An 85,399-nucleotide genomic window follows, 5' to 3' on the forward strand; every position below is an offset into this window, starting at 1 on the left:
CGCGTCCTCGTCACTGACCGAGTGAAACAGGTTCCCCAGGGCGGCGGCACCCAGTGACAGTGCGTCGACGGCGGTGGCGGTGTGCACGGGTGCTGTGGGGTGCATGCGGTGAGAAGTGCCTCTCGCTGAAGGGGCGTGAACGGACGTGAAAGGACGTGAAGGGGCGCGAGTGTCCGAAGTCCACGACATGTGACGAGGGGCGGGGCTTGCGTCGGTTTCCGCCCCGCCCTGTCACATGCCCAGCCGTACCGCCCGGTCTCACCCCTTCGTCGCTCCTCCTGTGAGGCCCTTGACGAACTGCTTCTGGAAGGCCAGGTAGAAGACGAGGATGGGCAGTGTCGCCAGGAACATGAAGGCGAAGACCGAGCCGAAGTCCGACTGGTGTTCGCCGATGGCACGGTAGATGCCGACAGTCACCGTGGTGCCTGCCGCAGGGCCAAGGACGATCAGCGGGTTGAGGAAGTCGTTCCAGATCCAGACGCCGAGGAAGATCACCACGCTGGCCGAGGCCGGGCGCATCAGCGGGAAGACCACCTGCCAGAAGGCGCGGAACGCTCCGGCTCCGTCGATCGCCGCGGCTTCTTCGAGCTCTCGGGGGATCGTCTTGGCGAAGCCCGCGAAGACGAACACCCCGAACGGCATGTAGTAGCCGACGTACGCCAGGACCAGTCCGGGCACGCTGCTCATCAGCCCCAGTGTGCGCAGGACTTCGGTGATCGGGGTGAGGATCACCGCGGGCGGCACCATGAGGCCGCAGAGCAGGACGACCATGATGACCTTGGACAGGGCGCCGGTCGACCGGGCCAGGTAGTGGCCGAGCATGGCGGAGATCGCGGTGATGACGAGGATGGAGATCACGGTGACCTCCGTGCTGTTGACCAGCCCGTACCAGAAGAGGTGGTCCGGGCGCGTCAGCACGCTCTGGATGTTGTCCAGGGTCGGTGGGACCGGGAGGCCGACCGGGTTCGACACGATCGCCGAACCGTCCTTGAACACGTTGACCAGCACGAGGTAGATCGGCAGGAAGAACAGCAGTCCGGCGAGGAGCGCGACGACCGGACGTATCCACGCCCTTGATCCACCCCTGTTCATGTTCGCGTTCAGGTCCGGGTTCATCTTCGTTTTCGTGCTCATGCGGACACCTCGCGTTTCTGCAGCCACCCGAGCGCGATCACGGAGACGATCGCGACCAGGATCAGCATCGCCACGGCCATCGCGGAGGCGTAGCCGACGTGGTTGCCGTTGAACGCGGTCTGGATCACCTGGAAGGCGAGGGTGGATGTGGTGCCGGGGCCGGGGCCGCCGTTGGTGAGCACCTGGATCTGGTCGTAGGCCTTGAATCCGCCGATCAGTGACATGACCGTGTTGATGGTGACGGCAGGTGCCAGCATCGGCCAGGTGACGTGGCGGAACCGCATCAGTGGTCCGCAGCCGTCGATGGCCGCAGCTTCGTGCAACTCCTGCGGGATTCCCTGCAGTCCGGCCAGGTAGATCACCACGCAGAAGCCGAGCCCCTGCCAGGCGATGACCCATGAGACCGTGTAGAGGGCGAGGCTCGGGTCGGAGAGCCAGCCCGGCGGATGGCTCACCCCCAGCTGCCGCAGCATGGAGTTGAGCAGGCCGTCGTCGACGAGGATCGCCTGCCAGATGACGCTGACCACCACGGCGCTCAGCACGACAGGCACGAAGAACACGCTGCGCAGAGCGTTGTACAGCCAGCCGCGCCGGTCGAGCAGCAGGGCGATCGCCAGGCCGCCGGCGTTGGTCACCAGCGTCACGATCACGGTGATGACGACGGTGTTCTGCAGTGCTTTGAGGAAATCGTCGTCGGAGAACAGGCTCGTGAGGTTGGACAGGCCCACCCACCCGGTCGGCGGGTTGAAGGGGTTCTTGTTGGTGAGGCTGTAGCCGGCGGTCATGCCGATCGGCACCAGGACGAGGGCCAGGTAGGCGAGCAGTCCGGGAGCCGCGAAGAGAGCGAAGCGGCCCGGTCCGCCGTTCGGCCGGAAGCGCCGGGACGGTCGCGACGGCCGCCGCGCGGGGATGTCCTGTGGTCGGACCGCTGCCGTGTCCTTCACCTCGGGCGCGGCGGCGGAACCCTCCGGTCGGGTCAGGGTACGTATGCGCATTATCGGGTGGCCTTGTCCCACTGCTCGTCCATGTAGGCACCGAACTGACGGGCTGTCATGCGGCCACCGAGGAGATTCTGCACGCCGGCCGCGGCCTTGTCGGCCAGGCCGGGCGGCAGGGAGCCGTCACCGGTCTCCTGGGAGAACGAGTTGACGATCCCGTCGTCCTTCTGGGCCTGCCGATACGCCGCCACGGTCTTCTTGTAGACGGGGCCCATGGTGCTGGGCGGGCTGTAGCCCTTGATGTCGATGATGAGCCCGTCGGCCTTGACGGCGGCGTCCAGGTTCTTCTGGTCCTCCATGAAGGCCTTGGCCCACTTCTTGGCCAGGGGAACATCGGACGCCTTGGAGCTCACCGTCATCCCGCCGCCGAGGACGCCCGGGAGTGCCGGGGCCCCCTGGTCCGTGGGCCACGCGAAGACGCCCGTGTCGAAGTCCGGCTTCTTCGTGTCGGCCGAGGCGGAGAACCAGCTGCCCATCGGATACATCGCGCCCTTTCCGTCACGGAAGGCCTGTTCGGTGTCCGCGTAGGAGCGGGAAAGGCCGGCGCGGTCGATGTATCCCTTGTCCGCGAGGCCGGCGACCTTCTGGGCGGCGGCGACGAACGCCGGGTCGGTGAACGTGACCTTGCCCTTGGCGCGTTGGGACAGCCAGTCCGGTGTCTTCTTGTAGACGTCGGTGGCCACCGTGCAGATCAGCGGGAACATGTCGGCCCAGGAATCCTTGCCGCCACCGCCGACCACGAAGGGGTTGATGCCCTTCTTCTTCAACTTGGCGCTGTCGTCCAGCAGTTCAAGGTAGGTGTGGGGCGGTGTGTCGATGCCGGCCGCCGCGAAGTCCTTCGTGTTGTAGTAAACGAGCGTTGTCTGGGCGGCGTAGGGCAGTTGGTAGACCTTGCCGTCGTAGGTGTTGGCGCGGGGGTTCTCGTACGTCTCGAGTTCCTTGTCCGTCCACGGTGACAGCTTGCCCGCCTCGGCGAATCCGGCGGGGTTCAGGCCGATCATGACGTCCGGGAACTGGCCCGTGCTGTCGAGCTGCTTCGCGTACCCGGTGCGGTCGGCGCTGGGCGACACGAGCTTCTTGATCGTCACCCCGGGCACCTTCGCCGAGGCGCGGGCGATCGCGGCGTCCCAGTACTTCGCGTCCAGGTTGGGCGTTTCGAAGGTGAGGAATGTCAGGGTGACCTTGCCGCCGTCGCCCTTGGACGCACTCGTGCCGGAACTGCCGGCCGTGCACCCGGCCAGGAGGAGAGTAGCTGCGAGGGCGGCGGTTCTCGTGAGTATCGGATTGCGCATCATGTCCAACTTCCCCTACCCGTCGTTGTCCGGGGGCGGTACCGAGTCGCTGTCTTGTTCGTACCGAGACGAGAGAGGGAATCCCGCTGCCGACCGTCCACCGAATCCTTCACATGGTTCAGACTCTTCCCAGAGTCCTGCTGCTCCCGGGGGCGATCGCTTGTCCTCAGCGCTCGCCCCTCAGGGCACCTTGGGGTATGGAAGTCCGCGCACGACAGCATGTCAAGAGATGAGACGGAGTTATTGCCTGAGTCAGGGCGGTAATAGATCTGATACATGCCGGTAGTGTTTCGCCGGACCCTACGGATGCGCTTCGCAGGGACGAGGCGCGTCGGTGGCGCGGTTCACGACCCCGGCAACGAATCGACCGCCCCGTCGCCCGGTCGTTTGCGGTGTGGGCGGCGGGGCGGGGAGGCGGGGCGCTACTGATCGAGGCTGTCGTCCGCGGTCACGCCCCGTCCCGGCCGGCGGGAGCGGCGGGAGCGGCGGGAGCGGCGAAAATGCGATTGCGGATCTCTCGCTGGACCTGGAGTTCCGTCGTGTCGATATGGCGGGCCATGAGGGCGGCGGCCTGTTCCTGCTCACCGGCCCCGATCGCTTCCAGGATCGCCAGGTGCTGCTCCGCGGCCCCGGCGAGTGATCCCGGTGCGGAGTCGGCCAGGGCCACGATGGTGACCTGTCGCTGCAGCTGCTGGATCGCGTCGACCAGGCTGGAGAGGAATGCGTTCCCCGCTGCTGCGCCGATCGCCTGATGGAACTCCGCATCGGCTCGGCCGAACGACTCGTGGTCGTCGCGCTCGGCGGCCTCCGCCGAGCGCTGCGCCGCTTCGCGGATCGCCCTGAGCTGAACCGGAGTGGCCCGCGCGGCCGCGAGCCCACTGGTCTCGGCCTCGGTGAAGCGCCGGAACTCGAACAGTTCGCCGACGCGGCTCGGGTCGGTCGGCAGGAACCGGGAGAACGTGTCGGACCACAGGTCGTTCCTGGGATGCGCCACGAAAATGCCGCGCCCCTTCTCCACCGAGAGCCTCCCGAGGGCCGAGAGGATCTTGACGCCCTCTCGCACCACCGTCCTGCTCATGTCCACTTCGGCCGCCAGATCCTTCTCCGTCGGCAGTCGGTCGCCGGGCCCCATCCCCTGCCGGGCGACGTACTCCAGGATGCGCTCCGCCGCGACCTCGTAGCCGGGGCGGTAGGGAGCCGCCTCCGTCTCCGTCTCCGATGCCGCGGACGCGGGCCGGGAAGATCCAGTCATGTTGCTCCATGTATCCGATGCATGCCGTCACGAAATGCCAAGTGCTGGGCCCCCAAGATACCTCCCGGGCCGCCCGTTCAGGGGTGCTCGGACCGCCGCACGGAGCACCCGCACCATCGGGAATAGATCCGAACTAAGGCTTGACGGTCCCTTCCGTGCCGTGCACGCTAGACCGCACTTGTGCTGCGGTAGTTACACAGGAGAAGCAAGCGTACTTCCCTGAACGGGCAGGCCTATGGGCTCTCCGGCTCACGACCGTCCGCCGATCCCGCTCCCGGAACAGCGCGACCCATCCCCGCTGAAGAATACGAACTATCCAGGTGGCCTCGTTCGTCGCTCGACGCTTGCCGGTCTTGCGCCCCTCTGTGCTGTTCACGGGCGGTTGATCAGCGATCCCGCGCGTCATCGAGAGTCACTTCACCTAGGAGGACATGTGGACAGGCGTCGCTTTCTGGTTGCCGGCGGCTTGAGTTCGGCCACGGCCGTGGTCATGGCCGCCGGCCCCGCGCATGCCGCGCGAACGGCCAGGACCAGGACGTCCCCGACGCTACGGATCGAGGCGGGCTTCCTGTCGGTGGGCATCAGCGGCTCCGGGTACGTGGACAGCCTGGTGGACCTGCGCGACGGCACCGACCACCTGGCCGAGGACACCCCCGTGCCGCTGGTCAGCGTGGTGGCCGACGGCAAACACGTGGTTCCCGCGAAGGTGCGGGTCGTCTCGCGTGACCGGGCGCACCACCGGCAGGTCCTGGAGTTCGTCGGCGAGAGTGTGACGATCCAGGTGGAGGCCGTCGGGTTTGCCACGCATTCCACACTTGAAGTTGTCGGCCTGACGGCCGCCTCGGGTGTGGATGTGCAGACGCTGCTGTGGGGTCCGCTGCCGACGACGCTCGACGACACCATCGGCGAGACGGCCGGTGTGGTCGCCGACTCCGATTTCGTCATGGGGGTCCGGCCGCTGAACGACAAGACGGTGGGCGGGTGGCCGAACGAGCATCTGGCGTACGGGTTCGGTCCCGATCTCGTCTGGAATCCGTACGGGCTCCAGACCGGCGCGAAGGACGAGTGGCTGGCGAGCAACGTCGCCGCGAAGACCACGTGGGGCAGCGTCCTGCGCGCCACCACCTACGACTACAGCAAGGTACGGGTCCGGCAGCGCACCAACGGTTACGAGATCCCGCTCGGCCCGCTGCCCGCGCCCGAGGGCCGGATCGTCGGGTCGAAGATCGCCCTGTTCGGCAGTGCGCCGGATCTCGCTCTGACCGTGCTCAGCCAGATCGCCAAGGAGCACGACCAGGCGTACCCCACCCTGGACGGCCAGTGGCAGAAGGTGGCCCAGCGCACCTCGCAGACCCACTTCTGGGTCCACGACCTCAACACCGGCAACGTCACCGCGGCCGCCGGGCTCGCCGCGCAGGCCGGGGTGCGGAACATCTACGCGATCAGCGGCAACGGGCCTTGGGTGTCGCACGGGCACTACCAGTTCAACGGTTCCTTCGGCGGATCGGACGCGGCGGCCGCCCAGTTGGTGGCCGCAGCGGCGAAGGAGGGCATCGAGGTCGGGGTGCACACCCTGTCCACCTTCATCGATGCCAACGACCCGTACGTGAAGGCGCCGGCCGATCCACGGCTCGCGGTGGGCGGCTCCGCCCGGCTCACCCGCCCGCTGGCCGGGTCGGACACCACACTGTACGTGGATGCCAGCGGCCTGCTGGCCTTCGGCGTCGACGGTCAACGGCTGCGCATCGGCGAAGAGTTCATCACCTACGGTTCCGTCACCAAGGTCAGCAACACCGAGTGGCAGGTCGGCGGCCTGAGCCGGGCACAGTGGTCCTCGGCCGCCAACGACCACCCGGCCGGTACCACCGTCGCCCGGCTCATCCAGAACGGCTACGGCGGCGCGCTGGCCGGTCTGCCGATCACCGACGAGATCGCGACCCGGCTGGCCACCGCCTACAACACCAGCGGCGTCCACGCCACGTCCTACGACGGGCTTGAAGGCACCGGCTACAACGGCTGGGGCGGCTACGGCTTCGCACGGCTCGTCAACGGCGTCCACCGGCAGGTCACCACCAAGAACTTCATCACCGAGTGCAGCAACCTCGCGTCGAACACCTGGGACGCGCAGTCCAGGGCGAGCTGGGGTGAGATCGGCCCCACGAGCTACGCCCAGATCATCCGCAGCAACACCTTCTACCGGGCGAACTACCTGCCCGGGATGATGGGCCAGCAGGGGCTCTCGGGCGGCGACGCCCTGCAGAAGATCGAGGACACCCTGGCGCACGCGGCATCCCTCGACGCCGGCATCAACTTCGAGACCAGCGTGAGCAGTCTCCAGTCCGGGCAGAACACCGCAGTGCTGCTTGCCGCCGTCCGGATGTGGGAGTCCGCCCGAGCATCCGGCGCGTTCACTGCCGAGCAGAAGAAGCAGCTGGGCGTTGCGAGCAGGCACTGGCACCTGAGCGAGGTCACGCCGGACGCCGAGTGGACGCTGCAGGAGATGGACACGTCCGGTCAGCCGATCGGTGACCCGCAGTCGGTCAAGGCCCCGACGCCGGGTTTCGCCACGTCGGAGCCTACGGACGCCCGGGTCGGAAAGCTGTACGCCTTCAAGGTGACCTCGACGACTCCGCGGACCATCCGCTACGAGGTCACCGACGGCCGCCTCCCGCGCGGCCTGACCCTCAACCAGGACACCGGTGGCATCACCGGAATCCCGACTGCCACCGGCACCAGCAAGTTCACCGTCACAGCAAAGAACGGCGGGATCGTCGCCGACGCGAGGACCACCTACAAGGTGACGACCCGGCCCTGACCGCTGCCGTGCCCCGGCCTCGGTCGGGGCACGGCACGGCCGGCACCTGCTCCCCGTCGCGTCACCCGCACGAACCTCCAGGAACGAATCCATCGAGAACGCTTGGAGTTTCATATGAGAGTGCGTCCAAGACAGCTGTTGTGCCTTCTCGCGCTGATGGTCTCCTTGCTCGCCCTCGCCGCCCCCGCCACACCGGCGAGCGCCGCCCCCGACCAGGTCAACGCGAAACCCGCAGTGGTGCCCGCCCTCCAGAAGTGGCAGGGCCGCACCGGATTCTTCGAGCTGAGCCGGTACAGCCGCATCGTGTTCGCCGGAGCGCACCGCGACCGTCTCCGCGATCAACTCGCCACCCTCCCCGACGAGATCGAGCAGGTCACGGGGCTCAAGCCGACCCTGTCGCCGCGTCACCCGCACAGCGGCGACATCGTGCTTTCGATCGATCCCACCCTGCCCGAAGCGGTGGACAGCGCCCGTTTCGAGGAAGAGGGCTACACCTTCACGGCCACCGGCAAGAACGTGCGGATCACCGCGCCGACCGCGAAGGGCGTCTACTTCGGTACCCGTACGCTCCTGCAGATCCTGCTGCTCGACGACGGCCGTGACTCCGTCCCCGTGGGTACCGCCGTGGACTGGCCGAACTACAAGGTGCGGGGCTTCACGCTGGATGTCGGGCGGCGCTTCTTCACTGCGGACTTCATTCGTGACTACATCCGCCTCATGGGCTGGTTCAAGCTCAACGAGTTCCAGATCCACCTCAACGACAACGGGTTCAAGGGTGACCGGCCCTGGAGCGAGGCCCAGGCCGGCTTCCGGCTCAAGACCGACAACCCCGCGCTGTCCGGCCTGGCCTCGAAGGACGGGGCGTACGACCGGCACGACTGGGACTCCTTCGAGGACACCGCCGCCGCCAACGGCGTCACGCTCGTCCCCGAGTTCGACGCCCCCGCCCATTCGCTCGCGTTCATCCGGTTCAAGCCGTCCCTGGGCCTCAACAACGGCGACTCCGACCACCTGGATCTGTCCAAGCCGGAGACCACCGCGTTCATGAAGTCGGTGTTCGACGAGTTCACGCCGTGGTTCCGCGGCCCGGACGTGCACTTCGGCGCCGACGAGTACCGGTCGGACAAGCCCCGCTACAAGACCTACTTCAACGAGATCGCCGCCCACATCCGCACGCTCGGCAAGCATCCGCGCGCCTGGGGCAGCCTGTCCCTGATGACGTCCGACACCGAGGGCTTCGACCGCGACGTCACCCTCAACAGCTGGAACAACTCGTGGTACGGCCCGCAGGCCGCCAAGAAGGACGGCTACTCGTTCATCAACACCAACGACGCCCTGCTCTACATCGTCCCGTTCGCGAGCTACTACCACGGACACGGCCTGGACGGTAAGTACCTCTACGACAACTGGGAACCCAACGTCTTCCCCGACGGTCAGAGCGTCGCGCCGAAGGACCCCCAGCTCCTCGGAGCCATGTCCTCGGTGTGGAACGACCTGACCACGTCCAGCTACACCGAACTCGACGTGCACGAACTGGTCGAGCCCACCTTCGGCGTCCTCGCGCAGAAGATGTGGAGCGGCCCCGACTCGGGTGTTTCGTTCAGCGATTTCATGTCGACCGTGCGCAAGCTCGGCGTGGGTACGGGGCTGACCGAGGTCGCCACGACACTCGCCACCCCGGCCAACAGTGAGCTGAGCGCGGGCAAGCCGGCGTCCGCGTCCGCGGGCACGGCCGACGCGGCGTTCGACGGGGTGAGCACCACCAAGTGGCAGAGCGGCCCGGGAGATCACGCCTGGCTCCGCGTGGACCTCGGCCGCCCCGAGATCGTCACCAGGGCCGACCTGGACTGGGCGCCCGCACACGGCCGTGACTACGCGATCCAGGTGTCCGGCGACGGTACGACCTGGAGCACGGTCGCCCGCCGCACGGACCGCGCGTCCGCGGGATCCGACACGCTCGCCTTCGTACCGGTCACCGCCCGGTACGTGCGTCTCGTCGGCACCGAAGCGGCCCGCAAGCAGGACGGCTTCGCGCTGTGGAGCATGCGCGTCTTCGACGCAGCGGATCTGGCGCTGCACCGGCCGACCACCGCGTCGTCGTCCGAAGTGCCCAGCCTGGGACCGGAGAATGCCACCGACGGTGACCCGGTGAGCCGCTGGGCCAGTGCCTACCGTGACGGCGAGTGGATCCAGGTGGACCTGGGCCAGATACAGACGGTCCGCCGCGTCCTGCTCGACTGGGAGACGGCGTCCGGAAAGGACTACGACATCCAGGTCTCCGACGACGGGACGAACTGGAAGACAGCCGCCGCCGTCCGGGACAAGCCCGCGGGCGCCCGCGTGGACGACCTCACCTTCGCTCCCGTGCCGGGCCGGTACATCCGCATGCAGGGCATCAAGCGCACGTCGTCCTTCGGCTACTCGCTCCGGCGCCTCGAGGTCCGGGCCGCGAGCCCGGCGACGAACCTCCCGCGCCGCTGAGACGTGGTGCCGGCCGATGACGGAGCCGGCCGGCACCACTGCACAACCGGTTGCACCGTCCACGTAGAACACGAGACATATCGACGCATGCCGATTTGGAGGAATCGTGGACAGAAGAAACTTCCTGATCGTCGGTGGTGTCAGTTCGCTGGCGCTGATCGCGACGCCGGCCCTCGCCCAGCCGGCAGCAGCAGGGCCGGCGTTCACGGAGCAGGCCGGCCGCCCGTTGCGGATCAGGGCGGGATTCCTGTCGCTGGGTCTCGACCCGACAGGCCGGGTCGTCGAACTGAAGGACATACGCACGGGAACCGACCATTTGTCGGCGGGCAAGTCGCTCCCCCTGGTGTCCGTCGTCCTGGGCGACGGAAAGCAGGACGCCCCCACCCAGGTGAAGGTCTCCCGGCGGGACCGGCACGTGCTGGTGTTCAGCGGCGACCGGGCGACGGTCGAGGTCGAGGTCGTCAACCACGCGACGCACGCGACGCTTGAAATCGTCGGTCTGGACGCCGCACCGGGCGTGGACGTGCGCACCCTGCTGTGGGGGCCGCTGACCACCAGCGTCACCGACACCGTCGGCGAGGCCGTCGGTGTGGTCCGCGACAGCGGCTTCGCCCTCGGCATCACCCCGCTCAACGACAAGACCGTCGGCGGCTGGCCCAAGGAGTTCGACGCGTACGGGTTCGGCTCGGAGGTGAAGTCGAAGCCGTACGGGGAGGCCGGGACGCAGAACGAGTGGGGCGCCGCGGCGAAGACGTCGTGGGGCAGCATTCTGCGCGCCTACTCCTACGACTACAGCACCGTAAGGACCCGCGAGGACGGCATCCGGATCGGTCCGCTGCCGGGCTTCGAAGGCCGGATCCTCGGATCGAAGCTGGCCGTGTACGGCAGCACCCCTGACCTCGTGCTCACCGTGCTCAGCCAGATCGCGCAGGGCGAGCACCTGCCGTACCCGACCATCGACGGGCAGTGGCAGAAGGCGGCCCGGGCGACCCGGCAGCCGTTCCTGGCCTTGTCGTCCCTCGGCACCTCGAACCTGTCCGACGCCATGAAGTTCGCGAAGCAGGCGGGCATCAAGAACGTCTACTCCGTGCAGGGCGCGGCCGGTCCCTGGAAGTCGACGGGGCACTACCAGTTCAACAGCGGCTTCGGCGGCTCGGACGCCGCCGCGGCGCAACTGGTGGCGACCGCCGCCGCGGGCGGCATGCGCGTCGGCGTGCACACCCTGTCCAACTTCATCCAGGCCAGTGACCCGTACATCTCTCCCGCACCGGCCGACAAGCGTCTCACGGTCGGCGCGACCGTGCAGCTGACCCGCGCTCTGTCCGCGTCGGACACGACCCTGTACGCCGACGGAGACTCCGGGGGCGGCGGTCATGTCATCGGCCGCAGGCTGCGCATCGGCGACGAGTTCCTCACGTACTCCGGTGTGACGCAGGCCGGCGCCGGCGAGTGGCAGTTCACCGGCGTCGGCCGGGCGCAGTGGGGATCGGCCGCGGCGGCCCACCCCGCCGGCGCCGATGCCACCCGGGTCAGCGAGAACCAGTACGGCGGAGCGCGAGGCGACCTGCCGGTCATCGACGAGATCGCCACCCGCCTCGCCACCATGGCCAACACCACCGGTGTACGGAGCATCTCCTACGACGGACTGGAGGAGGTGTCCTGGAGCGGCTGGCGCGGCCAGGGCTTCGCCCACCTGGTCAACGGGATCTACCGTCGGCTCGACTCCCGGGACGGCTTCATCTGCGAGGCCTCCAACCCGTCGTCCAACTCGTGGTACGCCCAGTCGCGGATCAGCTGGGGCGGCATCGGCTGGTCCGACTCCAACTATGCCCAGGTGACGAGGAACAACGACTTCTACCGGGCCAACTTCCTTCCTGCCATGGGTGGTTCACTGCCGATCGAAGGAGGTACGAGCACGCTCGGTGTCGAGCACAACCTGGCCCTCGGCGCATCGGTCGGGGCGAACTTCGGCTGGTTCGAGACGAGCACGGACAGTCTCGCCAAGGGATCCAACACCGCGGCGGTCCTCACCGCGGTACGGATCTGGAACTCCGCCATCGAGGCCGGTGCCTTCACGCCCGCCCAGCAGCAGCTCATGACCGACGAGAAGAAGAACTGGCACCTGAGCGAGATGACCGAGGGGAAGGAGTGGTCGCTGCAGGAACTGGACTCGTCCGGCAGTCCGGTCGGCCAGGCTCAGTCGGTGCAGGCGCCGAAGCCCGGTTTCACGACACCGGAGCCGACCGACGGCCGCGTGGGTGAGCTGTACGCGTTCAAGGTCACCTCCAGCTCGCCCCGGACGGTCCGGTACGAGGTCACATCCGGCGCGCTGCCCGCCGGACTGAGTCTGAACAAGGACACCGGCGGCATCACCGGAGTCCCCACCGCCCCGGGCACCAAGCGGTTCACGATCACCGCGCGCAACAACGGCATCATGCCCGACGCGGAGGTCACGTACAGCCTGCAGATCACTCGCGGCTGACAACGGCCTCGGTCGGTCCCTGACCGCTGAAAACAGTCAGGGCCACGATGGAGGTGTGACGAAACGCCTCAGCGCTGCTCTTCGAAGGCGTCCGGAGAGATGTCGTGGCCCCGGCTCGCCTGGTTCTTGTGCGCCGACACCGTGATCGCGACCCACCACCCCGTCCGCCCGCTCCGGGCTCCCACACGTCTCCACTACGGAGGAGTTCATGACCACGAGTGCTGTGACCACTGCCGAGCCGCCGTGCGGCGCCGGAGACCCCGTTGGGCGGGCAGGATCAGTACCGGGTCTCCGGCGGCTGCCTCCCTGTCAACATCCCGGTCGGCATCCGACCCCTTGACCGCCGGGTTCAGGCCGCACAGGATCACGCCATGACAGGTGTACGGAGCAGCACAGTCGACGGCGTCGTGGCCCGCAGCGCCCGCCGCACCCCCGAGCGCACCGCCCTGCGGTACACGGAGAGGTCCTGGACGTACGCGGAGCTGGACACGGCCGTCAGCACCGCGGCGGCGGTCCTCACCGGCGAGCACGGGCTGCGCCCCGGCGACCGGGTCGCCTCCTACGCGCACAACTCCGACGCGTATCTGATCGGATACCTCGCCTGTGCCCGTGCGGGACTGGTCCATGTGCCGGTGAACCAGAACCTGACCGGCGACGACCTCAGATACATTCTCGAACAGTCCGGCAGCGCCCTCGTCCTCACCGACCCCGATCTCGTCGGCCGGATTCCGGGCGCGTTCCCCGTACGCGCGCTGCGCGACGCACCGGACTGCCTCCTCGAGGCCGTCGCCGCCCCGCGCCCCTTCTCCCCGGAACGCGCCCCGGCGGCGGACGACCTCGTCCAACTGCTCTACACCTCGGGCACCACCGCGCTCCCCAAGGGCGCGATGATGACCCACGGCGCACTCGTCCACGAGTACGTCAGTGCCATCACCGCGCTCGATCTGCGCGCCACCGACCGACCGGTGCACTCGCTGCCGCTCTACCACTCCGCGCAGATGCATGTCTTCCTGCTGCCCTACCTGGCGGTCGGGGCGACGAACATCATCCTCGACGCCCCCGATGTGGACCGGATCTTCGACCTCGTCGAGACGGGGCAGGCCGACAGCGTCTTCGCCCCGCCGACCGTCTGGATCGGCATCTCCCAGCACCCCGGCTTCACCACGCGGGAACTCGACGGCCTGCGCAAGGCCTACTACGGCGCGTCGATCATGCCGGTGCCCGTACTGGAACGGCTCCGCGAACGGCTGCCCGCGCTCGGCTTCTACAACTGCTTCGGGCAGAGCGAGATCGGTCCGCTCGCCACCGTCCTCGGACCGGACGAGCACGAGGGCCGGATGGACTCCTGCGGCCGGCCCGTCCTCTTCGTCGAGGCCAGGGTCGTGGACGAGGACGGCAAGGAGGTACCCGACGGCACGGCCGGTGAAGTGGTCTATCGCTCGCCCCAGTTGTGCGCCGGCTACTGGGACAGGCCCGAGGAGAGCGCGGAAGCCTTCCGTGACGGCTGGTTCCACTCCGGCGACCTCGCCGTGCGCGACACGGAGGGTTTCTTCACCGTGGTCGACCGGGTTAAGGACGTCATCAACTCCGGCGGTGTCCTGGTCGCGTCCCGGCAGGTCGAGGACGCCCTCTACACCCACCCCGCCGTCGCCGAGGCCGCCGTCGTCGGGTTGCCCGACGAGCGCTGGATCGAGGCCGTCACCGCCGTGGTCGTCCTGCGCGGGGAGGCGACGGAGGCCGAACTCATCGGCCACGCGCGCGAGCGGCTCGCCCATTTCAAGGCCCCGAAAAGGGTCTTCTTCGTGGACGAACTGCCGCGCAACGCGAGCGGCAAGATCCTCAAGCGGGAACTGCGCGACCGCTTCGCATGAAAGACCCGACGGCCGTGCTGCGGTGTGTGCGGGGCTCGGTCCCCGCGCCCCGCACACACCGGCACCGGTGGGCCACCGCCCGTGGCACTCGGCGAGCACACGGTCGGAGCGAGCGCCCCCGGACGAGAGCTCCTAACTCCGACCGCGCTCGTCCACGATCCGCTTGAACTTGCCCACCGACCTCTCCAGCGTCCCGGGATCGACGATCTCGACGCCGACGGACACCCCGATCCCGTCCTTGACGGCCGCCGCGATCGACTCCGCGGCGGCCGTCCGCTGTTCCGGGGTGGCCCCCGTGCGGGCCTCGGCCCGTACCGTCAGCGCGTCGAGGCGGCCCTCGCGGGTCAGCCGCAGCTGGAAGTGCGGTGCCACACCCGGTGTGCGCAGCACGATCTCCTCGATCTGGGTCGGGAAGAGGTTCACCCCGCGCAGGATCACCAGGTCGTCGCTGCGCCCGGTGACCTTCTCCATCCGCCGGAACACCCGTGCCGTGCCGGGCAGCAGCCGGGTCAGGTCCCTCGTCCGGTAGCGGATCACCGGCATGGCCTCCTTGGTGAGCGAGGTGAAGACCAGCTCGCCCTCCTCACCCTCGGGCAGCACCTCGCCGGTGAACGGGTCGACGACCTCCGGATAGAAATGGTCCTCCCAGATGTGCAGCCCGTCCTTGGTCTCCACGCACTCCTGCGCCACCCCGGGCCCCATCACCTCCGACAGACCGTAGATGTCGACCGCGTCGATCGCGAACCGCTCCTCGATCTCGCGCCGCATCTCCTCCGTCCACGGCTCGGCACCGAAGATCCCGACTTTCAGGGAGGTCGTCCGAGGATCGACGCCCTGCCGCTCGAACTCGTCGAGGAGCGTGAGCATGTAGGACGGCGTCACCATGATGATCTCGGGCCGGAAGTCCTGGATCAGCTGGATCTGGCGGGCCGTCATGCCACCGGAGGCGGGGATGACCGTGCAGCCGAGCCGTTCCGCTCCGTAGTGGGCGCCGAGGCCGCCGGTGAACAGGCCGTACCCGTACGCCACATGGACCTTCTGCCCGGGACGGCCGCCGGCGGCCCGGATCGAGCGGGCGACCACGTCCGCCCAGGTGTCGAGATCACGCTGGGTGTACCCGACGACGGTAGGACGGCCCGTCGTCCCGCTGGAGGCGTGGATCCGCCGGATGCGTTCCTCGGGGACGGCGAACATGCCGAAGGGGTAGTTGTCCCGCAGATCCGCCTTGGTCGTGAAGGGGAAACGGGCCAGGTCGGTGAGCGTACGGCAGTCGTCCGGACCCACCCCGGCCCGGTCGAACGCGGCCCGGTAGTGGCCGACGTTCTGGTACGCATGGCGCAGGGTCGCCCGCAACCGCTCCAGCTGGAGTGCCTCCAGCTCGTCCCGGCCCATTCGTTCGGCCTCGTCCAGCAGAGCCGTCATCCGGATCTCCCTCTTCCGAGCAGGCGACCGATCATTCGGTCGATCGTTCGGAAGCAGTAATTCAGGATGCTCCGCCCGATGGCAAGAGGGATGACGCACTCCATTCGATCAAGCGGTGTGCGGCGGCCCTGATCGGCCGTGCCGAACACGAGCGCCCGCTCGTTCTCGCAGGGCAGGCGCCGAGGAGCCACCCCGCGCCGACGGATCTGCCCCTCCGGAGGCTCGGGACCGGTCGGCTCGCGTGGCCGGGCGGACACACCGTTCGACCGTCGTCGTCGGCGCCGGTCACCTCGTCCGCACCGTCCGGCCGATCGGATCCCGCGGAGAATCAGGCGTGCCCGGCCGGTCCCGGTTGCTTCGTGGTCGCCCGCCCCAGTGATCAGGAGCGGTGCAGCAGCGAGGTCAGGACCTCCTGGAGCGTGGCCTCGGCATCGGCCGCCGCACCCGTCGAGCGCCAGGCCACGAAGCCGTCGGGACGCACCAGCACGGCACCCTCGGAGGTCGTGCCGTGGAGCTCCGTCCAGTCGGCCCCGTTCTCCGGCTCCAGATCGGCGCCCGAGCCGATGCCGTACGTCCGGAGCCGCAGCGACAGTCGGTCGGCGACCCGAGCCGCAGCCTGTCGCCACACCACGTCCTTGCCGTCGGTGAGCAGCACGAGGGTCTGTTCGTACAGATCGAGAGTGGACTTGCGCACACCTTCCTGACGGACCCACAGATGCGGTGCGCGGCTGCCCGGTTCGCCGTTCAGCTGCATCCCTCGCGGCACCACCGGCTGTTCCGGGTCGGCTCCGAGTACGGCGCCCCGGACATAGCGGTAACCCAGGGCCACGGTGAGCATGCCGCCCTGCTTTCCGCCACCCACACCCGGCGCCGCGGCGTATCCCGGGTGGCTGTGCTCGCTGGAGCGCGCCGAGGCCCGTGCGCTCGTCGCCCGTGCCACCGGCAGTCGCTCCGCCTGATAGGTGTCCAGCAGATCCGGGCCCGCCTCGCCCTTCAGGACGGCGGCGAGCTTCCAGGCCAGGTTGTGGGCGTCCTGGATGCCGGTGTTGGAGCCGAACGCCCCGGTCGGGGACATCTCGTGGGCCGAGTCCCCGGCGAGGAAGACCCTGCCGGACGCGTACCGTTCCGCGACGCGCTCCGCGGCGTGCCACGGGGCCTTGCCGGTGATCTCGACATCGATGCCGGGTGCGCCGACCGCCGTACGGATGTGCTCGGCGCATCGTTCGTCGGTGAAGTCCTCCAGTGTCTCGCCCAGTTGAGGCTGCCACGGGGCGTGGAACACCCAGTCCTTCTTGTTGTCCACCGGCAACAGGGCGCCGTCCGCAGCGGGGTTGGTCAGATAGCAGACGATGAAGCGCCGGTCACCCACCACATCGGCGAGCTGCCGGGAGCGGAAGGTGATGCTCACGTTGTGGAACAGATCGCCGGGCCCCGTACGGTCGATGCGCAGCTGCTCACGAATGGGACTGCGCGGCCCGTCGGCCGCGACGAGGTAGTCCGCCCGCACGCTGATGTGCTCTCCGGTCTCCCGGTTCTTCAGCGCCGCGTCCACCCCCGTACCGTCCTGGTCGAAACTCTGCATCTCGGTGGAGAAGCGCAGGTCACCGCCCTGCTCGCGGGCAAGCCTCACCAGCACCGGTTCCAGGTCGTTCTGGCTGCACAGGCACCATCCGGCCGGGCTGAAACGGGCCAGCCCGCCCCCCGGGTCGATCTCCTTGAACAACCACTCCTGATCGTCCCCGGTGAGCGAACCGGCTTGCAGAATGCCGTGGTTGTCGGCAAGGACGGAGGCCGCCTCCCGGATGCCGGGCTCGGCGCCCGCCGTACGGAACAACTCCATCGTGCGCACGTTGTTGCCGCGCCCGCGAGGATGCGTCGAGGTGGACCGGTGCTTCTCGACCAGCAGGTGCTCGATCCCGAGCCGGCCGAGAAAGAGTGAGGCGGACAGGCCCACCAGGGAGCCGCCCACGATGAGGACCGGCACTCGGATGTCGACGTTCTCGTTCATCAGTTGCTCCAGATCGGACGCCGTTCGGATGCTTTGTTCCATGCCCTTGTTCGGAGTGGTTCGGACGGTCGCTCACCTGAACGGTTCATAAATCTCGCGCCACCCGGACCAGCGTTTCACGATCGGTCACGGAGACGATGCGCGCGGTGAGCGGGGGCGGGCCGCTCGCATCCGTCGGGAGAGTCCCCGCTCCGCATCCACTCGCCAACCGACGGTTGACGGCACGCCATCCGGCCTGTCCACGACACCGTCTCGAAGGAGACCGAAAGATGACCACCACCCTCTCGGAACGGATCTCCCAGTCCGCCTTCGACGGTTCCAGGCTGCGGGTCGTGCTGCTGCTGGACCTGTACGACGGAGCCCAGAAGCAGTTCCTGGAGGCGTATGAACACCTGCGTAATCAGGTGGCATCCGTCCCCGGGCACATCAGCGACCAGCTGTGCCAGTCCATCGAGAACCCCTCCCAATGGCTGATCACCAGCGAATGGGAGAGCGCACCCCCGTTCCTCGCCTGGGTGAACAGCGAGGAGCACGTCGCGACCGTTCAGCCGTTGCACAGCTGCGTGCGTGATACCCGTTCGCTGCGCTTCAGCGTTCTGCGGGAGACCGGGAAGGCGTTCGAGCTGGCACCGGAGGCGGCCAAGGGCAGGCTCCAGGCGTCACCCCGACTGGGCGACGGGGTGGTGCGCCACGCGCTCACTTTCACCGTCAAGCCCGGCACCGAGGACATCGTGGCGAAGATCCTGGCCGACTACGAGTCCCCGAGCGCACGTGTCGGTGAAGACACCCGTTTGCGCCGTACTTCGCTCTTCATGCACGGAAACCGCGTCGTGCGGGCGGTCGAGGTGGAGGGCGACCTCCTCGCGGCCCTCCGCCACGTCGCCCGGCAGCCCGAGGTCAGGGCTGTCGAAGAGGCCATCAACCCGTATCTGGAGCAGGACCGGGACCTCAGCGACCCGGACTCCGCCCGGATGTTCTTCACCCGAGCGGCCCTCCCGACGGTCCACCATGTGACCGCGGGCCGCCACAAGGCCGAGGACGTCCGCCGGCACGCGCTCTTCTACCAGGCCAAGGAGGGCTGCGGCATGGCACTCGCCCGGCTCCTCGCCGGCCACGACGAGGAGGCGGCCGACGACCCGGCGAGCATCATCGACAGCAGCACCATCTTCCAGCGCGACGACGTCGTCGTCCGCCTCCTCGAAGCGGCCGAACCGATCGACGCGCAGCCCGCTCAGGCGGCCGGCATCGACGGCCCGGGCAAGGTGGCCAGACTCGGACGTCTCCTCGACGGCGATGCGAATGCCGTGCCCGCGAACGACCAGGGGATCTCGCACTTCCTCGCACAGTCCGAGATGACCCTGGTCACCGATCGGCAGGCCATGGAGTCCTGAACCGCGCATCCGCCCTGGGGGGTTCTCGCTCAACCCGTCAATACAACGCGCAATGTGCCAGGAGGAATTCAGTCATGACCACGCACCGGCCACGCATCGTGGACCTCAGTGAGACGCAGCCCAACCGCAGGCGCGGGGGCGACCTTCGCGCCATGCTCACGCCGACAGCGGTGGGAGCCACCAGTGGCTTCATGGGGCTGGCCATCGTCCAGCCCGGTGACCGAATCGGCGAGCACTACCACCCGTACTCCGAGGAATTCGTGTACGTCGTGAACGGTCTCCTGGAGGTGGATCTCGACGGTGAACCGCACCGGATGCGGCCCGACCAGGGCCTGCTGATCCCTCCCCATGTACGCCACCGATTCCGGAACGTCGGCGACGTGGAGGCACGCATGGTCTTCCACCTCGGCCCGCTCGCCCCACGCCCCGAACTCGGACACGTCGACACGGAGCACACGGAGTCCGCCGAGCGCGTCGCGCCGCCGGAACGAACGGAGGCCGCCTCATGACCCGCCGCGTGGGGGTCACCGGCGTGGGCGTCGTGGCCCCCGGCGGCATCGGCGTACCGGCCTTCTGGGACCTCCTCGCGAACGGACGCACCGCGACCAGGGGCATCACGCTCTTCGACCCGGCCGGTTTCCGCTCCCGCATCGCCGCCGAGTGCGACTTCGACCCGGCGGCGCACGGACTGGACGCGGACCGGATCGCCAGGTCGGACCGGTACGTCCAGTTCGCGATGGTGGCCGCCAGGGAGGCCCTCGGCGACGCGGGTCTCGACCCGGAGAAGGTGGACCCCTGGCGGATGGGGGTGTCGCTGGGCACCGCGGTCGGCGGCACCACCCGGCTGGAGCACGACTATGTCGCCGTCAGCGGCAGCGGTGCCCGATGGGACGTCGACCACCGGCCGGCCGGCCCGCATCTGGAGCGGGCCTTCTCACCCAGCTCCCTCGCCTCGGCGGTGGCCGAACAGGTCGGCGCGCACGGCCCGGTGCAGACCGTCTCCACGGGCTGCACCTCCGGTCTCGACGCGATCGGCTACGCCTTCCACTCCATCGAGGAAGGACGCGTCGACGTCTGCGTCGCCGGGGCGTCCGATTCACCCATCACCCCGATCACGGTGGCCTGCTTCGACGCGATCAAGGCCACTTCGCCGAACAACGACGACCCGGAACACGCCTCCCGGCCGTTCGACGCCCGCCGCGACGGCTTCGTCATGGGGGAGGGCGGAGCGGTGCTCGTCCTGGAGGAACTGGAGCACGCGCGCGCCCGCGGTGCGACCGTGTACTGCGAGATCTCGGGCTACGCCACCTTCGGCAACGCCTACCACATGACCGGGCTGACCCCCGAGGGACTGGAGATGGCCGAGGCGATCAACCGGGCCCTCGACCACGCCCGGATGGACGGCTCGCAGATCGACTACGTCAACGCGCACGGCTCGGGCACCAAGCAGAACGACCGGCACGAGACGGCCGCCGTGAAGAGGGCGCTGGGTGCGCACGCCCATGACGTGCCGATGAGTTCGATCAAGTCCATGGTCGGCCACTCGCTGGGGGCGATCGGGGCCATAGAGATCGCCGCCTGTGTCCTGGCGCTGGTCCACCAGACCGTGCCACCGACGGCGAACTACGAGAACCCGGACCCGGAGTGCGACCTCGACTACGTGCCGCGCACCGCACGCCCCCTGAAGCTGCGCAGCGTCCTGTCGGTCGGCAGCGGCTTCGGTGGCTTCCAGTCCGCGGTGGCCCTGACACGAACAGGTGGGAGGACACCATGAGAACCCGTAAAGCCCGGCGTACCGTCGTCACCGGCATCGGTGTCGTCGCTCCCAACGGCATCAACACCGAGGCCTTCTGGAAGAGGACGCACGAAGGGTTCAGCGCTCTTGACCGGGTCACCCGCGAGGGGTGCGAGCATCTGCCGCTGCGGGTCGCGGGCGAGGTGCGCGGTTTCGAGGCGGTCGAGCAGATCGAGGAGCGGTTCGTCGTCCAGACCGACCGGTTCACGCACTTCGCGATGGCCGCCGCGGACATCGCCCTGGACGACGCCCGGCTGGGCCGTGCCGACTACGAGAAGGCGCCGTACGACGTCGGCGTGGTGACCGCGGCAGGTTCCGGCGGCGGTGAGTTCGGGCAGCGTGAACTCCAGCGGCTGTGGGGGCAGGGGCCCAGCTACGTGGGCCCTTACCAGTCCATCGCCTGGTTCTACGCCGCCAGCACCGGCCAGATCTCGATCCGCGGCGGCTTCAAGGGGCCGTGCGCGGTCGTGGCCAGCGACGAGGCCGGTGGCCTGGACGCGCTGGCGCATGCAGCCCGGTCGATCCGGCGGGGTACCGAGGCGGTGGTGGTCGGCGCGGCCGAGGCACCGCTGGCGCCCTACTCGGTCGTCTGCCAGCTCGGGTACGAGGACCTGAGCCGGTGCGACGACCCCGCCCGCGCGTACCGGCCGTTCACCTCGGACGCCTGTGGCTTCGTCCCGGCCGAGGGCGGCGCCATGCTGGTCGTCGAGGAGGAGCAGTCGGCGCGCCGGCGCGGTGCCCGGGTCCGGGCCGAACTCGCCGGGCATGCCGCCACGTTCACCGGGGCGTCCCGATGGGAGGAGTCCCGGGAGGGGCTCGCCCAGGCGATCATCGGCGCCCTGCGGGAGGCGGACTGCGCGCCGGACGAGATCGATGTCGTCTTCGCGGACGCCCTCGGCGTACCGGCGGCCGACCGTGCCGAGGCACTCGCGATCGCCGACGCACTGGGCGCGCACGGCCGACGGGTACCGGTGACGGCGCCCAAGACCGGCATCGGGCGTGCGTACTGCGGGGCCCCGGTGCTGGACACGGCCGCTGCCGTGCTCTCCATGGAGAACGCGCTGATACCGCCCACGCCGAACGTGTTCGAGGTATGCCACGACCTCGACGTCGTCACCGGCAGTGCGCGGCCCGCCGAACTCCGAACGGCGCTGGTGCTCAGCCGCGGGCTCATGGGCTCGAACGCGGCGATGGTGCTGCGGCGCTCCACCGACACCCAATCGTGAGAAGGAGAAGTCCTCATGACCGAACGACTGACCTATGCGGAACTTGCCGTCCTGATGAAGAAGGGCGCCGGACTCACCGTGGACCCGCGTGACATGGAGAAGCGCCCCGGGTCCGCCTTCGACGAGTTCGGCCTCGACTCGCTGGGGCTCCTCGGCATCGTGGGCGTGCTGGAGAACCGGCACGGCCGGGCGCTGCCGACCGACGCCGACCGCTGCAAGACCCCGCAGGAATTCCTCGACCTCGTCAACAACACCCTCATGCAAGGAGCCTGACGTGTCCGGACACACCGAGAACGAGATCACCATCGCCGCCCCCCTGGACCTTGTCTGGGACGTGACGAACGATCTCGAGAACTGGCCGCGGCTGTTCAGCGAGTACGCCTCGGTCGAGGTGATCGAACGGGACGGCGACAGGACGAAGTTCCGCCTGACGATGCACCCCGACGAGAACGACAAGGTCTGGAGCTGGGTCTCCGAGCGGACCGTCGACCGGGCCGGGCGCATGGTCCTCGCCCGCCGTGTCGAGCCGGGCCCGTTCCAGCACATGGACATCCGGTGGGAGTACTCGGAGGTCCCCGGCGGTACGAAGATGCGCTGGGAGCAGGACTTCGCGATGCGTCCCGACGCACCCGTCGACGACGCGTGGATGACCGACAACATCAACCGCAACTCCAAGGTCCAGATGGAACTCATCCGGGACAAGATCGAACAGCGCGCCCGGGAGCGCCGTACCGCCTCGGTCTCGGCCAGCTGACCCGCCGTCCGCCCCACGGCCCGGCACCCGGCAGTCCGGCCGGGTGCCGGGCCGGAACCAGAAAGGCATCCCACGATGCACCACGCTCTGATCGTCGCCCGCATGGCGCCGGGTTCCGCGCCGGACATCGCCGATCTGTTCGCCGAGTCCGACAGCAGCGAGCTGCCGCACCTCGTCGGCGTCACCAGGCGCAAGCTCTTCCAGTTCGGTGACGTCTATCTGCACCTGATCGAATCGGAGCGCCCTCCGGGCCCCGAGATCGCCAAGGTGACCGAGCATCCGGCGTTCAAGGACATCAGCGAGAAACTCACCGCCTATGTGAGCGCGTACGACCCGCAGACCTGGCGCGGGCCCAAGGACGCCATGGCCCGGGAGTTCTACCACTGGGAACGCGGTACCACCGCCTGAGGAGACGGAGAATCGGCCCCGGGGCGGGCCGGGGGGCCGGGCCCCGGGGGGGGGGCCGGTCGCCCCGGGGGCGCCCGGGGGCCCCCCCACGGAGGGCGAGGGGGGGGGGGGTTGCGGGCCCCGCCCGCCCGCGGGCGCCGGTGCACCCCCCCCGCGCCCCCCCCCCCCCCCCCCCGGCCGCCTCCCCCCCCCCCCGCGCCCCCCCCCGCCCCCCCCCCCCGGGGGCCGATTCTCCGTCTCTCCCGGGATCAGCCGGGGACCACGCATTCGAAGGCATCGAGGTAGGGGTTGACCGGAACGACCCTGCCGATCAACAGGCCGGCATCCGAGATCCGGCCGACCAGGCTCTCCCTGGTGTGCTTCGCTCCGCCGACATTGAGGAGCAGGAGCAGGTCCATCGCGGTGGTGAACCGCATCGAGGGGGTGTCGTCGACGAGGTTCTCGATGACGACCACCCTGGCCCCCGGGCGGGCCGCGGCGACGACGTTGCGCAGTGTCCTGCGGGTGCTGTCGTCGTCCCACTCCAGGATGTTCTTGATGATGTAGAGATCGGCCGCGACCGGGATGGCCTCGCGGCAGTCCCCGGCCACGATGCGAGTCCGGTCGACGAGCGGCCCCTCGTCCCGCAGCCGGGCGTCGGCACGCGCCACCACACCCGGCAGGTCCATCAGGGTGCCGTGCAGCGACGGGTGCTTCTCCAGCAGGCTCGCCAGCACGTGCCCCTGGCCGCCGCCGATGTCGGCGACCGTGGACACCCCGGTGAGGTCCAGGAGTTCGGCCACGTCCAGCGCGGACTGCATGCTGGAGGTGGTCATGGCCCGGTTGAAGACCTGGGCCGACTCGTGGGCGTCCTGATGGAGGTAGTCGAAGAAACCCTTGCCGTGCACGTCCGAGAAGACGCTCCTGCCGGTGCGCACCGCGTCGTCGAGGTGCGGCCAGACCTCCCAGGTCCAGGGCTCGGTGCACCAGAGCGAGATGTAGCGCAGGCTGTTGGGGTCGTCCTCGCGCAGCAGACGGGACATCTCGGTGTGGGCGAAGTCGCCGTCCGGGGTCTCGGCGAAGATCCCGTAGCAGGACAGGGCGCGGAGCAGTCTGCGCAGCGGCACCGGCTCGGTCTTCACCAGCGCCGCGAGTTCCTGCGCGGACGCGGGCGTCTCGCCCAGAGCGTCGGCGACGCCAAGCCGGGCCGCGGCGCGCACGGCGGCGGCGCGCGCCGCTCCGAACACGATCTCGCGCAGTTGCATGGCCGGCTGAGGCGCTGCGACGGGGTGCGGGACGGCGGCGTGGACGGCTGTCGAGGTGGGAGTGGGTGCGGGGGTGGGGCTCACAGTGGTCATGCTGGTTCGCTTCTCCTCGTACGGGGGTGCGCCGGTCAGCACATCCCGGCCGGTGTGGACTTCGTGCAGACGTTGGCGGCGAAGGTGTTGCCCTTGCCGGCGGTGTCCCCGTTGGCCAGGTCGGCCGGCTTGTTGCCGAGCGCGACGTTGCCGCTGACGGTGTTGCCGGTGTTCTTCGTGCCCACGAAGCTCTTGAACAGCACGATGCCGCCGGAGAGCGGCGTGGCGCCCACGTTGTTGGTGATGGTGTTCGAACGGACCTGGGTGTCCGCGGCCCCGGTGAGCACGACGCCGGAACCCTGCAGGGCGGGCAGCCGTTTGGTGGCGACGCAGAACTTGTTGTTGCCGGTGATCTGGTTCGCCCGGATCGTCATGGCTCCGGCCTGCGGTCTGCCCTCGTCGCCCACGACGAACACACCGCTGCAGTTGCCGGTGAAGGTGTTGTCGTGGACCGACAGGTTCCTGACGCGCCTGGCGGTGAAGCCGATGCGGTTGTCCGTGAGCGTGTTGTCCTGGAGTTCGGTGCCGTGCGTGTCGGTGGCACCGCCCTCCTCGTCGACGGTGTTCGCGACGAAGATGCCCGCGTCGCCGTTGGAGCGGGCGGTGTTGCCCGTGAACTTGCCGCGGGTGGAGCGTTCCTGGGCGATGCCCCAGACACCATTGTGTTCGGAGGTCACCCGCCGGACGGACAGCCGGTCCGTCCAGGAGGCCCATACACCGTTCTTCTTGAATCCGGAGAGGGCGAGTGAATCGATGGTCACGCCGTCGACGGTGCGGCCCGATCGGCCCAGGACGCAGATGCCGCTGCCGGTCTTCACACACGCCTCCGCGGACGGCGCGTTCTTCGCGCCAGGCCGGATGACGGTGCGGTCACCGGAGCCGCGCAGGGTGAGGTCCGGCTTGGTGATCAGGACGCTCTCCCGGTATGTGCCGGGCAGGACGACGATGGTGTCACCCGGCTGCGCGGCGTCCACCGCCTTCTGGATCGACTGGCCGGGCCGCACCACGTGGGCGCCGGCGGCTGAGGCGGACGGAATTGCCGCGCCGAGTCCCGCGGTCGAGGCGATCACGACCGGGACGAGGCTCTTGAAGTGTCGTTTCCTCATGAACCGAAGCTATGGGCGTTTTCCCCCTGTTGCCACACAGGGTGAGCGGTTGGAGACCGTACGCGCCCGAACGGCTTACGCCGGGACCGTTGCCCGGCGTCCGTTGTTCCGCGGCCGGTTCGGACGTACGACGGCGCAGTCGGGTGATTCCGGGCGGAGCGGAGCGGTCGGCCGCCGGGCGCGGGCCGACCGCCGTTCGGGTGTCTCGCCGGCCCCGACCCGACCCGGTTTCGCCCCGGACCCGCTCGTGGCCCCGCGCCCGGTTCTCAGCCCTCGTCCCCTCGCCGGGGCGCCACGACCGAGCGGGCCCACCGGTAGTCGGCCTTGCCGCTCGGAGATCGTTGGATCTGCCGGGCGATCACCAGCCTGCGAGGGATCTTGTAGCCGGCCAGACGGGTCCTGCAGTGCGCCTGGACATCGTCGAGCGAAGGTTCGTCCGCCCCCTCACGCAGCTGCACCACCGCCGCGACGTGGTTCCCCCACCGCTCGTCGGGCACGCCGGCGACGAGTGCGTCGTACACGTCCGGATGGGCCTTCAGCGCCTGCTCGACCTCCTCGGGGTACACCTTCTCGCCGCCGGTGTTGATGCACTGCGAGCCCCGGCCGAGAACCGTGACGATGCCCTCCGCGTCGACGGTCGCCATGTCGCCGAGCAGGACCCAGCGCTCGTCGCCCCGCTGGAAGAACGTCTCCGCGGTCTTGCGCGGATCGTTGTAGTAGCCGAGCGGCACGTGGCCGCGTTGGGCGATCCTCCCCTGCTCGCCCGGGGCGACCGGCTCGTACGTCACCGGATCGACCACCTCCGTGCGGGAGTTGACCTGGAGCCGGAACCCGTTCTTCGGCCCCGAGTCCGCCGTCGCCGTGCCGTTGAAACCGGACTCCGACGAGCCGAAGTTGTTGAGCAGCATCACCGTCGGCACCAGGGCCTGGAACTCGGCACGCACCGAGTCCGACATGATCGCGCCCGAGCTGGAGATGGAGAACATCGACGAACAGTCGGTGCCCTTCAGCGGGCCCTTCAGCGCGTCGATCAACGGCCGCAGCATCGCGTCGCCCACCAGGGACACGCTGGTGACCTTCTCCTTCTCGATCGTGCGGAGCACCTCTTCCGGGACGAACTTGCGGTGGACCACAACCCGTTGCCCGAAGTTGAATCCGATGAACGCGGTGAGTGTCGAGGTGCCGTGCATCAGCGGGGGAGTGGGGAAGAAGGTGATCCCGTCACCGCCCGCGGCCACCCGCTCGGCCAGTTCCGGCGGGGACTTCACCGGCTCACCGGTCGGCGCGCCGCCGCCGAGGCCGGAGAAGAAGAGGTCCTCCTGGCGCCACATCACGCCCTTGGGCATTCCCGTGGTGCCCCCGGTGTAGATGATGAACTGGTCGTCCGCCGAGCGTGGTGGGAAGCCGCGCTCCGGGCTCCCCGAGGCCTCGGCGTCCGCGAAGGCCACCGCGTCGGGACCGCGGACAGCTGTCACCGGAGCCCCCACGCGTACCAGATGACGAAGGGTCGGAGCCTTGGGAGCGGCGGCCGAGACCCTTTCGTCGAACTCCGCGTCGAAGACCAGAGCCGCCAGGTCCGCGTCACGGTAGAGGTAGACCAACTCCTCTTCCACATAACGGTAGTTGACGTTGACCGGGACGATGCGGGCCTTGAGGCAGGCCAGCACCGTCTGGAGGTATTCGACTCCGTTGTAGAGATGCAGCCCCAGATGCTCGCCCGGCGTGATGCCCGCCTCGATCAGATGGTGGGCGAGGCGGTTGGCTGCCGCGTCCAGCTCCGCGTACGTCAGCCTGCGCTCCGCACCCGTACCGGGATGGTCGAGGTAGACGAGCGCCTCGCGTTCCGGGACCGCGTCGACGACCGACTCGAACAGGTCGGCAAGGTTGTACTCCACCGTTCCTCCTGACCCCGGATGCTGACTGGCTCGGCGGTCATTAGAGCGCCGGGAGGCACAAGTGGGAAGGGGGCCGCCGAAGAAATCTGACTGACTGTCAGCAAACTATTGAACTGGGCCCCCGCCTACTGCAACCTGTTCTAGGTCTTGAGACGGGAGGCAGGCAATGGGTGGTACGGAACACCTCACCGTGCGGCGCGAGGGCGCCACTTTGGTGCTCACCTTGAACAGGCCGGAGGCGAAGAACGCCCTCTCGCTGCCGATGCTGGTCGGGCTGTACGACGGCTGGCTGGCGGCCGACGAGGACGACACGGTCCGCTCGGTCGTCCTCACCGGCGCGGGCGGCTGCTTCTGCGCGGGCATGGACCTCAAAGCCCTGGCGGGCAAGGGGATGGAGGGCGAGCAGTACCGCGATCGGATGACCGCCGACCCCGATCTGCACTGGAAGGCGATGCTGCGCCACCACCGACCGCGCAAGCCGGTCATCGCCGCCGTCGAGGGCCACTGCGTGGCGGGCGGCACCGAGATCCTCCAGGGCACCGACATCCGCATCGCCGGGGCGAGCGCCACCTTCGGGCTCTTCGAGGTCCGGCGCGCTCTCTTCCCCATCGGAGGGTCCACGGTGCGACTGCCGCGCCAGATCCCCCGCACCCACGCCCTCGAAATGCTCCTCACCGGACGTTCCTACAGCGCCGAGGAGGCAGCCGCCATCGGGTTGATCGGGCGGGTCGTCCCCGACGGAGCCGCGCTGGAGCAGGCCCTCGAAGTCGCCGAGCGGATCAACGCCTGTGGCCCGCTCGCCGTCGAAGCCGTCAAGGCATCCGTGTACGAGACCGCGGAGATGACCGAGGCCGAGGGCCTCGCCGCCGAACTGAAGCGCGGCTGGCCGGTCTTCGCCACCGCCGACGCCAAGGAAGGCGCCCGCGCCTTCGCCGAGAAGCGCCCGCCCGTCTACCGGCGCGCCTGAGCCAAGGAGGCAACCGTGCCCGAGATCCTCAGCGCACCGCTGGTGCTCGAATTCCCCTTCACCCGATCCCTCGGCCCCGTCCAGAGCGCCTTCCTGACCGGACTGCGCGAACGCACCGTCCTCGGCGTCCGGACCAGCGGGGGAAAGGTCCTCGTCCCACCGGTCGAGTACGACCCCGTCACCGCCGAGGAGATCCGCGAGCTGACCGACGTCGCCGACACCGGCACCGTCACCACCTGGGCCTGGAACCCGGCCCCGCGCCGCGGCCAGCCCCTCGCCACCCCCTTCGCCTGGGTCCTCGTCAGGCTCGACGGAGCCGACACCGCCCTCCTGCACGCCCTCGCCGCGCCCGGCCCCGAGGCCGTCCGTACCGGCATGCGGGTGCGGATCCGCTGGGCGTCCGAGCGGACCGGTGCCATCACGGACATCGCCTGCTTCGAACCCTACGACGGGGAGGCCGGCCAACCCGGTTCGCACGGAAGGGAGTTCACCGACCCCGTCCACGGCATCGTCACCCCGGCCCGTCTCGACTACCGCTACACGCCGGGCCGTGCCCAGGGCGCCTACATCCGCGCGCTCTCCGAGCGGCGCATCGTCGGCGAGCGCTGCCCGTCCTGCGCCAAGGTCTACGTTCCGCCCCGTGGCGCCTGCCCCACCTGCGGCGTCGCCACCACGGAACAGGTCGAGGTCGGCCCTCGCGGCACCGTGACCACGTACTGCGTCGTCAACATCAAAGCCAGGAATCTCGACATCGAAGTGCCCTACGTCTACGCGCACATCGCCCTCGACGGGGCCGACCTCGCACTGCACGCACGGATCGGCGGTATCCCGTACGACCAGGTGCGCATGGGCCTGCGGGTCGAACCGGTGTGGACCGAGGGCGGGCGGCACCCCGATCACTACCGGCCGACCGGAGAGCCGGACGCCGACTACGACGCGTACAAGGAGCTGCTGTAGATGCGAGACGTAGCGATCGTCGCCTTCGCACAGACGGACCATCTCAGGCGTACCGACGAACTGTCCGAAGTCGAGATGCTGATGCCCGTCCTCCACCAGGTCCTGGACACGACCGGTCTCAGGGCGAGCGACATCGGCTTCACCTGCTCGGGGTCGAGCGACTATCTCGCGGGACGGGCCTTCTCCTTCACCATGGCGCTCGACGGCGTCGGCGCGTACCCGCCGATCTCCGAGTCCCATGTGGAGATGGACGGCGCGTGGGCGCTGTACGAGGCGTGGGTGAAGATCCGGACGGGCGAGGCCGACACCGCGCTCGTCTACTCCTACGGCAAGTCCTCGCCCGGTGAGGTGCGCGACGTCCTCACCCGTCAGCTCGACCCGTACTACGTCGGCCCGCTCTGGCCGGACTCCGTCGCGCTCGCCGCGCTCCAGGCGCAGGCGCTGATCGACGCGGGCGACACCGACGAGGCGGCCCTCGCGGCGATCGCTGCCCGGAGCCGCACCGCCGCCGCGGACAATCCGCACGTCCGGACGGCAGGCCCGGTCCCGGCCGACGCGTACGTCGTGCGGCCGCTGAGGGCCGGCGACTGCCCACCGGTCGGCGACGGTGCGGCAGCCGTCGTCCTCGCCGCCGGTGACACCGCACGGGCCCTGTGTGCCCGCCCCGCCTGGATCCGCGGCATCGACCACCGCATCGAGGCCCACAGCCTCGGGGTCCGCGTACTGACCGAATCGCCCTCCACCCGACTCGCCGCCGAGCGGGCCGGGGTGTTCGAACGGCCCGTGGACACCGCCGAACTGCACGCGCCGTTCACCTCCCAGGAAGTGGTGCTGCGCAAGGCGCTCCGGCTGGGCGACGGCGTCACCGTGAACCCGTCCGGCGGCGCGCTCGCCGCCAACCCCGTCATGGCCGCCGGGCTGATCCGCCTCGGCGAGGCAGCGGCCCGCATCCACCGTGGCGAGTCCGACCGGGCACTCGCCCACGCCACCTCCGGGCCCTGCCTGCAACAGAACCTGGTCGCCGTACTCGAAGGGGAGAGCGCTCATGCCTAAGGAGCCCGTGGCCGTCGTCGGCATCGGCCAGACGAAGCACGTGTCGGCCCGTCGGGACGTCTCCATCGCCGGACTCGTCCGCGAGGCCGCCGTCCGCGCGTTGCAGGACGCCGGGCTGACCTGGGCGGACATCGACGCCGTCGTCATCGGAAAGGCCCCCGACTTCTTCGAGGGGCTGATGATGCCGGAGCTGTATCTCGCCGACGCGCTCGGCGCGGTCGGCAAGCCGATGCTGCGGGTGCACACGGCGGGATCGGTCGGCGGCTCCACCGCGCTGGTCGCCGCCAACCTGGTCTCCGCACGGGTGCACCGCACGGTCCTCACACTCGCCTTCGAGAAACAGTCCGAGTCCAACGCCATGTGGGGCCTCTCGCTGCCGATCCCCTTCCAGCAGCCGCTGTTGGCGGGAGCGGGCGGCTTCTTCGCCCCGCACGTCCGGGCCTACATGCGCCGCACCGGGGCACCCGACACGGTCGGTTCTCTCGTCGCCTACAAGGACCGCCGCAACGCGCTGAAGAATCCGTACGCGCACATCCACGACCCGGACATCACCCTGGAGAAGATCCGGTCCGCACCGATGCTCTGGGACCCGATCCGCTACTCGGAGACCTGCCCGTCCTCCGACGGTGCCTGCGCGATGATCCTCACCGACCGGGCCGGAGCGGATCGTTCGCCGCATCCGCCCGCCTGGGTGCACGGCGGCGCGATGCGCAGCGAACCGACGCTCTTCGCCGGCAAGGACTTCGTCTCGCCGCAGGCGGGCAAGGACTGCGCCGCCGATGTGTACGGGCAGGCCGGGATCAGTGACCCTCGACGGGAGATCGACGCCGTCGAGATGTACGTGCCGTTCTCCTGGTACGAGCCGATGTGGCTGGAGAACCTGGGGTTCGCCGCCGAGGGGGAGGGCTGGAAGCTCACCGAGTCCGGCGTCACCGCGCTCGACGGCGACCTCCCGGTGAACCCGTCGGGCGGGGTGCTCTCCACCAATCCCATCGGCGCCTCCGGCATGATCCGCTTCGCGGAGGCCGCGTTGCAGGTACGGGGGCAGGCGGGCGAGCACCAGGTGGCGGGGGCGCGGAAGGCGCTCGGCCACGCCTACGGCGGCGGGGCGCAGTTCTTCTCCATGTGGCTGGTCGGAGCCGAGCCCCCCACCCGCTGACCGCGGGCCGTCCCGGACCGGAGGAAGCCTCCCCGGCGGCCTGTCCCGGGCCGCCGGGGATGGCTAGGCTTTGGCCCGGGACGACGAGCGGGAGGAGCCGACGTGGCGGAGACCACCACCCAGCAGCCCTTTACGGGTTGGGACAAGCCGGACCTGGACCTGAGCAACGCGGACTGGCGGTCGGGCAGTCAGGGCGCGGGTGATGTCCAGATCGCCTTCGTCGAGGGGTTCATCGCGATGCGCAACGCCGGCAAGCCCGGCAGCCCGTCACTGATCTTCACCCCGGCCGAATGGCGCGCCTTCGTGGTGAACGCCCGCGACGGAGAGTTCGACCTCACCTGAGCGCCGGAGACCCGGCTCGCTTCGGGACCACGAGGGCTGTCCCGCCGTCCGAGCAGCGACTCGATCCCGGCGCACCGGGCCTCGCCGATGCAGCGGTCCCGGCCGTGCCACGTCCGGGCCGGGGGCCGGAGCGCGATCCCGTCGCCCGTGAACACCCGACCGGCGCAATCGCGGAACGGAACACACTGCCCGCCGCCCCCGCCCGCGCTCCCATCGGATTCCTCGCCGGACCGGACCGGACCGCGTGGCGCTGCGGGCCCGCCGCGCCCCACGCCGCGTGCGCTGTTCGTCGATGAGCGTCCTCGCCGGGGGCGGTGCAGACCGTCCTGCGGCAGCCGCGCCCGCGTCGCATGCCACCGGACATGTCACGCCACGTAGCGTGGTGGGTGTGACAGGCGAGCGCGATCTTCGAACCCTGCTGAGCAGCATGCGGCCGGAACTGAACCCCGGCCGCTATGTCTTCACCACCATGCCCCGCGAAACGGTGCCCGGGGGCGTCGACCCGGTCGTCACGGTCGCCGAGCGCGAAGGGATCACCCTGGTGCTGCCCGAGGAGCAAGCCGTCTCGGCAGGTCTGCGGTACGACTACGTGGCCGGCTGGATCACGCTCCGTGTGCACTCGGCACTGGACGCGGTGGGGCTCACCGCCGCCGTGTCCCTGGCGCTCACCGATGCCGGGCTGAGCTGCAATGTGGTGGCCGGTTTCCATCACGATCACCTGTTCGTTCCGTACGACCGCGCCGACGAGGCCGTCGGAGTACTGGAAGCACTGGCCGCGGAGTCCGGCTGACGGCGGGGCCGTGGAGGCTTCGGGGCCGGCCCGCCGGGTCGCGTTGTGCCGGACCGCGGCCCCGACCGTGCCCCGGCCTGCACGGACCCGGCTCCGCAACGTGAGCCCGGACACGTAACATGTCTGCATGTCCTTCCTCCGCCGCCGTAGCGCCGCCACACCCGCGGGCCCCGACTTCGACGTCCTGGCCATGGATCCGGGGGACTGGCCCGGAAACCTCGGCGCCGGCCTGCTGCCCGCCCCCGACGGGAGCTGTCAGGGCGTCTTTCTGCGCTACGACCTGTTCGGCGGCCGCGGCCCCGCAATGATCATCGGTAATCTCCCGGAGGGCTCACCCGCCCGTGAGACCGAGGAGGGCCAGGTCCCGTTCGAGGTCGCCCAGCTCCTTCTCGCGCTGGAGAACGACGAGCCGGTCGAGGTCACCGGTACCGAGGACATGCCCGTGATGCAGGGCGACAACCTGTTGATCGTCCGCCGGGTCAAGCTCTCCGAGAGCCGGATCTCCTGCGTCCAGTTCGACCGCAGCGACGGGGTGCTCGTCACCATCGCCAGCTGGGACCGGCCGATCACCGACGATCTGTACACCCTGCTGAAGCCCCTGCCGGCCGAACTGTTCCAGCAGGGCTGATCCCGCCCTTCGCCTTGGCCGCCCGTAACCGACGGGCGGCTGCGGAACGCCCACCTCGTCCATCTGTCCAAGTGCTCGCGGCCTCCGTCCATGAGGCCGCTTTGTCATGTGCCTTGCCGGAGCAATCGTCGGACCTTTACCGTCGGCGGCATGACATCCGGGATGACGCGACGTACCACAGTGAAGACAGTGATAGGCGCAACCGGCGTTCTGGCGCTGGGAATCCCCGCCGCCTCCGGCACTGCAGTGGCTGCCAGTACCTCCGATGAATCGACGGGAGTGAAGGGTTCCGCCCAGCCGAGGACATCGGTGGAACCGACGCTCCGGTACCACGCCCCGGCCGCCGGCTGGGAGCGCGAGTCCCTGCCCATCGGCGGTGGCGCTCTCGGTGCGAGCGTGTACGGGACGCTCGCATCCGAGCGGCTCACCTTCAACGAGAAGACGCTGTGGACCGGCGGCCCCGGTTCTGCGGAAGGCTACGACTTCGGGAACTGGACCACTCCCAGACCCGACGCCCTCACCGGCGTCCAACAGCGCCTCGACGCTCAGGGCGCTCTCGACCCGGACGCCGTCGCGGCCGAGCTCGGCCAGGCACGCCGCGGCTACGGTGCCTACCAGGTCTTCGGCGATCTGTGGCTGGATCTGCGCAACGCCCCGGCCACCCCCGACACTTCCTACCGGCGCACCCTCGATCTGCGAAACGCTCTTGCCGCCGTCACCTACACACACCAAGAGGCCGTCCACACAAGGGAGTTCTTCGTCTCCCATCCGGGCCGGGTCATCGCCGGGCGCCTCGGCGCAGACCGTCCGGGGCGGGTGTCGTTCACCCTGCGGTACAGCTCGCCGCGCAGTGACTACACCGCCACCGCCGACAAGGACAGGCTCACCGTACGTGGTGCGCTGAAGGACAACGGCTTGCGCTTCGAGGCCCAGATCCGTGTCCGGACCAGCGGTGGCACCGTGACCGCCGGCCCGGACGGCACCCTCACCGTCACCGGAGCCGACAGCGCCTGGTTCGTACTCGCCGCTGCCACCGACTACGCCGACCGCTATCCGGCCTACCGCGGCGACGACCCGCACAGGGCGGTCGCCGCCGCGGTGGACTCCGCCGTCCGGACCTCGTACGAGAAGATCCGCGACACCCATGTGCGTGACCATCGCGCCCTCTTCGACCGGGTCACCCTCGACATCGGCCAGGAACTGCCCGACCTGCCCACCGATCAGCTGCTCGCCCGGTACACGGACGGCACGAGCCCCGCCGACCGGGCCCTGGAGGCGCTGTTCTTCCAGTACGGCCGCTATCTGCTGATCGCCTCCTCGCGGGCCGGATCGCTGCCCGCCAACCTCCAGGGCGTCTGGAACAACTCCACCACCCCGCCGTGGTCCGCCGACTACCACAGCAACATCAATCTGCAGATGAACTACTGGCTCGCCGAGGTCACCAACCTCGCCGAGACCACCGCACCGTACGACCGCTACATCGAAGCGATGCGTGCCCCGGGCCGGAAGACGGCGAAGGAGATGTTCGGGACGGCCGGCTGGGTCGTGCACAACGAGACCAACCCATACGGCTTCACCGGCGTCCACGACTGGTCCACCGCCTTCTGGTTCCCGGAGGCCGCCGCCTGGCTCACCCAGCAGATGTACGAGCACTACCGGTTCAGCGGTTCCACCGACTACCTGCGCGGCACCGCCTACCCCGCGCTGAAGGAGGCAGCCGAGTTCTGGCTGGCCAATCTGCGCACCGACCCGCGCGACGGACTGCTCGTCGTCACCCCCAGCTACTCTCCCGAACACGGTGACTTCACCGCCGGTGCGGCGATGTCCCAGCAGATCGTCCACGACCTCCTCACCAACACCCTGGAGGCCGCCCGGATCCTCGGCGACGCCCCCGCCTTCCGCAGCCGCCTGGAAGCGGCCCTCGACCGGCTCGACCCCGGGCTGCGGATCGGGGCCTGGGGCCAGCTCCAGGAATGGAAGACCGACCGGGACGACCCGGCCGACACCCACCGCCATGTCTCGCACCTCTTCGGCCTCCACCCCGGCCGCCAGATCGAACCCGGCACCAAGTGGGCCGAAGCGGCGAAGGTCTCCCTCCGCGCGCGCGGCGACGGCGGCACCGGCTGGTCAAAGGCATGGAAGATCAATTTCTGGGCGCGGCTGCGCGACGGGGACCACGCCCACAGGATGCTCGCGGAGCAGCTGAAGAACTCCACCCTGCCCAATCTCTGGGACACTCACCCGCCGTTCCAGATCGACGGCAATTTCGGCGCCACCTCCGGCATCGCCGAGATGCTGCTGCAGAGCCAGCACGATGTCATCGAGATCCTCCCCGCCCTCCCGGCGAGCTGGCCGGACGGATCGGTGCGCGGACTGCGCGCCCGGGGTGGCTTCACCGTCGGCATCGAATGGGCCGCGGGGCAGGCCCGCCGTGTGGTGATCACGGCGAGCCGCAGCCGTCGCGCGACCGTCCGCAGCACACTGTTCGCGAGCGGCGAGAAGGTCTTCAAGGCGCGTGCCGGCGGAAGCTACACGCTGGAGGCCGAGGGCTGAGCGAACAGCGCGGTCACCCGCGCCGCCGACACACCGAGCCCCGTGGGACCCCCGAGTCGCCACGGGGTGCCGGTGCCCCGCCGCAGATCCTGTTCGCGGTAGCGTCGGCAGCCCCGGTGCCAGATCAGGATCCCCGCGATCCAGTGCCTGAGCTCCCGCACATATCCGTCCAGGATCTCCCTCGTTTCCGAGTCGAGCCCGAAGTCGTCGTACAGTACCGGGAGTTCCTGCTCCGCGACGTGGAGGAACTGACGCAACCGCGATCTCATCAGGTCGTGCACGATCGCCACCCCGGTCGGATAGTCCACGCCGAAGAAGTTCTGCACGACCAGGACGCCGTTGTGCACCTCGCCCTCGTACTCGATCTCCTTCTGGTACGAGAACAGGTCGTTCATCAGGCATGCGTAGTCCGCCGCCGCGTTCTCCAGCGAACGCAGCGGACCGCTGTGGTGGATCTCCTCGGGCACCTTCCTGCCGTGGCCCAGCCGGCACAGACTCATCGTGAGGTCGGAGCCGAAGGTCATGCGTCGCATCTCGATGTAGTCCACCGGATCCGGGATGCGGTTCTGGACCTGGTTGGCCAGCTCCCACACCCAGCTCGAGGTCATGTCCTCGACCGCCTTCCGGAACGCCCGGCGCCCGTCCGCGTCCATCGGCGCGGAGGTGCGCGCCCACAGATCGGCGAGCCCCCGCTCCAGCGCGTTGACCGGCTCGGGCGTCGCGGCCCCGTCCAGCGGCATGAACAGTGACAGACGCTCATTGGCGCGCCGGGCCCCGGCCAGATCGCGGGGCCGCCCGTGCACCACCGGGAACCAGTCGTCCCCGTACGTTCCCCAGGTCAGCCACTGGGAGGACAGATCCAGCTCCTCGGGCGTCGCGTCCGGGTGCAGACCCGCCGCGCACAACGGCAGATCGGTCGCCCGGAGCCGCTCCTCGTCCCAGATGTGCGATCCGGGCACGCCCGGCTGCGCTTCCAGAATTCCCGTGCGACGCGCCCAGTCGACGATCCGTACCCGCGCCCCGTCCAGGTGCGGGCTGAGTGTCGTGCCGAACGGCAGCTCGAAACCGGGCAGCAGGGACGGGCCGACGCGCTGATGGGGCACATGGGTGTGGCTGCGCAGCCGGGCCCGTTCCGAGCGGGGAGTGAACCGGATCGACGCCGCGGCCATACCGAAGCCGGGCGCGGCCCGAGCGGCCCCGCCGTCGTTCATGTAGCGGCTTGAGCGCATGTGCCACTCATGGCCGCCCGACTGCCAGTCCTGCAGCCCCTTGACGTATGCCAGAACCGCCGCGGTGCCAGCCGGGCCGAGCCCCTTCTGAGCGCAGAGCGGGCCGAGTTCGGTGAGCGCGGTGTTCTCGAACTGCTGGAGCCGTGACGTCAGCAGATCGTTCACCGCCTCGGCGGCCTCCTGGGTGGAGCAGCCGAGAAAGTGCTCAAGGACCAGCACGCCATTGCTGTTCTCCCCCTCGTCCTCGACCTCCCGCTGGTACGAGAAGAGGTCGTTGCGCAGATGCACGGCGTCGGAGAAGGCGTCCCGCAACACCCGTAGCGGGCGTTCGTGGGCCACCGACTCGGGCACCTCCGCGCCCGCCGCGTACTCCACGAGTCCCGCCGACCACGGGGCGCCGCCCACCTTGCGGCGCATCTCGATGTACTCGACGGGGTTGGCGATGCGTCCCTCGTTGATGTTGGCGAGCTCCCACAGCGACTCGTCGAGCAGGTTCTTCGTCGCCTCGGCGAACCGCATCCGCCAGGCGTCGGACATGCCCGGCACCGTCCGTGCCCACAGGTCGGCCAGCCCCGCCTCGACCGGATTCGTGGGTTGCGGCATCGGAGCACCACGGTCCATCGGCATGAAGGCGGGCAATCGGTCCAGATACCGCTTGCCCCCCTCGCGGTCGGGGGTGCGTTTGAACAGCTCCAGGAAGTGGTCGTCGAAGAAGAAGACCCACACGTACCAGTCGGTGACCAGGGAGAGCGCCTCGGACGAGCAGTCGGGGTGGGTGTACGCGCACAGCAGCGCGTAGTCGTGGGAGTCGAGGTCCTTCTCCTCCCAGATTCCCGAACCCTCCAGCATCCCTATGCTGCGCGCCCACTTCTTGGTGTGCTGTCGCGCCTCCGCGACGTGGGCGTTGAGCCGTGCCGGATACGGAACGTAGAAGTCCGGCAGGGTGAAGGGCTGAGCCATGTGCGTCCGGCCTTTCCGAGATCTCCGTACGGCGAACACCGCACGGACCGGTGGTGTCCGCGCGAGCACTACCCTTCGTCCGTTCGGGGCACGCACATCCGGGATTAGTCGTATGAACAGTGCACTCTTCCGTGTCCGGCGAGCGGAGGTCTCCGGTCGGTCGCCGGTCTCGTGCACGCCGGGTGGCGCGGTCGTCAGTGCCTGCCCGTCTTCTTTCCGACCGCAGGTCAGGCGCCCCGCCAGTGGTCTGGTCCACTGGCTCGGTCCGCATCCCCCACTGGCCCCTTGACGTGCTGTCATCTCAGGTCGGAGAGTGTGCGCGCACAGCGGAACAGTGAGATCGGATCACGCACGGCTCCATCACGCACGGCTCCAAGAAGGGTTGTCATGACGTCCAAGCAGAGGACCGCACTCGCACTCGCGTTGACCACGGTCGGTGCCCTGAGCATGGCCCTGCTCAGTCCCGCGGCGCAGGCCGGTGCGGACGGGGTGCGGCCGGAATGCCCACGCGGCCTCGCATGCGACTGGGTACCGGCTGCCTACCAGCAGACGGGCGACCCCACCGACAAGGAGACGTACGGGAACTACGACACCTCGGACCGGCCGCACACGAACAAGATCAGATTCATCGTGCTGCACGACACCGAGGAGGACTTCGACACCACCCTGAAGATCTTCCAGAACCCGCTGAAGCAGACCTCCGCCCATTACGTGGTGCGCTCGGGCGACGGCCACGTCACCCAGATGGTCAAGGGCAAGGACGTCGCCTGGCAGGCGGGGAACTGGTACGTCAACAGCCATTCCATCGGCATCGAGCAGGAGGGTGTCGCCGTCGAGGGTGCCAAGTGGTACACCCCGGAGATGTACCGTTCGACCGCCAAGCTGGTGCGCTACCTCGCGGCCAAGTACGACATCCCGCTCGACCGCCAGCACATCATCGGCCACGACGGCGTGCCGCCCACCAGCGCGTCCGGCACCAAGAACATGCACTGGGACCCGGGCACCTACTGGGACTGGAACCACTTCATGACGCTGCTCGGCGAGCCCACCGTGCCGAGCGCCCCGAAGAGCAGCGAACTCATCACCGTCAGCCCGGACTTCAAGAAGAACAAGCAGGCCTTCCGGGACTGCGAGAAGGGTGTGGACCTGCCGGTCCAGGGCTCCAGCGCCGTCCCGCTGCACACCGCGCCGTCCACCGACGCACCGCTGTTCTCCGACCCCGGCCTGCACACCGACGGATCACCGGGCACGAACTGCGCCGCCGACTGGGGCAGCAAGATCAGCGCGACCCAGCAGGCCGTCGTGGCGGACCACGCCCCGGGCTGGACTGCGATCTGGTGGTACGGACAGAAGGCCTGGTTCCAGACCCCGGCGCACAGCCGGAACACCACGCCCACCTCCGGTTACGTGGTCGAGCCGAAGGCCGGCCGTACCGAGGTGCCGGTGTACGGGGTGGCCTACCCGGGGAAGTCCGAGTACCCCGCGGACTTCACGGACCAGCGGGTGGGCTCGCCGCTGCAGTACACCATCAAGGCGGGCCAGTCCTACCCCGGTGGCGGTGAGGCACCCACGGGCTTCTTCTACGCCCCGACGATCGACGCCTCCTACCCGCTCGACCACGCGTACTTCCGCGGCAAGGAGAAGTACGTGACGGTGCAGATCGGTCACCGGATCGCCTTCGTGAAGGCGTCCGACGTGGACATCGTGCGCGCGCACTGAGACCGCTCGGGCGGTCCGACCGCGTGACCGCACGCGGAGTGCCCTCCTCGTGAACGGCATCCGTTCACGAGGAGGGCACGAGAGCTCAGCCCGCGACCTGTCGGTTCACCTGCGCGGGAGAGAGCGCGTGCTCGATCGCGAGGATCCCCGCCCCCACCGCCGCCGCGTTCTCACCCGTGCGGCTCGGCTCGATGCGCAGCAGTTGCGTGGCCAGCGGGTGCGAGCGCCGGTAGACCGCCTCCCGTACACCGGCGAGCAGCTGATCGTGCACGGCGGCCAGTGCGCCCCCCATCACCACCGTGTCCGGGTTGAAGAAATTCACCAGTCCGGCGAGGACCTCGCCGACCGCCCTCCCCGCCTCCCGCACCATCCGTACGGCATCCCGGTTCCCGGACTGCACCAGCCGCACCACATCGCTGCCCGATGTGGCGTCGTGCCCCAGGCCGACCAGTTTCGCCGCCAGCGACGCACCGCCCGCGACTGCCTCCAGACAGCCCGAATTGCCGCACCGGCAAGGATCGTCGAGGTCCGCGACACGGATGTGGCCGATGTCTCCGGCACATCCCTGCGCACCCCGGTGCAGCTCTCCTTCGGCGACGATCCCGCAGCCGATACCCGTACCGACCTTGATGTACAACAGGTAGCGGCAGTCCGGGAAGGCGCGGCGCTGTTCGGCCAGCGCCATCACGTTCACATCGTTGTCGACGAGCGCCCGCACCCCGAAGCGCGCGGCGAAGAACTCCGGGATCGGGTACTGGTGCCAGCCCGGCATGATCGGCGGATCGACAGGACGCCCGGTGGAGAACTCCACCGGTCCCGGCACTCCGACGCCGATGGACCGCAGCGTTCCCGGCTCCCGGTGCGTCTCCTCGAGCAGGGCGCGCACCGTTCGCTCCACGTGCCGCAGTACGGAGTCCGGTCCGTCACCGATCGACATCGGCTCCTCCTGGACCGCCAGGGTCGCGCCGCCGATGTCCATCAGTGCCACCCTGCAGTGCGAGGCCCCCAGATCCACCCCGGCCACCGCGTGCTCACGCGTGCGCAGCGCCAGCCGGCGCGGCGGGCGACCGCCGGTGGACCCGCCGTCGGCGTCCTCGTCCACGAGGCCGTGCGCGATCAGCGCGTCCACCCGTTGGGAGACCGTCGAACGGGCCATTCCGGTGATCCGGGCGATGTCGGCACGGGTTGCCACCGTCCCTGAACTGATCAACGCGAGTACCTCGCCCGGTGAGTGCGAGGAGGCAGCGGACGTGCGATCCGACGGCGAAGACATGACAGCCACCCTAAGGACGACTTGTGCTGCTCACAAGGCATCCAGCGTTCGGTCATCGGCATAAGTCCATGCCAAGTCGCTTGAAAAGAAAGGTGCTTGAGCCCTTGACAGTCCTAAGGTGCGTCACGAATCTGCTCTGCAGACCGCTGAGCGAGGAGTCATTCGATGCTGACGATGCACGGTGTGTCCAAGAGCTTCCTCGGGGTGCGTGTGCTCCACGACGTGGGGCTCGACCTCGAAGCCGGAGAAGTGCATGCGCTGGTGGGGGAGAACGGCGCGGGGAAGTCGACCCTGATGAAGATCCTCGCGGGCGAGCACTCACCCGACGAGGGGACCCTCACCATCGACGGAACCGCGCACTCCTTCAGCCATCCGGCGCAGGCGCAGGCCGCCGGAATCGGCATCATCCACCAGGAGTTCGCGCTGCTCCCGCACCGTACCGTCGCCGAGAACGTCTTCCTCGGGCGTGAACCGACCCGATTCGGACTCGTCGACCGGCGCGCCATGGAACGGCGCACCGCCGAACTCCTCGCGGAACTGGACGAGACCGGTATCACTCCCCGGACTCCCGTCCGCGAGTTGTCGGTCGCACGCATGCAGACCGTGGAGATCGTCAAGGCTCTCGCATCCGACGTCCGGATCCTGGTGATGGACGAACCCACCGCCGCCCTCGCCGACCAGGAGGTCGAGCAACTCGCCGCACTCATAGGCCGCCTGACTGCCCGTGGGATCGGCATCCTGTACATCTCGCACCGGCTCCGCGAGGTCTTCGCACTCTCGCGGCGCATCACGGTCCTCAAGGACGGCCGCCGCATCGCCACGCTCACCACGCGCGACACCGACGCGGCCACGGTCGTACGCGCCATGGTCGGAAGGGAACTCGGCACCTATTACCCGCCCAGGGCCCGACCGGGCGAGGCGGGTGCGGAAAGACTCACCGTCAGCGGTGGCGCCAACGCCCGGCTCTCCGGCATCGAACTGAGTCTGCGGGCCGGCGAGGTCGTCGGCGTCGCCGGTCTCCAGGGCTCGGGCCGCACCACCCTCGCCCGTGCCCTCTTCGGGGTGGACCCCTTCACCACGGGCACCATGACCGTCGACGGGACCCCACTGCGCCCGATCCGCCCCAGGGACGCCGTCCGGGCCGGAATCGCCCTCGTCACCGAGGACCGCAAGGCCGAGGGCCTCGCCCTGCGCCAGTCCGTGACCGACAACGCGCTGCTCGTGACAAGAGCCGTGCCCGCACGTGGCAGACCGCCGACGGCCCGTGACGTGACCGCGCTGCTGGACCGCGTACGCCTGCGAACCCACGACGAGGGCCGACAACAGGTCCAGTACCTGTCCGGCGGCAACCAGCAGAAGGTCGTCATCGCCAAATGGCTCGCCGCCCGTCCCCGGATACTGCTCTTCGACGAACCGACCCGCGGCGTCGATGTCGGCGCCAAGGCAGCCATCCACACCCTCGTACGGGAGCTGGCACGCGAGGGCCTCGCCGTACTGATCATCTCCTCCGAACTGCCGGAGCTGATCGGCATGAGCGACCGGATTCTCGTCATGTCGCAAGGACGTCTCGCGGGCGAACTCCCCGCGGGCGCCACGGAGGAAGCCGTCATGCGCCTCGCCACCGGCGGCGACCGTCCGCGGGAGGGAGCCGCATGACCGCGCTTCGGCCCGCCCCGGCGACCGGGCCCCGCAACCGCCCGGGTCGAACAGCCCTGCCGCGCCCGGCCGGTCCGGTGGCCGGGGTCTGGCTCGCGGCCCTCGCCGTCACCCTCCTGGGCTGGATCGCGGTCGCGGCCCGAGGCGGGGACTTCCTGACCGTCACCAACGTGGTGACGATCCTGCAGAACTGCGTCGCCCTCGGACTCGTCGCGGTCGGCCAGTCCGCCGTCATCCTCACCGGATCGCTCGACCTGTCCGTCGCCTACCTCATCAGCCTGGGCACCCTCGTCGCAGCGGAGACGATGGAGAGCGACGGTGTCCTCGTGGCGGTCCTCGCCGTCCTGGCGCTCAGCACCGCCGCCGGACTCGCCAACGGACTGATCGTCACCGGCCTCAAGGTCAACGCGTTCATCGCGACCCTCGGCACCGCCTTCATCCTGCGCGGCTGGATCGAGGACAACTACACCGGCCCCGCCGGCAAGGTCCCCGCCTCCTTCCAGCATCTCGGCTACGACCGGATCGGACCGGTTCCCGTCTCCCTGTTCCTGCTTCTCGCCGTCGCCGCCGCCCTGTGGCTGATCACCCGTCGAACCCGGCTCGGCCACCACATGTACGCGACCGGTGGCGACGAGCACGCCTCCCGGCTGTCCGGAGTCCGCACCCGGCGCACCGTGGTCGTCGCCCACGTCCTGTGCTCCCTGTGCGTCGGCGCCGCCGCCCTCTTCCTCGCCGCACGGCTCGGCGCCGGGGCCCCGTGGGCCGGTACGGAGGCCCGCTACGACCTGGAGTCCATCGCCGCCGTCGTGCTCGGCGGCACCGCGCTCGCCGGGGGCCGCGGCGGGGTGGCGGGCACCCTGGGCGGGGTCCTCGTCCTCGCCGTGCTCGACAGCGTCTTCAACCAGCTCGCCGTCGACCCGTTCTTCAAGAACGTCGTCCGCGGCGTCGTCATCATCGCGGCCGTCGCCCTCTACGCGCGAGGCCGCCGCACCCCGCGGGAGAGGACCGCATGACCACCGTACAGGCACCCGCCGGCCGTCGTGTCCTGCGTGCCCTCACCACCGGCACACCCGTCTACGTCCTGCTCGCCGTGCTCCTGGCCGCGCTGGCCCTCACCGACCCGGGCTTCTACGAGCCCGACCGCTTCCTCGCCTTCATCAAGCGCGCCGCGCCCCTCGTCATCCTCGCCGCGGGCCAGTACCTGGTCATCGTCTGCGGGGAGTTCGACCTGTCGGTCGGAGCGATCGTCACGGCCGGAGTGGTCGTCGCCGCCGAACTGTACGGTTCGTTCCCGGGCGCGCCCTGGCCGCTCGTCACCGCGGTGCTGCTGCTCGCCGGAGCCCTCGCCGGTCTCGTCAGCGGACTGATCACCACCCTGCTGCGCGTGCCGTCGTTCATCACCACGCTGGGCATGATGCTGATCCTCGAAGGGGCCGTCTTCTTCTGGACCGGCGGTTCCCCGCACGGCGCGCTGCCCACGGCCTTCCGCAGGCTCGGGCGCGGCACTGCCTTCGGCTGGCTGCCCTGGGCCGTCCTCGTCTGCGTCGTCGCGGGTCTCCTCGCCGTCCGGCTGATGCGTTCCGACTTCGGCCGTACGCTTCTCGCCACCGGTGACAGCGAACGTGCCGCGGCCCTGGCCGGGGTCCGGGTCGCGCGCGCCCGCACCATCGCCTTCATCCTCTCCGGCGTCGCGGCCGCGCTCGCCGCGGTTCTCGTCGGCGGCTTCTCGGGGGTCTCGGCGCAGGCCGGCCGGGGCTACGAGTTCGAGGCGATCACCGCCGTCGTGCTGGGCGGCGTGGTGCTCGGCGGCGGACGCGGGTCCGTCGTCGCGGCGATGGCCGGAGCCTTCTCGCTCCAGGCGCTGTTCACTCTGCTCAACCTCCAGGGCGTCTCCGGCGCCCTGGAGTCGACCGTGCAAGGCGTCATCGTCATCGCCGCCGTCGCCCTCGGCGCGGCCGACTGGTCCCGGCCGCGCCGTCGCGGCACCGAGCCCCCAGGAGCGAAAACCCCATGAGCACGCGAAAGATCCGACACGTCTTCGTGCCCCTCGCCGCCCTGCTCGGCGCGGCCCTGCTCGCCGGCTGTACGAGCGACGCACCGCCCGACGCCCCGGCCGGAACGGCGAGCGGCACAGCGGGCGACCCGGGTACCGGAGGGCAGTCGAAGTTCTTCGACCGCGCCGAGTACGACCGCCAGCTGGCCCTCGCCAAGGAGACCCCGCAGGGCCCGGCCGGTAGACCGTGGGAGCAGATGCTCCAGCCGCGGCTGGTCGACACCACGCGATACAAGAAGAGCGGCTCCGGCGGAATCCACCTCTGTCTGTCCAACGCCGGAGTCTTCAACCCGTGGCGTCAGGTCGGCCTGAAGAACATGCGGGCCGAGGCCGGACTCCACAAGGAGATCACCGACTTCACCGTGCTCGACGCCCAGGGCAAGGACGACAAGCAGATCTCCGACATCCAGGAGCTCACCGGGCAGGGCTGCGACGCACTCATCGTCTCCCCGAACACCACGGCCACACTCACCCCCGCCGTCGAGAAGGCCTGTGGAAAGGTTCCTGTGATCGTCTTCGACCGGGGCGTCGAGACCGACTGCGCCGTCACCTTCATCAACCCGATCGGCGGCTATGGATACGGGGCGGTCGCCGCCGACTTCCTCGTCGGGAAGGTGAAGCCCAAGGGGAAGATCCTCGCCCTGCGCATCTCTCCCGGCGTCGACGTGCTGGAGACCCGCTGGTCGGCCGCGAAGATCGCGTTCGACAGGAGCGGACTCGACGTGGTGGATGTGAAGTTCACCGACGGCGATCCGGCCAGGACCAAGGCGATCGTGACCGATGCGATCACCCGCAACGGCGACATCGACGGCGTATGGATGGACTCCGGCGCGACCTCCGTCGCGGCCGTCGAGGCCTTCGAGGACGCCGGCAAGGACGTACCGCCCATCACCGGCGAGGACCAGCAGGACTTCCTCCAGGTCTGGAAGGAGAAGAAGCTCACCGCGATCGCACCGTCGTACCCCACCTTCCAATGGCGTACACCCGTCATCGCGGCGCTGAGGATCCTGAGGGGGGAGCAGGTTCCCAAGGAATGGAAGCTGCCGCAGCCGACCGTCACCCAGGACACCCTCGATCAGTACTTCAAGCCCGGCATGCCGCCACTGCACTACGCGATGTGCGGCTGCGAGAACCTGCCCGGGTTCCCGGAGAAGTGGGGAGGCAGGAAATGAGCGTGCACGCGTTCCCGCTCGGGGCGAATCCGTGGATCTGGCACTCGCCGGTGACGTACGAGGCACTCGGCGACGTTCTGCCCCGCCTGTCCGCTTGGGGATTCGACTGCGTCGAGATCCCGCTGGAGAACGAACGGGACTGGGCGCCCGATGCCGTCTCCAAGCTCCTCAAGGTGTCCGGGCTCACCCCTGCCGCGGTGATCGCCGTGATGCCACCCGGCCGCGACCTCGTCCGCACCGATCCCCGAACCGTCCGGATCACCCAGGACTATCTGCACCGCTGTGTCGACGCCGCTCAGGCCCTGAACGCTCCCATCGTCGCGGGGCCCGTGTACGCGGCGGTCGGTCGTGCCTGGCGCATGGACCGCGGCGAACGCGTGGCGGCGTACGAGGAGTTGCGCCAGAACCTCGCGCCGGTCGTCGATCACGCGCACGCCGCCGGGGTGCGCATCGCCGTGGAGCCCCTCAACCGCTACGAGACGAGTCTGCTCAACACCGTCGACCAGGCCCTCGAAGCGCTGGCCGGGCTGCCCGAGGACACCATCGGCCTCGCGCTCGACGTGTATCACCAGAACATCGAGGAACACTCGCTGCCCGACGCCGTACGCCGTGCCGCGGGCCGCATCCTCCACGTCCAGGTGTGCGCCAACGACCGCGGCACCCCCGGTGCCGACTCCCTCGACTGGACCGGATTCCTCGCCGCTCTCACCACCAGCGGCTACCGGGGCCCGCTCTGCATCGAGTCGTTCACCGCGCACAACGACGCCATCGCGGTCGCCGCCTCGGTCTGGCGACCGCTCGCCGCCACCCAGGACGTCATCGCCACCGACGGCCTGGCGTTCCTGCACCGCGCGATCGGAGGGTGCTGAGGCGCCCGGCCGGCCGAGCCCCTCGGCACCGCTCCCGCACACCACCCACCGAGCGCCTCGGCACCGATCCCACAAACCACCCCCCGACCCACTCGGCCACGACCCGCAGAGAGGATCCGCTCGTGAACCGTCAACGACGGTACTGTCATGCTCGTGACATGCGAAGTGCGTTCATCGCGTTGGTGAGCGCACTGCTGCTCGCACTGACCGCGCTGCCCGCGACCGCGGCCACCACCGGAAAGGCACCCGCCTTCCGGGCCCTGCTGTTCACCCGCGCCGTCGGCTATGTGCACGCCTCCATCCCCGCAGGCATCCAGATGTTCAAGGAGGAGGCGGCCGCCAACAACTTCGCGCTCGTCGAGACCGCCGACCCCGCCGTCTTCGACGAAGCCAAGCTCAAGGACTTCGACGTCATCGTCATGCTGCAGAACTCCGGCATGGTCTGGGACACCGAAGCGCAGCGCGAAGCGATGCAGACATACGTGCGCGACGGCGGTGGCGTCGTCGCCATCCACAACACCCTCGACATGGGCATCGAGGACACCTTCCCCTGGTGGGACGAGGCCATCAACGGCGGCGTCCACATGCCCGCTCACTCACCGGGCGTCCTCCAGGGCACCGCCAAGGTCGCCGACCGCGTCCACCCCTCCACCGCCGGCCTCCCGGAGCGCTGGGAGCGGCCGGAGGAGTGGTACAACTTCGACGGGAATCCCCGCGGCGACGTCCACGTACTGGTCACCGCCGACGAAACCACCTACAACCCCGGCGGTTCCGCCATGGGTGCGGACCACCCCATCTCCTGGTGCCGCAACACCGAGGGCGGCAGGGTCTGGGCGACCGCCATGGGCCACGACGTCCCCTCGTACAGCGAAGCCGCCTTCCGCGCCCACGTCGTCGGCGGAGTCAAGTGGGCCGCGGGCAACAAGCCCGGCGACTGCGGCGGCACCGTCTGGAGCGGCTACGAGAAGGTCACCCTCGACGACAACACCGCCGACCCGATGGAGCTCGACGTCGCCGAGGACGGCCGGGTCTTCTACATCCAGCGCAGCGGCGAGGTGAACGTCTACGACCCCGCGACCCACGCCACCACCACCGCGGGCAAGCTCGACGTCTACACCGGCGGCGAGGACGGGCTGGTCGGCATGGAACTCGACCCCGACTTCAAGAAGAACCACTGGATCTACCTCTACTACGCCCCCGCGGGCGCGACCGAGGACGTCAACCGGCTCTCCCGCTTCACGGTCAAGGGCAACACACTCGAACCGGCCAGTGAGAAGAAGCTGCTCGACGTCCCCGCCTACCGCGACCGCACCTTCCCGGAACCGGGACACACCGGCGGCGCCGTCGAGTTCGGCCCCGACCGCACTCTCTACCTCGGAGTCGGCGACGACACCCCGCCCAACCTCGACCCGAACTGGCAGGGTTACGCACCGCTCGACTGGCGCGAGGGCAAGCAGATGCTGGACGCGGCCCGTACCGCGGGCAACACCAACGACCTGCGCGGCAAGATCCTGCGCATCAAGCCGAAGGACTCCGGCGGTTACACCATTCCCAAGGGCAACCTCTTCGCCCCCGGAACCGCCAAGACCCGCCCCGAGATCTACGCGATGGGCTTCCGCAACCCGTTCCGCTTCACCGTCGACCCGAAGACGGGGTACGTCCACGCCTCCGACTACGGCCCCGACCGCGGACTGCCCACCACCGACCGGGGCCCCGAGGGGCTGGTCGAGTACAACGTCATCAAGAAGGCCGGCAACTTCGGCTGGCCGTTCTGCCACGGCAACAACCAGGCGTACGCGCCCTACAACCCGGACACCAAGGAAGTCGGTCCCAAGTTCGACTGCACCAATCCCGTCAATCCCTCGCCGAACAACACCGGGCTGACCGCACTCCCGCCGATCCAGCAGCCGGAGCTCTGGTACGGGTACGGCGCGTCCGAGGAGTTTCCCGAGGTCGGCAGCGGTGGCTCGGCCCCGATGAGCGGTCCCGTCTACCACTACGACAAGAAGAACCCGTCCACCACGAAGTTCCCCGAGTACTTCGAGGGAGCGAGCTTCTTCTACGAGTGGTCGCGCAACTTCGTCAAGGAGATCCGTTTCGACAAGGATCAGAAGCTCCTGAAGATCAACGACTTCCTCTCCTCCCAGAAGTTCAACAAGCCCATGGACATGACCTTCGGACCTGACGGATCGCTCTACGTCCTCGAATGGGGCAGCTCCTTCGGCGGCGGAAACAACGACTCCGGGCTCTACCGCATCGACTACGCACAGGGACAACGCGCACCGGTCGCCAAGGCAGCCGCCTCCGCCACCGACGGCCCCGTCCCGCTGAAGGTCGACTTCTCCAGCGAGGGCAGCAACGACCCCGACGGCGACACGCTCAGCTATGCCTGGGACTTCGACGGCGACGGTACGTACGACTCCACCGAAGCGAACCCCACCCACACCTACACGGCCAAGGGCGACTTCACCGTACAGCTCAAGGTCACCGACTCCACCGGCAAGTCCGGTTACGCCAACATCCCCGTCACCGCCGGGAACACCGCACCCAAGGTGACCATCGACTTCCCGGTCGACGGCAAGCTCATCGAGTTCGGCGACAAGATCCCGTACAAGGTCACGGTCACCGACCCGGAGGACGGACCGGTCGACTGTTCCAGGGTCATCGTCAACCCGGCACTGGGACACGACGATCACGAGCATCCCACCACCGACATCCGCGGCTGCGAGGGCACCGTCGACACCGGTGATCTGGGCGGTCACCCCGAAGGCGCGGACCTGACCTACGTACTCAACGCCAAGTACACCGACAAGGGCGGCGACGGCGTCTCCGCCCTCACCGGTTACGGGCGCGCCGTGCTCCAGCCGAAACACAAGCAGGCAGAGTACTACGACGCCCAGTCCGGTACCCGGATCGTCGCCCAGGAAGGCGCCGAGAACGGCAAACGGATCGGAGACATCTCGAACGGCGACTGGGTCGCCTTCGACCCGATGAGCGTCGAAGGCATCGGATCGGTCGCCTATCGGCTGTCCTCGCCGTACGGGGTGGGTGCGATCGAACTGCGCGCGGACGCCCCCGACGGTCCTCTGCTCGCCACCACCCCCGTCCCCGGCACCGGAGGATGGGACAACTATCAGGAGACCCCGGCCGTGCCCGTCCAGGAGCTGAAGGGCACGCACAAGCTGTATCTCGTCTTCACGTCACCGCAGAACAACGCGTTCGACGTGGACGCGATCGACTTCAAGAGTCCCTGACACCACATCGGCGCGCTGCGGGTCCGGTGTGTCGGCACCGGACCCGCAGCGCGTGTCCCTCCTCGGCAGGGTCAGCGAGTGCCGACCGCGGCACGTACGGCCCTGCGGGCCATCGCGCAGTCGTCGTGCAGGCGGCGCAGCAGAAGTCGCTGTTCCTCGCTCGACGAGAGGCCGCTCGGCCGGTCCTGACCGGCGCCCGCGGGCACCGGTTCCCGCATGGCCCGCTGGACAGCCGTCTCGTAGGTACGGATCTCCCGCGTCAGCACCAGCATCAGGTTCACCAGGAACGCGTCCCGCGCCGCGGGCCCCTTGACCTGCGCCAGCTGACTGATCTGCCGCCGCGCCGCCGGTGCGTCACCCAGGACGGCCCAGAGCGTCGCGAGGTCGTAGCCCGGCAGGTACCAGCCCGCGTGTTCCCAGTCCACCAGCACCGGACCCGTGGGCGACAGCAGGATGTTGGAGAGCAACGCGTCACCGTGACAGAACTGCCCCATGCCCTGACGGCCGCCCGCGTGGGCCAGACCGTGCAGCAGCTTCTGCAAATCGCCCAGATCGCGGTCGGTGAACAGCCCCAGCTCGTGATAGCGGGCGATCCGCGAGGCGTACTCCAGCGGTGCGTCGAAGAGACCCGGAGCCGGCCGCCAGGCGTTGATCCGACTGATCGCGCCCAGCGCGGCCCGTACATCGGCACGGGGCGGAGCCTCCGACGGATGGCGGGTCAGCGCCGCCACCCGGCCGGGCATGCGCTCGATCACCAGGGTGCAGTTCTCCGGGTCGGCCGCGATGAGCCGAGGCACCCGCACCGGCGGGCGATGCCGGACGAACGCCCGATATGCAGCTATTTCGTGCTGGAACCGTTCCGACCACGCGGGCGAGTGGTCCAGTAAGCACTTGGCGACCGCGGTCGTGCGTCCGGTGGACCCGACGAGGAGCACCGAACGGCCGCTGCGGCGGAGCACCTGCACCGGGTTGAACTCCGGACAGATGCGGTGCACCGAGGCGATCACCATCCTCAGCTGAGCGCCCTGCGGACCGGAGAGGTCCAGCCGGCCGCTGAGCGGCGGGCCGCCCAGCCCCGCCGGCCGCCGCGGCCGAACCGTGCCGGGTGCCGGGGGAGCGGCATGCGGAGCGAGGTACGGACCGCCGCCCGCCCCCAGGGGGCGAAGCGGCCGGGACGGGGCGGTCACGGAGGACGATGCTGTGTACATGGGCGAGACAGATCCCTTCGCGCGCCGACAGGATGCGTGCACCGCCCCGGCCGGCGGCCGTTCGGCACCCTGGGGAGTACCTAGGGCTGCCGGGCGGGGTGGCGCGTTCTTACCTGACACCGGCGCGCGGGTGGCAGACCATCTGGCGGACCCTGGCGAACCCTGGCGAATATTCGCAACGCATCTGACAGGGGTTACTGTCGACACAGCCGAGAACCTGGGGGCTTGACGTGACCGGAGAACCCAACACCCGCCTGTCCGATCTGTTCGGCCTTGCCGGCTGGTCCAAGGGCGAACTCGCGAGAATGGTGAACCGGCAGGCGGCGGCCATGGGCCACCCGCAACTGGCCACCGACACCTCGCGGGTGAGGCGTTGGATCGATATGGGGGAGTCCCCCCGCGATCCTGTGCCCAAGGTGCTGGCTGCCCTGTTCACCGAGCGGCTCGGTCGTGTCGTGACCATCGAGGACCTCGGGTTCGGCCGACGCGGGCGTGTGGGGAAACGGCGAGAGGTCGGGACGCAGCACAATCCCGACGGACTGCCGTGGGCGCCCGAGCGGACGGCAGCGGTCCTCACCGAATTCACGGGAATGGACCTCATGCTCAACCGACGCGGCTTGGTGAGCGCGGGCGCCGCGCTCGCCGCAGGATCGACCATCACCGGCCCCATGCACGACTGGCTGCACACCGACCCTGTGCCGGCGGCCGATGCCCCACGGACCAACGACCCGTTGTACGCGGATCCCGCCGGCTTCGACCGGTACGAGGCCGCGCCCATCGGGTCGGAGGAGATCGAGGCGCTCGAACGGTCCGTCGAGGTGTTCCGCGCCTGGGACGCGTCCCGGGGCGGCGGACTCCAGCGCAAGGCCGTGGTGGGCCAGCTCAACGAGGTGGGCGGCATGCTCGCCTACCGTCACCCGGACCATCTTCAGCGCCGCCTCTGGGGCGTCGCCGCCAACCTCGCGGTGCTCGCGGGATGGATGTCCCACGACATCGGCCTTGAACCCACCGCCCAGAAGTACTTCGTCATTGCTGCCCACGCGGCGCGCGAGGGCGGCGACCGCCCGCGAGCGGGTGAGGCGCTCTCCAGGGCGGCCCGGCAGATGGTCCACCTGGGTCGCCCCGACGACGCCCTGGACCTGATGAAGCTCGCCAAGTCCGGTTCCGGCGACATGGTTCTGCCACGCACTCAGGCGATGCTGCACACCATCGAGGCCTGGGCGCAGGCGTCCATGGGACGCGGCCAGGCGATGCGTCGCACACTGGGCAAGGCCGAGGAGCTCTTCGTATCGGACAAGAGCGATGTGCCGCCGCCCAGTTGGATGCAGCTGTTCGACGAGGCGGATCTGCACGGCATGCAGGCCCTGGCGTTCCGTACGCTCGCCGAACACGACCCGTCGGTGGCGATCGTCGCCCAGCGCCATGCCAAGCGGGCTCTGGAGCTCCGGGCCAACGGACGCCAGCGTTCCAAGATCTTCGATTACATCTCACTCGCCTCGGCATGCTTCATCGCCGACGATCCCGAGCAGGCCGACCGCTATGCGAGGCTCGCCCTGGTGACGATGGGGGAGACCTCCTCTCACCGCACCTGGGACCGGCTGCGCCAGATGTACCGGCTGACGGGCCAGTTCGCGGGCTATGCCAAGATCGAGGACCTGCGCGAGGAGATCAAGCTCGCCCTGCCGCAGAGCACCATCATCAAGCAGCCCAGGCGCTCGTCGGAGATCTGAACACGCGGGCCCCGCGATGAGGGGGCGCCGATCACGTCCGACCACCGACTGATCGACCGATCACCGTCCGGCCGTCGCGGCCTCGAGTACGGCACCCGCGGCTCGTCTCCCGCCGGCCATGCCGTGTCCGGTGTTCCGCATACCCACTGTCCTCATGCATGTGCGGCTGTTCCCTGTGCCCGGATGCGGGCGACCAGCACACATGCGTCGTCCAGGCGCTCGGTGTCACCGAACTCCGTGACGACCGTCCGTACGCACTCCCGTGCCGTACGGGCCTGTGCGAAGCGGGGGGCGAGGGCGAGCAGGGCGTCCGGGCCCGCATCGCGGCGGCCGTGGCGGTTCAGTCCGTCGGTGTGCAGGACGAGCACGTCACCGGGCAGCAGGTGCACTTCGTCCTGCTCGTACGCGACGCCGGAGGTCGCGCCGAGCAGGACCCCGTCCGGTGGCAGCAGCGGGCGCCCCTTTCCGTCGCGGAACAGCAACGGCGCGGGGTGCCCCGCCTGCGCCCAGGTCAGGACGCCGGTGGACGGCTCGAAGCGGCAGCACACCGCGCTGCCGAGAGCGGGCTGGACGGAGGATTCCAGTAACTGATTGAGATGTCCCATCAGGGCCCCCGGCTCGATGCCGGCCACAGCCATCCCCCGCAACGCCCCCAGCAGCATCGCCATGGCCGAGGTGGCCCGGATGCCGTGGCCGGTCAGATCACCGACGGTGAGGACGGTCCGGCCGTCCGGCAGTTCCAACGCGTCGTACCAGTCTCCGCCGATCAGCGAGCTGGACCGAGAAGGGAGGTAGTGGGCGGCGACATCCAGCGCGCCCACCCCTTGTGAAGGCAGCCGCAGCGAATCCCGCCACGGCGGAAGCACGGTTTCCTGCAGTTCGACCGCCATCCGATGCTCGGTCTGTGCCCTGTGCTGTCGACGCCGTAGCGAGTCGTGGTTCGTGCGCACCGCCTGCTGGCTGCGCCGCAGTTCGCTGACATCGCGCAGGACCGCCCACATGGAGGCTGTGCAGCCGTCCGCGTCGAGGACGGGCTCACCCATCATGTGGAGTGTGCGCATGCGACCGTCGGTCCGCAGGATGCGGAATTCGCCGTCTATCGGCCTTCCGTCGACCAGACAGTCCGTCACCATGGCGGTGAGCAGCGGCTGGTCCTCGGGAAGAAGCACAGAGGGGAGCTCGTCCAGCGAGAGCGGCCCCATCTCGGGGGATCTGCCGAAGATCTCGAACAGTTCCTCGGACCAGGTGACCTCGTCGGTCAGCAGGTTCCACTCGGCACTGCCTACCCTGCCGATGAGGGAACCGGGCTCCGACCGGTCGGGGGTCTCGTCCGAGGCGTCGAGCGCCGAGGAGTCCGTGGGCTGTTCCGGTGTCTGCGGCGGCTCCGGCGGAAGGCCCTCCCTGAGCTGTCCCAGATGTGTGCCGAGATCGTCGAGGTGATGGACCGCCAGATCGCAGAGCGCACGCTGCCAGCGCATCTGCGCGTCTTCCTCGTCGATCAGCGCCGTGTCCCGCCGCACGGCATCCACATCGCCACGCAGCCGACGGGTCCGGCTGATCAACGCGTCGACGGCATGTCGTTCGGGTGGCTGGGGCGCGGGGCGGTCCGCAGACAGATGGGACGGCATCTCGTACTCCGATACAGGCGCGGCGCGACCAGGTCTGAAAGGTGGACCGTAGACGACTGTCGCACAGGCCGCAGGGGCTCGTAAGGGATTTGGCAACACTCGATAGGTTGTTGCTTCTGGCATATGCCACAGGCGCTTCGATGGCTTCGATTTGTCGAACAACCTTGCTGTCGTCGGGTGTTGAAGCAAGTAGCCCGGCGTGCGCGAGTGGCCGCGCGCCCGCGTAGGCGGTCCCTGAACGGCGCGTCCGGCCGGAGCGGAGGCATATGTGAAAGAGCCACCTCGGGCGGTGGTCGCGACGCCGTCCCGGATGCGTCGTGGGATGGCGGCGCGGATCCCGGTCGGATCGCCCTCGCGTGCTCGGTGGGCTGTTCCGGCCTGATCCGTGCGAGCTGCCGGATGGTCGCGCGGCCGTCCCCCGTTCGGCACGGGCAAGGTGCGGTCCTCGGTCGGTGTCGGCGGGACGGGAATGCGGTCCGCCTCTCTCGCGTTACGACACCAGAACGAAAACGACACCCATTCCCATAAGGGGGATCGGGGGTCGGCGAAGAGTCTGGAGGCGTACATGGCCCGCAGTGAGGTCCGCCCCGTGGTGACACTCCGGTCTACGGCCGGAACGGGGCAGAGCTATGTGACGCGCAAGAGCCGCCGGAACAACCCTGACCGGCTGGTCCTGCGCAAGTTCGATCCCGTCGTGGGGCGGCACGTCCTCTTCCGTGAGGAACGCTGACCAACGGCTCGTCCGGCCCTCTCGCGACACCAGGAAAGGAACGCGTATGAAGTCCCGTATCCATCCCGTCTCCCGTCCGGTGGTCTTCCGTGACCGCGCCGCGGGGGCGGCCTTTCTGATCCGCTCGACCGTGCCCGTGAGCTCGGATGCGCGGGTGACGTGGGAGGACGGCCTGAGCTATCCCGTCGTCGACGTGGAGACCTCGTCGGCGAGTCACCCGTTCTATACCGGGACCGAGCGGGTGCTGGACACGGCCGGCCGTATCGAACGGTTCGCCCGTCGCTACGGTGCCCGGACGGCCGTCACTGGCTGATCCGCGCCCCCCTGAAGCGGTGATTCCGTGCCCTGTGTCACAGTCCTGGGCACGAATTCCTGGGAACGCGACGCGATGGTTTATCGTTCACCTATAAGTGGATGTCGCGTATCGCGCCCACACCCGAACCGCCCCGGCTGGATTCCCCCGATCCGGCCGGGGCATTCCTCTGTCCTGTCCCATGTCCCATCCATGGGCGATGGTCGGATCGCGCCGGGCTCCGAGCCGACTGGTTCTGAACCACGTACCCGGAATCGACAGCGCTGCCAGGTGGAGGCCGCAGACCTCGTACGGATCGATCGGCGTCGCGGAACGTGTCCCCGCGGCCACGCAGTGATGGACCGGCCCGGGCTGCGGTCAGCCCCGCGGCAGCTTCCTGGGCACCGCCTCGATCAGCAACGCACCCGCCGCCGGCAGCACGGCCACCGTGGCCGCGGAGCTCGGCCAGAGCCGTACCGCCAGGGCGGTCACGGCCGCACCCGCCACGACCGCGGCCAGCCGGCCGGCCACCCAGCGATCCCCCCGGTCCCACGATCGCAGCGCCAGGCGGCTGACGAAGGACGTGAGCGTGCCGGTGAAGTAGTTGGTGGGCGTCGCCCGGATACGGCCCTGAATGCCCATGGCCACGGCGATGAGCACCAGCAGCCCCAGCAGGTCCCACGCGGAGGTGATCAGGCCCAGCGACCACAGCACGGCTCCCGCCGTGAGCAGTGCCACCTCGATCAGCAGCATCCACGGCAGTGGCCACCGCCACCGCTCGCTCATCCAGGCACCGCACATGACACCGATGCCGTACGCGACGAGCGCGGTGATCACCCGCAGGGCCACCCCGTGCTCCCCTACGCCGGCGGCAGAAGCGCCCAGCAGAACCAGATTCCCGGTCATCACCCCGGCGAAGACCTGGCCGACACAGACGAAGACGAACGCATCGGCGGCCCCGGAAGCGGCCGACAGAAGCAGCAGAGCCCATTCGCTCCACGGATCGCGCCCAGGGGCGGGGGGAACAGGAGTAGACACGTCTGCATTCTCGACTCGGCCCCGCCCGAGCGGGTGCACACCGCCCGCCCGGCGCGGCGAGCCAGGCACGCCCGGGCACCGTCACCCCTGCGGATCCACACGACGGAGCCCCCGCACCGCACCGACGCGCAGGTCGTCGTTGTCGTAAGTTCTGCACGGTGAACAGACACATAGCCTTCGAGAGACTGCACAACTTCCGTGACATGGGCGGGTATCGGGCGGACGGCGGCCGGCAGGTACGTTGGGGCCGCCTCTTCCGTTCCGACTCGCTGGGCAAGCTCCGCGACGAGGACTGGGACCGTTTTCTCGGCCTCGGAGTCCGCACGGTCATCGATCTGCGCTACGACTGGGAGATCGCAGCCAAGGGGCGCGTACCCGACGCGCCGGGACTGCGATACCACCACCTCAGCATCGAGCACCGGCCCTACGATCAGGCGGCCCTGGGGCCGGAGGCGGAGACCGGACGCTTCCTTGCCGACCGGTACGCGGAGGTGGCCCACGACGGAGTCGCCGAGATCCGCCGCGCACTGGACGTGATCGCAGCAGAGGACAGCGCACCCGCCGTCTTCCACTGCGCGTCGGGCAAGGACCGCACCGGGCTGCTCGCCGCGCTCGTCCTCTCCCTGCTCGGCGTGTCGGAGGACGACATCGTCGCCGACTTCACCCTCACCGAGCTCGCCACCGATCGGCTCCTGGCCGACTGGCGGGCGGACCATGCCGGCCAGGAACCGGGCTGGCCCGGGTACGGCAGGGCTCCCGCCGATGTCATGCGGCGCTTCCTGGCCGATCTCGCCGCGACCCACGGCTCCGTCCACGAATATGCCGCCGAACTCCTGGGCGTCGACGAGGAACTGGTGGCGGCGTTGCGCAGAAACCTCCTCGTGTCCGTCGGTGAGGACGGGCCGGCCGTGAGCGGTACGACGGCTAGGAGCGACTGAACCGGCGCACGCCGGTTTGCAGGTGGCCGATGCACGGCCGCGGGAACCGGCATGCCTGCCCGCGCACCGAAGCGGCCGTCGACATCTCGATGCAGCCGTGCACGTGCGGTCCATGCAGCCGGGGCGTCGCGCCGGGGCCGATGTACCGACGAGCCGGAGTGGGCACACCGGGCGCCGGTCGATGTCCGCGCCGTACCCCTCCCACCTCACGGTGGAGGAATGAAGCCCTTCGGATCGGGACGAACCCTGGAAGGGGCCCCATGGCCGGAGCCGACGACCCGGAGGGGGAGCAGCGCCGCGCCCGACGGCTCGTCGGCCCGTCGGTCGGGGGCGCATCGATGTCCGGGGCCGGTCGTCCCCTCCGGCCCGTCAGAGGCCGAGGTCGCCCAGCCCCGGATGATCGTCCGGTCGGCGGCCCAAGGGCCAGTGGTACTTCCGGTCGGCTTCCCGGATCGGTACGTCGTTGATGGAGGCGTGCCGTACGCTCATGAGCCCGTTCGCGTCGAACTCCCAGTTCTCATTGCCGTACGAGCGGAACCAGTTGCCCGAGTCGTCGTGCCATTCGTACGCGAACCGCACCGCGATCCGGTTGCCCTCGAACGCCCAGAGTTCCTTGATGAGCCGGTAGTCGAGTTCCTTGGCCCACTTCCTGGCGAGGAACGCGACGATTTCCTCGCGTCCTGTGGCCCACTCCGCGCGGTTTCTCCATCGGGAGTCCTCGGTGTAGGCGAGTGCCACCTTCTCGGGCGTCCGGGAGTTCCAGCCGTCCTCCGCCAGCCGGACCTTCTCGATGGCCGACTCACGCGTGAACGGCGGGACCGGGGGACGTACCGTCATGGTCTCTCCTGTGAATCCTGATCTCGGTGTCGGCCCCGAGCCTATGGCGTGAGCCCGGTGCGCGCTGTCCGGAATTCGCTGTCGCTGTCGACGCCCACCAGGCAGACGCCCTTGACGCGTGCGCGTCGATGGTTATGGTCTAGTCCAAGCGCAAGGCCGCCTTCCGTGCACCTGCTGCTTCACGGCGTACGCGGTGGTGGATCTTGCCGAGCCCTTCGCGCCTCTTGGCCCCCACACCGGAGAGGCCGGCCTGCCATCGGCCGGGCCCCCACAGCCCGATCGTGCGCGGCGACGCCTCATGTGAAGGAGAAGCATGCACGCGAAAAGGAAGACAGCCGCAGCCATCGGTGCCTTGCTTGCACCTGTACTGGCCCTGAGCCTTCCGGCCGGTTCCGCCGATGCCCACGGATACATCTCGTCACCTCCGAGCCGCCAGGCCCAGTGTGCTGCCGGGACCGTGAGCTGCGGTGACATCAAGTACGAGCCGCAGAGCGTGGAAGGCCCCAAGGGGCTCACCAGCTGCAGCGGAGGCAACAGCCGGTTCGCCGAACTCGACAACGACTCCAAGGGGTGGAAGGTCACCCCGGTGAGCGGGACCACGTCCTTCCAGTGGGTCCTGACCGCCCGGCACGCCACGAGCACGTGGCAGTACTTCGCAGGCGGCCGGAAGGTCGCCGAGTTCAACGACAACGGCGCACAGCCCGGCGCCACCGTCACTCACCAGGTGAACTTCGGTGGCCTGACGGGCAAGCAGAAGGTCCTCGCCGTCTGGAACATCGCCGACACGGCCAATGCCTTCTACGCCTGCATCGACGTGAACATCGGCTGACCGACGAGACGGTACCGGCGCCCCGGAGCGGGTGCCGGTACCGTCCCTTGGCCGGATCGGACGCCTGCCGCCGGAAGGCCCGTGCTTCCCGCACCGCGACCATCGGGTTCTGTCCCGGCCGACTGTGCTTGCTCGACATGGCCCGGACGGGGGCGCCGGTCACCGGAGTCGCCGACTTCCGCGGCATGCTGAAGATCCGTCACCCCTCAGTGGGTGCGGTGCGCGCGTCGCCGTGACCACCCCTCGCCCGGGGACTGCTGGTCGACCGTGTCGGACGGGGCCCGTTCGGCCGGGCCCGAGTCGTTTTCGAGCGGGGCCGATCTGTCGTACTCGTCCAGGGTCAGTCGGAGGTCCGACGCAGGACGAGGCTGACGAAGCCCCATGTGTCCCGGTAGACGCGCAACCATTCGGTGCGGCGGACCGAGGCGGTCTCCAGCACCTGCGCGCTGTCCGGGTCGGCCGGATGGTCCAGGGCCCAGGAGGCCAGCGATCCCCAGCAGGCCCACTCGTAGTCGTCCAGCTCACGGCGCGTGCTGACATGCCCGTGGACGGGAGTCCACCCGTCGGCGACGACGCGGTCCACGGTGGTGGCCAGGTCGGTGAAGTCCCCGAGCATCTCGACGGCTTCCGGTGTGGGCTCATGCTCCCAAAAACCATCGCCGATCAGGACACGTCCCCCCGGCGCCAGGTGTTTGCGGGCCGCCGCGAGGGTGGGCAGCAGGCCGCCGAACGCATGGGTGGCCCCCACGCTGGTCACCAGGTCGTACGAGTGCGCGGAACGGAAGTCGGCCGCCTCCTGGTGATGCAGCACGAGGCGGGCCTGGACGCCGAGGCGGACGGCGGAGTCGTGGGCCTGTCGAAGGGCGTCCTCGGAGACGTCGACGCCCTCGGCTGTCAGGTTCGGGTGCGTGGTCATGGCGCGCAGCAGCCACTCCCCGCTGCCGCAGCCCAGGTCGAGTACGCGCGCGTCGCCATGCGGGACGCCGTGTTTCAGCAAGTGCCTCACGGAGTCGTCATCGAGTGGGGACTTGATGGGGTGGTCGGCATGGGCAAGTCTGGACATCTGTTCACGGTTCACCGGCACAGCCTGGCAGCGGCGGCGGGCCTCATGCATGCCATTTCTCCCGTGGACCGGACCGCTGCCCGACAGCAACCGCAGCACGGTGACACGCGACGAATCCGATGACCGACGCGGCGGTGCGAGGTCCGGTGATGCCAGCGGGAGCGGACGGGGGTCGACGGCAGTACGGTGGTCGATCTTTCCCGAGCCGACGGACCCCGGCGTACCCGCCGGGGAGCAGGCCAGGCCCGCTTCCAGGGGCGAGAAGCCGCGTGCCCCGCAGCGGAGAAGGCACCGTGGAAGCCGACGGCGGTCATGGCGAACAGCAGCAGCCCGAGTGCCGGGTTGCCACCGACGAGCATGCGCCGGGCTCGGGGATCGAAACTCGGCTGCCGGATGCACAGTTCGAGCATCACGAAGGCGGCCGGCAGAAGGAGCCCGAAGGTGATCGGTGCCCAGAGATCTGCGGGGCTCCGGGAGGCCACCCGCCCCGCAGGGATCAGCCCGTAGGCCCGGGAGGCGAGCCCACTGACGGGCAGCGGCAATCCGGCCGGGTCCGGGCGGCGTGGAGTGGGGCTGCGGAGACTCGGGATCAGAGAGGTGACTTCACAAGGGAGCAGCGAGCCGCGACTGGCTCGAAGGCATCCCCGAAGCCTGCCGCTGAGCGTCTGATCTCGATCGGAGTGGAGCGTGCTGCCCGCCACCGCGGTGGCCCGGATGGTGTGGGCTTCGGGCCGCCCGTGGCGAGGCGGCAACGAGCGGGGAGCGGGTCGGGCCTGAAGGTGCAGCATTCACACCTTCTCCTGGCAGACCTGCTCGCCCTGTCGGGCCACCCCGCCGTTCCATGGGCGGGCACATCGGCAGCGGCCACCTCCCGCAGATGCGGACGAACAGACGGTGCCTACGTGCGGAGGTGGGCATTCCGGAGCGTGGACGCCGGATGGCGACACGGCGTGCCGGGGTGTGGGTTCGGGCTCCGGCTCGGGAGGGCCCGTGACCGGTCGTGAGGTGACCGGTGTCCGGGGCGGCCGGGACGTGGACGGCGTCTGCCGCGCCGTTGCCACGTCGTGCCGCCCGGATGGGCGGGTCCTGCCGAATGCCGAATGCCGGTGGCCCGTGGTCGCCGGCCGTGTCCGGCCCGGCTGTCGTGGCCTGGCAGGCAACGCCTTGCGGTCCGGTTCGGCGTGGCAGGTGTTGTGCGTCATAGGGTGCTGGTCGGGTGTGGGGGTCCGGACGGGTGTCCGGGCGGGAACCCCGGCCCGATTCCGGCGGGCCGGGGTTCCGTGTCAGGCGGGTGACTCGGTTACCACTTGCCGCCCTCGCGGCGGTGGTCGATCACCCGGAAGCTGCCCACGACACCGTCGCGGGCCCACACGCCGCCCCGGACGTGGCCCGGGAAGACGCCGTCGCTGGAGCTGTGAGGTCCGACGGTGGCGATGGGGGCACCGTTGTCGCAGGTGGCCCCGCGGAAGACCTCGAGGGTCCGGCGGCTGTCGTTGCGGATGTTGAGGCTCTTGGAGCCGAGGCCGCTGACCACGGTGATGCAGCCGCCCCGCTCGTCGGAGTAGGTGCGCTCGTTGATGTGGATCCGGCCCTCGTAGCGCTCCTCGTCTCCGCCACGACCCTCTCCGCCGCGACCTTCTCCGCCGCGACCTTCTCCGCCGCGACCTTCTCCGCCCCTGCCCTCGTTGCCCCTGCCGGCGTCGCCGCCGCCGTTGAGGGCCGAAACGGGGGCGGCGGCCTGCTGGATGACGGGGGCGGCGGCCTGGGCCGGCTCGGAGGTGGCGGCCGACGCGTAGGTGATGCCGGTGGCGGCCAGGGCCGCCGCTGCCGCTACGGCGGCGGTAACAACGGTGGAACGGGTAACCATGTCACTTCTCCTGTCTCAGAGAGGCCGACTGAGTAGTCGACTTGTGATTGAACGTACTGAGCGTCCACATACCTGTCATTTCGGGTGCATTGGCAAGGAGGCTCGGTTCGCCGATCGGGGGACAAGGAGTACGCCAAATGCTATATCCCGATAATATTACTAATGTCCAACTTGCCTAAAAAATAAGTGAGTTGATGAATCGTTGGTCCGACCGGGCGACTTCCTGATTCCCGGTCACCCCTACGCCCGCGTGTCTGTCTTTGACATCCTCCGAAATTGCGCCGCGTCGCCGCTCCGAAAGCCCGCCCCCCACGCCCGACCTGCGACAACGGTGCTGATGAACCGAAGCTCCGGCGGGCTCGTCCCCGACCGTGCCGCGCCGCGCCGCGCCGTGCCGCGCCGTGCCGTGCCGTGCCGTGCCGCGCCGCGCCGTGCCGTGCCGCGCCGCGCCGTGCCGCGGACGCCAAGCCGGGCGGACATCGGGCCGTCACCGGGCTGCGACGGGCCCGAGCGGGAGCGGGCGGAAGCGGGAGTCACGCGCCGTCCCTTCTGATCCGAGTCAGGTCGTGCTGCGGGCGGGGAGGCCGGGAGCGTCGGCGGAGCTGCGGCGTGCACGGGGTCGAACGTCTGGCCGTTCGACTGAAGGGGCGCTTCCCGCCAGGCAGCGTGCCGTGCTGTTTCCGTGTCCGAATCGTGGCATTGCTCAGGTGCTCTGGGCGAGAGAAGTACGGGGAGGGTCCCGCCGATTCCGGCAGCTGGAAGTACCCGTCCGACGACGGCTTCGGTGAGGCCGACGGTCGGATCGACAAGGAGCCGACCAAGCTGTGCCGGAGCCGGTGTCCAGGAGATTCATGGGCCGGGCCTCGGTATCCCTCGTCGACCTCGGCCTTCACCCTCGGGTGCTGACGGAACTGCCCGGATGCCCTCGGCGCGCGGCCGTCCGGTCATGGATCCGGCCCGGCCGCACGATTCCGCTGAACGGGGTGCGGCCCCGGCCGTCGCTGAAGGCGGTCGTCTTGATGGTGTTCTGCTTCTTCTTGCCCGAGACGAACACCTTGTGTCCTAAGGGCTGTCCCGTCATCCCTGGTGGATCAGCGCGCGGCGTCGGATGCGGTGCATCGTAAGGCGGAGGGGCGTCCGCATGCGGGATGTATGCGGATGTTCCGACAACGCGGCAAGGTGCCGTAGCCGTCGTCGCGCGCCCGCCAGGGATGACGGGACAGCCCTTAGCCGCCCCGCGCGCGGGGCGGCGGACCTGCGCCTCGGTACCGTCGATGCGCAGGTCCACGCGCTCAGCGTCGGCGTGGGCCAACAGGTCTTCCAGCGTGCGCAGTCGAAGCCCGGGCCGGTCGGGAATCGCGAAGCCGCGAGCCGCCGGCAGTGGACGGACCTCGCGGATCGCGCCCGAGACGGTGGGGCGGTCCACTCCCGTACGACTCGGCCGGCGCAGCGTGCGGGAAGCCCGAGCGCAGCTGCACAGGCGTGACCTGAAGCCGGTCCACGAACACCAGGCGCCGCTTGGGTGCGGCACCCGCAACCTGCCACCGCTCTCCGCCCCGGCGCTCGCACCGCGCTGATTCACGAGAGGTCTGCCGTACGAGGGCGAGTTCCTCGAGCAAGTCGCCGCCGCGTGCGCGAGAGATCCAGGACAGGGCAGGGCGGGAACAGACCGCACGTGGCCAGGCTTGCCTCGCAGCCCGCCCAACCCATGCGGCCCTTCTCACGTCACTGGGCGAGCACCTCCGTGTTCTGGCAGGCGATCAGCCGCCATCGCCCGTCCTCCTCGGCCCTCACGTAGAGCGGGGTGGCCGCGTTCCCGATCGGCTCCCCTTCCGACGTCCAGTACTGTGCGTGCGCCTTGACCGCGGCGACGTCGGGGCGGATGAACAGTTCGTCCACGACCTCGTAGGTGGTCGTCGAGTCCTTCATGGCGCCAGTCGGCACCTGGTGCGTGAAGGAGGAGATCTCATCGCGGCCGGCGAGGTGCTTGCCGTGCCCCGTCGTCCAGATCGCGTCGGCCCGGAACAGGCCGACGAACTCCTCGGGCAACTCGTTCTGCTGGGAGTGCTCAAGCGGGTGATCACCTGCTTGATCGCTTCGATCTCGATTTGCAGCGTCTGCTGACCAACGGCTGTCGTTTCCATGTCGATCACCATGGAACCTCAACTGGACTTGAGATCAAGGTTCGACTCAGGGGCCATCGATCCCCAGCCCGCGAGGGCAGTCCCGTAACCCCTGGCGGGCGCGCGGCGACGGCCACTACGACATCGAGGGCGTTCACGAACCCGTCGCCTCGGAATCCCTGATCCTGAGGCAGGCATCCGACGGTGCGTGGGAGACCGGTGCGTACGAACGGGGCACGTACGAGGTCATCACCCGCCACCTGAGTGAACACGCGGCCTGCGCGCACCTGCTCCGCCCTCCCCTGGACGGGACCTCGGTTCTCACGCCGCTGCGCAGGGCTCGGACGCTGGGGCGGCACCACGACCTGATCGTCGTCAGCGACCGTCGAGGCGAACGCTCCGCAGGTTCACGGGCAGGCCGGTGCCGGAGCGAGCTCGAAGAGACCTTCCCTGCAGGTCGGCAGCAATGTCCCGGATCGCGGGGAGCCGCGCGAACAGGGCTTCCCCGGGACAGTTGGTGGCGAAGCCGTCGCGATGTCCCGAGATGGCGTCGAACTCCGCCGAAGTTCCCTTGGCGTAGCGGCTCTCGTCATTGGTGGATGTGAGCCGCACCTTGCTGGTGGGGTCGATACCGCTCAAGCCGAGCTTCCAGGCCGCGAGGGCGGCGATCGCGTGTTCCATGGCTGCCGGTACCGGTGTCCCGAGCCCGAAAGTGCCGATCGCGGCGATTCCCGCCGTGCCCTGGTTGAACCCGAGGGTGTGGGAGCCGATGACGGCTCGATCGGCACCACCGGCGCGACCTTCGTAGATGGTGCCGCACTTGTCGACGAGGAAGTTGTAGCCGAAGTCTCCCCATCTCCGGTCACGGGTCTGGCCCGTATAGAGATTGCGCAAGGTGCGCGGGACGTCCGCGCAGTCGTAGTTGTTGGGTGTGTCGGTGTGATGGATGAAGACCGCCCTCACCCCTTGCGCATAGTGGGCATGGGGGTCGCGTCTGGTCTCGTCCGCCTGCCACCGCGTACGCGACACGATGGCGGGCTGTGGCGCCGCATGGGGGAGCGCCACGGAAGCGGCTCCGAGGGCCGGGAACGGTCGGGAGGGACCGACAGCTGCCCCCTCCGGAACCGTCCCGGCCCGCCATACGGCGAGAGTGCTCTCCGGCGTCGTCCTGCCGGCACCACCGGCCGTGGCTGCCCCTGGGGGCACGGCCAAAAGAGGAACCGCCATAGGAGTCGTGACCCACAGCGCCATTCGATACAAACGCACAGGGAAACCTTCTTCTTCTTTCGCTGAGAGGACGGCGGGAGCGCGTATGCCCACAGCTTTGCGGTGGGGGGTTCGCTGCGCGCGCCGGGTTGCTGCAGTCAGGCGAGCGTGTCGAAACCCCCACCGCAGGGCGCTCCTGGCGGTTGCCGGGGTCGCCGCCGGGAGGTCGTGCGGCGCCGCGTCACCCATCCTGCTGGCGGGCTTACCGCCGATCACGGCGTGGAACCGATCTATGCATGACTGAAAGTGGGAGCCCTTACATCTCGACGCCTCGGATCGTCGTGCTCGGCGTGCAGCCCGGTGATCCGCCCTTTCGCCTGGTGGAGATCGATGGGGAGGTCGTCAGCGCGGCCACATCGGTGACGGACGTGCTGCTCACCGCCGCGGCTGCAGGTATCACCGTCCATGACCTCGACGACCCGGGTCTGATCCGTTGGGTGGGTGGCGGAAAGTTCCACTGGAGGCTGCACTAAGGGCTCTCCCGCAATCCCTGGTGGATCAGCGCGCGGCGTCGGATGCGGTGCATCGCAAGGCGGAGGGGCGTCCGCATTCTGGATGTTTGCGGACGTTCCGACAACGCGGCGAGTGCTGTAGCGGACGTCGCGCGCCCGCCGGGGATTACGGGACAGCCTTTGGACAGATACGACGCGCGGGCGGGGAACCGACGGCCGAGGGCGAGCGAGCTGCCATCGGCTGATTCAGGCTGCCGCGGAGCTCCCCTCTGCGGCCTACGAGCCCACCGGGCGGACCCACGTGTTCGAGGGCCGAGGCGCGATGACGCCCCCGCCCAATTCTCCGCAGGTGACCTGCTCGACCGGGTGCTCGGCAATTCGGACCGGGGCCGGGGGCCGGTGCCGCCGAGACATGTGAGGCGGTCGGGGAGGAGGCGACGTGTCACCAGTGGCGCCTCGCCCGGTCCCGTGTCGCCCGGTCCGGTGTCGGGAGACAGGGGCGAACGTCAGCCGGACGTCAGCGGTGCGGCACCAGGACGTGAGCGACGGGCAGGAGATTGAGGCCATCGGGCCAGGAGCGGGGCGTCGACCCCGCTCCTCGTCCATCCCCTGCCGACACCGGGGGCGACCTGGATCAGCCGTTGCACATCACGGCCGGGCCCTCGTTCGCCGGGACGCCGCCATCACGGACATGTGCAGGGCAGACAGGCGACCGCCGGGCCGCACACCACTCCCTGGAGGAATCACATGTTCACGCTCAACAGGCGTAGGGCCGCTGCCGCACTCACCGCCTCCCTTCTTGCCGCGGCCGGTCTCGCCACCACCGCGACACCGGCCGCAGCCATCCACGGCGGACAGAACACCACCGTGGTGGATCACCCCTACGCCATGCTCATCGAGACTCCGGACGGCGAGCAGTTCTGCGGTGGCACTCTTGTGGCCCCGACCAAGGTGCTCACCGCCGCCCACTGCATCAAGGACGCCGCTGCGCCCCTCGACCTGCTGGTCATAGGTGGGCGCACCGACATGGGCAGCACCAAGGGGACCGTCCGGCAGGTCGCCTCGGTCAAGGTCCACCCGAAGTTCGTTCAGAGCACACTCACCTACGACGCTGCGGTCATCACGCTCTCTTCGCCGATGCCGTACGCGCCGCTTCCGGTGGCGGGTTCGAAGGACTCGGCCCTGTACTCCTTCGGAAAGACCGCGAAGACCGTCGGCTGGGGCAGGACCGGCACCGACACCTCGGGGACGCGACTGAAGTCGGCCGTGCTCACCTTGGCACCGCTCAAGAGCTGTGAGCCCTTCACCGACCCCACCGAGTCCGACGCGCAGAAGGTGTGCGGGGTCACCGCTGCCGGCGCCCATGACAGCATCTGCCGCGGTGACTCCGGTGGTCCCCTGGTCGCAGGAGGGAAGGTGATCGGTGTCGTCTCCACAGGCAACAAGTTCTGCGACGACCAGTTCCCGGTCTCCGTCTTCACCCGCGTCAGCGCGGTTGCCTCGGGGCTCGGCCTCCCGACCGCGTAGCAGGAGCGGCCGGCCAGGAGCCCTGACCTCACCGACCGGCAACGCCTCGCGCACGCGCGCCAAGAGGCCGGCGCAGGGCGCGGGATCCTCCACCGACTCGTTGCGAATCGCGCCGCCGGGTTCGCACCGTGCGCGAAATGGGCGGTCGCGACGACATCCTTGGGGCGTCTCGTCCGATACGTTCAACCGGTCGCCGTATCCGCCGACCGGTCGCAGAGCTGCCTTGCGGCCTCCAAGTTGTTGTGCTGTGAAGCTTGTTGAGTATCAAAACGTTCGTCTCGAATGCGAATGTGAACGGCGCGGAGGTGTGCATGTCCCGTCCGGTCGCGGACTTCGTCGAAGTGCCCGGATGCCCGGGCACTTCGACGAAGCGAAACCCATGGAAGGTGAAGCGAGGCACGTAGGTCTCGCACGACTGCGGGTCGGCGGAGGCGATCTGTCCTGCGGCGGCACGCCGGTCCGGCCCGGAACACGGGACGAGAACGGAATCGCCCGGGACGACCTTGTCGCTGTCCCATGTTGCCGGGTCGGACAAGGCAGTGCGCGAGGCGACTTGTACGGGGAAGGCGCTCCGACGCCGGTCAGGGCAGCTCTCGAGCCTTCGGTGCCATGATGATCGTCATCGGCGGGCTCCTGCTGGTGGAACGCTCGGCAGGCTGACCGACCCCGCTTCACCCCGTTCGCAGACCGCGATATCCGTCGAAGGAGAGCACGTGGAAGACCAGGCGCAGCAGGAACAGGCGAGCCCCGAGGTGCAGGCCCGGATCCGGGCCAGCTTCGACCGCCAGGGGCTCATGGGTCATCTCGGCGCTCGAATGACCCACATCGGGCCTGGACGTGTGCACATCACGCTTCCGAGCCGCCCCGAAGTCACCCAGCAGAACGGCTACTTCCACGCCGGCGCCACCAGCGCCGTCGCGGACAGCGCCGGCGGCTACGCCGCCTTCACACTGTTCCCCGAGAACACCGATGTGCTCACTGTCGAGTACAAGATCAACCTGTTGGCGCCCGCCGTCGGCGACCACATCGAGGCCGTCGGGACCGTCCTGAAGCCCGGACGCACCCTGACCGTGTGCCAATTGGAGGTGTTCGGAGTCCAGGACGGACATCGGAAACTTGTCGCCAACGGGCAACAGACGCTGATCCGCGTGAACAGGGCCGCTCCGTGAGCCCGCAGCCGTTGTTGCCGTCCTGGGTGACCTGGTGGCAGAGGCCGTTCCCCGACGCCAACACCCTTCTGTTGTCAGGACGCCAACCGGCCCTGGTCGACAGCGGGTTCGTCGGCCACTCCGAGGAGACGGCCGACTGGGCCCGCGCGCACGCCGGGGACGTCCACCTGGTGGTGAACACGCACTGGCACTCCGACCACGTCGGCGGCAATGCCCTGCTCCAGGCAAGAGGTGCCGGAATCGCGGCCGGAGCACCCGAGGCGGAGGCGATCTCCCGCAGGGACCCGGGCTGTTGCGCGGCCGAGTACCTCGACCAACCGGTCGCTCCGTACACGGTCGACGTACCGCTCGACGACGGACAGATCCTCCGGCTCGGGAAAGCCGACTGGGAGGTCGTCCGTACTCCGGGGCACACCCCCGGGCATCTGGCGCTGTGGCAACCGGAGGAGCGCCTGCTGGTGGTCGGGGACGCGCTGTCGGACTACGACGTCGGCTGGGTGAACCTCGCCCTCGACGGTCCCGACGCCGCCGCGACGGCGCTCGCCTCCCTGGAGCGGATGGCCGAACTCTCCCCGAGCGTGCTCCTCCCCTCGCACGGGCCCGTCCCGGCGGATTCCGATGCGGCGTTGGCCGCCGCCCTGCGGCGCGCCCGGCGTCTCGTGGACGATCCGGACGGAGCGGTCTGGTACGGAGCCCGGCGGATCTTCGCGTTCGCCCTGATGATCCGTGGCGGTATCCCGACCGACGAGGTCGAGGCCTATCTGCACGCGCGGGCCTGGCTGATCGACGCCGCACGGCTCCTGGACCGCACGCCCGAGGTGCTCGCCGCCGAGCTGACCACCACGATGCTCCGCAGCGGCGCCGTCGTCCTGCGCGACGGACGTGTCCACGCGGCCGCCGAACACGTCCCCGTCGCACCGGAGTCGCTACGTGTGCCGCACCCACGCGCGTGGCCGGCGTCGGAGCCGCGCTGACCTGCGGCGGGCACGGGTGGCAAGGCGTGGCGCGGCCGCTCGTCGTCCGCTGCGCGCCCTCATCGCGTCCGTGTGTTGGTGGCCACCGACACGGTGCTCGGCTGGTGAGGTCAATCCGATATGCGTCATGGCGAGGGCCATGGAGCGGTACCGGCGCACTGGCCTGGGTCGAGACTCCTCGCATGGAATGTCACGGTTGTTCACCATTCGAGCGCGGCGGCCGCATCGACGCGACGCCGGCCGGCTGTCGACCGCGCCTGCCGAGCATCGGCCGACGTCAGGCAGGCGCGGACCTGTGGCGTACCGGGATTCGCACGGCAGTCGCATTGCGTTCTTGGTGGATATTTTCTTTGACTCGGGAGATGGTTTTACGTGAAACAACACTCTTCTCGTGCTGATATGGATTTCAGTAATCCTGACTAATTCTTGATTTTTCGGAATGAGTTTTCCTCGATGGATTTGTGGCAGCTTCAAGGCGTGGCCCTGAAAGCAGGGCATCCCGATCCCATGAAGGAAATCGATGAAACTCCGTACCTTCCCGTCCCTCGCCGTGGCAACCGCGGTACTCGCGGTCGGCGGAATGCTGGCGGGCACCGCTCAGGCCTCGGTGTCCGCGCCGGCCGGGGCCCGCCACACCCAGGTCGCCGGTGCGCGCCCCACGTCCGACACGCTGATCCGTCCGAGGGCGACGCTGCAGAAGAACCACGCCTGGACCTCGGGCAACGGCCGGGCCATCCTGCGGGTGCAGCAGGACGGGAACTTCGTCCTGTACAAGGACAGCCGCCCGGTGTGGCAGGCCCCTGGCGCCTATCCCAACGGGGACCACGCGGTGATGCAGGAAGACGGGAACTTCGTCCTGTACGACCGCGGCGGCAAGCCGCTGTGGGCCTCCGGAACCTGGCGCAAGGGCGCTTACCTCGCCATCCAGGACGACGGCAACGTAGTCGTCTACAACGCGGACAGGCGCCCGGTCTGGGCCACCAACACCGGGGACTGACCACCTCGGCGGCATCGGTCCGGGGTTCCTTCCCGTGACCTTGTGAGGGCATCGGACCCAGCGGCTTCACGGGTCCGATGCCCTTCCTTTCGACGACCCGGCGGCCTGCCTCGGCTTTCTTCCGCGGGGCGCGGAGAGCTGTGTCTAGCGGTAGCAGCTCCACTGCTGCTCGATGCGGTCCTGCAACGGCGGGGGAGGGGCCAGGTGTCCGGCCATCCCTCGATGGGGAAGTGGTCGGCGAGTAATCGTTCCGGGGGCACTCAGAGGGCCACGGAGTTCAGGTCGGATGCTCGGGTCCGTGATCAGGTGAGTCCGTGGAGCGTGAGGACGCGATGCCGGTCGGAGCGGGCGCTGTGGGCGGCGGCGGGCCTGGTCGACGTCCTCGTCGAAGGTGATATCGCGGCACTGGCGCAGGGTGTCTTCCAGGGTCCGGTGTCAGCGGGCGCAGGAGGCGATCTCGGCCGCAGTGGCCTGCTCGGCGGGCAGGCCGGTGATCGTGTGGATGGTCTCGGCGTGCCGGCATTTCTGTTCGGCCGCACACCGCTCGCGCCGGATGCGCAGGACTTGGCAGGCGTGGGGGACAGCAGGTTGTCGGCGGTGGCGACCTGTACGAGCCAGCGTTCACTGCGGCCGTGGCCGTGGTGTCGTCGCGGTGCAGCGGACGACGGGGGTGTCCTTTCGGGGCAGCGCGTGCTGCCGGCGCGAGAGCTGCTTCCGGCTCCGCTCGGTCGCGAACAGGCGGTGGATGCCGCGCTGTTCGACCAGGCGAGTGGTGTGGTCGCGGCAGGGCGTCCACGGCGACGATCGCGCCGCTCAGGTCGAGAGACGGGGTGAACTCGGGGATTTCGTTGGTCTCGGCGGCGGTTCCGGCGGAGGTGAGCAACCAGGACGCTCAGCACGGGCCGTCAGGAGCGGCTCAGTTCGTGGCCCATTCGGTGAGGGCGGTGAGGGCGTCCACCGGGTGTCTGGCACGGACCCGGATCCTTCGGCAGTGGTCGCCCGGCACCGGAAACTGCGGGGATCGGTCCCATCTGTGGGGGAGGCGCCAGATCCAGGTGCCGTGGTGAAGCCTTCGGGCCGAGGCGAAGCCGTGGGCGCCGCGCAGCCGTACCTCCACGTTCAGCGGTTCGCGGAACGGAGTCAGCTCGGTCGTGTCGTAGTCGATGTGGAGGCTGACCTCGGCGTCCTTCCAGTCCAGCCGACGGACTTCCGCGATTTGCTCGCGCGCGATCCGGGCGCTTTCGCGGAGGAACAAGGGGTCATGGATGACCAGGGCGTCGGTCTCCAGGGTGAGCCGCGGTCTGGACAGCAGAGCCCTGGCAGTCTGTACCTGAGCCGGAACGGTCGCGACGGACGCCGCGCCGGCTGCCACGGCCATGGCGGCGCCCAGCACATCAGGCCGCCCCGCGACGGCGTCCCATCCGATCGTGAGGACCACCAACGGCAGGCCCAACCCCCAGGGAAGCACGGCGAACACGGCGAATACGGTCCGCCATCGTGAACGGACGAGCGCGATGTCCATGACCGGCGATTCTAGGGTGCGTTTCGAAAGTGGATCTTTCTGTTGCGTTGCCTTAGAACCCGCGCGGAAAGGCGGCTTGTCACGGTCGGCGTCCGGGGCGTCCTTCCCAACGGTGGGTGACCCAGGCTCGGCGGATGAGGCTACGGAAGGTGATGATGGTGTCGGCGAGGTCGAAGAAGGCGTCGATGACGGTGGTGCGCCGTTCGTAGCAGCGGGTGAGCCGGTTGAAGGCGTTCTGTCAGGCGTGCGCGCGTTCGACGTGCCATCGCTGGGTGGCCTGGATGGACGCTTTGATCCCCTTGCGGGCTATCCGGCCGTGCAGTCCGCGCTCGTTGAGGAGGGTGTGGGTGGTGGCGGAGTCGTGGCCGGCGTCGAGGTCCACGGTGATCTCGTCGGGCAGCGGCCCAAGCTCTTTCAGGAGGTCCAGGGTGGGGGCGAGGAGGGGAGAGTCGTGGCGGTTGGCGCCGGCGAGGATGCGGCCGAGGGGGATGCCGTAGCCGTCGGTCATGCTGGAGCGTTTCGTGCCCTGTTTGCCGCGGTCGACGGGTGAGCGTCCGGTTGCTTCGCCACCGCCGGGGGCCTGGTGATGGCGCCGTCGATCGCGATCCGGTCCAGGAGGAGACCTACGACGCGGTCGTAGGCGTCGAGCGCGATCTGCTTCAGCTGGGCGAACAGGCCCATGCCTATCCACTCATCGCGCCGGGCCCGGATCGTGCTGGCCGAGCACGTGGCATCCGCGATGGCGTCGTAGGAGCAGCCGAATCGCGGGACCTGCAGGAGCTTGTCGAAGACGGTGCGGTCGCTGATACGGCGGCGGTGGCAGCCCAGCGGGTGGGCCGGATCGAAGACGGGCCGTGGTGGGAGCAGGGCGGCGAATTGGTCCCACAGCGGTTCGGTCAGCCACGACGGCAACACAGGCACGGAGCTTCCCCACGGTCTTGCGGCGCCGCGCGGTGTGGTGATCGCGGCGCTGGTGGTTTCGTCGTACGGGCGAGCGGCAGCCGCCGGCGCGAAGGGAGTGGGGGTGCGGACTCGTGGTTCAACGCACCCGGCGGCGTGGCGGGGCGCCTGTACCGCTTCCCCTGGCTGTCACGTGGTGCGGGGTTGCGGCGGGGATACGTGCGCTCGCCTGGGCGGGCCCGTCCTCGCCGCCTTGCCGTCCTGTTCGGCAGATTATGGGCCCGCGCGCCGCCGGACCGATATGTTCCCGCCGACGGTGACGTGGGCTGTCCGGTCCGGTGCCAGGCGGTCACAACCGCCGGAGCGGCCGAACGGCACGACGGCATCTGGTTCGGGCAGGCCCGGTACGGTGTGTGCGGTCAGCGGGGGGACAAGCAGGCGAGTTCCCAGCCGAAGCCGACCAGCAGCTCTCCGCCCGGCGCCACCGACACCGCGACAACAGGCGAGGGGAACGGAAGGAAGGGGGTGATCTGCTGGCCGATGGCCAGGTCCCATACCCGCACCGTCTCATCGCTGCCGGTGACGACTACGGGGCGGTCGTCCACCACCCCGATCGCCACCGCCCACACCGTACCGGTGTGACCGGTCAGGGGTTCCCCGATGGGCTGGCCAGTGGTCAGGTCCCATACCCGCACCGTCTCATCGACGCTGCCGGTGACGGCAACCGAGCGGCCGCCCACCACTGTTGTCGCCACCGCCCGCACCCCGCCGGTGTGGCCGGTCAGGGGCTCACCGACGGGCTGGCCGGTAGCCAGATTCCACACCCGCACCGTCCCGTCCTCGCTGCCGGTGACGGCAACCGAGCGGCCGCCCACCACCGTCGTCGCCACCGCCCCAGTCCGGCCGGTGTGGCCGGTCAGGGGCTCACCGGTCTGCTGGCCGGTAGCCAGGTCCCATACCCGCACCGTCTCATCGACGCTGCCGGTGACGGCTACGGGTCGGCCGCCCACCACTGTCGTCGCCACCGCACACACTGCGCTGGTGTGGCCGGTCAGGGGCTCACCGATCTGCTGGCCGGTGGCCAGGTCCCACACCCGCACCGACTTGTCGCGGCTGCCGGTGACGGCGACGGGGCGGCCGTCCACCGCCCCCGTCGCCACCGTCAACACCCAGTCGGTGTGGCCTGCCAGGGGCTCACCGACGGGCTGGCCGGTGGTCAGGTCCCACACCCGCACCGTCCTATCGTGGCTGCCGGTGACGGCGATGGGACGGCCGTCCACCGCCCCTGTCGCCACCGCCCACACCCAGCCGGTATGGCCGGGCAGAGGCTTCCCGACCTGCTCGCCAGTGGCCAGATCCCACACCACCCGCACCGACTTGTTGCCGCTGCCGCTGCCGCTGCCGCTGCCGGTGACGGCGACGGGGCGGCCGTCCATCACTGTCGTCGCCACCGTCCACACCGTGTCGGTGTGGCCGGGCAGGGGTTCGCCAATCTGCCGGCCGGTGGTCAGGTCCCACACCCGCACCGTTCTATCGCCGCTGCCGGTGACGGCGACGGGGCGGCTGTTCACCATCGTTGTCGCGACCGCCCACACTGTGTTGGTGTGGCCGGTCAGGGGCTCGCCGACGGGTTGGCCGGTGGTGAGGTCCCACACCCGCACCATGCGGTCGGCGCTGCCGGTGACAGCGACCGGGCGGCCGTCCACCACCGCCGTCGTCACCGCCAACACCAGGCCGGTGTGGCCGGTCAGGGGCGCGCCAACCTGCTGGCCGGTGGCCAGGTCCCACACCCGCACGGTCTCGTCGCCGCCGGTGACAGCGACCGGGCGGCCGTTCACCACCACCGTTGCCACCGCATACACCCCGCCGGTGTGGCCGGTCAGGGGCTCACCGACCTCCTGGCCGGTGGCCAGATCCCATATCCGCACCGTCTCATCGAGGCCGCCGGTGACGGCGATCGGGCGGCCGTTCACCACCGCCGTCGCCACCGTACACACCCTGCGGGTGTGGCCTGCCAGGGGCTCACCGACGGGTTGACCAGTGGTCAGGTCCCACACCCGCACCGTCCCATCCCGGCTGCCGGTGACAGCGACGGGACGGCCGCCCACCACCCCCGTCGCCACCGCCAACACCTCGTCGGTATGACCGCTCATGGGCTCACCGATCTGCTGGCCGGTGGCCAGGTCCCACACCCGCACCGACTTGTCGCGGCTACCGGTGACGGCGACGGGGCGGCCGTCCACCACTGCCGTCGCCACCGCGCGCACCGTGTCGGTGTGGGCAGTGAAGGTGGGCCGGAGTTGCCGGGTAACCCTGCCACCCGTGGCCCAGTCCACCCCCCACCGCGCCGCCGGCTCCCCCTCCACCGGCACAGCCGTGATCCGTGCCGCCAACCCGCCATCCCCGTACCGAGCCGCGTCCAACGCCACCAACTGCCGCCGCACTCTCGCGACAGCATCCCGGTGCAGATGCGCTGACACCCGGTACACCGCCGCCGCCAGCATCTCCTCCCGCCCCGCCGCACCGTCCAGCGCCGCCAGTACCCGCCCCGGGTCGGTGTTCATCAGCCACCCCGGATCAGCCAACCACCCACCCGCCACGGCACTTTCACGCGGGCCACCATCTTGGAGATCGTCAGACATGACCACCACGGTAAGCGTCCCCACCGACATCGATCCGCCCTCAAGCACACACCAAAAACGAAATTGCGGCCGACCCCAACCCGGCACCCAGGCAGCACGCACCGTGCCGCACCTCCCACCACAACAACGACCCACCTGACCACCCGAGAATGATCACGGCAGGTAACGAAGGCCTGATCTCAGCACGGCTCCGACCGGTCACCCCAGACCCGCCTATTCGCGCGAGTTCTTACTCAGGAGGTAATCGTCTCGCCCAAACTGTGTGGGCTAGGTTGGTGATCTCGCCGCGTGAGCAGGACGCGGATCATACGGAGGGGCCAATCATGTGCATAGCCACATCTACGAACACACGGACCGCGGTTGAAGAGTTACTGCGCAGGATCGGTGAGGGCGACCCCCAGCGCATCGCCGAGCTGTACGCCGAGCGGGGCGATTGGAAGCTGAACTGGCCGGAGGCCGAGCACGGTCGTACTGCCACGCCCTGGATCCGTCATCGGTCCACCCGGGCCGACGCGGCCGCCCACTATCGCGAACTTGCCGAGCACCACGTGCCGGAGCGGGTGGCGACTGAGGTTGAGCGCATCCTCATCGACGGAAACGACGCGGTCGTGATCGGCGAGATTCGTCAGACCGCTCGGTCCACCGGACGTGCGTATCGCGCGCGGTTCGCTATGCACCTCACCTTCGAAGACGGCTTGGTCACCCGGCACCATATCTATGAGGACAGCCTCGCCGTGGCCCAGGCATTCGACACCGAAGACCAGTGAAAGCCGCCAGGACGAGCATGAGGATGCTGGTCACAGCCACTCGTTGATGGCTGCGACCAGTACGGTCGCTTCGTAGCGGACGGCGAGCTTGTTGTATCTCGTGGCGACCGCGCGGTGCCGCTTGAGGCGGTTGATTCCGCACTCCACCGCGTGGCGCTCTTTGTAGTCGGCCTTGTCGAACTTCGGCGGCCGACCACCGTGAGGGCCGCGTTTCTTGCGGTTGGCGATCTGGTCTCGCTTCTCCGGGATCGTGCAGCGGATACCGCGCTTGCGCAGGTAGGCGCGGTTCGCGCGGGAGCCGTACGCCTTGTCGGCACGAACCGTGTCCGGCCGGGTGCGAGGCCGGCCCGGCTCGAGCCTGGGCACCCGGATACGGTCCAGGACCACCTGGAACTGCGGGGAGTCACCGCGCTGCCCGGCCGTGACCACCAGTGACATCGGCTTCTGCGCCTGCTCGACCGCCAGGTGGAGCTTGGACGTCAGGCCGCCCCGGGAACGTCCGAGCCCATGGTCGTCGGGCTCGGTGAAGACACCACCCGGCGGCTCGACCTGCAGATCCCCTTTTTGCGGGCACCCGCCGCATGCTGGTGGGCACGGGCGATAGTCGAGTCCACCAAGACGTCCCAAGTGATCAGCCCCTCGGCGTCGGCCCGGGCCTGCAGTTGCTCGAAGATGCGATGCCAGGTGCCGTCCCGCTGCCAACGCCGGAACAGTCCGTACACCGCCACGGGCCATACCGCTCAGGCACGTCCCGCCAGGGAGCACCGGCGCGAGTGCGCCAGCGTATGCCGTCTATCAACTGTCGCTTGGTGCGCACCGGCGGCCGTCCAGGCTTGCTTCCGACCGGGAGCAGCGGCTCCAGCTTCGCCCAGTGCGCATTCGTCAGATCATGCCTCCCCATGAAGTGGATCTCGACACATCAAGATCCACTTCTGAAACGCACCCTGGGGCGTGTCTTCAATTGATCTCGGGTAATGGATCACGATCGGGTGACGCGTGGCCATGAACTGTCCGATGCGGAGCGGGAGTTCCTCCGTCCGTCGCTGCCCCATTCCTTGCGCGGACGGAAGCGGCTGGACGCGCCCACTTGGCGCCGCAACCCGAAAGCAGTGGCCGCGCGGGCGCGGGGCCGCATACGTTCGCCTCCATGGTCGACGCAACTTTCGGGCATCCGCGCCTCGCCGCCATATACGACCCACTCGATCCGGACCGCAGCGATCTCGATGCGTATATCGCGATGGCGGAGGAGTTCGGCGCGCGGTCCGTGCCGGACACCGGGTGCGGTACGGGCGTGTTCGCGCTGCTGCTCGCCGAGCACGGGTTCACGGTCGCCGGGATCGATCCCGCGCGGGCGTCCGTCGATGTCGCGCGGGGCAAGCCGGGCGCGGGGCGGGTGCGCTGGCTCGACGGTGACGCGGGGGACCTGCCGCCCATGCAGATCGACCTGGTGACGATGACCGGGAACGTCGCCCAGGCGATCGCCGATCCGCAGGCGTGGCGTACGACGCTGCGCGGCGCGTACGAGGCGCTGCGGCCCGGCGGGCGGCTTGTCTTCGAGACGCGCGATCCGGCGCGGCGCGTATGGGAGGAGTGGGCGGAGTGGACGCGCGAGACCACGTACCGCATGGCGGACATCCCGGGCGTCGGCCGCGTCGAGACCTGGGCCGAGCTGACAGACGTGAGCCTGCCGCTGGTGAGCTTCCGGGGTACGCACGTGTTCGCTGCGGACGGGGACGTACTGACATCGGAATCGACACTTCGCTTCCGTGAACGTAAGGAGATCGAGCGGGACTTGCACGAGCACGGCTTCGTCGTCGAGGACGTACGCGACGCACCCGACCGGCCGGGCAGGGAGTTCGTGTTCGTGGCGCGGCGCGATACGGCGGAGCCCGTTCCTCCCGGAATGCACCAGTGAGCGTGCGCACCGCACAGCGCCGGGCAGACGGGACTTCGAAGACACTTCCCAGGCGGCCGGGGCCGGCCACGCCGACATCGCGCATGCCCTCGGCCACCACGGCCACGATGACCGCAGAATCCTCAAACGCGGGGGCCTCCCGCTCGGGTTCGTCATCACGTCGGCCGGCGGGGGCGCTGCTCAGCACGCTGAGGCGGCCGCCTAGGTGTGGGTGGCCGGTATCCCGTGTGACGGTCGCGGCACAGCAGGAGCCGTTGCCGGTCAGGACAGAGTCGCACGCAGCAGGTCCAGGAAGGCTGCGGCAGCGGGGCCGGAAGGGCCGTCCGTCCGCCAGGCCAGGGCGATCCGGCCGCGTAGCCGTGGTCCGGTGATGTCCAGCGTCCGTAGTCCGAAGGCTGATGCAGCGTCTTCCCGGAGTGCCGGAACCACCGCCACGCCGAGACCGCGGGCCGCGAGCTCGGCAAGGAACGGTGGGGCAGCTGCCTCGAAGGCGATGCGCGGCCGGAACCCGGCCTGCATGCACGCCCGGTCGAGTACTCCTCGTACGCCCGTGCCGCGCGGCAGGCTGATCAGTGGGCGATCCCGGAGTTCGGCCAGCGGAATGCTTGTGCGTCCCCCGTGCGTGATGGCCGGATCGTCCGAGGGAAAGGCGGCGACCAGGGGTTCGTCGATCACGACCTGGAGGGAGATGCCCGGTGGGGCTTCCTCGTTCGCCAGCCCGATGACGGCGATGTCGAGGTGCCCGCGGTTCAGGGCGGCGAGCATGTGCTGCGACGTGTCCTCGGTCAGGACGATCTCCACCTGCGGGTGGTCGTCGTGGAAGCCGGCCAGGACGGAGGCCAGGTCGAACTCGTGGGCGGCCGCGCCGGCGCCCGAGACGAGGCCGACGTGGACATGGCCGCGGAGCAGCCCCGTGAACTCGTCCACGGTCTGCCGTATCGCTTCGACCGCGGTGAGCGCCGCCCGCGCGTACGGCAGTACGGCCTCACCCACTTCGGTCGGGGTCACCGACCGGGCGGAGCGGTCCAGCAGCGGCTGGCCGAGTTCCCTTTCGAGTTGCCGGATCTGGGCGCTCAACCCCGGCTGTGCCAGATGCAGGCGGGCGGCGGCGCGGGTGAAGCCGGCTTCCTCCACCACTGTGACGAAGTACCGCAGCTGCCGGATGTCCATAACTGGTGATGCTAGCTGCGAGACATGCAAACTCTTGGACTTGTGGCAGGGCCGCCGTGACCCTTGATGTCATGAGGAGAGCGACATACCAGAGACCGACGGCGGAGATCAGAGCGTCGATTGCGGCGGAACGCCGGGAGTTGGCGGCGGTGTTGGACGGGCTGTCGGACGAGGACTGGGACGCGCCGACTCTGTGCGCGGGTTGGCGGGTACGGGAAGTCGCGGCCCACATGTCGCTGGGGTTTCGGTACTCGTTGCCCAGGACGGCGTGGGAACTCGTCCGAGCGCGAGGCAACCTGCACCGGATGACCGATCGATGTGCCCACAAGGACGCGGCCACTCACTCGACGCGTGAACTCGCCGCGCTGCTCAGGGACAACGCGGATCACCCCTGGACACCGCCGGTCGGCGGGTTCGCGGCGGCCCTGGGTCATGACGTGATCCACGGCCTGGACATCACGGTGGCGCTGGGCCTCGGTCGCCGGATTCCCGAAGATCGCTTGCGCATCCTGCTGGAGAGCGCCGACGCCAGGACCCTCAGGTTCTTCGGAGCCGACCTCCACGGCATCGAACTCCGCGCCGACGACCTCGACTGGTCCTTCGGTGCCGGGACGCCGCTGTCCGGCGCCGCACAGGACCTGCTCCTGCTCGTGTACGGTCGCAGGCTTCCGCCGGGGTGCCTCCGTGGTGAATCGAGCGATCGCTTCGTGGCCGCCCAGGCATGACCTCCGCCGCCCCGTTGTGCCTGCGGCGGCCGGTGAGCGGTCATCTCCTCGCTCCCGAACAGCGCTGCCCGGGCTTACTCGGCGGAGCGCGGTGCGACACCACCGGGAGGGTGCTCGGTGCCGGTCGGTCGATCCGTCGCACCAGCCGGCGAGCGGTACGACACTGCTCCGGACCCGCCGGTACGCAGGGCTGTCCGCATCGGCCTGATCGCAGCCCACGGAGGCTGACCACGCCGTGCGCGCCCGGTGAACCACGTGGGACACCGCCTCGCAACAGAGTCGGACATCAGGTATCGGCGGCACGGCACGCGCCGTCGCCGACGGAGATGGCGACGGATTCGTAGCCCATGGCCAACTTGCTTTTCATGGCGTGGACCTCGACACAGAACGCGGCGTCCGTGCCTTCGGCGGTGACGGTGTAGTCGGCCTGTTCCGCGCCTCCGTCGATGAGGGCGGACTGCGGCGGCTCGGAGGCGAGGACGACGGTCAGTGCGTGCTGGGAACTGTGACCGTGCTTCGCGATGTCGGCCTCCAGGATGTCCTCGAAGTTGACGGTCCCCGGCCCGAAGCGAGCATCGTTCGACAGTTCGGTGGTCGCCGCTGCCACCGCGGACCGCAGTTCGCCCGCGTCCCAGGTGTCGGCCCCGTTGAGCAGGCCGGGGTGGTAGAGCAGGTACATGCCGCCGAGGCCGAACAGCAGCGATCCGACGATGAGGGCGCGGCCGACGGGATTGCCGGGGTTGTAGACGTACCGGTTTGTGCCCCATTTGCTGCGGATGAAGACGCGCTCGTCCTGGTCGTTGGTCATGAAGCGATTCTCGGCGTCGGTCGCCCTTCTGGCCAGCGACTTCGAAGCGGGCCGTGAACCGGGCCCACTCACAGCGGAGTTGCAGGGACGCGGTGGGTGGCTCCGACCGTGGTCGGGGCCACCCGAGGTATGTCTTCGGTGCGGTGTCGGTTCGTGAGAGCTCAGAAGCCGTCGGCGCCGCTGCGCAGTTCGTACGTCCGACGGCCGGTCTTCACGACCGCGTCGTCGATCGGGACGCCCCTTGGGCGCGGTGACGAACGTGCTGTTCTCGGTGGGGCTGTCGGCGGCGAAGGGGTTGACGTGGAACGAGGTGAGGGCGTGGTTCTTCTCGTCGACACCCCGTTGCCGATCTCCGCACGGACGCTGCTCAACTTCTGTGCTGCCGTGCCCGACGCAGGCCGGTAGACGCCTACCATGTCGCGATATGACAGTTCTGATCATCGGCGGGAGTGGCTTCCTGGGGGCCGAGCTGATCCGGCAGGCAGTAGCGGCCGGACACACAACGGCCGCTACCTACGCGACCAGGCCCGGCCGCACTGCCGAAGTCGCCTGGCATGCGCTTGACCTGCGGAAAGCCGCACGAGTGGACGCTGTCATGGCCGAGGTCGGCCCGCATCTCGTCGTCAACGCATCGAGTGGTGGAGCCGACTGGGCGGTTACGGCGGAGGGCCCCGTCCGGCTGGCGAAGGCGGCGGCGAAGTACGGAGCCCGCCTGGTCCACGTCTCGTCGGACGCAGTGTTTTCCGGCACCCGCGTCCATTACGACGAATCGTGCCTCCCCGACCCCGTAACCCCGTACGGGGCGGCGAAGGCGGCAGCGGAGACCGGGGTCCTCTTCGTGCATCCTGAGGCGACCGTCGCCCGGACATCGCTGATCATCGGGTACGGACGTTCCGTACATGAGCGCGCCGTGCACGAACTCGCCGCCGGAGCCCGCGACGGTGCCCTGTTCACCGACGACATACGCTGCCCGGTGCACGTCGTCGACCTGGCCGCCGCCCTTCTGGAACTGGCGTCGCACGGCAAGGCCGGCATCCACCATCTCGCCGGTTCCGACGCCGTGAGCCGTCACGAACTCGGCACCCTCATTGCCAGGCGGGACGGACTCGATGCCTCCCGGCTGCCCACGGGCCTGCGGGCGGACAGCGCGCTTCTGGGGGCCCTCGACGTACGTCTCGACAGCGAGGCGACCCAGCGGAATCTGAGCACGGTGCTGCGCGGTGCTCACCGGTTCTGCGCCGCGACGGCGTGACCGCCTCGCCCGACGGTCTGCCTGAGCGGAAAGCGGTGAGGTGCTGTCCCCCGGAGGCCGAGTGAGCGGGTGGTGGACCTATGCGGAGGATCGGACGTACGGCCGCAGGTCCGTGCTTGGTCGGCGACGCCAGTCCCATTCCGGGTGAAGGTCCACCAGCGCGAGGAACTCATTCGCCGGCAGGATTTCGTCGTGGTTGGTGTCGATGAGACCGTCGAAGCCATCGAGAACGCGACGGAGGAAGACCCGGGCCGCGTTCATGGACTCGCACGAGACGTAGACCCCGTACGGCTCACCGATCCGGGACGCCACCTGCTCAAGCTCGTCCGGCTCGTAGTCCGCCAGGATCCTGCCTGAGAGGTCCAGGTCGTACGAGTACCCGTGCCGGTGGACCCTCTCGTCACCCGTCGCAGGATCCGGCACGAGCTCAAGGGCGCGGATGCGCTCCTCAAGCGACGGGCGCCGCTCAGCAGGGGCAAGAATGATCACAGATGGCCAGGACACACCCCTTCACCTCCGCAGCGACCGTATCGGAGCTGCCTCCTCAGGTCGCCCGACTTCTCGCGCCGGGCGGTGCCGGCCGACACCGCCCCGGCGAACGAGGAGACACACTCCGGCAGCTGCTCCGAAGGCTCATCGTCCTGGCTCAGGCACACGCAGTGCCCCCGGGCATCGCTGCTGCGTGCGGTCGACCCGGGCCAGGTGGTCGAAGAGGGCGTGGTGGTCGACCCACATCACCCCGATGACCAGGAAGCTGACCACGTAGGCGGCGTAGGACGGCCACTGGTCGGCGAGCGCCTTGGTCAGTTCGGGGCCGTGCTCGGAGGGAACGTGGATCTCCAGGACGAGCAGGGTGATGGCGATGGCGAAGACGCCGTCGCTGAACGCCTCGACGCGTCCGGTCTCGCTCACACCAGGCCGTCCCAGCCCCAGCGGGGTGTCGGTCCCGGTTCGCCGAGGTCCTGGCCGACCGGGCCGGCCGAGACGTCACGGGCGATCCGGGTACCTCGGTCGAAGTACTCCAGGACCCGGCGGCGCAGCGTCTCGTCCTGGGGGAGTTCCTTGCCGACGGCGTCGGTCATCAGCTCCATCCACCGGGTCCGCTGCTCCTCGGTGATCGCCAGGCCGAGGTGGGCCCGCAGCCGGGCCTGGTGGCCGCCGTGTTCGGTGGTGAAGCCTGCGGGCCCGCCGAAGACCTCGGCGAGCCAGACGGCAACGTGCTCGACGTGGGCTCGGGTGAAGTCCGCGCAGACCGGGGCGAGCAGCGGGTCCGCGAGCACGCCGTCGTAGAACGTGTTGCTCAGCCGGCGGAGGGCGTTCATGCCGCCCACGGCCTCGTACGCTCTCGCCGATCAGGGGACCGTTCGGTGGGATGCCGTGGTCGTTGATCACGTCGAGCACGGGCGTGCCTCCCGACCCGCGCCGCGAAGGCGGGCCCGCGCGGTGACCGTCACAGGACGATCCGGGAAGGCATGCCCTTCACGTCCCGTCCCGAAGTCCGGTCCACCGGACTTGAGCGTTGCTCACCATCGACCGGCCAGCCCTCCGAGGAGTTCCCAGGTACGGCGCCGATCGGCGGCCCCGGCGATTTCGGTGCCCGAGAACACCACCTCCGTCGCCCCGGCATCCCGGTACCGTCGCACCTCGGCGGCGACCGCCTTCTCGTCACCGATCACCGCCACATCGGAGGCCCGCAGGGCACCGGAGAGTTCGATGACACGTGCGTAGGACGGGATCTGCTCGTAGAAGGCGAGCTGTTCGGTGACCTTCTCGCGTACGGAGTCGACTTCGTCGGTGACCACTCCGTGCACCAGCGCGACGATCCGGGGCGCGGGGCGGCCGGCGGCCTTGGCCGCCGCGGTGACAGCCGGAACGATGTGCTCGTCCAGGGCACGCGGTCCGGCGAGATAGGGCAGGATCCCATCCGCCAGCTCACCGCTGGCACGCAGGGCCTGGGGGCCCATGGCGGCGACGAGCAACGGCACACCGTTCTCGGCGCCCGGCACACGCGCGGGAATCGGTGTGGTGGCGGTGAGCAGTTCTCCGTGGAAGTCGGCGGTGCCGGTCTCGGTCAACTGCCGCAGGGCGGTGAGGAATTCACGCAGGCGCGCGATGGGTCGTTCGAAGGGGATGCCGAAGCCCGCCTCGGTCAGGAGTTTGGTGCCGAGCGCCAGTCCGAGGTGGTAGCGCCCGTGCGTGGCCGCCTGGGCGGTCTGGGCCTGACTGGAGACGAGCAGTGGGTGGCGGCCGAATACCGGAATCGCCGACGTGCCCACGTGCAGGCCGGGTACTTCTCGCCCGACGACTGCCGCGAGCTGGGGTGAGTCCGCGCCGAAGGTCTGCCCGAACCAGGCCGACCGCAGCCCGGCAGCCGCAGCCTCGCGCGCGAGCTGCACAGTGGCATCGATCTGGTTGGCGGCGTCCGTCGCGTTGAGTGCTACTCCTGTGGTCATGTCAGTGCGAACCAGCGGCGGTCGACCACGCATTCCGGTTGTTGTGTGACAACTCCTTGTCATTCGTGTGTACACGTCTGCCGCGCGCATCCGGCAGTCGGTCCGCCGGACCGCGACGTCAAGAACCCCGCCTCTTCGGCGGCTGTGGTGGGGGGGGGGGGCGGGCGGGGGGCCCCCCCCCCCCCCGGGGGGGGGGGGGGGGGGGGGGGGCCGCCCCCCGGCGGGGGGGGTGGGGGGTGGGAAAGCCCACCCCCGAGGGTTATGGTACAACCCGAG

The 85,399-nt window shown here is 69.3% G+C and carries 69 protein-coding genes and 2 pseudogenes (1 of these 71 running past the window's edge); 40 read left to right on the forward strand and 31 right to left on the reverse strand.

Annotation, left to right across the window (positions count from 1 at the left end):
• From ACIRP2_RS27200 to ACIRP2_RS27220, 5 genes are all read right to left on the reverse strand, one after another.
• On the reverse strand, window positions 1-105 hold the 5' end (the start) of the coding sequence (locus ACIRP2_RS27200; RefSeq protein WP_404254655.1) for an aldo/keto reductase. 891 nt of this gene lie to the left of the window's left edge; only the first 105 of its 996 coding nucleotides appear in the window; its start codon is at window positions 103-105; the stop codon falls past the left edge of the window.
• Between the two features lie 153 nt (window positions 106-258).
• Window positions 259-1,092, reverse strand: a complete 834-nt coding sequence (locus ACIRP2_RS27205; protein WP_404255115.1) for a carbohydrate ABC transporter permease — start codon at window positions 1,090-1,092, stop codon at window positions 259-261.
• 38 nt (window positions 1,093-1,130) lie between these two features.
• Window positions 1,131-2,129: a carbohydrate ABC transporter permease gene (locus ACIRP2_RS27210; RefSeq protein ID WP_404254657.1), complete on the reverse strand. Its 999-nt coding sequence runs from the start codon at window positions 2,127-2,129 to the stop codon at window positions 1,131-1,133.
• A complete protein-coding gene (locus tag ACIRP2_RS27215; RefSeq protein ID WP_404254659.1) occupies window positions 2,129-3,427 on the reverse strand; it encodes an ABC transporter substrate-binding protein in 1,299 nt (432 codons plus the stop codon). Before ACIRP2_RS27215 ends, ACIRP2_RS27210 begins: the two co-directional genes overlap by 1 nt.
• 445 nt (window positions 3,428-3,872) lie before the next feature.
• Window positions 3,873-4,676: a FadR/GntR family transcriptional regulator gene (locus ACIRP2_RS27220; RefSeq protein ID WP_404254661.1), complete on the reverse strand. Its 804-nt coding sequence runs from the start codon at window positions 4,674-4,676 to the stop codon at window positions 3,873-3,875.
• 466 nt (window positions 4,677-5,142) lie between these two features.
• On the opposite strand from ACIRP2_RS27220, the gene ACIRP2_RS27225 reads away from it, so the two are divergent.
• The 4 genes from ACIRP2_RS27225 to ACIRP2_RS27240 all read left to right on the forward strand — a co-directional run bounded on the left by ACIRP2_RS27225 (window position 5,143) and on the right by ACIRP2_RS27240 (window position 14,325).
• Window positions 5,143-7,491: an Ig domain-containing protein gene (locus ACIRP2_RS27225; RefSeq protein ID WP_404254663.1), complete on the forward strand. Its 2,349-nt coding sequence runs from the start codon at window positions 5,143-5,145 to the stop codon at window positions 7,489-7,491.
• A gap of 120 nt (window positions 7,492-7,611) precedes the next feature.
• The gene (locus tag ACIRP2_RS27230) at window positions 7,612-9,972 is read left to right on the forward strand and encodes a discoidin domain-containing protein (RefSeq protein ID WP_404254665.1); all 2,361 of its coding nucleotides are present in this window, start codon (window positions 7,612-7,614) and stop codon (window positions 9,970-9,972) included.
• A gap of 106 nt (window positions 9,973-10,078) precedes the next feature.
• Window positions 10,079-12,454: an Ig domain-containing protein gene (locus ACIRP2_RS27235; RefSeq protein WP_404254667.1), complete on the forward strand. Its 2,376-nt coding sequence runs from the start codon at window positions 10,079-10,081 to the stop codon at window positions 12,452-12,454.
• Between the two features lie 371 nt (window positions 12,455-12,825).
• Window positions 12,826-14,325, forward strand: coding sequence for an acyl-CoA synthetase (locus ACIRP2_RS27240; RefSeq protein ID WP_404254669.1), 1,500 nt, complete (start codon window positions 12,826-12,828; stop codon window positions 14,323-14,325).
• A 132-nt stretch (window positions 14,326-14,457) separates the two neighbouring features.
• Here the strand turns inward: ACIRP2_RS27240 and paaK are convergent, their stop codons facing one another.
• Both paaK and ACIRP2_RS27250 read right to left on the reverse strand, forming a co-directional pair.
• Window positions 14,458-15,747, reverse strand: coding sequence for a phenylacetate--CoA ligase PaaK (paaK, locus tag ACIRP2_RS27245; RefSeq protein ID WP_404254671.1), 1,290 nt, complete (start codon window positions 15,745-15,747; stop codon window positions 14,458-14,460).
• A 379-nt stretch (window positions 15,748-16,126) separates the two neighbouring features.
• Complete coding sequence (locus ACIRP2_RS27250; RefSeq protein WP_404254673.1) at window positions 16,127-17,755, reverse strand: FAD-dependent oxidoreductase; 1,629 nt, start codon at window positions 17,753-17,755, stop codon at window positions 16,127-16,129.
• A gap of 269 nt (window positions 17,756-18,024) precedes the next feature.
• On the opposite strand from ACIRP2_RS27250, the gene ACIRP2_RS27255 reads away from it, so the two are divergent.
• The 7 genes from ACIRP2_RS27255 (at window position 18,025) to ACIRP2_RS27285 (ending at window position 23,329) form a co-directional block, all read left to right on the forward strand.
• A complete protein-coding gene (locus ACIRP2_RS27255) occupies window positions 18,025-19,146 on the forward strand; it encodes a SchA/CurD-like domain-containing protein (RefSeq protein WP_404254675.1) in 1,122 nt (373 codons plus the stop codon).
• Between the two features lie 74 nt (window positions 19,147-19,220).
• Window positions 19,221-19,655, forward strand: a complete 435-nt coding sequence (locus ACIRP2_RS27260) for a cupin domain-containing protein (RefSeq protein WP_351085870.1) — start codon at window positions 19,221-19,223, stop codon at window positions 19,653-19,655.
• Window positions 19,652-20,920, forward strand: a complete 1,269-nt coding sequence (locus ACIRP2_RS27265; protein WP_404254677.1) for a beta-ketoacyl-[acyl-carrier-protein] synthase family protein — start codon at window positions 19,652-19,654, stop codon at window positions 20,918-20,920. Before ACIRP2_RS27260 ends, ACIRP2_RS27265 begins: the two co-directional genes overlap by 4 nt.
• Window positions 20,917-22,167: a ketosynthase chain-length factor gene (locus tag ACIRP2_RS27270; protein WP_404254679.1), complete on the forward strand. Its 1,251-nt coding sequence runs from the start codon at window positions 20,917-20,919 to the stop codon at window positions 22,165-22,167. The genes ACIRP2_RS27265 and ACIRP2_RS27270 overlap by 4 nt, the downstream gene beginning before the upstream one ends.
• Before the next feature lie 15 nt (window positions 22,168-22,182).
• A complete protein-coding gene (locus ACIRP2_RS27275; protein ID WP_361451372.1) occupies window positions 22,183-22,440 on the forward strand; it encodes an acyl carrier protein in 258 nt (85 codons plus the stop codon).
• Window position 22,441: 1 nt separating this feature from the next.
• A complete protein-coding gene (locus ACIRP2_RS27280; RefSeq protein WP_404254681.1) occupies window positions 22,442-22,921 on the forward strand; it encodes an SRPBCC family protein in 480 nt (159 codons plus the stop codon).
• A gap of 75 nt (window positions 22,922-22,996) precedes the next feature.
• Window positions 22,997-23,329, forward strand: a complete 333-nt coding sequence (locus tag ACIRP2_RS27285) for a TcmI family type II polyketide cyclase (protein ID WP_404254683.1) — start codon at window positions 22,997-22,999, stop codon at window positions 23,327-23,329.
• 248 nt (window positions 23,330-23,577) lie between these two features.
• Here the strand turns inward: ACIRP2_RS27285 and ACIRP2_RS27290 are convergent, their stop codons facing one another.
• The 3 genes from ACIRP2_RS27290 to ACIRP2_RS27300 all read right to left on the reverse strand — a co-directional run bounded on the left by ACIRP2_RS27290 (window position 23,578) and on the right by ACIRP2_RS27300 (window position 27,667).
• On the reverse strand, window positions 23,578-24,666 hold the full coding sequence (locus ACIRP2_RS27290) for a methyltransferase (RefSeq protein WP_404254685.1): 1,089 nt from the start codon (window positions 24,664-24,666) through the stop codon (window positions 23,578-23,580).
• 35 nt (window positions 24,667-24,701) lie between these two features.
• Complete coding sequence (locus tag ACIRP2_RS27295; protein WP_404254687.1) at window positions 24,702-25,772, reverse strand: nitrous oxide reductase family maturation protein NosD; 1,071 nt, start codon at window positions 25,770-25,772, stop codon at window positions 24,702-24,704.
• Window positions 25,773-26,038: 266 nt separating this feature from the next.
• Window positions 26,039-27,667, reverse strand: a complete 1,629-nt coding sequence (locus tag ACIRP2_RS27300) for an acyl-CoA synthetase (RefSeq protein ID WP_404254689.1) — start codon at window positions 27,665-27,667, stop codon at window positions 26,039-26,041.
• A gap of 166 nt (window positions 27,668-27,833) precedes the next feature.
• Between ACIRP2_RS27300 and ACIRP2_RS27305 the strand changes: the two genes are divergently transcribed.
• The 8 genes from ACIRP2_RS27305 to ACIRP2_RS27340 all read left to right on the forward strand — a co-directional run bounded on the left by ACIRP2_RS27305 (window position 27,834) and on the right by ACIRP2_RS27340 (window position 36,116).
• Window positions 27,834-28,634: a crotonase/enoyl-CoA hydratase family protein gene (locus tag ACIRP2_RS27305; protein WP_404254691.1), complete on the forward strand. Its 801-nt coding sequence runs from the start codon at window positions 27,834-27,836 to the stop codon at window positions 28,632-28,634.
• Window positions 28,635-28,649: 15 nt separating this feature from the next.
• Window positions 28,650-29,591 (forward strand): Zn-ribbon domain-containing OB-fold protein, encoded by a 942-nt coding sequence (locus ACIRP2_RS27310; RefSeq protein ID WP_404254693.1) that lies wholly within the window; start codon window positions 28,650-28,652, stop codon window positions 29,589-29,591.
• Window positions 29,592-30,644: a thiolase domain-containing protein gene (locus ACIRP2_RS27315; RefSeq protein WP_404254695.1), complete on the forward strand. Its 1,053-nt coding sequence runs from the start codon at window positions 29,592-29,594 to the stop codon at window positions 30,642-30,644.
• Window positions 30,637-31,803: a thiolase domain-containing protein gene (locus ACIRP2_RS27320; protein WP_404254697.1), complete on the forward strand. Its 1,167-nt coding sequence runs from the start codon at window positions 30,637-30,639 to the stop codon at window positions 31,801-31,803. The genes ACIRP2_RS27315 and ACIRP2_RS27320 overlap by 8 nt, the downstream gene beginning before the upstream one ends.
• A gap of 102 nt (window positions 31,804-31,905) precedes the next feature.
• Entirely contained in the window at window positions 31,906-32,145 is a 240-nt protein-coding gene (locus tag ACIRP2_RS27325; protein ID WP_404254699.1) for a DUF397 domain-containing protein, read from the forward strand.
• A 388-nt stretch (window positions 32,146-32,533) separates the two neighbouring features.
• Window positions 32,534-32,935, forward strand: a complete 402-nt coding sequence (locus ACIRP2_RS27330) for an ACT domain-containing protein (RefSeq protein WP_404254701.1) — start codon at window positions 32,534-32,536, stop codon at window positions 32,933-32,935.
• Window positions 32,936-33,062: 127 nt separating this feature from the next.
• Window positions 33,063-33,563 carry a hypothetical protein gene (locus ACIRP2_RS27335; RefSeq protein WP_018550733.1) on the forward strand — a complete coding sequence of 167 codons (501 nt, stop codon included), beginning with the start codon at window positions 33,063-33,065 and terminating at the stop codon, window positions 33,561-33,563.
• Between the two features lie 150 nt (window positions 33,564-33,713).
• Window positions 33,714-36,116, forward strand: a complete 2,403-nt coding sequence (locus tag ACIRP2_RS27340) for a glycosyl hydrolase family 95 catalytic domain-containing protein (RefSeq protein WP_404254704.1) — start codon at window positions 33,714-33,716, stop codon at window positions 36,114-36,116.
• Here ACIRP2_RS27340 and ACIRP2_RS27345 read toward each other — a convergent pair.
• Complete coding sequence (locus tag ACIRP2_RS27345; RefSeq protein ID WP_404254706.1) at window positions 36,092-38,305, reverse strand: germacradienol/geosmin synthase; 2,214 nt, start codon at window positions 38,303-38,305, stop codon at window positions 36,092-36,094. The two genes, ACIRP2_RS27340 and ACIRP2_RS27345, sit on opposite strands and share 25 nt — an antisense overlap.
• A 387-nt stretch (window positions 38,306-38,692) precedes the next feature.
• Here ACIRP2_RS27345 and ACIRP2_RS27350 point away from each other — a divergent pair, with 387 nt between their 5' ends.
• Entirely contained in the window at window positions 38,693-40,024 is a 1,332-nt protein-coding gene (locus ACIRP2_RS27350) for an N-acetylmuramoyl-L-alanine amidase (protein WP_404254708.1), read from the forward strand.
• 85 nt (window positions 40,025-40,109) lie between these two features.
• Here the strand turns inward: ACIRP2_RS27350 and ACIRP2_RS27355 are convergent, their stop codons facing one another.
• Window positions 40,110-41,297: an ROK family protein gene (locus ACIRP2_RS27355; RefSeq protein ID WP_404254710.1), complete on the reverse strand. Its 1,188-nt coding sequence runs from the start codon at window positions 41,295-41,297 to the stop codon at window positions 40,110-40,112.
• A gap of 165 nt (window positions 41,298-41,462) precedes the next feature.
• On the opposite strand from ACIRP2_RS27355, the gene ACIRP2_RS27360 reads away from it, so the two are divergent.
• The 6 genes from ACIRP2_RS27360 (at window position 41,463) to ACIRP2_RS27385 (ending at window position 50,301) form a co-directional block, all read left to right on the forward strand.
• Window positions 41,463-42,953, forward strand: a complete 1,491-nt coding sequence (locus tag ACIRP2_RS27360) for a sugar ABC transporter ATP-binding protein (protein WP_404254712.1) — start codon at window positions 41,463-41,465, stop codon at window positions 42,951-42,953.
• Window positions 42,950-43,966, forward strand: a complete 1,017-nt coding sequence (locus ACIRP2_RS27365) for an ABC transporter permease (RefSeq protein ID WP_404254714.1) — start codon at window positions 42,950-42,952, stop codon at window positions 43,964-43,966. Before ACIRP2_RS27360 ends, ACIRP2_RS27365 begins: the two co-directional genes overlap by 4 nt.
• Window positions 43,963-44,967 carry an ABC transporter permease gene (locus ACIRP2_RS27370; RefSeq protein WP_404254716.1) on the forward strand — a complete coding sequence of 335 codons (1,005 nt, stop codon included), beginning with the start codon at window positions 43,963-43,965 and terminating at the stop codon, window positions 44,965-44,967. The genes ACIRP2_RS27365 and ACIRP2_RS27370 overlap by 4 nt, the downstream gene beginning before the upstream one ends.
• Window positions 44,964-46,178: an ABC transporter substrate-binding protein gene (locus tag ACIRP2_RS27375; protein WP_404254718.1), complete on the forward strand. Its 1,215-nt coding sequence runs from the start codon at window positions 44,964-44,966 to the stop codon at window positions 46,176-46,178. Before ACIRP2_RS27370 ends, ACIRP2_RS27375 begins: the two co-directional genes overlap by 4 nt.
• Window positions 46,175-47,047 (forward strand): sugar phosphate isomerase/epimerase family protein, encoded by an 873-nt coding sequence (locus ACIRP2_RS27380; protein WP_404254720.1) that lies wholly within the window; start codon window positions 46,175-46,177, stop codon window positions 47,045-47,047. The genes ACIRP2_RS27375 and ACIRP2_RS27380 overlap by 4 nt, the downstream gene beginning before the upstream one ends.
• Window positions 47,048-47,205: 158 nt before the next feature.
• Entirely contained in the window at window positions 47,206-50,301 is a 3,096-nt protein-coding gene (locus ACIRP2_RS27385; RefSeq protein ID WP_404254722.1) for a ThuA domain-containing protein, read from the forward strand.
• Window positions 50,302-50,372: 71 nt separating this feature from the next.
• On the opposite strand, the gene ACIRP2_RS27390 is transcribed toward ACIRP2_RS27385, so the two are convergent.
• Window positions 50,373-51,509, reverse strand: coding sequence for an aminoglycoside phosphotransferase family protein (locus ACIRP2_RS27390; RefSeq protein ID WP_404254724.1), 1,137 nt, complete (start codon window positions 51,507-51,509; stop codon window positions 50,373-50,375).
• 230 nt (window positions 51,510-51,739) lie between these two features.
• On the opposite strand from ACIRP2_RS27390, the gene ACIRP2_RS27395 reads away from it, so the two are divergent.
• Entirely contained in the window at window positions 51,740-53,239 is a 1,500-nt protein-coding gene (locus ACIRP2_RS27395) for a hypothetical protein (protein WP_404254726.1), read from the forward strand.
• Window positions 53,240-53,391: 152 nt separating this feature from the next.
• Here the strand turns inward: ACIRP2_RS27395 and ACIRP2_RS27400 are convergent, their stop codons facing one another.
• A complete protein-coding gene (locus tag ACIRP2_RS27400; protein WP_404254728.1) occupies window positions 53,392-54,867 on the reverse strand; it encodes a PP2C family protein-serine/threonine phosphatase in 1,476 nt (491 codons plus the stop codon).
• A gap of 565 nt (window positions 54,868-55,432) precedes the next feature.
• Here ACIRP2_RS27400 and rpmG point away from each other — a divergent pair.
• Window positions 55,433-55,597 (forward strand): 50S ribosomal protein L33, encoded by a 165-nt coding sequence (gene rpmG, locus ACIRP2_RS27405; protein ID WP_404254730.1) that lies wholly within the window; start codon window positions 55,433-55,435, stop codon window positions 55,595-55,597.
• 46 nt (window positions 55,598-55,643) lie between these two features.
• On the forward strand, window positions 55,644-55,910 hold the full coding sequence (locus ACIRP2_RS27410; RefSeq protein ID WP_404254732.1) for a type B 50S ribosomal protein L31: 267 nt from the start codon (window positions 55,644-55,646) through the stop codon (window positions 55,908-55,910).
• A 357-nt stretch (window positions 55,911-56,267) separates the two neighbouring features.
• Here the strand turns inward: ACIRP2_RS27410 and ACIRP2_RS27415 are convergent, their stop codons facing one another.
• A complete protein-coding gene (locus ACIRP2_RS27415; RefSeq protein ID WP_404255117.1) occupies window positions 56,268-56,870 on the reverse strand; it encodes a YoaK family protein in 603 nt (200 codons plus the stop codon).
• Window positions 56,871-57,085: 215 nt separating this feature from the next.
• Between ACIRP2_RS27415 and ACIRP2_RS27420 the strand changes: the two genes are divergently transcribed.
• Window positions 57,086-57,865: a tyrosine-protein phosphatase gene (locus tag ACIRP2_RS27420; RefSeq protein WP_404254734.1), complete on the forward strand. Its 780-nt coding sequence runs from the start codon at window positions 57,086-57,088 to the stop codon at window positions 57,863-57,865.
• Between the two features lie 369 nt (window positions 57,866-58,234).
• Here the strand turns inward: ACIRP2_RS27420 and ACIRP2_RS27425 are convergent, their stop codons facing one another.
• Window positions 58,235-58,702, reverse strand: a complete 468-nt coding sequence (locus ACIRP2_RS27425; RefSeq protein WP_404254736.1) for a DUF1348 family protein — start codon at window positions 58,700-58,702, stop codon at window positions 58,235-58,237.
• Between the two features lie 313 nt (window positions 58,703-59,015).
• On the opposite strand from ACIRP2_RS27425, the gene ACIRP2_RS27430 reads away from it, so the two are divergent.
• Window positions 59,016-59,531, forward strand: a complete 516-nt coding sequence (locus ACIRP2_RS27430; RefSeq protein WP_376277279.1) for a lytic polysaccharide monooxygenase auxiliary activity family 9 protein — start codon at window positions 59,016-59,018, stop codon at window positions 59,529-59,531.
• Between the two features lie 340 nt (window positions 59,532-59,871).
• Here the strand turns inward: ACIRP2_RS27430 and ACIRP2_RS27435 are convergent, their stop codons facing one another.
• From ACIRP2_RS27435 to ACIRP2_RS27455, 5 genes are all read right to left on the reverse strand, one after another.
• On the reverse strand, window positions 59,872-60,609 hold the full coding sequence (locus ACIRP2_RS27435) for an SAM-dependent methyltransferase (protein WP_404254738.1): 738 nt from the start codon (window positions 60,607-60,609) through the stop codon (window positions 59,872-59,874).
• Window positions 60,610-61,894: 1,285 nt separating this feature from the next.
• Window positions 61,895-62,461: a hypothetical protein gene (locus tag ACIRP2_RS27440; RefSeq protein ID WP_404254740.1), complete on the reverse strand. Its 567-nt coding sequence runs from the start codon at window positions 62,459-62,461 to the stop codon at window positions 61,895-61,897.
• Between the two features lie 889 nt (window positions 62,462-63,350).
• A complete protein-coding gene (locus ACIRP2_RS27445) occupies window positions 63,351-63,542 on the reverse strand; it encodes a hypothetical protein (RefSeq protein ID WP_404254742.1) in 192 nt (63 codons plus the stop codon).
• A 644-nt stretch (window positions 63,543-64,186) separates the two neighbouring features.
• The gene (locus ACIRP2_RS27450; RefSeq protein WP_404254744.1) at window positions 64,187-64,510 is read right to left on the reverse strand and encodes an SgcJ/EcaC family oxidoreductase; all 324 of its coding nucleotides are present in this window, start codon (window positions 64,508-64,510) and stop codon (window positions 64,187-64,189) included.
• Between the two features lie 449 nt (window positions 64,511-64,959).
• The gene (locus ACIRP2_RS27455) at window positions 64,960-65,613 is read right to left on the reverse strand and encodes a peptidoglycan recognition protein (protein WP_404254746.1); all 654 of its coding nucleotides are present in this window, start codon (window positions 65,611-65,613) and stop codon (window positions 64,960-64,962) included.
• Window positions 65,614-66,086: 473 nt separating this feature from the next.
• Here ACIRP2_RS27455 and ACIRP2_RS27460 point away from each other — a divergent pair, with 473 nt between their 5' ends.
• From ACIRP2_RS27460 to ACIRP2_RS27480, 5 genes are all read left to right on the forward strand, one after another.
• Window positions 66,087-66,323: a hypothetical protein gene (locus ACIRP2_RS27460; protein ID WP_404254748.1), complete on the forward strand. Its 237-nt coding sequence runs from the start codon at window positions 66,087-66,089 to the stop codon at window positions 66,321-66,323.
• A 726-nt stretch (window positions 66,324-67,049) separates the two neighbouring features.
• Entirely contained in the window at window positions 67,050-67,829 is a 780-nt protein-coding gene (locus ACIRP2_RS27465; RefSeq protein ID WP_404254750.1) for a S1 family peptidase, read from the forward strand.
• Between the two features lie 713 nt (window positions 67,830-68,542).
• Complete coding sequence (locus ACIRP2_RS27470) at window positions 68,543-68,998, forward strand: PaaI family thioesterase (protein ID WP_404254752.1); 456 nt, start codon at window positions 68,543-68,545, stop codon at window positions 68,996-68,998.
• A complete protein-coding gene (locus tag ACIRP2_RS27475) occupies window positions 68,995-69,972 on the forward strand; it encodes an MBL fold metallo-hydrolase (protein WP_404254754.1) in 978 nt (325 codons plus the stop codon). The genes ACIRP2_RS27470 and ACIRP2_RS27475 overlap by 4 nt, the downstream gene beginning before the upstream one ends.
• A gap of 520 nt (window positions 69,973-70,492) precedes the next feature.
• Window positions 70,493-70,969, forward strand: a complete 477-nt coding sequence (locus tag ACIRP2_RS27480; RefSeq protein ID WP_404254756.1) for a hypothetical protein — start codon at window positions 70,493-70,495, stop codon at window positions 70,967-70,969.
• Window positions 70,970-71,885: 916 nt separating this feature from the next.
• Here ACIRP2_RS27480 and ACIRP2_RS27485 read toward each other — a convergent pair.
• The 3 genes and pseudogenes from ACIRP2_RS27485 to ACIRP2_RS27495 all read right to left on the reverse strand — a co-directional run bounded on the left by ACIRP2_RS27485 (window position 71,886) and on the right by ACIRP2_RS27495 (window position 75,955).
• Window positions 71,886-72,491 (reverse strand): hypothetical protein, encoded by a 606-nt coding sequence (locus tag ACIRP2_RS27485; protein ID WP_404254758.1) that lies wholly within the window; start codon window positions 72,489-72,491, stop codon window positions 71,886-71,888.
• Window positions 72,492-72,570: 79 nt separating this feature from the next.
• Window positions 72,571-73,412 (reverse strand): annotated as a pseudogene (locus ACIRP2_RS27490) (IS5 family transposase).
• A gap of 398 nt (window positions 73,413-73,810) precedes the next feature.
• Window positions 73,811-75,955 (reverse strand): WD40 repeat domain-containing protein, encoded by a 2,145-nt coding sequence (locus ACIRP2_RS27495; RefSeq protein ID WP_404254760.1) that lies wholly within the window; start codon window positions 75,953-75,955, stop codon window positions 73,811-73,813.
• A gap of 401 nt (window positions 75,956-76,356) precedes the next feature.
• On the opposite strand from ACIRP2_RS27495, the gene ACIRP2_RS27500 reads away from it, so the two are divergent.
• Entirely contained in the window at window positions 76,357-76,800 is a 444-nt protein-coding gene (locus ACIRP2_RS27500; RefSeq protein WP_404254762.1) for a nuclear transport factor 2 family protein, read from the forward strand.
• Between the two features lie 30 nt (window positions 76,801-76,830).
• Here the strand turns inward: ACIRP2_RS27500 and ACIRP2_RS27505 are convergent.
• A pseudogene (locus ACIRP2_RS27505) lies at window positions 76,831-77,701 on the reverse strand (IS5 family transposase).
• Window positions 77,702-77,947: 246 nt separating this feature from the next.
• Here ACIRP2_RS27505 and ACIRP2_RS27510 point away from each other — a divergent pair.
• Window positions 77,948-78,715, forward strand: a complete 768-nt coding sequence (locus ACIRP2_RS27510; RefSeq protein ID WP_404254764.1) for a class I SAM-dependent methyltransferase — start codon at window positions 77,948-77,950, stop codon at window positions 78,713-78,715.
• Window positions 78,716-78,976: 261 nt separating this feature from the next.
• Here the strand turns inward: ACIRP2_RS27510 and ACIRP2_RS27515 are convergent, their stop codons facing one another.
• Complete coding sequence (locus ACIRP2_RS27515; protein ID WP_404254766.1) at window positions 78,977-79,885, reverse strand: LysR family transcriptional regulator; 909 nt, start codon at window positions 79,883-79,885, stop codon at window positions 78,977-78,979.
• A 71-nt stretch (window positions 79,886-79,956) separates the two neighbouring features.
• Between ACIRP2_RS27515 and ACIRP2_RS27520 the strand changes: the two genes are divergently transcribed.
• Window positions 79,957-80,610 carry a maleylpyruvate isomerase family mycothiol-dependent enzyme gene (locus ACIRP2_RS27520; protein WP_404254768.1) on the forward strand — a complete coding sequence of 218 codons (654 nt, stop codon included), beginning with the start codon at window positions 79,957-79,959 and terminating at the stop codon, window positions 80,608-80,610.
• Window positions 80,611-80,896: 286 nt separating this feature from the next.
• On the opposite strand, the gene ACIRP2_RS27525 is transcribed toward ACIRP2_RS27520, so the two are convergent.
• Window positions 80,897-81,418 (reverse strand): hypothetical protein, encoded by a 522-nt coding sequence (locus ACIRP2_RS27525; protein ID WP_404254770.1) that lies wholly within the window; start codon window positions 81,416-81,418, stop codon window positions 80,897-80,899.
• A 424-nt stretch (window positions 81,419-81,842) separates the two neighbouring features.
• Here ACIRP2_RS27525 and ACIRP2_RS27530 point away from each other — a divergent pair, with 424 nt between their 5' ends.
• Entirely contained in the window at window positions 81,843-82,670 is an 828-nt protein-coding gene (locus ACIRP2_RS27530; RefSeq protein WP_404254772.1) for an SDR family oxidoreductase, read from the forward strand.
• Between the two features lie 78 nt (window positions 82,671-82,748).
• Here the strand turns inward: ACIRP2_RS27530 and ACIRP2_RS27535 are convergent, their stop codons facing one another.
• From ACIRP2_RS27535 to ACIRP2_RS27550, 4 genes are all read right to left on the reverse strand, one after another.
• Window positions 82,749-83,174, reverse strand: a complete 426-nt coding sequence (locus ACIRP2_RS27535) for a hypothetical protein (protein ID WP_404254774.1) — start codon at window positions 83,172-83,174, stop codon at window positions 82,749-82,751.
• 129 nt (window positions 83,175-83,303) lie between these two features.
• On the reverse strand, window positions 83,304-83,582 hold the full coding sequence (locus ACIRP2_RS27540) for a TMEM175 family protein (protein WP_404254776.1): 279 nt from the start codon (window positions 83,580-83,582) through the stop codon (window positions 83,304-83,306).
• On the reverse strand, window positions 83,579-84,001 hold the full coding sequence (locus ACIRP2_RS27545; RefSeq protein WP_404254778.1) for a group II truncated hemoglobin: 423 nt from the start codon (window positions 83,999-84,001) through the stop codon (window positions 83,579-83,581). The genes ACIRP2_RS27540 and ACIRP2_RS27545 overlap by 4 nt, the downstream gene beginning before the upstream one ends.
• 192 nt (window positions 84,002-84,193) lie before the next feature.
• The gene (locus ACIRP2_RS27550) at window positions 84,194-85,123 is read right to left on the reverse strand and encodes an LLM class F420-dependent oxidoreductase (protein ID WP_404254780.1); all 930 of its coding nucleotides are present in this window, start codon (window positions 85,121-85,123) and stop codon (window positions 84,194-84,196) included.
• Between the last annotated feature and the right edge of the window lie 276 nt (window positions 85,124-85,399).

It is taken from the genome of Streptomyces sp. NPDC101194 (genome assembly GCF_044767885.1).
GTDB lineage: Bacteria > Actinomycetota > Actinomycetes > Streptomycetales > Streptomycetaceae > Streptomyces.

Coding starts and splice junctions, on each gene's coding strand:
- ACIRP2_RS27205 (WP_404255115.1), bottom strand. CDS start 1,092: ATGAACAGGGGTGGATCAAGGGCGTGGATACGTCCGGTCGTCGCGCTC.
- ACIRP2_RS27210 (WP_404254657.1), bottom strand. CDS start 2,129: ATGCGCATACGTACCCTGACCCGACCGGAGGGTTCCGCCGCCGCGCCC.
- ACIRP2_RS27215 (WP_404254659.1), bottom strand. CDS start 3,427: ATGATGCGCAATCCGATACTCACGAGAACCGCCGCCCTCGCAGCTACT.
- ACIRP2_RS27220 (WP_404254661.1), bottom strand. CDS start 4,676: ATGACTGGATCTTCCCGGCCCGCGTCCGCGGCATCGGAGACGGAGACG.
- ACIRP2_RS27240 (WP_404254669.1), top strand. CDS start 12,826: ATGACAGGTGTACGGAGCAGCACAGTCGACGGCGTCGTGGCCCGCAGC.
- paaK (WP_404254671.1), bottom strand. CDS start 15,747: ATGACGGCTCTGCTGGACGAGGCCGAACGAATGGGCCGGGACGAGCTG.
- ACIRP2_RS27250 (WP_404254673.1), bottom strand. CDS start 17,755: ATGAACGAGAACGTCGACATCCGAGTGCCGGTCCTCATCGTGGGCGGC.
- ACIRP2_RS27255 (WP_404254675.1), top strand. CDS start 18,025: ATGACCACCACCCTCTCGGAACGGATCTCCCAGTCCGCCTTCGACGGT.
- ACIRP2_RS27260 (WP_351085870.1), top strand. CDS start 19,221: ATGACCACGCACCGGCCACGCATCGTGGACCTCAGTGAGACGCAGCCC.
- ACIRP2_RS27265 (WP_404254677.1), top strand. CDS start 19,652: ATGACCCGCCGCGTGGGGGTCACCGGCGTGGGCGTCGTGGCCCCCGGC.
- ACIRP2_RS27270 (WP_404254679.1), top strand. CDS start 20,917: ATGAGAACCCGTAAAGCCCGGCGTACCGTCGTCACCGGCATCGGTGTC.
- ACIRP2_RS27275 (WP_361451372.1), top strand. CDS start 22,183: ATGACCGAACGACTGACCTATGCGGAACTTGCCGTCCTGATGAAGAAG.
- ACIRP2_RS27285 (WP_404254683.1), top strand. CDS start 22,997: ATGCACCACGCTCTGATCGTCGCCCGCATGGCGCCGGGTTCCGCGCCG.
- ACIRP2_RS27290 (WP_404254685.1), bottom strand. CDS start 24,666: ATGACCACTGTGAGCCCCACCCCCGCACCCACTCCCACCTCGACAGCC.
- ACIRP2_RS27295 (WP_404254687.1), bottom strand. CDS start 25,772: ATGAGGAAACGACACTTCAAGAGCCTCGTCCCGGTCGTGATCGCCTCG.
- ACIRP2_RS27305 (WP_404254691.1), top strand. CDS start 27,834: ATGGGTGGTACGGAACACCTCACCGTGCGGCGCGAGGGCGCCACTTTG.
- ACIRP2_RS27315 (WP_404254695.1), top strand. CDS start 29,592: ATGCGAGACGTAGCGATCGTCGCCTTCGCACAGACGGACCATCTCAGG.
- ACIRP2_RS27320 (WP_404254697.1), top strand. CDS start 30,637: ATGCCTAAGGAGCCCGTGGCCGTCGTCGGCATCGGCCAGACGAAGCAC.
- ACIRP2_RS27335 (WP_018550733.1), top strand. CDS start 33,063: ATGTCCTTCCTCCGCCGCCGTAGCGCCGCCACACCCGCGGGCCCCGAC.
- ACIRP2_RS27340 (WP_404254704.1), top strand. CDS start 33,714: ATGACATCCGGGATGACGCGACGTACCACAGTGAAGACAGTGATAGGC.
- ACIRP2_RS27345 (WP_404254706.1), bottom strand. CDS start 38,305: ATGGCTCAGCCCTTCACCCTGCCGGACTTCTACGTTCCGTATCCGGCA.
- ACIRP2_RS27350 (WP_404254708.1), top strand. CDS start 38,693: ATGACGTCCAAGCAGAGGACCGCACTCGCACTCGCGTTGACCACGGTC.
- ACIRP2_RS27355 (WP_404254710.1), bottom strand. CDS start 41,297: ATGTCTTCGCCGTCGGATCGCACGTCCGCTGCCTCCTCGCACTCACCG.
- ACIRP2_RS27360 (WP_404254712.1), top strand. CDS start 41,463: ATGCTGACGATGCACGGTGTGTCCAAGAGCTTCCTCGGGGTGCGTGTG.
- ACIRP2_RS27365 (WP_404254714.1), top strand. CDS start 42,950: ATGACCGCGCTTCGGCCCGCCCCGGCGACCGGGCCCCGCAACCGCCCG.
- ACIRP2_RS27370 (WP_404254716.1), top strand. CDS start 43,963: ATGACCACCGTACAGGCACCCGCCGGCCGTCGTGTCCTGCGTGCCCTC.
- ACIRP2_RS27375 (WP_404254718.1), top strand. CDS start 44,964: ATGAGCACGCGAAAGATCCGACACGTCTTCGTGCCCCTCGCCGCCCTG.
- ACIRP2_RS27380 (WP_404254720.1), top strand. CDS start 46,175: ATGAGCGTGCACGCGTTCCCGCTCGGGGCGAATCCGTGGATCTGGCAC.
- ACIRP2_RS27385 (WP_404254722.1), top strand. CDS start 47,206: ATGCGAAGTGCGTTCATCGCGTTGGTGAGCGCACTGCTGCTCGCACTG.
- ACIRP2_RS27390 (WP_404254724.1), bottom strand. CDS start 51,509: ATGTACACAGCATCGTCCTCCGTGACCGCCCCGTCCCGGCCGCTTCGC.
- ACIRP2_RS27400 (WP_404254728.1), bottom strand. CDS start 54,867: ATGCCGTCCCATCTGTCTGCGGACCGCCCCGCGCCCCAGCCACCCGAA.
- rpmG (WP_404254730.1), top strand. CDS start 55,433: ATGGCCCGCAGTGAGGTCCGCCCCGTGGTGACACTCCGGTCTACGGCC.
- ACIRP2_RS27410 (WP_404254732.1), top strand. CDS start 55,644: ATGAAGTCCCGTATCCATCCCGTCTCCCGTCCGGTGGTCTTCCGTGAC.
- ACIRP2_RS27425 (WP_404254736.1), bottom strand. CDS start 58,702: ATGACGGTACGTCCCCCGGTCCCGCCGTTCACGCGTGAGTCGGCCATC.
- ACIRP2_RS27430 (WP_376277279.1), top strand. CDS start 59,016: ATGCACGCGAAAAGGAAGACAGCCGCAGCCATCGGTGCCTTGCTTGCA.
- ACIRP2_RS27440 (WP_404254740.1), bottom strand. CDS start 62,461: ATGGTTACCCGTTCCACCGTTGTTACCGCCGCCGTAGCGGCAGCGGCG.
- ACIRP2_RS27445 (WP_404254742.1), bottom strand. CDS start 63,542: ATGACGGGACAGCCCTTAGGACACAAGGTGTTCGTCTCGGGCAAGAAG.
- ACIRP2_RS27460 (WP_404254748.1), top strand. CDS start 66,087: ATGACTGAAAGTGGGAGCCCTTACATCTCGACGCCTCGGATCGTCGTG.
- ACIRP2_RS27465 (WP_404254750.1), top strand. CDS start 67,050: ATGTTCACGCTCAACAGGCGTAGGGCCGCTGCCGCACTCACCGCCTCC.
- ACIRP2_RS27480 (WP_404254756.1), top strand. CDS start 70,493: ATGAAACTCCGTACCTTCCCGTCCCTCGCCGTGGCAACCGCGGTACTC.
- ACIRP2_RS27485 (WP_404254758.1), bottom strand. CDS start 72,491: ATGGACATCGCGCTCGTCCGTTCACGATGGCGGACCGTATTCGCCGTG.
- ACIRP2_RS27495 (WP_404254760.1), bottom strand. CDS start 75,955: ATGAACACCGACCCGGGGCGGGTACTGGCGGCGCTGGACGGTGCGGCG.
- ACIRP2_RS27500 (WP_404254762.1), top strand. CDS start 76,357: ATGTGCATAGCCACATCTACGAACACACGGACCGCGGTTGAAGAGTTA.
- ACIRP2_RS27510 (WP_404254764.1), top strand. CDS start 77,948: ATGGTCGACGCAACTTTCGGGCATCCGCGCCTCGCCGCCATATACGAC.
- ACIRP2_RS27515 (WP_404254766.1), bottom strand. CDS start 79,885: ATGGACATCCGGCAGCTGCGGTACTTCGTCACAGTGGTGGAGGAAGCC.
- ACIRP2_RS27520 (WP_404254768.1), top strand. CDS start 79,957: ATGAGGAGAGCGACATACCAGAGACCGACGGCGGAGATCAGAGCGTCG.
- ACIRP2_RS27525 (WP_404254770.1), bottom strand. CDS start 81,418: ATGACCAACGACCAGGACGAGCGCGTCTTCATCCGCAGCAAATGGGGC.
- ACIRP2_RS27530 (WP_404254772.1), top strand. CDS start 81,843: ATGACAGTTCTGATCATCGGCGGGAGTGGCTTCCTGGGGGCCGAGCTG.
- ACIRP2_RS27550 (WP_404254780.1), bottom strand. CDS start 85,123: ATGACCACAGGAGTAGCACTCAACGCGACGGACGCCGCCAACCAGATC.